Here is a 110051-nt window from a genome sequence, read left to right on the forward strand (position 1 = left end):
CTGCGGACACGACCGGCCGGCATCTCTTCACCATCCCCGAGGTTTTCGAGTTCTTCCCGCGCCTCGCCGAGCGGCGCTCGCACAAGGGCGCAGCGCTCTCCGGCGGCGAGCGGCAGATGCTCGCGGTCGGGCGCGCCTTGCTCGCCGGCCCGCGCGTGCTGATGCTGGACGAGCCTTCCGCGGGCCTCGCGCCCCGGCTGATCACGGACCTGCTCTCCCGCATCCGCCTGCTGGTCGATCGCGGCCTGCCGGTGCTGCTGGTCGAGCAGAACGTCAAGGCGGCGCTGAAGGTGGTCGACCACCTCTACCTGCTCGAACGCGGCAAGATCGTCGGCGAGGGTCCTGCCGACGTCATGGCCGCGGACCATCGCATCATCGAGGCCTATCTCGGCACCATCGCCGATGGAACGCCGGCATGAATATCGCGCAGCAGATCATCAACGGCATCGTGCTTGGCTCCGGTTATGCCTGCATCGCGCTGGGCTGGACCATTTTGCTCGGCGTCGCACGACTGGTGAATTTCGCCCATGGCCAGCTCTACATGCTCGGCGCCTTCGTCACCTGGTACGCCATCACCAAACTTGGCCTGCCCTACCCGCTCGCCATTCTGGCGGCGATCATCGTGCTCGGCGTCATCGGCCTCCTGATGCAGAGCGCGATGATGCGTCTGGTCATGACGCAGAACCTCACCAGCCTGATGATCGTGACGCTCGGCCTCGGCTACGTCCTGCAGGGCGGCAGTGCGCTGATCTTCGGCGGCAATCCGCAGACGCTGCCCGGAACATTGGCGCGCGCCAAGATCGACATCGGTCCGCTCTGGTTCACCTGGCAGGACGTGCTGGTGCTGGTCGTCACCCTTCTTCTTTATGGCGCAATCTGGCTGTTCACCCAGCGAACCCGCTTCGGCTCGGTCATCCGCGCCGTCGCCGAGGACCCGAAGCTCGCAGAGCTGTTCGGGATCAACGCAAAGTTCGTCTATCTCGGCGTCTTCGTGTTCGAATGCTCCGCGGTCGCGCTGGGGCGGCGCTGGTGGGGCCCCGCTCGCCGATCCTGACCAGCATGGGTTTCAACGAGGTCATCATGACCTTTGTCGTGGTCGTGCTCGGCGGCATCGGCTCGATCGGCGGCGCGCTCGCAGCCGGGCTCGGGCTCGGCCTGTTCACCGCGTTCTTCGGCGCGTTCGTCGCGCCGGCCTATACGACGGCAGCGGCCTTTGCGCTGTTGCTGGCGCTGCTCGTGATCCGTCCCGCGGGGCTTGCAACCAAATGACCGCGATCGAATCCCCGCAACCCGCCTCGATCCCATTCCTGCGCCTCGCCGCAGTCGCGGCCTTCGTCGTGATCGGCTTCGTCCTGCCGCGCCTGCTCGGCGGTACCTCAGTCGCCTATTCCACGCTGACCACGATCGCGATCTTCGCGGTGATGTGCTACGGCGCCGACATCGTGCTGTCCTATCTCGGCGAGGTCAGCCTCGGCCACACCGTGTTCTGGGCCATCGGCGGCTATGCGGCCGCGAACCTCTCGGTCAAATACGGCCTGAACGGCTGGGCGACGGCGGCCGCAACGATCGCGCTGTGCCTCACGGCCGCGGCCTTCCTCGGCGCCGTCACCTTGCGGACCCGCGAGTTCGTGTTCTCCCTCGTGACCTATGCGGCCGCCGTGGTCGCGTACGAGATCGCGTTCAACTGGGACGCCGTCGGTGGCTCCGACGGCATCGTCGGCATTCCGCCGCTGAAGCTCCCATTGCTCGTGACCAACTTCTCCGGCGCGATGCAGGAAGATCTCTGGCCGATCGCCTTCGCGCTGCTGCTGCTCACCCTCGCCTTCATCGCGCGCTTCCGCCGCTCGCGGCTGGGTACCACCGCGCTGATGGTACAGATGAACCCCGCGCTGGCCGCAAGCCTCGGCGTCGATCCGCGCCGGATCAGGCTCGCCGTGTTCGTGATCTCGGCACCGATCACCGGGCTTGCCGGCTGGCTTTACGCCTATCAGCGCGCCTATGTCGGCCCCGACATGTTCGAGTCCTACTTCCTCGTCATGATGCTCACCGCGATCGTGCTGGTCGGGCGCCGTATCCTGCTCGGCCCCTTGATCGGCACCGCCCTCCTGATTGTCCAGCAGAACTTGCTGTCGCTCGGCGGCGACTGGAACAAGATCGTGTTGGGATCGGTGCTGGCGCTCGTCCTGATCTTCTGGCCCGCCGGGCTCGTGGGCCTCTACCGCCGTATCACCAAGAAGACGTAGAACGCATTGGGAGGAAGCGCATGCACAAGACGAAACTGGCTCTCGCGCTAATATTGGGTCTCGCATCCGTGCCTGCCGTGGCGCAGGACATCAAGGTCGGCACCATCTTTCCACTCAGCGGCGGCGCCGGCCCTGATGGCCAGACCGTGACCAACGCCGTCAAGCTGATGGTCCAACAGATCAACGACAAGGGCGGCCTGCTCGGCCGCAAGCTGACGGTGATCTCCAAGGATGACGAGAGCACGCCCGCGGTCGGCGTCAGCCGCGCCAACGAGATGGTTGCAGAGAAGGCGGACATCGTCATCGAAGGCTGGAACTCACCGGTCACGTTGGCGATGCAGCCGATTCTCGCCCGCGGCAACATTCTCGACTTCACCGCGGTCTCGAAGTCAGATCTGATCCTCAGCGGCGAGACGAACCCTTACGCGATGCGCATCAACAGCTCGAACGGCTTCGATGCGGAAGTCATCGCAAAATACGTCGCTCAGACGATGAAGGCGAAGAAAATCGCGTTTCTCACCCAGAACGACGTCTATGGCAACGGCTTTCAGACCGCCGTCGAGGCCGAATTCAAGAAGTTGAACTTTTCGGGCGAAGTCATCATGACCGAAAAGTTTGCGTTCAAGGACACCGATTTCCGCGTCCAGCTGACCAATATCAAGGGTGCCAATCCAGACGCCGTCATCGTCACTAGTTCGTCGAATTCCTCAGGCCTTCCCGCGCTGGTCGACCAGTATCGCCAGGCTGGCATAAAATCCACCTTCGTCGGCGCCGTCGGCATCATGCTGAGCACCGTGTACAAGGTCGCCGGCGACGCCAACAACGGCGTGATATCGGCCGACATCTTTTTCCCCGATCTGCCGCCGTTCACGACGCAGCCGGAGAGCGTAGCGTTCGTCGCCGCCTACAAGAAGGCCTACGGCGTTGATCCGGACAAGAGCGCCGCGCTCGGCGCCGCCGCCGTGCAGGTGTGGGCGCAGGCGGTCGAACAGACCAAGTCGCTAGATCGCAAGACCGTGGCAGAGGCGATCCGCGGCAAGCCCGTCAAGGGCACCGTGTTCGGCGACGTCCAGTTCCTGCCGAACGGCCAGATGCAGCCTCGCTATGTCGTTTTCGAGGTGGTCGACGGCAAGAGCGCCAAGCTCAAGGCATTGCAGTAACGACTGCATTCGAGCCTTTCGGAGCGCCCGCCTGGTCGTCAGGCGGGCGTTCTTTGATCGTGTCCCATTTATTCGCAGGTGAGCTGCTGCTCGAACCAGCCGGAGACCCGCTCCGACAGCGGCGGCCAAACGCGCTGGAAATTCGAGAGCTTGCCGACATTGGCGCGGTACGTTGCCCGCAATTCCTGCTCGATGGCCGGCAGGTCAACGCCCATGCAGGCCCCGTCCTTCGCGATCGTCTTGCCGGCGACGACGACCTCCTTCACCAGCGACGCATTGCCCCGCGCGAACAGAAGCGCCATGGGGTCAACGGGCATGATCTGATCTCGGTCCAGCCGGTCGAGGTCGATCACGACGAAATCGGCGGGATTGCCTGCGACGAGCTCGCCGCTCCCGGGCGCGCCGGTGGCACGACGCCCGTTGCGGACAGCAAGCGCGAACAGCTCGGCCGGCGTCCATGTAGCCCTGAAGCCGAGGCCGCCATGGGCCATCTGCACCAGCCGCATCTCGCGCAGGATGTCGTCGTCCTCGTCCAGCGCCAACCCGTCGACGCCGACCGCGATGGTGCAGCCGCATTTGTGTGCGGCGGCGATCGGGGCGAGCCCCGAGCGCAAATGCATGTTCGAGCTGAAATTGGTGACGATGCGCGCGCCGGAGGCCGCGATCATCTCCAGCTCATCGGGACGGGCGTGGATGCAGTGCGCCAGCGTCAGCCGTTCCGAGAGGAAGCCGATCTCGCGCAGCCAGCGCACCATATCCGGAAAATTCCGGTCGGCCCAGGCGCGCTGGTACACGGTCTCCAGCAGATGCATGTGAATGCGGCGCCCCGTCTGGGCGGAGTTCTCCGCCACCGCCTCCAGCAGCGGCTTCGAGCACCATTGCACGCCGGCGGGTCCAAGCTGCACGTCGACCATCGGGCTTGCGATGGCCGCGGCAATCGCATTGGTCAGCTCGATATAGGCCTTCGGAGACATCGGCGCGCGGACAAAGAGGTCTTCGATGGTTTGGCGGTCGTCACTGGGGAGGCCGGAGAGAATCGGCTCGGCATCGCCATAAACGATCGGATTCTGGTCCCGCACCGCGAGGGCAAATGCCACGCGGATGCCGACATCGGATGCCGCCCTCGCAATCGCCTTGGCTTCATCGAGCAATGGCATCGTCCCGCTTGGGCGGGTGTAGTGCACCATCATCGCCGCGCAACCAGCCCTGGCGGAACGTGCCAGTGCGGAGGCCGCGGTCAGATAGGGATCGATGGGCGAACCGAGCGCGGTGCGCAGGATCCAGCCTTCGAGGGGCATGCCGACCGCCCCGAAGGACGACGCGGTCGCGCGCGCGTGGTCATGGGCGTTGACGAAGGCAGGAATGACGAAGGAGCGAGGCCCGCCAGCAGGCCCCGCTCCTTCAAGAATGTCGGTGATGATACCGTTGTCGTGCCGCAGCACGACATTGTCGGTCACACCGAGATCAGGGCCACGGAACAGGCCGGTTGCCGCAATCCCCGTGGCCATGACGGTCTCTCCAAAGATCTGTGAAGATCAGTTGGCAGTATACACCAGCTCGCGCTCCGCACGCGGCGGCAGGAACTCGCGCGAGAACACCTCTGCCGGTGTCGGCGCGCGGGCGAGCTGATAGCCCTCGACCACGATGCCGATGGCGCGCGTCATGCGGTCGTCCTTGATGTCGCCGATGCCGATCTCCTTCATCTCCGGCGAGACGATCAGCTTGTCGAAGGAGTATTGCAGCCGGCGCTTCTCGACGGCGACGTCGATCAAATTGTCGTAGTTCAGCGCGGCCTTCATGCCGGCGTTCTGATCCTTGGCCACCGCGATCGCGCCCTTGTTGATGGCGCGCACGAGGCCGGCCACCGCCTTCGGGTTCGACGCGATCAGCTTCTTCGAGACCATCACGCCGTTGGAATAGAGGTCGAGGCCGTACTCACCGAACGAGAACCATTTGAAATCCTTGTCCGGGTCCTGGCGGTTGAGCACCAGGTTGAAATAGCTGGTGATGTTGAACACGAGCGCCGCGTCGATGTCGCCCTTGATCAACATCGGCTCCTGCAGGTTCGGCGCCATGTTGGAGATCTTGATCTTCTCGCCGTCGAGCCCGTTCTTGCGGGTGAACACCGGCAACAGCCGCGTCGTCGGCGTGCCCTGCGCGCCGCCCAGCGTGTGGCCTTCAAAATCCTTGATGGTGTTGATGCCGCTGGTCTTCTTGGCGACGATCGCGAACGGCGGCTGGTTCCACATCATGTAGACCATGACGGGCGCCTCCTGCGGCTTGGTCGAGGCGTTCTGGATGATGGCGTTGACGTCGCCGAAGCCGGCGTCATAGGCCCCCGACATCACGCGCGTGACAGTGGCGCCGGAGCCCTCGCCCTGATCGATGACGACGTTGAGGCCTTCCTCTTTGAAATAGCCGTTGTCCTTGGCATAGAAGAATGCGGCATCGCTGCCTTGCGTCTTCCAGCCCAGCGTGAACTTGATCGTGGTGTCCTCGGCCACGGCGGCGCCCGCGGACAGGGCCAATCCCAGCAGCGCGACAGTTACTTTTCTCAACATCCAGACCTCCTCAGGCTTCGTTGCGTGACGGTTCAGAAATTCAGGTGGCGATCACGTCGTTCTTGCGCGTGGCCCAGCCGGTGACACGGCCTTCAATCAGCGAGAACACGGCATAGAGCGCGACACCGAGGCCGGCGAGCACGAACAGGCCGGCGAACACCAGCGGCACGTTGAAATTCGAGGACGCGGTCATCATGACGTTGCCGATGCCGCGGTTGGAGGCGACCGTCTCCGACAGCACCGCACCGACGAAGGCATAGGAGATCGCGACCTTCAGCGAGGCGAAGAAGAACGGCATGGTGCGGGGCAGGCCGACGTTCCAGAGGATGTCGAACTTGCTGGCGCCGAGCGCCTTCAACACGTCTTCGAGCTCGGGCTCGGTGGTCGCAAGGCCCGTCGCGATATTGACGACAATCGGGAAGAAGCAGATCGACAGCGCGGTCAGCACCGCCGGCACCGTGCCGGAGCCGAACCACAGCACGAAGATCGGCACCACCGCGACCTTGGGGATCGAGGAGAAGCCGATCAGCAGCGGATAGCAGGTGTCATAGGCCGTCCTGGAGACGCCGATGATGGCGCCGAGGGCGACACCCAACGCAACGCCGAGGACGAAGCCGAACATGGTGGTCGCGAGCGTCTGCACGATGTGCGGCCACAGCACCGGAAAGCGCTGGAACAGCGTGACAAAAACCTGCGACGGCCGCGGCAGCACCAGGTCGGACATGCCCGTCATCAGGCAGAACAACTCCCAGGCGACGAAGAACAGCACGATCAGTCCCGCCGACCATGCCTTCTGCCTGACATCGATCCCGAACATCAGCCTGTCCTCTGTCGGGCTGCACTGCGCGCATCCTCGATGAAGGCGCGCAGCTTCTGGTTCAGCGCGACGAAATCCGGCTCGAACGTCATGGCGACGGTGCGCGGCCGCGCGAACTCCACACGGCTGTCGTCGAGGATGCGGCCCGGACGCGCGCTCATCACGCAGATGCGGCTCGCCAGGAAACCGGCCTCGCGCAAATCGTGCGTCACCAGCAGCACCGTCGGCTTGTGCGTCATCCAGAGGTTCTGGAGGATCGCCCACAGCTCCTCGCGGGTGAACTGGTCGAGCGCGCCGAACGGCTCATCCAGCAGCAGCATGCGCGGCTCATGGATCAGCGCACGGCAGAGATTGGCGCGTTGGAGCATGCCGCCGGATAGCTGCCAGGGATAGTGACTGCCAAATCCCCTGAGACCGACCTGCTCCAGCAGCGCATTGGCCTTGTCGCGAAACTCGGTCTTGCGCAGCTTGCGGAAGTTCGAACGGAACGGCTCGACGATCTTCAGCGGCAACATGATGTTCCGCTCGATCGTCATCCACGGCAGCATGGTCGGGTTCTGGAACGCCATGCCGACCCGCAGCGCCCGTGCCGCGACCTCGCGGCCGCCGACGATGACGACGCCGCTGGTCGGCTGCACCAGGCCAGAGACGAGGCGCAAAATGGTCGATTTGCCGCATCCGGACGGGCCGACCAGTGCGACAAACTCGCCGTCGGCGATCCGCAACGTCGTCTTCGACAGAGCGGGCACGGCGCGGTCGCCGCGCCCGAAGGTCACGGAGGCCTCGGACAGCTCGATGGCGACAGGGCCGGAGCCTTCGGGAACAGGCTGGCCGTCAAATTGGGCGTTGGGTTGCATGCGCATCACAGCCAAAGTGTATGCAAGCTGAGTGCCAATCGATCGGTCCCGCAGAATCAATGATTTGGCCAAACACCTCGTCGGATGGCCGGATTCGATTTAGGCAATCAGGACGCCAAACTGCATGCAATTGGAGCGCCGGATCGGAGCAACCTTGTGCTAAAGAGAGGTTTCGACCCTCCCCTTAAGGATTCGCCGATGGCGGCGCGCACCACCAGCAAGACCTCTGAATCATCTGACAAGGTCGGCGTGATCTGCCGCGCACTCAGGCGCGCGATCATCGAGCAGGCGCTGGAGCCCGGTGCAAAGCTGCCCGAGGATGCGCTGGGCGAACGTTTCGGCGTAAGCCGCACCATTGCGCGCCATGCGCTGGGGCAGCTTGCTGCTGAAGGCCTCGTCGAGCTCCGCCGCAACCGGATCGCGGTGGTGGCGACGCCGAGCTGGCAGGAGGCGCGCGATGCCTTCGACATCCGCATCCAGCTCGAGGGGCTTGTCGTCCGCCAGCTCGCGGGCAAGCTGAGCAAGAGCCAGATCGCCGAGTTGAATGCCCATGTTGACGCCGAGGACCGCGCACGCGGCGGCACAGACGCAGTTTCGATCCGGCTCGCCACCGAATTCCACATCCTGCTCGCGCACATGACGAACAGCCCGATCCTGGTGCGCTATGTCAGCGAGGTCGCCTATCGTTGCTGCCTGACGCTATCGCTCTACAGCCGACCGCACTCAACCGAATGCGCGATCAACGAGCACCGCGCCATCATCGCATCGCTCGCCAAGGGCGACGAGGTCAAGGTGATGGAATTGATGCATCATCATCTCGATTCCGTGGCCAATCGTGCATTGGTGGCCCCCACCCCACAACGTGGCCGCGACCTGCTCGATATTCTCGCGCCTTATGCGGACGAAGTGACGAGCGACCGCGTCGTCAAGCTGCCCAAGGTCGCGCGAAGAGGTTAGGCTTCGATCCCGCGCTGGACGAGGATGCGCTCGGCGCTGTCGTTCCAGACGTCCATCTTCACGATCTGCCCACCCCGCACGACGAAGCGATCGACATAGCGGTTGCCCTCGAACGGCGTGCCGTCCATCCACTCGCCATAGAGCGCGCCGACGCTGTAGACGATGGTCTCGTCCGTGCCCGGACAGACGTCGAACCGGTCCATCTTCTTCTTGACCCAGCGATAGCGGTTCGCATTGAAGCCGGTCGGGCCGCGCGGATGATCGAACTCGCGCCCACCGGTAAACGTGATCACCGTGCCCGGCTTCATATAGGCCGCAGCCGCATCGGGATCGGGTATCATCGACGCCGTGAGATAGGCCTCCACGATCTCGGCGTCGGTCATCGGGCGTTGGGCTTTTGCGGGGGCGGACATGGCGGGCTCTCCGAGGTGCCGGCATTCTACAATTCACGCCGTAAAGTGCATGCACATTTTTTGAACAATTTGGTGGCATAACTGCACACAATCTGGAGCTGCCAGCTTCCAAAGCTTCCGCTAGGCTACCACAGCTGAATCCGACGCCATGACCGCCCAACCCGCCTTCGACCTGATCTTCCGCAACACGCTGTTGCGATCATCCGCCGCACCCGTCGATATCGGCGTGAAGGGCGGCCGCATCGCCGCGATCGAGCCGCGACTTGCCTGCGAGACTGTCGAGGTCGACGTCGGCGGGCGCCTCGCCCTGCCCGGGTTCGTCGACACCCACATCCACCTCGACAAGGCCTGCCTGCTCGGCCGCTGCGGGCACGATCACGGCAGCGTCTCGGACGCGATCCGCGCCGTGGCCGGGATGAAGAAGGACTTTACGGTCGATGACGTCTACGCGCGCGGCGCAAAAGTGCTCGAACGCGCCATCGTGCACGGCACGACGCGTATGCGGACCCATGTCGAGATCGACCCGCGGATCGGCCTGCGCGGCTTCGAGGCGGTCAAGTCGCTGAAGCGCGACTATGCCTGGGCCATCGACCTGTCGCTCTGTGTCTTCCCGCAGGAAGGCCTGACCAACGATCCCGGCAGCGAAGAGCTGCTGGTGCAGGCGCTGCGCGACGGCGGCGATGCGATCGGCGGCTGTCCCTACATGGACACCGACCCGAACGCGCACCTCGAGCGCATCTTTGATCTCGCGCAGGAATTCGACGTCGACGTCGACCTCCATCTCGATTTCGACCTCGACCCCTCCTGGTGGCACCTCGACGAGGTCTGCCGGCAGACCGAGCGGCGCAGCTACGGGGGACGCGTGGCGATCGGTCATGCAACAAAACTCTCGGCGCTGCCGCCCGATCGGATGAAGGCGGCCACCGCGCAACTGGCGAGATCAGGCGTTGCCGTCACCGTGCTGCCCGCAACCGATCTCTATCTGATGGGCCGCGAAGCCACCCACAACGTGCCGCGCGGGCTGACGCTTGCGCACAAGCTCGCCGGCGAAGGCGTGCTGTGCTCGGTCGCCACCAACAACGTGCTCAACCCGTTCACGCCGTTTGGCGACGCCTCGCTGCTGCGGATGGCAAATTTCTACGCCAACGTCGCGCACGCCTCGGTCAGCGAGTTCGATACCTGTCTCGATCTCGTGACCGAGTTGCCGGCGCGGCTGATGAACCTTGGCGATTACGGCATCAAGGTCGGCAACCCCGCAGACCTCGTCGTGCTCGATACCCAGGACAGCCGCTTCGCCATCGCCGAGTTGCCGGACATCGTGATGGGCTTCAAGGCTGGCCGGCAGACGTTTGAGCGGCAGCGGCCCACCTTGTTCGGGCCGGGCTGACCGACTTTCCGCGCCTTGCGCCCTACCCGCAGCTTGCGCGATGATCATCACAATCGACCAACGGAGCAGCCGGATGGCCTTCGACACGATCTTCCTGAACGCGCGCTTCGACGGCGGAGCCCGGCATCACATCGCCGTCGCCGACGGCCGCATCGCCGCGATCACGTCCGTCGATGAGCGTCCCACCGCGAACGAGACCATCGACCTCGGCAACGTCCTCGTCGTTCCCGGCTTCGTCGAAGGCCACATCCATCTCGACACCAGCTTCTATGGCGACGCCTGGCGTCCGCACAAGCCATGCACCAACGGGTTCGACGTGCATGAGCGCGTCGCCTTCCAGGCCCAGAACATGGCCGTATCAGCGCCGATGGACGTGCGCGCGCGCAACCAGCTCGACCTCTGCATCGGCCACGGCACCACGCAGATGCGCAGCCACGTCATGGTCGACGGCTCGGTCGGCCTGAAATCGCTCGAGACGATTTTACGCGTGCGCGAGGAATATCGCGGCCTGATCGACATCCAGCTCGTCGCCTTCCCCCAGAGCGGCATCCTGATGAGCCCGGGCACGCCGCAATTGCTGGACGAGGCCATCGGGCTCGGCGCCGATCTCGTCGGCGGGCTCGATCCCGCAAGCTTCGATCGCGACATCGAGAAGCATCTCGACGTCGTGTTCGGCGTGGCCGGCAAGCACGGCGTCGACGTCGACATCCATCTGCATGACATGGGCACGCTGAGCGCGTTCGAAATCGAGCAGATCGCAGCGCGCACCCGCGCGCTCGGCATGGAGGGACGCGTTGCCGTCAGCCATGCTTACGGGCTCGGCGATATCTCCATGGACCAGCTCAAGAAGATCGCCGACACCCTCGCCCGCTCCGGCGTCGCGATCATGACCAATGCGCCTGGCGCCCGGCCCTTCCCGCCGATCCTGGCGCTGCGCAATGCCGGCGTCACCGTCTTCAGCGGCAACGACAACATCCGCGATTCCTGGTGGCCCTATGGCGACGGCGACATGCTGCGCCGGGCCACAACGCTCGGCTATCGCTCGGGCTTCAACATCGATGAAGAGCTGCGTATCGCGTTCGATGTCGTCACCGTATCAGGCGCAAGAGCGCTGCGGCTCGAAGGCTATGGCCTCCGCGTCGGCGCCAAGGCCGACTTCGTGACACTGAATGCCGAGCATATTCCTGAAGCCGTTGTCGGAGTGCCGCAAGGGCGCTCCGTGTACAAGGAAGGCAAGCTCGTCGCATGCGACGGTAAGATTGTCGGGAAGCGCGGCTAATGATCGGGTCTTTTCCGTTCGATTATACCGCTAGCTTTCCTCACCCCCGAATCCGGTAGAATCCCTGACCGTAAATGCGCGCATTGCACGACGGGCCAAGGAGATCATACTAAGACCCGCACTGACATCTGCGTTTCTCTGGGGAAGTCTGGAATGTTCAGCGCATTCAGCAGCATCGATTACCATTCCATTCGGGCCAAGACGCCCGCCGAGATGGCCATCAAGCGACTGACCGGCATCGGCGAAGTCCTGTCGGGCATCGACATATCGGCAATCCACACGCAGGACGACATGGCCCGCGCGCTGTTGACGCTCGATACCGCTGACAAATGCATTCGCACGATTCTCACCGAGTTCCGCACCGAGCGCACCGCGGAAGTCGTCCGCGAAGCCACGAGCCTGATCAGCCTGATCGAGCTCGCGCGCGACGAACTCTCGGACTACGCGACGGCAGCAGAGGCTTGAGCTGAACGCGCGCTGGATCTCAGCGCTTGATCTTCGCCAGAATGCGATCCGCCTCGGTGCGCCAATCGGCGCTGCGGGCAAATTCCTTCGTCCCCTTGATGCCGAACAGGCCTTCATCAGCGAGATCGGCGACCCAGGCCTGGCGCTCGGCGGTGCCCTGCGCCGACCATGGCGTCAGCCCGGCCTCGCGGACGGTCTCGGCGACCTCCCGCACCTCTTCGGCGCGGCGACGGCCGTGCTCGATCACGCGCTGGAAGAAATATGCGCCCTGCTTCTCCCAGTCGATCGCCGGAAACGTCTCCGCGAGCGAAGCCAGCACCGCATCCTCGACGCCATAGGCGCGCGCGGTGGTGAAGCTCTCGATGACCATGGCCTCCAGGCCCTTGATCATGATGCTGCGGCACATTTTCACGGCCGACGACACGCCGAGCTTGTCACTCGCAACCTTGGCCGCGAACCCGATTGCATTCAGCAGCGGCTCCAGCTCCCTCGCGCCGGGGCCGCCGAGCAGCAGCGGCACCTTGATGCGATAAGGCGGCACCGAGGTCATCACGGCGCCCTCGACATAGCGTCCGTCAGCGCCTTCGATCAGCGCAGCGGCGCGCTGCTTGGCGCCGGGAGACGCCGAATTGAAATCGAGGAACCAGGTGCCCTGGTTGATTGCACCAGCGCAGGCTTTTGCAACAGGCACGGCCTGGCTCGCCGTGACCGCGGAAATGATAAAATCGGATTTCGCGGTCAGCTCGGCGTGAGACACCGCCGGCGTCACGCCGAATTTCGCCGCATGCTCCTTCAGGGGAGCGCCCTGGTCCCCACCGAGCTTGATGTCATACGCCGCGACCTTGAGGTCCTGCTGCCGCAAATCTTCAGCCAGGATCCTGCCGACCTCGCCGTAGCCGACGAGCCCGATCTGCCAGCGCTTGGGGTCACCTGCCATCAATTCAATCCTCGCGTCGTCTCGTCGAACAGCTCCTCGACCGCATAGCGGCGCGGGATCAGCGCTTGCTGGAATGCGTAGTCGACGATCAGCTCCAACGGTCTTCTGCTCGCCTCGATCCCGAACGGAACGAGGTCGGGCGTCCCCGCAGGTCCCGCCTGCGCCTTGTTCCGCTTAAGCAGATCGTAAACGCCTGTGACGACGTCGGAGCGCGATTTCGCGAGCTGCTCGGTCACGACCACGAGATGATTGACCGGGACGACGCTACGACGGGTGTACCATTTGGCCGCTTCCGCGGCCGGATCGGGGAATAGCGGCTTCAATGTGGGATGATCAGAGGTCTCGCCGAGAACGGCATCGAGCTCGCCTTCGAGCAGCATCTGCAGGATCTTCTTGTCCTTCGGCGCGCGCTCGGTGGTGTCGACATATTCGGCAACGTGCGGATCCTCGAAGGTGACCCAGCGGATCTTGTCGAGATCGACGCCGTAATCGTTGGCGAGAATGCCCCTGATCCAAGCGCCCGTCGTCGTCGTGAACGAGCGGATGCCGACGCGCTTGCCTTCGAGATCGGACGGCCCGAGCACTCCCCTTGCAGGGTTGTAGAGCGCGTAGGAATGCTGGAAGCGCCCGAGCATGGTGGCAGGCAGCAGCACCAGCGGCTTGCCATGCGCCTTCGCCATCAGATAGGTGACGATGGCCATTTCGCAGACGTCGAAAGCCTGCTCGCGCACCATCGGCTTGAACGCCGTGTTGGTCGGCGTGTACGCGATGAAATCGAGGTCGAAGAGGTCGGAGCGGAGCTCGCCGCTCTTCACCGCCTGGACATGGGGGTGACTTCCGAGCACGGCCTTCAACTTGAGACGATCCATCCGCCCGCTCCGCTTCTCTGGTCCCGCTCAGACGTCCTCGGGATTGTCGACATAGACGAGGCCAGCCTTCGCCAGCGCCTCGCGCATGCTGTACATATCGAGGCCGAGTTCACCCGAGGCCAGCCGCCTGCGCTTGCCGCCCTCGTCCGCGTTGCGCTTCTTCGCCTTTTCGGCGACCGCAGCGGCGTAGCGCCTGGGCACCACGACGACGCCGTCGTCATCGGCCACGATGATGTCGCCGGGATCGACGTTGACCCCGGCACAGACCACGGGAATGTTGACCGAACCGAGCGTCGCCTTGACCGTGCCCTTGGCCGAGACGGCGCGCGACCACACCGGAAACTTCATCTCGTGCAGCGCTTTCACGTCGCGGCAGCCGGCGTCGATGATCAGCCCTTGCACGCCGCGCGCCCGCAGCGACGTCGCGAGCAGCTCGCCGAACATGCCGTCGGTGTTATCGGTGGTGCAGCCGACGACGAGGATGTCGCCCCTCCTGCACTGCTCGACCGCGACATGGATCATCCAATTGTCGCCGGGCTGTGCCAGCACGGTCACTGCGGGGCCGGCAATCGACGCACCGGCCCAGACGGGCCGTAGGTAAGGCTTCATCAGCCCAATGCGACCGTAAGCCTCGTGCACGGTCGAGACGCCGTATTCCGCCATTCCGGCGGGATCGGCTCGCTCAATGTTGCGAACGACGACGGACTTCATGCCAGCTCCTCCGCAACCGTCGGGAACAGGCGCTGATAGGCCTCGCCATAGGTCATGGGCACGCTGGTGTTGCGGCTGCCCTGGATGCCACGGTTGAGCGCGACACGCTCGTAATAGCCCCAGAGATGTTTTTGCGCGGCGAGGATCTGGAACGCCTCGTACTTCTCCTTCCAGACCTCGTCGATCTTGAGGAGCAGGTCCGGCTTGTAATTGCACTGCTCGGGCTGATGCGGCTCGAACAGGAACACCGGGGGCGCCGAATATTTGTACTGCGCGCCGGGCTTGTGGCCCATCGCCTGCGCGACCACGCGGGTCTCCTGCGCGAAATGCGCCGCGTTCGGATGGTCGAAATTGTAGGGGTCTTCCAGCGCATGCGTCAGCACGAAGCTCGGATTGAGCTCGCGGTAGATATCGACCATGCGATCGAAATGCGCCTCGGTGAGCTTCAGCGGATAGTCGCCGCAGTCGAAGAACTCGATCTCGGCGCCGAGCAACTTCGCCGCCCGCTCCGCCTCGTCCTTGCGGCCCGCCTTGACCGACTCCAGCGTCGCGCCTTTTTCCTTCCAGGCGAACTGGCTCTCGCCGCGCTCGCCGAAGGACATGCAGACGATCTTCATGCGATAGCCCTTCTTCGCATGCAGTGCGATCGCGCCGCCGGCGCGCCAGACGAAATCGCCGGGATGGGCGGTGATCACGAGACCTGTTTTCATGGGACTACTCCCCTTTTTCGTTCGTAAGCATCATAGGCCATCCTGCCTCATGCAGGATGCCAATTCGTCAGGCGGCAGCAGCCGCGGGTTCCTCGCCGTCGAGCACGCGCCTCAGACGCTCGCCGTCAAGCGCCCCCTCCCATTTGGCAATCGCAATGGTCGCAACTGCGTTCCCGATCAGATTGGTCGGCGTCAGCCCCTGCGACATCAGGCGATGGATGCCGAGCACCAGCGCGACGCTCGTCACCGGAATGGAGCCTGTGGCCGACAGCGTCGCCGCCAGCACGACAAAGGCGGCGCCTGCGATTCCCGCCGCGCCCTTGGAGGTCACCAGCAGGATCAAGAGCAACTCGATCTGCTCGGCGAGCCCGAACGGCGTGTTGGTCGCCTGCGCCAGGAACACCGAGGCCGCGGCAAGGTAGAGGCAGGTGCCGTCGAGATTGAAGGAATAGCCGGTCGGGATCACCAGTCCGACCACGCTGCGCTCGCAACCGGCCTTCTCCAGCTTGGTCAGCATCCGTGGCAACACCGTCTCCGACGACGTGGTGGCGATGCAGATCAACAGCTCTTCCCAGATGTAGCGGATCAGCTTGAGCAGCGAGAAGCCGCAGAGACGCGCGACGGGGCCGAGCGCCACGATGACGAAAATCACGCAAGTGAGATAGAACCCGCCCAGCAGCTTGCCGAGCGAGGCCAGCGAGCCGACGCCGAACTTGCCGACCGTAAAGGCGATGGCGCCGAACGCGCCGATCGGCGCCGCCCACATCACGAAGCCGACGACGGCGAACACCATCTTGGCGGCGATGTCGATCAGCTGGACCAGCGGTGCGGCGCGCTCGCCGAGCTGGACCAGCGCAAAGCCGCACAGCACGGAGATAAAGAGCACCTGGAGGATGTTGCCCTCGGCAAAGGCGCCGATGAAGGTCGCCGGCACGATGTTCAGGAGAAAAGGAACGAAGCCGATGGCGCCGGTCTGCTTGACATAGGGCTCGATCGCGCTGGCATTGATGCTGGCGGGATCGATGTTCATGCCGACGCCGGGCCTGAGCAGATTGACCGCGATGAGACCGATGATCAATGCGACCGTCGTCATGATCTCGAAATAGACGATCGCCTTGACCGCGACGCGCCCGACCCGCGCCATGTCGGCCATGTGGGCGATGCCGTGCACCACCGTGCAGAAGATGATCGGCGCGATCAGCATCCGGATCGCCTTGATGAAGGCGTCGCCGAGCGGCTGCATCTTAACGCCCGCCTCGGGACTGGCGATGCCAAGCATGATGCCGGCCGCCATGGCGATGAGCACCTGGATCCAGAGCTCCCTCCACCAGGCGCGTTCCCGCGGCTTGTCGATCGCCATCGCGGTCATTCGGCGAACCCGAACAGGCGCGCGGGATTGGCGACCAGGATCTTCTGCTGGAACTCCGTCTCCGGCGCGAACAGTGGGATCAGGTCGACCAGATCGCCGTCATTCGGCATCACCTTGACGTTGGGATGCGGCCAGTCGGTACCCCAGATGACACGGTCGGGCGCGGTCTCGACGATCTTTCGCGCGAACGGCACCGCGTCCGTGAATGGCGGCCCGGCCGAGGACACCCGCTCCGAGCCGCAGATCTTGACCCAGCACTTCTCGTCGCGCTGCATCAGCTCGATCAGGATCTTGAACGGAAGCTGGTCGAGCCCCTCCGACGCCTTCACCCGTCCCATATGGTCGATGGTGTAGCTCAGCGGCAGTCTTGTCAGCATGTCAGCATATTCGGGCAGGTCGATCGCATCGAAATGCAGATCGATGTGCCAGCCCAACGGCGCGACCATCGCGATGATGCGATCGAATACGCGCTTGTCGGGAACGCCGCCGAGATGGCGCACGAAATTGAAGCGGCAGCCGCGGAAGCCGCCCTCATGCAGCACGCGAAGCCCGCGTTCGGTGATGGTGTCGTCGATATTGGCAACCGCGCGATAGGCGCCATTGCTCTGTGCGATCGCATCGAGCGCGACCGTGTTGTCGGTGCCGTGCACGCTGGCATTGACGATGACCGCGCGCTCCACGCCGAGCTTGGCATGCAGCGCACGAAAGTCCTCGAGCGGTGCATCCGGCGGCGTATAGGAACGGTCAGGCGCGTACGGATATGTCGCACCGGGCCCGAAGATGTGACAATGCGCATCGCAGGACCGCTTTGGCAGCGTGAACTTCGGCGTGCGCGTGTTCGGATCGGGCGGCGGAATGGTCGGCGTGTACATCATCGTCATCAGGTGAACTGCCGAGCGAAATCGCTTCTTTCAAATCTTGCTGCTGACGACCGGCCGCCGCCGCGCCGGCGCGGCCTGATCCAGCGCCGGTGCCTGGAACGCGGCGACGGTGGCCTGCACCAACTGCTCGATGGCGCTGGCGGCATCGCTGCCGTCGGCCTCGCCGCGCGACAGGCGCGAGACACGATCCGGCGTCACCAGCGAATAATAGAGTGCGCCGAGCAGGAAGTGGCTGCGCCAGACGATATCGGTGCGCGGAATATGCGGCAGGCTCTCGTGGACCGCATCGATGAAGGCGTGACTGGTGTCGTCAAAGGTCTGCGCGATGATTTTTCGCGCGACCTCGTTGCCTTCGGCGGACATCACGGCGCGCAGCCGGGTGAAGCGCGCCCCGCCCCCGGCGAGATCGCTGCCAGAGGTGAAAGCCGGCACCACATAGGCGCGAACCACCGCCTCCAGCCGGTCCTGGAGATCGCGCACGCGTTTGGCGGCGGCGAGCAGCTCGGAACGGCGCAAATTCATCGGCCCGCAATGGCGCCGGTAGATCTCCAGCAGCAGGCCGTCCTTGGTCTTGAAATGATAGGTGACACTGCCGGGATTGGCGCCGGCGGCCTGGGCGATGTCGCGCACCGAGACGGCGTTGAAGCCGTTGGTGGCGAACAGCTCCTCGGCCGCGGCGAGGATCGCCTCGCGCATGTTCGGCTTGCGGGCCGTTTCCTTGCTGGTGGGCTTGCGTACCATGTGATTTGTACTATCGTACAAAAGATCAGGTCTCGTCAACAAGAACCATGGGCGGCGTCCGGACGGCTCGGAACACCGAGGCAGGATGCGAAAGCCCGCAAGGAGTGCTGGAAAATGCTGGGTTTGAACAAGACAATCGGCGGTTTGATGCTGGGCGCCGGCCTGCTGCTGGGCGGCGCCGCGCAGGCCGCCGACAATTACCCGAGCAAGCCGGTCCATATCCTTGTGCCCTATGCGGCGGGCGGCGCCGTCGACGTGCTCGCGCGTACGCTCGGCCAGGCGCTGGCGAAGACCTGGGGTCAGCAGCCGGTGATCGACAACCGTCCGGGCGCCGGCGGCATCGTCGCCTCGCAGGCGCTGACGCAGGCAGCGCCGGACGGCTACACGCTGATCCTGGTCGCGAGCGGCCATCCGCTCAACCAGTTCATCTATCCGAGCGTGCCCTACGACACGTTCAGGGATTTCACCGCGATCACCGAGGTCGCCTCCTCGCCGCTCGCCATTGTCGTGGCCAAGGACAGCCCCTACAAGACGCTCGGCGATCTCCTCGCCGCCGCAAAGAAGGACCCGGACAAGCTGTCGTACGGCATGTCCGGCAATGGCACCTCCGCGCATCTCGCCGGCGAGTTGCTCAAATACATGTCCGGCAGCAAGATCGTCGCGATCCCCTACAAAGGCGGCGCACCGGCGCTGACCGCCGTGATCGCTGGCGAGATTCCGCTCAGCATCAATCCGCTGGCGGAAGCGATCGGCCAGCTCGAAGGCGGCCCGGTGCGCGCGCTCGCGGTGACCTCGGCCGAACGCTCCAAGGCGCTGCCGAATGTGCCGACTATCGCGGAATCCGGCGTCCCCGGCTACGACGTCTCGGTCTGGTGGGGCGTTCTTGGACCTGCCAAGATGCCGCCGGAGATCGTGGCGAAGCTCGAGACCGATCTGAAGGCCGCACTGCAGGACGCGAACGTGCTGTCGACGCTGGGCAAGATCGGCGCCTCGCCGGTCGGCTCTTCCGCCAAGGACTTTGACGCCTACATGCACGCCGAGGCGACCAAGTGGGAGCCGGTGCTGAAGGCCGCCGACATCCGCGCGCAGTGAGGCTCGTCACATGAGAAGCTCTTCCCGGCGATTTGCGCCTACCGCCCTGCTCGCATTTGCAATGATCGGCCTGCTCGGCGCGCCCGCGCGCGCCGATGGCGAAGCCAGGCTGCTGGCGCCGAGCGGCACGTTGCGTGTCGGCATCTATCCGGGCAGCCCGACCTCGATGGTGACGGATGCCGCCGGCAAGCCGCACGGCCTCGCCTACGATCTCGGCGGCCAACTGGCCAAGCGGCTCGGCGTGAACGTCGACTATGTCAGGTTTCAGCGCGTCGCCGACATCGTCAGCGCGATCCATGATGGCCAGGTCGACTTTACCGTGACCAACGCCACGCCGGCCCGCGCCAACGAGGTCAGCTTCAGCCAGCCCGTGCTGGCGATCGAGCTCGGCTATCTCGTCCCGGCGAACTCGCCGATCAGAGAGATCGAGGACATCGACAGACCGGGCGTGAAGATCGGCGTCACCAAGGGCTCGACCTCAGAACGGAAGTTGCCGGCGAAGTTCAGGAGCGCGACCATCGTCCCCGCTGAAAGCGTCAAGGTCGCCACCGCCATGTTCGGCCGCGGCGAGATCGACCTCTACGCGACCAACAAGCCGACGCTGTTCGAGATGTCCGACCAGATGCCGGGCGCGAAAATTCTCGACGGCAATTGGGGCGCCGAGCATATGGCCATCGCGATCCCCAGGGGACGCGAGGACGCTCTCCCCCTGCTCAACCGCTTCGTGACGGACGAGCAGTCGTCCGGCGCGCTGGACACGATCCAGCAGCAGGCGGGCCTGCGCGGCGCAACCAAGGCGACGCGCGAGTAGCTCGCGGACGTGGGTGACGTGTCCTGCCGCCCTGCCCAATACGGTATTCCCTCAATGCAACCGTCGCCGAATTGCGCTAATTTGCGTCGATCATGACTCGACGTACCGGCAGCGCCGATCTCCCTCTCCATACCGGACGGGTTCCGCCGTGGCTGGCAAGCCGCATGGCCTCGCTGGGGGCGATCGTCACGCAGGCGATCGTGCATCATTACGGCCGCGATGCCTTCCTCCAGCGGCTGTCGCATCCGTTCTGGTTCCAGTCATTCGGCGCCGTGATGGGGATGGACTGGCATTCCTCGGGCATCACGACCTCCGTGATCGGCGCCCTGAAGCGCGGGCTCGGCCCGCTTCAGGATGAGCTCGGCATCTATGTCTGCGGCGGCCGCGGCCAGCATTCGCGCAAGACGCCTGACGAACTGTTGCAGCTCGGCGATCGCGTCGGCTTCGACGGCGCGAGCCTCACGCGAGCCAGCCGCCTGGTCGCAAAGGTCGACAGTGCCGCGGTCCAGGACGGTTTTGATCTCTATCTCCACGGTTTCTTCGTCACTGCCGACGCCAAATGGACCGTGGTGCAGCAGGGCATGAACGGCGACAAGCGGCAGGCCCGCCGCTATCACTGGCATTCCGAGGCGCTGAAGAGTTTTGTCGACACGCCGCATAGCGCGATCGACGGCCCGCAGCAGGGCGAGATCGTCAATCTCACCGATCACCGCGCCGATGTCTCGCGCGCCGCGCAGCTCGAACTGTTGAGCGGTCTCGGCCCCGATCGCATCCTCACAGAATTCGAACGCTTCGTTGGGACTGCGCCCGAGCCGGCGCAGGCGATGCTGCCGCATCTGATCATGCCCGCGCATCATGATGTCCGGCCCAAGGACGTGTTCGCACGCCGCCTGCACGGTACGCTGGCCGCCGCGGCCGAACGCGGCCCGGTCGATTTTCCGGAATTGCTGCTGACGCCCGGCGTCGGTGCGCGCACCGTGCGCTCGCTGGCGATGGTCGCCGAGGTCGTGCATGGCGCGCCCTATCGCTTCAACGATCCCGCGCGCTTCTCGCTCGCCCATGGCGGCAAGGACCGGCATCCCTACCCCGTCCCGATCAAGGTCTATGACGAGACCATCCGTGTGCTGAAGGGCGCGATCCAGAACGCCAGGCTCGGACGCGAAGAGGAGATGCAGGCGATCAGGCGCCTCGACGATCAGGCGCGGCGGCTGGAGCGGACTGCGAGCGGTCCGTCGGTCGAGGCCTACATCGCCGGAGAGCGTGAAGCCTCGCCCGATCTCGACGGCCGCTCCGTGTTCGGCTGGGAGCGCGATGTCGTGGCGTCGCGGAAGTCGACGGGCTGACTGTCCACCGGGACGACCGGCAACTCCGCGATGGCACGCATGCCCGGCCGCTTGCGCCAGTGGATTTGCGCGGGATCGACGGCAAGACCGAGCTTCGGCCATCGCGCAAACAGCGCCTCCAGCGCACAGGCCGCCTCGATCCGTGCGAGCTGATGGCCGAGACAGAAGTGAATTCCCGTTCCGAACGAGATGTGGCGGTTCGGCTTGCGCGTGAGGTCGGGCCGCTCGGGCTGGTCATGCACCGCCGGATCCATATTCGCCGCGGCGAGCATGACCATGACGCGATCGCCCTTTTTCAGCGGCACGCCCGCAAGCTCGATATCCTGCCGCACATAGCGCGGCTTGGAAAACTGCACCGGTGACACGAAGCGCAAAAACTCCTCGACCGCGAGCCCGATGCGGCTCCGGTCTTGCTCCAGCCAATCGCGCAAGCCCGGATTTCTGAGAAGCTCGTAGACCGAGCCGCTGATCAGATGCGTCGTGGTCTCCGATCCCGCCGCGAGCAGCAGGAACACCATCGACACCATTTCGTCCGGCGTGATCTGGCCGCCCTCACGTTCGACCTGAACCAGCTCCGCAATCAGGCCCTCGCCGCCCTGCACGCGTGCGACCTGCAACTGCTGTTCGAGATAGGCGCGCATCTTGCGAAACGCGAGCAGCAGGCGGAAGAAGCTGACGACATTCGTCAGCGACGACATCTTGTTGGCCCAGGCGATGAAGCGCGGACGATCGGCCGCAGGCAGGCCCAGCAACTCGCAGATCACGGACACCGGCAGGATGCGGGCGTAACGCTGGACGAGGTCGGCGGGGCTGCCATCGGCAAACAGGTCGTTCGCCAGGCCGTCGGCGATGGCGCGAATGCGTGGCTCCATCGCCACGATCGCGCGGCGACGAAAAGCCTCGTCCACGATGCTGCGCAGCCTCGTGTGATCAGGCTCGTCCATCGTCAGCATGTTGTTGGCGATGGTGGTAACGAGTTTTGGCATCCACCAGCGCAGGCCGGCGACTTTGCCGTCCCCCTTGCGCAGCGTGAAGGTGGTGCCGTCCTTCAGGACCTGCGCCGTGGCGTCATGGGTCGTGGTGATCCAGACATCGCCGACCAGAGGAAATCGCGTCGCGACCACGGGGCCGGACGCGCGCAGCGCCGCGATCGCCTCGGGCGGATCGCGGAAGAAGGCCTCGCTGGTGAAATCGAGGCGCGGTGTCATGGGATCACCGTACTGCTTGGTGGCGCCTCAACCAGATGGTGTGTACGACGCGACGCGCAAGGGCCGGAACCGCGCGAAAAGAAGAGAGCCTATCCGCGCCCCGGCGACCGTTGGCCGGTCTTGCGCTGCTGCCGGCCGGTGTAGGCGTCCCAATGGCTCCAGCTACCGTTGCTGAGGCTTTGCAGATCGGTGCCGAGGGGGCGGCGGGTGCGCTTGTCGTGATCGGCGACCAAGCGCTCGGATAGCGAGATCTTGCGCTTGAGTTCCGCAATCGCCTTCTGGGTCTGCCCGTCCCGCTTCGAAGACGCGATCTCGCCCATCGTGAAGCGCGCGGTCTCCAGCGCCTTCAACTCGGCGCGGTTCTTCTTCAACTGAACCCGGTGCCAGGCGATGTTGCTGTCGCTATCCGCAACCATGTGGGAACTCCGCTGATTCGTTCCCACAGTGTATCGCGCACGGAATCGGCGCCGCAACGCCCGCCGAACGGCGGAAATACGGTCTTATTGCGCGAAAAATCCGCGATCAGTGCTCGGCAAAGGCCTTTTCGACCACAAATTGGGCCGGCTCGCCATGATTGCCCTCAATGAGGCCACGCTCGCCCAGCAACACGCGGGTGTCAGCGACCAATGCCGGGCTGCCGCAGATCATGACCCGGTCGTGGGCGGCTTCCAGCGGCGGCAGGCCGATATCGGCGAACAGCTTGCCCGAGGTGATGAGGTCGGTGATGCGGCCGCGGTTGCGGAAGGGATCGCGGGTCACGGTCGGGTAGTAGATCAGCTGATTGCGGATGTACTCGCCGATCAGTTCGTCCTTCGGCAGCGTCTCGGTGATCATCTCGCCATAGGCGAGCTCCTTCACATGCCGGCAGCCGTGCAGCAGCACGACCTTCTCGAACCGCTCATAGGTCTCGGGGTCCTTGATCACGCTCAGGAACGGCGCGAGGCCCGTGCCGGTGCCGATGAGGTAGAGGTTACGGCCCTCTTCGAGATTGTCGATCACCAGCGTGCCGGTGGCCTTGCGGCTCACGATGATCTCATCGCCTTCCTTCAGATGCTGGAGGCGCGAGGTCAGCGGACCCTCCGGCACCTTGATCGAGAAAAACTCAAGCGTGTCCTCGTAATTGGCGCTGGCGACGCTGTAGGCCCGCAGCAGCGGCTTCTCGCCGACCTTGAGCCCGATCATGGTGAATTCGCCATTGCGGAAACGGAAGGTCGGGCTGCGGGTGGTCTTGAAAGAGAACAGCGTGTCGGTCCAGTGGTGGACGCTCAAAACGCTTTCCTGATTGAAATTGCTCATCTCACCTTCCCTGTCGCTTCCAATGCGGTTTTCGAGGCGGGGCAGCTATGCGTCGTTTGTACACGATCATTCGTGTACTAATGAATAATCCTGCTTGCTCCCGGGGTCAAGGCTGCCCAAGATCGCGAGCGTTGCAGTTAGGAACAAGGAGCCCCTTCCATGGCGCATGACGCCCCCCAGGCCACCGGACCCTCGAAGCTCGTGATCCGGAATATCGGCCTGATCCTGTCCGGCGCCCTGGAAAAGCCGATCCTGGACGGCGACACCATCGTCGCCGAGAACGGCAAGATCACCGCCATCGGCCGCTTCAAGGACCTCAACACCGAAGGCGCGACCACCATCGTCGAGGCCAACGGCACCACGGTCGCGCCGGGCCTGATCGACAGCCACGTTCACCCTGTCGCCGGCGACTGGACGCCGCGCCAGAACCAGATCGGCTGGATCGACAGCAATTTGCACGGCGGCGTCACCACGATGATCTCCGCCGGCGAGGTTCACATGCCGGGCCGCCCGCGCGACGTCGTCGGGCTGAAGGCGATGGCGATCTTCGCACAGCGCGCATTCTGGAATCTGCGCCCGGGCGGCGTGAAGGTTCACGCCGGCGCACCGGTGATCGAATGCGAGATGGTCGAGGAGGATTTCAAGGAGTTGGCCGCCGCCGGCGTCAAGCTGCTCGGCGAGGTCGGCCTCGGCGGCGTCAAGGACGGCCCGACGGCGCGCAAGATGGTCGGCTGGGCCCGCAAATACGGCATCCAGAGCACGATCCACACCGGCGGCCCCTCGATCCCAGGCTCCGGCCTGATCGACAAGGACGTGGTGCTGGAGGCCGACACCGACGTGGTCGGCCACATCAATGGCGGCCACACGGCGCTGCCCGACGACCAGATCCGCTGCATCTGCGAGGGCTGCAAGCGCGGCCTCGAGATCGTTCACAACGGCAATGAGCGCTCGGCCCTGTTCACGCTGCGCATCGCGCGCGAGATGGGCGACCTGCACCGCGTCATCCTCGGCACCGACGCCCCCGCCGGCTCCGGCGTGCAGCCGCTCGGCATTCTGCGCATGGTCTCGATGCTGTCCTCGCTCGGTGATCTCCCAGCCGAGATCGCGTTCTGCCTTGCGACCGGCAACACCGCGCGGATGCGTCAGCTCGACTGCGGCCTGATCGAGGTCGGCCGCTCCGCCGATTTCGTCATCATGGACAAGGCCCAGCACTCGCCTGGCAAGACCATCCTCGAGAGCGTCCAGCTCGGCGACCTCCCCGGCATCGGCATGACCATCATCGACGGCATCGTGCGCACCCAGCGCAGCCGCAACACGCCGCCGGCCGGCCGGGTGCCGGAGATGGTGGCGAAGTGACGCAGCCTCGCAGGCATTGAACAAGTCTGCTGCCTGCTGCGTCTAACGCAGGCAGCCCTCGGCGGCGGCAGTTCATTGCTGGACCATCGAGGGAGACATGAAAAACTCATCGCGAATAGCCGCTGGCGTTGCTGGCGCGGTAGCGGGCTATGTCGCGACCTTTGTGCTGTTCTCCCTGCTCGATTTCGGCAACCGCGCAGACCCGATCACGTCGGGTCTGTTGGGGCTGTTCTTCTACTCCCCCGTCGGCGCGATCGCCGGTGCGATGCTCGCCAGCTGGCTGGTGACGCGTTCAGGCAGGGACGCAGGCAATGGCAGCGTCGCGCGCAACAGCCTGAAGTCGCTTGGCATCGTCGTCCTGCTCTGCGCCGCCGGTATCGGCATCTACATTGCCTACGCGTATGCGACGGCGACGCCCTGGCTCAACCCGAACGGCAACAATCCCCTGCTCGCGTTCGAGGTTCGCTTTCCGGCCGGCGTAACGGTGCCGGCGTCAGCGCAAGGCATCACCATTGAATTGCAGACCGACCTCAACACCATGCCGGGCGAAGTGACCCCCGCCGCCTTCTATCGCGATGGCGATCAATCTGTCATCGCGGGCGAGGTCGAACTGGCATTCCGCACCTCGCACCGGCAACTCGCCGTCACCATCCAGGACCAGCCGAGCCGGATCTATCCGATCGATCTGACAGCCAGGGCACCGCATACGCCGGAATTCGGCACGTGGCGGCGACTCACGGATGGCAGCGAAATCCGCTATCGCGCCAAATGGCCGGGGAAGACGTAAGAGATCAGCGCTTTTTCGCGATCTCACAACGCACATAGGTCTGGCGCTTGGCCTGCCCGACCGGTCCGTTCTGCATCACCAGCCTGCCGTCCGCCGCGATGGACAGACGCGGATTGGAGCGAAACTTCTCGCCCTCGCCTTCGCAGGCAAGCCGCATCTTCCAGCTTTGCTTGCCGTCTGCGGTGATCTCGCCGGCGCGGCAGCGCGTCTCGTACCAATAAAGGCGGTTGCCGCCCTCGATGCTCATCCGGTTGGCACTGTCCTGATCGCGGCAGTCTTTTTTGGTCGACGCCCAGAAGCCCTCGTAGGGTTGCGCCGCCCAGGCGGGGGCACATTCGCCCGCCAGCGCCGCAGCAAGACTCAGAACCATCGCAAACTGCGTCGCCACGCCCATATCGGAAGACCTCGACAAACCCATTATCGAGGTTAGTCGCCAGTCCCCGCAGCTTGTTCAACTGCCGTAGGGTGGGCAAAGCGTAAGCGTGCCCACCGGTCTTCCCCAAGCCGCAGAGAAGGTGGGCACGGCGCTTTGCGCCTTTGCCCACCCTACGGCACCTTACTCACCGCAGCTTGTTCAACAGCGCCATCAGCATCTCGCGCTCCCTGGCGTCGAGCGGCGCCAGCGTTTCCCGGGTGATCGCGAGCGCATTCGGCGCGACCTTCTCCGCAAGCTGCTGACCGGCACGCGTCAGGCTGACCAGAAGCCGCCGTCCGTCCTCGGGATCCTGGCTGGTCTCGGTCAGGCCTCGTGCGGTCAGGCGATCGATCACGCCCTTGATGGTCGCGACGTCCATCGCCGTCAGCCGCCCGAGCTGGTTCTGCGAGCATGGCCCGGTCTCGGCCAGCTTCGACAAGGCCGCCCACTGCGTCGGGGTCAGATTGGTGCCGATGTCGCGCGAGAAGATCGAGCTGTGGCGCTGCCAGACCTGACGCAGGATGAAGCCGACCTGCTCGTCGAGCACGTAAGACGATTTTGCCGGTTTGACGCTTTTCTTCGCCGCAACGCTTCTCGCCATCCGCTCCCCGCCCCTCACAACGACAGATGCGCGTCGCGGATATCCGGACGCGCGTCGAGCTCGGCCATGGTGCCGCCGAAGCAGATACGGCCGCGCTCGATGATATAGGCGCGGTCGGAAATCAGCCGCGCAAAATGTAAATTCTGCTCGGACACGACGATGCTGACGCCTTCCTTCTTCATGGTCAGGATGGCATCGACCATCTGCTCCACGATCTTCGGCGACAGGCCTTCCGAGGGCTCGTCCAGCAGCACCAGCGACGGATTGCCCATCAGCGTGCGTGCGATGGTGAGCATCTGCTGCTCGCCGCCGCTCATGCGGCCGCCCGGACGATTTTTCATCTCACCCAGGTTCGGAAACAGCGCGAACAGCTTGTCGCGCGTCCAGTATGGTGCGTTCGGACGCTTCGGCTGACGGCCGACTTCGAGATTCTCTTCCACCGTCAGATCGGTGAAGATGCGCCTCTCCTCCGGCACATAGCCGAGCCCGTCGCGCACGATTTCATGCGTCGGGCGCACCGAGACATCCTTGCCCTCGAACATGATACGGCCGGTTCGTTGTGCGACGAGGCCGACGATGGAACGGAAGGTCGTCGACTTGCCGGCGCCGTTGCGGCCCAGAAGCGCCACCACTTCGCCCTCACCGACCTCGAAGCCGATGTCGAACAGGATATGGGCCGGGCCGTAATGACTGTTGAGGTCCTGCACCGTGAGCTTCATGTTGATGCTCCCTCGCGATGCTCGGCATCGTAAAGCAGGCCCTCACCGAGATAGACCGCCTGCACTTGCGGATTGGCGCGCACCTCGGCCGGCGAGCCCTCGGCGATCAGCGTGCCGCGGTTGAGCACGATGATGCGGTCGGCATGCTCGAACACGACGTCCATGTCGTGCTCGGTGAAGAGCACGCCGATCGACTTCTCCCGCGCGATCTGCGCTGTCAGCCGCATCAGCTCGACGCGTTCGCGCGGCGCCATGCCGGCGGTCGGCTCGTCCATCAAAAGCAGCTTCGGCTCGTTGGCAAGCGCCACCGCAAGCTCGAGCCGCTTGAGGTCGCCATAGGCGAGCTCGCCGCACGGTCGATCCGCATAGCCGCCCATGCCGACGAGCTCGAGCAGCCGCCCGGCCTCGCCACGGTCGAAGCTCGGCGCCGAGCCGAACAGATTGAACAGCTGCCTGCCATGCGAGATCAGCGCGACCTGCACGTTCTCGCGCACCGTCATGGTGGCGAAGGTCGCGGTGATCTGGAAGGTGCGTCCGACGCCGAGCCGCCAAATCTCGCGCGGCTTCTTGCCGGTGGTCTCCTCGCCCAGCAGGCGGACATGGCCGGTATCAGGCTTGTTCTGGCCGTTGAGCATGTCGAAGCAGGTGCTCTTGCCCGCGCCGTTCGGACCGATCAGCGCCAGAATTTCGCCTGATCGCAGCGAGAACGAGACGCCGCGCACGGCGTGGATGCCGCCATAGGATTTGGACAGGTCTTCAACCGCGAGAAGTGGGGGTGCGACGCTCATTCGACGGACTCGATCGGCTTGGCAAGCAAGGGAGATCCCGGCGGCGATGTCTTCCTGCGCCGCTGCGCCAGCATCTCCAGCATGCCGACGATGCCCTTGGGGAAGACGACGACGATCAGCACGATGAAGCCGCCCAGCACGAGCTTTGACAGATCGGTCTGGCTGACCAGCCAGATGTTGAGCGCCTTGTAGACGATGGCACCGATCACCGGGCCCGACACCGTCTCGACGCCGCCGAGCAGCACCATGACGAGTGCATCGACCGACAGCGAGATGCCGAGATTGTCGGGGAAGACGCTGCCCTTGAGGTAGGCGAACAGCGCGCCACCGATGCCGGCGGTCGTGCCTGCGATCACGAACGCCGTCCACTGGATGCGCTTGGCATTGATGCCGACCGCCTCGCTGCGCAGAGGCGAGTCGCGCGTGGCCCGGAGTGCGTAGCCGAACGGCGAGAAGACCATGGCCCGTAGCGCGACCGTCACGAGTGCGGCAACGCCGAGCGCCAACCAATAGAAATGCGACGGGCTCGCCGCCCAGCTTGACGGCCAGACGCCGAGTATGCCGTTGTCGCCGCCGGTTACACTCACCCACTGGAACGCGATCGACCAGACGATCTGCGCAAACGCAAGCGTCAGCATCGCGAAATAGACGCCGGACAGCTGCACCGCGAAGAAGCCGAACACGGCCGCGCCCATGCAGCCCAGCAGCGGCCCGAGCAGCACGCACACGACCATCGGCAACCCTGCGATCTTGGCGAGGAAGGCGACGCCGTAGGCGCCGAGACCGAAATAAGCGGCATGCCCGAAGGATGCGAGACCGCCGACCGACATCAGGAAATGCAGACTGACGGCGAAGATCACGAAGATCGCGATCTCCGAACCGACCGTGAGAACGTAATTGCCGGCGAACAGCGGCAGCGTCGCCGCGATGACGAGTGCGGCGAGCGCGGCGAGCCGCTCGTTCGACGTCAGCGGCCGCCAGGGATTGACGGTGAGGCCCGGTGTCTTGCGCGCGGCCGCCTCCGGCTTGCCGAACAGGCCCCAGGGCCTGACGATCAGCACCACCGCCATCACCAGGAAGACCAGGATGATGGAGATCTTTGGAAAGATCAGGATGCCGAAGGCGTTGAGCTCGGAGACCAGCACCGCCGCGACGAAGGCGCCGACGATGCTGCCGAGGCCGCCGATCACGACGACGACGAAGACCTCAACGATGATACGCAGGTCCATGGCATGATGCACGGCATCGCGCGGGATCTGGAGCGCGCCGCCGAGGGCGGCAAGGAAGACGCCGACCGCAAACACGGATGTGAACAGCCATTTCTGGTTGACGCCGAGCGCTGCGACCATGTCGCGGTCCTGCGTCGCCGCGCGCACCAGTACGCCCCAGCGCGTGCGCTGGAACAGCAGCCAGAGAATGCCGAGCACGACCGGTCCGAGCACGATCAGGAACAAATCGTAGCTCGGAATGTTCTGGCCGAAGAAATCGATGGCGCCCTTGAAGCCCGGCGCGCGGCGGCCGACGAGATCGTCGGGGCCCCAGATCAGCACGACGAGATCCTCGACCATCAAGGTCAGGCCGAAGGTCGCAAGCAGCTGGAACAGCTCGGGCGCGTGATAGATGCGGCGCAGGAGCACCATCTCGACAATCACGCCGATCAAGGCCACGGCAAACGCGGCCATGACGATCCCGCCCCAGAAGCCGAACGCGCCCGAAAGCCGCTCGGTGAGCGTGAAGGCGATGTAGGCGCCGATCATATAGAAGGCGCCATGCGCGAAATTCACGATCCGCGTCACGCCAAAGATGATCGACAGGCCCGAGGCCACCAGAAACAGCGACGCTGCGCTGGCGAGACCGGTCAGAAACTGTACGACATAAAAGGCCATCGGCGGTCCGGGTTAGGTGTTTGGGTCACCTCGCCCCGCTTGTGGGGAGAGGTCGAATTGTGCCCGGCGATGCGAAGCATCGTCCGGTGCAATTCGGGTGAGGGGGAGTCTCCGCGAGTCGTCTGTCACCTCCCTCGCGGAGGCTCCCCCTCACCCCGCCCCTCTCCCCGCAAGCGGGGCGAGGGAGAAGGAAGAGATCAATCCTTCGGACGCAGCTTCTCGACTTCGGCATCGCTGGGCAGATAGTCGGAGCCCTTCTTGTAGACGGAGTCCACCATCACGCCCTTGCCGTCCTTCAGCGCGGTCTTGCCGACATAGGCACCGAGCGTCGACTGGTGGTCGATCTTGCGGAAAGTGATCTCACCGAACGGCGACGGCATCGACAGCCCCTCCGCCGCGGCAATCAGTTTCTCCGGATCGGTCGAGCCAGCCTTCGCAAGGATCGCAGCGGCGGCCTTGATGGTCTGGTAACCGACGATCGAACCCAGGCGCGGATAGTCGTTGTACTTGGCCTGGTAGGCCTTCAGGAACGCGTCATGCTCGGGCGTCTTGATCGAGTACCAGGGATAGCCGGTGACGATCCAACCCTCCGGCGTCTCGTCCTTGAGCGGATCGAGATATTCGGGCTCGCCGGTCAGGAACGAGACGACCTCGCGCCCCTTGAACAGGCCGCGGGTGTTGCCCTCACGCACGAGCTTCACGAGGTCGGCGCCGAAGGTGACGTTGAGGATCGCTTCGGGATTGGCCGCGGCAACCGCCTGCACCACCGGACCCGCGTCGATCTTGCCCTGCGGCGGCCACTGCTCGTCGACCCACTGGATGTCCGGGCGCTTCTCCGACATCAGCTTCTTGAACACCGCGACCGCCGACTGGCCGTATTCATAGTTCGGCGCGATCGTCGCCCAGCGCTTGGCCGGCAGCTTGCTGGCTGCTTCCACCAGCATCGCGGCCTGCATGTAGTTGGAGGGACGCAGGCGGAAGGTGTACTTGTTGCCCTTGGACCAGGTGATGGCATCCGTCAGTGGCTCGGCCGCGAGGAAGAACACCTTCTTCTGGTTGGCGAAGTCGCTGACGGCGAGGCCGATGTTCGACAGGAACGTCCCCGTCAGCATCGCGACACCCTCGCTCGACACCAGCTCGTTGGCCGCGGTCTGCGCATCCGCCGGCTTGCCGCCGTCGTCCTTGGAGACGACGACGAGCTTCTTGCCGTTGATGCCGCCGGCCGCGTTGACCTGTTCGACTGCCAGCTGCCAGCCCTTGCGATAGGGCTCGGTGAACGCCGGCAACAGCGAGTAGCTGTTGATCTCGCCGATCTTGATCTCCTGCGCCACGGCCGAATGAGCCATGCCGCCCGCCAGCAGCGCGAAGGCCGCGCCCACAAAAGTGTTTCTCGCTCGCATCCCAACCTCCAGTTTTGAACTCTCTACGTCTTCAGCGTGATCTTGTCGGAGAAGCTGTGCCCGCCTCCCCGGTTCAAACTCTATCTCAAACCGTCTTCGCCCTTCACTTCCGCAACCGTCAGGCCGCCGACGCGCGGCAAGGGACGGCCGCTATCGGTGACGGCGACCGCGACCATGATCTCGTTGGCGCGCGGCGCGTCGTTGATCTGCACCTCCATGCCATCGAAATGGCTGCGCACGAAGGCTGCGTCCTTGTGACCAAGCGGAATATCCAGCGTCGTGCCCGGACCGCTGCGCTTCTTCGACGACGGGATCAGCGCCGCGCCCTTGCTCAGAACCTTGCGCACCGGAGCGCCCATCTTCGGATGCAGGATAGCCGCTGCATGCTCCAGCTCGCCGTTCTCGCCGACCGCCGCGGCCTTGCCGTAGCTCTGCGCCTTCGCGCCATCGATGCCCAGCGCCGCCACCGCGCGCTTCGCCAAGAGATCGCCGAGCTCCTCGCCGATCGTGATCAGGGGCGAGAGATCCTCGACATATTTGCCGGCAAAGGGATTTTCGATCACGGCGATCGCCGCGGCGCGCCGCGTCGGCGGCGAGACCTGGCGGCCCATTTCCATCTGCGTCTCTTCGACGACGGTGACGATCTTGCGGATGATCGCGCTCATGTTTCGCTTCCCTGTTCAGGCATCGACCGCGTTCTCCAGCACGAGCGGGCGCGTTCGTTGCTCTTCTATATCCTTGGTCCCGATGACAAGCATATCACCACAAAGCTGCAACACGGCACCCTCGATCAATCCGCGATCGAACAATTGCCGTGCACATTCCGCGCCAGATTCCAGCGCGGCCGCGACCTCATTCTGCGACAATTCACCGACATCGCGGGTGACGAGACGCGCGCCGAGATCGCTGTCGGGCTGAAGCTCGTTCGCGGGCTTTCTGATGATGGCGGGATGCCCAGGCAGATCGACGGCATTGGCGATGACCGTCGCGGCCGCATCGGCCTGCGATGCGGTGGCAGCCAGCACCGTGACCGCGTCGGCAATGCCGAGCGAAAAGCTGCGGCCGTGACGCCCGCTGGTCGCGATGCCGCGCACGGGATCACCTGAGTAGACCCTCATCTTGCGCAGCACGCCGGCACGATCAGGCCGATCCATCAGGCCGACCGAGAAATGCTCGCCCTCGCCGAGATGCAGCGCGATATCGCCGCCATTGTTGACATAGGCCTGATCGAGCGCCGCAGCGCCAAGCATGGCGCCAAGAATCTCCTCTGCAACGCTGCCGGCAACCGCGGCCATCGGCGTAATGAAGCAATCGGAGGCATAGGATGCGACAGCAGCGTGCATCCGACGCGCCACCACGCCCTTCAGCGAAGTCTGCTTCTCAGCAACCGTCCGCAGTTCCGGCAATTCCGCGCAGAGTTCGTCGAGCAGTCCGGTGAAACGCCGCGCCGCCGCTTCATAGGCCGCACGCACTGCGTCCGCGCGCCCCCTCGCCTCCACGATCAAATCAATCGGTCCATCCTGCAAATGCAGCCGCCGGCCACCAGACAGCAATGCGATTTGCGGGAGCCTGGTCATGCCCGGCGTCCCGGAATCGGGTTCTGCCAGGGCAATTGGCGAACATCTTCGCCGTTCTGCACCTCGGACAGCGGCTTCACATAATCCATGTGCCCGCCGAGCGCGGCGTAGTCCGACAGCTTCATCGTGAACTCGATCGGCGCGACCAGCGCCGGCGTCGGCACGTAGCCGAACGCGCTCGAAGGCATCTGCGTCACATCGACCATGTAGGTGATGCCGCCGCCCGGCCAGACATAAACAGGCGCACCGCCGCTGGTGACGCGCGTCAGCGCGTCCTTCACCGAACGCGTCAGCCGTACCGGATTGTCGGTGACGCCGGCGCGCAAGGAGCCGCCGGCACCGGCCATGAACAGCACAGTGCACAGCGCCGGCTCGCAATTTTCCTGGATGCGCTCGACCGAGAACTTCAGGTCATCAGGCATCTCGGTCTCGACCGGCTTCAGGGCTTCGTCGAGCACATAGTAAGACGCGTGCTCGCCGGTCGTGGAGACCATCAGCATGGAGAGACCGGGCTTGGCTTCCTTGGCGTCGAACGGTCCGAGAATCGCGAGAGGATCGGAGATGTTGGTGCCGCCCCAGCCCGTGCCGGGATCGGCGACCTGGAAATAGCGGCCTGGCGTCGAGCGACGGCCCTTCATCTTGATGCCGGTGTCGGCGATGTCGAGCAGCTTGCCGGCCTGGTGCTCCGAGAGTACGCCGGTGATGTGGTCGTCGACGACGACGACCTCGTCGACCTTGCCGTGCCATTGCTTGGCGAACATGCCGATCGTCGCCGAGCCGCAGCCGACGCGCATGCGCTCCTCTTTCATGCCGTTGACGATCGGCGGCTGACCGGCCTGCACCACCACGCTGGCGCCGCCGTCGATGGTCAGTTCGACCGCCTTGCAATTGGCGAGATCCATCAGGGTGTCACAGGTGACGCGGCCCTCCTTCTTGGAGCCGCCGGTAAGATGATGCACGCCGCCGAGCGACAGCATCTGCGAGCCGTATTCGCTGGTGGTGACGTGGCCGACCGCCTCGCCTTGCGCGCGAACGGTCGCGGTTTCCGGGCCGAGATAGCGGTCGGTGTCGATCTTCACCTTGATGCCGCAATAGGAGAAGATGCCCTCGGTAACCACGGTCACCATGTCGACGCCATCGATCTCGGAGGAGACGATGAACGGCGCCGGCTTGTAGTCGGGATAGGTCGTGCCCGCACCGATCGCGGTGACAAAGGTTGAGGGCTCGTGGACGATCTTGCCGTCCCAGTCTTCGGTGCGGCTGAACGGAACGAGCTTGCCGCCATGCGAGACGGTGCGTTCCAGGATCACGTGCGGGTCGACGCGGACGAGCTTGCCATCGTGATTGGCATAGCGGTCGCAGGCGCCCGCCGCGCCCGGCTTGATGTAGCACATCACCGGACAGGCATCGCAACGGATCTTGTCGATGGCGGCGCTCGTCGTTTCAGTCACCATGTCAAAGCCAGCCGACTGCGGTTATCATTCGTATACGAACGATGTTGCGCGCCCTCCCGAAGGCTGTCAAGCGGCGGTGCGGCGCAAAAGGTGCGGCTGCCGCATAAAACCCCATTTGCCTATCCGCTCTGTCCACAAAGAAGGCAGTCGCGCTGCAGTGCGGCATGCGCGGCTTGCACGTTTGTGTACAAACGGTATCGTCGCGACGTAGGTTTTGACGAGCACTTGGCCACGGGCTTGGGAACGAGGATGACGCAGACACTGATCCGCCTCACCGTGAACGGCAGGATCCACGAGATCACGGCAGCGCCGCAGACGCCACTGCTCTATGTGCTGCGCAACGATCTCGCGCTCAACGGTCCGAAATATGGCTGCGGCTTGGGCGAATGCGGCACCTGCACTGTCCTGATCGATGGGCTGGCCGCGCGCTCTTGCGTGATTCCCGTCGGCGGCTGCGCAGGCCGCGACATCCTGACGCTCGAAGGGCTCGGCACGCGCGACAAGCCGGACGTGGTGCAGCAGGCCTTCATCGACGAGCAGGCCGCGCAGTGCGGCTACTGCCTCAACGGCATGATCATGACCACCAAGGCGCTGCTCGCGATCAACCCGCAGCCGACCGAGCAGGAGGCGCTGGCGGCGCTGCGCTACAATCTCTGCCGCTGCGGCACGCATGTCGAGATCCTGCGCGCGGTGATGCGCGCATCCGGCCAGATCACTGAGGCCGTTGATTGATGGCCTCCCCTGTTTCGAACGGAGCTGAGCGGCAATTCGGTTCGCTCGTCGTCGTCCGCACCGTGGACGAGATCACGTCAGAGACCTTCGTCCGCATCGCCGCGGATGGATCGGTCACGGCCTATAACGGCCACGTCGATCTCGGCACCGGGATCCGCACCGCACTCGGCCAGATCGTCGCCGAGGAGCTGGATGTGTCCTTTGCGCGCGTCGTCGTGGTGCTCGGCGATACCGCCGTGGTTCCGAACCAGGGTGCGACGATCGCGAGCGAGACCATTCAGATCACCGCCGTCCCCCTGCGCAAGGCCGCAGCCCAGGCGCGGCACTTCCTGATCGCGCGCGCAGCCGAGCGGCTGGAGTTGCCGGCCAGCGACCTCAAGATCGAAGACGGCCTCGTGCGCGGGCACAACCGCAGCGTCAGCTATGGCGAACTGATCGGCGGAGAGACCATTCGCCTCGAACTTGCCGACGACGTCGCGCTCAAGCCCGTTGGCGACTACGCCATCGTCGGCCAGTCGACGCCGCGCGTCGACCTGCCCGCCAAGGCGACGGGCGAGCTGACCTTCGTGCACGACATCCGGCTATCAGGCATGTTGCACGGCCGCGTGGTGCGCCCGCCCTATGCCGGCGTCGATGCCGGCCCCTTCGTCGGCACCAGCCTGATCGCGGTGGATGAGTCCTCGGTACGCGACATTCCCGGCATCATTGCCGTCGTGCGCATCGGTGATTTCGTCGGCGTGGTCGCCGAACGCGAGGAGAACGCGATCCGCGCGGCGGAGCAGCTCGCGCTGAGCTGGAAGCCGACGCCCGGCCTGACCGATCTCGCCGACGTCGAGACCGCGCTGCGCGCCAACCCGTCGACGCCGCGCACGCTGATCGACAAGGGCGATGTCGATGCGGCGATATCGGGCGCGGCCAAGCCGATGCAGCGCACTTATGTGTGGCCGTACCAGATGCACGCCTCGATCGGCCCGTCCTGCGCGGTCGCCGATGTCCAGGACGGCAACATCCGCGTCTGGTCCGGCACGCAGAACCCGCATGTCCTGCGCAGCGATCTGGCGCTCCTGATCGAACGCTCCGAAAGCGAGATCGAGGTGATCCGCCTGGAGGCCGCCGGCTGCTACGGCCGCAACTGCGCCGATGACGTCACCGCGGATGCGCTGCTGCTGTCGCGCGCCGTCGGCCGGCCCGTGCGCGTGCAGCTGACGCGCGAGCAGGAGCATGCCTGGGAACCCAAGGGCACCGCGCAGCTCATCGATGTCAATGGCGGGCTCGACGCCGACGGCGGCATCGCTGCTTACGATCTCGCCACCCGCTATCCCTCGAACGCCGCGCCGACGCTGGCGCTGCTGCTGACGGGCCGGATTTCGCCGGAGCCCGCGGTGCTCCAGATGGGCGACCGCACGGCGATCCCGCCCTACGACTACGACCACATGCGCGTCGTCGCCCACGACATGGCGCCGATCGTGCGCGCGTCCTGGTTTCGCGGTGTCTCGGCCCTGCCGAACACCTTCGCACATGAATCCTATATCGACGAGGCCGCGACCGAGGCCGGTGTCGATCCGATCGAATACCGCCTGCGTTACCTGAAGGACCAGCGCGCCGTCGATCTCGTCAATGCGGTGGCCGAACGCGCGGGCTGGACGCCCCGGCCGGTCCGCGAAGAGAAAGACGGCGACGTCGTGCACGGGCGCGGCTTTGCCTATGCGCTCTATGTCCACAGCAAGTTTCCCGGCTATGGCGCCGCGTGGTCGGCCTGGGTCGCCGATGTCGCCGTGAACAAGACCACCGGCGATGTCAGTGTCACGCGCGTCGTTGCCGGGCAGGATTCTGGCCTGATGATCAATCCGGACGGCGTGCGCCACCAGATCCACGGCAACGTCATCCAGTCCACCAGCCGCGCGCTGATGGAAGAGGTTTCGTTCGAGCGTGGCGCGGTGACGGCGCGCGAATGGGGCGCCTACCCGATCATCCCCTTCCCCGACGTGCCCAAGATCGACGTGCTGATGCTGCCGCGTCAGGACCAGCCGCCGCTCGGCGTCGGCGAGTCCGCCTCGGTGCCGAGCGCTGCGGCGATTGCCAACGCCATCTTCGACGCCACCGGCGTGCGCTTCCGCGAGCCGCCGTTCACGCCGGATCGCATCCTGAAGGGATTGCACGGTGAGGCATCGCCCGTGCCGCAAGCTCTGCCCGCGCCCGCAGCGCCGAAACCGTCCCGCATCTGGGAGAATCCGTTCGCCAAGCGCGCCGGCATCTTCACGACGATCGCGGCCGTCTGCACTGCCGCGATCGGCGTCGGCGCAGCTCTCCTGCCCGGGCGCGCGATCGCGCCGATCGCACGTCCCGATCCATCGGTCTACTCCGCGGCAACGATCGCGCGCGGAGAGCAGCTCGCAGCACTCGGCAATTGCGCGGAGTGCCACACCAGCCTCAATGGCGTGCTCAACGCCGGCGGCCGCGCACTTCAGACGCCGTTCGGCACGATCTACTCAACCAACATCACGCCCGACGTCGAGACCGGCATCGGCGCCTGGTCCTATCCCGCCTTCGAGCGCGCGATGCGCGACGGGCTGCACCGCGACGGACGGCAGCTCTACCCCGCCTTCCCCTACACCCATTTCGCCAAGACCAGCGACGCCGACATGCAGGCGCTCTACGCCTACCTGATGACCCAGCCTTCGGCTCCCGCTACGGCGCCGGCGAATGCGCTCGCCTTCCCGTTCAACCTCCGTCCTCTGCTTGCGGGCTGGAATGCGCTGTTTCACAGGACGAGCGAATTCAAGCCCGATCCCGCCAAATCCGAGCAGTGGAATCGCGGCGCCTATCTCGTCGAGGGCCTCGGCCATTGCAGCGGCTGCCATTCGCCGCGCAACGCGCTCGGCGCCGAGCAGCGCAATGCCTACCTCGTCGGCGGCTTTGCCGAGGGCTGGGAGGCGCCGTCGCTGACCTCGCTCTCACGCGCACCGATCCCGTGGAATGAGGACGAGCTTTTCGCCTATTTGCGCACCGGCCATTCGCGCTATCACGGCGTCGCCGCCGGCCCGATGGCGCCGATTGTCAGGGATCTCACGGCGCTACCCGACCAGGACATCCGCGCGATGGCGATCTACCTCAACTCGTTCAACGACTTCGCAACCGATACGCAGACGCAGGATGCGCTCGCCGCGAAGCTGGAAGGTGCAACGCAAGTCATGGTGGCGCCTTCCACCGGCGCGCGGCTCTATCAGGGCGCCTGCGCCGTCTGCCACGAGGTCAGCGGCCTGCCGCTGTTCGGAACTCGGCCCTCGCTCGCACTCAACAGCAATCTGCACAGCGCGACATCGGACAATCTCGTGCAGGTCGTCCTTCACGGCATCATTGAGCCCGTCTCCAGCGACCTCGGCTACATGCCGGCCTTCAAGAACAGCATGAGCGACGCACAAGTCGAAGAGCTCGTCAGCTTCCTTCGCAAGCAGTTCGCGCCGGACAAGCCGGCCTGGACCGGCGTCCGCGAGACGATCACGCGGGTGCGCACCTCAACGCACTAGTGCCGCCTCTTCCGTCATTCCGGGGCCCGAGCGCAGCGAGGGAGCCCGGAATCCATAGCCGCCAGTCGGGGTTATGGATTCTCAGATGCGCAATTGCGCATCATAGCTCGCCGCTTCGCGTCGCCCCGGAATGACACCGCGAGGATAAAGCGTCAGAGCTACAACATTAGCCGTGCTTCTTCGCCTCCACAGGCGGCGTGCCGTGGGTGTGGAACGACTCGATCGTCTTCAATCCCCACGCCTGGCCCTTCTTGCGCTCCTCCTCGGTCCACACGATCGGCTTCCAGTCGGGGGCGAGGATGAGGCGCGCGCCGGCGTTGGCGACCTCGACGCGGTTGCCGCCGGGCTCGTAAACATAGAGGAAGAAGGTCTGCTGGATCGCGTGCTTGTGCGGACCGGTCTCGATGTGCACGCCGTTCTCCAGGAAGATATCGGCGGCGCGCAAAATCTCCTCGCGGCTGTCGAGCGCGTAGGTGACATGGTGAAAGCGGCCGGGCGTGCCGGAATGGTCCAGCGAATAGGCAAAATCGTAGCTCTTGTTCGACATCGTCAGCCACATTGCCGCTTCCCGCCCGTCGTTGAGCACGATCTGCTCGGTGAGGCGGCAGCCGAGATAGTTCTCGAAGAACTCGCGGTTGGCCTTGATGTCGACGGCGAGGCAGTTGAGATGGTCGAGACGGCGAACGTTGACGCCGCGCGCGGGAAAGCGTTGCGCCTGGTTCTTCAGCGCAGGTCTAAGCTCCGGCGGCGCCTGGTACCATTCGGTCTCGTAATAGAGCTCGACGATATGGCCGTCGGGGTCGCGGCAGCGGAAGGTCGGCCCCTGCCCCATGTCGCCGTCGATCCAGCCGATGTCGAAGCCGGAGCCTTTGAGCGCGGCAACGCGGCGCTCAAGCGCCTGCTGGCTGCGCGCGCGCAGCGCCATATGCTCCATGCCTGATGTCTTCGACGCCGTGAGCTTGAGCGAATAGCGCTCGTAATCGTCCCAGCCGCGCAAGTAAACCGACTCGCCCTTCTGCCCGCTGACGGTCATGCCCATGACGTCGACGAAGAACTTCAGGCTCTCGTCGGGCTTCGGCGTCAGCAGTTCCATGTGGCCGAGATGAGCAAGATCGAGGATCAGTTCAGGCTGCATGCTTTCCTCCAGACGTGGCTGCGATCCGCCGGACCGGATCGCGCAACCGGACGCAAGGCTGCAAACGCACTCAAGTGTCCGGGGGCGGCATCCAGGCCGCGGGTGCATTTGTACTAATGTACAAATGATTAGGTCCCGTCAACAAATCAAACCCCGAACCGATCTCGACGCCACCGGCACCACCGCCTTGCGACGCGGGCTCATCGGCCGAATGCCCGAATGGTAAAATCTTCCTTAAACGCTCTCGGGCCTATCGGCCCAGAAAAGCAGTATTTGCCTACCGATTCCGCCCGCAACTATGCATTAGGAGCAAATCTCTCAACCGAATTGTCGCAGATTTAACAAAGCCCCCGCGCCTGCCGTTTAACCGTTTGTCCAGCCGCGGCACGCATAGTCAGGGTTAAACCCCTTGCTCTTGCCAGGTTCATCCATCGTGACATCCTTTGGACGCGTGATTTCGGTACGCGGGTCGCTCGCCCGGGTCGGGCTACTGGCGGCAAGCCAGATGCCGGTCTCGGAAATTCGGGCCACCGTCGGCCGTTTCGTCAGCATCCGCTGCGCCAGCTCGGTGATCGTCGCCATGATCACAGAGGTGTCCTGCGAGAACCTCTCGAGCTCCGACTACATCGCCATCGCGTCGGTCGACCTGCTCGGCGAAATCCACAATGCCGCCGACAAGGCCAAGTTTCAGCGCGGCGTCACCAACTATCCGACCATCGGCGATTCCGTCGACCTGATCACGAGCCAGGAGCTGCGCACGATCTACGCGCCGACCGGATCGGACCAGATCAATGTCGGCTTCCTCCAGCAGGACCGCTCCGTCGTCGCCTATGTCGACGTCGAGGAAATGCTCTCCAAGCATTTCGCGGTGCTGGGATCGACCGGCGTCGGCAAATCCACCGGCGTGTCGCTGCTGCTCAATGAGATCCTCAAATCACGCCCGAACCTGCGCATCTTCCTGCTCGACGTGCACAACGAATATGGCCGCTGCTTCGGCGACCGCGCGCTGGTGCTCAACCCGCGGAACCTGAAGCTGCCGTTCTGGCTGTTCAACTTCGAGGAGATCGTCGACGTGCTGTTCGGCGGCCGCGCCGGCGTGCCCGAGGAGCTCGACGTCCTCGCCGAGGTGATCCCGATGGCCAAGGGCATCTACACCCAGTATCAGAACACCGATCGGCTCGGCCTGAAGCGCATCGATCCCAAGCAGGTCGGCTTCACCGTCGACACGCCGGTGCCGTACCGCCTGGTCGATCTGATCTCTCTGATCGACGAGCGCATGGGCAAGCTGGAAAACCGCTCCTCGCGCATCATCTATCACAAGCTGATCTCGCGCATCGAGGCCGTCCGCAACGACCCGCGCTACGCCTTCATGTTCGACAACGCCAATGTCGGCGGCGACACCATGGCCGAGGTGATCAGCCATCTGTTCCGCCTGCCCGCCAACGGCAAGCCGATGACGGTGATGCAGCTCGCCGGCTTCCCGGCCGAGGTCATCGATTCCGTCGTCTCGGTGCTGTGCCGCATGGCCTTCGACTTCGGCCTGTGGAGCGACGGCGTGTCGCCGATGCTGTTCGTCTGCGAGGAAGCGCACCGCTACGCCTCCGCCGACCGCAATGTCGGCTTCGGGCCGACCCGCAAGGCGGTGTCGCGCATCGCCAAGGAAGGCCGCAAATACGGCGTCTATCTCGGCCTCATCACCCAGCGTCCGGCCGAGCTCGACGCCACCATCATCTCCCAGTGCAACACGCTGTTCACGATGCGTCTGGCCAACGAGCGCGACCAGGCGCTGCTGCGCGCCGCGGTGTCGGACGCGGCCGCGAACCTGCTGTCCTTCGTGCCATCGCTCGGCACCCGCGAGGTGCTGGCGTTCGGCGAAGGCGTCGCGCTGCCGACCCGCCTGCGCTTCAAGGAGGTGCCGCCGCACCAATTGCCGCGCGGCGAAGCCACCATCTCAAGCGTGCCGTCGGTCACCTCCGGTCACGACATGCATTTCGTCGGCGCCGTGCTCGAGCGCTGGCGCGGCGCCACCTCGCAACGCGACGTGCCGAACGATCCGGTGTTTTCGCAGCCGCCCGCAAAGACGCTCGCGACCGCCGAAGCGCCGATGCTGCAGCCCTCGATGGGGCTCGATCCGGATCGTTTCTCGCTGCTGAAGAAGCCACTGCGGTAAGGAACGGACACCGCTTCGGCAAATTCCGCTGTCATGCCCCCGGCTCGACCGGGGCATCCAGTACGCCGCAGCCGCTCGATTGAATCACGATCGCCTCTGGAATTTCCCGCAGAGCGGACAGTCGTGAGCGACGGGGAATGCCCCGGATATCGCGGCTCAAGGCCGCGTCTCGCGGATAGCCCAAGGCTCGCCCTTCGTGCTACCTTTGCCTTTGGAGCCGGTTTGAGCACGCGGGGCGCGAGGATGTCCGTGGGCGGTGCCAACATTGCGGATCGTAACATCATAACGGTGCTCGCCGTCGACATGGTGGGTTCGACTCGCCACATCGCCGCTTGCGATCCCGATGAAGCTCAAGCGTTTTTGGACCAGTGGCTGGATCACATCCGCAGCTCCGTGGAGCGTCTCGGGGGACAGATTGTCCACTATGCGGGCGACGGTGGCATTGCCATATTCGGCTGGCCAACCGCTTATGAGGATCATGCGGATCGTGCGTGCATCGCAGCCTGGGACATTCAGAGTCATAGCCAGTCGACCGGCCCCAGGGGAGATCCGGTCAATTTTCGCGTCGGACTTCACTCCGGCTTGGTCGGCTTACGCATAGGCGGCAAAAATGCGATCGCCCGCTTCGACGTTGCCGGAGCGACTGTGCACGTTGCTGCCAAGCTGCAGCAGGAAGCGGCGGCAGACGAGATCAGGGTTAGCGCCGAAACTGCAAAGCTGTGCCGATCGCCACTCGACCTTACGGCACACAAAGCGACTTCGGGAATCGCCGATCGGGTCATCGAAGCCTACACGCTGAATGCCCGGCCGGACGATGTCGATCACAACGAAATCGCCAGCCGCTATCAAAATCCGATCGTGAACCGTGTCGACGAACTTGCGGCGCTTCGGGAGCTACTCCCAGGCCCAGGCACCAAAAGCTGCTCCGTCGCCCTGCTGGGCGAACCAGGTATCGGCAAGAGCCGCCTTGCGACAGCCGTCATCGCCGAGGCGCTGACATCCGACGTGAGATGCTGCGTCTTTTATGGCGGGGTGCAGAGACGTGCGACCCCATTCGCCGCCGCCCGCACCTTGGTGGGCGACATGCTCGCTGCAAACAGCTCATCTTCGGATGCACATATTCGCGAGGCGCTCGCGAAACTGCACGTCGAAGCAGGCGATCGCAGAAAGCTCGAAGCCCTGTTCGTCGTCGGAAAAGCGTCCTCTCGCCAACGATTGACCGACAATACACAAACGCAAATTTCACGCGCGCTCGTCAATGCCTTCCTCGCATTGGCCCTTGATAGACCAACTCTTTTGCTGATCGAAGACCTCCAGTGGATCGATCCGGAAAGCCGCCATTTCCTGAAACTACTCGCGCGCGCAAGTACCCCACAGCCGCTTTGCATATTGCTGACCGGACGTCCGGAATCATCAGACCAGTCCATGGAGATTGCGGACTCGCTCATTCATCTACAACCGCTGTCGCGGGCCAACATGGAGGCTTTGGGACGCCAATTGTGGCCGAAAACTCGATCCTCGACCGTGTTTGCGAGAGCAATCGATCGCGCCGACGGCGTCCCCTTCGTATTGGAGGAATTCTTGCGTTCGGCGGACGCGACGAACGCAACGAGCGAACATTCGCTGCCTCAGAGCGTCGAGTCCGTGATTCATGCGCGGCTGCAACGGCTTTCTCCAAAGATGAAGGCATTCGTGCAGACGCTCAGCCTGCTGGGAGAGGGCGTAGAGATCCAATTGGCTACGACGGTGCTCGGCGTGGACGTAGGCGAGCTGCTGACTGCGTTGTTCGAGCTCGCCCGATTTGCTTTTGTCCATCCGCTTGCGGGTAACTCCGTGCGTTTCCGGCATCAGATCATCGCCGAGGCCTGTGCAAACACGATACCACGTGGCCGGCGTCTGGAAATCCACCAGGCCGCTGTCCAGGCGATCATTCGGCGTTACCCGAATCTGAATGGTCGTTACGAACAGTTGGCCTTTCATGCAGAGGAAGCCGGAGATGCTGATGCTGCACTTGGCTATCTCTGGGAGGCCGCCGTCGAAGCGCGCCGGAACGCCGCAGCCTCGTCGCTCAGTTTGATATACGACCGGGCGCTCAAGCTCATCGAGCGTCTTGGGGAAGCCGCCGAGGAAAAATATGTCGACTTCGGTCGAATGAGCTTCGCTTCGATGCTGCAACTCGGCGAATTCAAAAAAGTAAATATGCATTTGCCACGAACGTTGGAGCTGGCGCGGCGCCAAGGCAGGATTGCTCACGTGTGCAGCATCCAGTCGCAACTCGGGATGGTCTACTGGTTTGAGGGCCGGTATGAAGAAGCGCTGCAAATAACGAGCGAGGGATTGAGAACGGCCCGAGCGCTGGAATCGACCGCACTCGTATTTTCAAATCAGACCATCATGGCAAATGTGTTGTACGGCATGGGCCACGTCGAGCGCGCGATTGCGGCGATGGACGAACTGAATGAAATGCTCACAGGAGAACTCGAGACTGCCCGTCTCGGGACACCGGCCGGTCCAAAATGCACGGTTTTGGCATTCAGGAGCTGGTTCATGAATGCAACAGGTCAATATGCGGAGGCGCTCGGATTCGCATTGCGTGCATTGGAGATCGCAGTTCGTGAACAGGATTCATATGGGCAAGTGCTCGCCCGCATTACGATGGGGCGAAATCTCCTCATGCTCCATCGAAATGACCAGGCTGTGGAATGCTTGTCGATTGCAAGGGAGATCGTCGAACGTAACGGCTACGATGCCAGCAAGGCCAACCTGACCGGAGCAATAGCGACCGCTCTGGCACGAACAGGTCAGGCACATCAGGCCGTCGACCTGATAGACACTTGTATAGAGAGCGGCACGCATCTGCGGACAGGCCAGATCGAGCTCTGCTTGCTCTATGCGGGTTACGCTGAGGCTCTCGTTCGGGACGGGAAATCCGAGCGTGGCCTGAGCGCCTTGGATGCTGCTCTTTCCATCGCCAGGACCATCAGGAATCCATGGATGATCGTCGAATGCCTTGGTTTGAGGGCGCGACTGCTCGCCGAGGCGAAGCCTGGCACCGCCCGCGTCGTTGAGGATCTTGCCGAGATGCGCGCGATTTGCGATCAGTTTGGCATTGTTGCCTGGGACGGATCCCGGCTCGCGGTTTAGCAACGCCGCTTGTGTCGAGACACACCAGTTCACAGAGCCCCGTGTCCCGGACTCGCCCCGCTCGACGGGCGTGGCATGCAATCCGGAGCTTCGGCTCGGAGCAACGACCTTGACGGGACTTTGCCAAGAAGTACAATCTCGAGCATTCGGCGGCTATTTCTGACGGCTTTCGTCGCTACCGGGCGAGCTGCGTCTCGCCCAGCTGCGCATATCTCCACAGATTCTGGTTTCGAGAAAACAGGTGATTCAATTGTAGTTTATGGAGGGTCATGCGATGCGTCGTGTCGCTTTCCTCATTCGCTTTGCGCTGGCCGTCGCCGCAAGTTCGGTAATTGAGACCGCTCTCGGCGATCCAATATATGTCGACCAAGGCCCGAAATGGACAGCGGAAGACAGGGCTGACTACTACACGCGCGACCAAGGCTCCCGCTTAATCAAGCTCACCTGGCTACGGGCATTGAAAGCGAAGGACGGACAACCGTTCCTCTCGGATGGTCTGACCCGATACGGCTTTCTCCCAAATCCGGGCAACAATGCCAACCTCCCCGTCGGCCTCCACACCACAGGTCCCGCAGAGTCCCAGATGGTCGGGATAACATGCTCCGCGTGCCACACGCGGCAGGTTGAAGTGGAGGGCAAGACGTACCGCATCGATGGCGGTCCGGCCTTTATGGATTTCCAGGAGTTCCTGAGCGACCTGGACAAGGCGGTAGAAGACGCAACCGCCAGCGACACGGCATTCGCTGCATTTGCTGCGGCCGTCTCCCAACCTGCGACACCCTCTGCTGCCGATGTAGCCGCACTACGGCAGAGGGTTGATGCATGGCACCGGCGCGTTCATGCATTCGTGGCCGGTACATTGCCGCCAGTTGGCTGGGGGCCTGGGCGGCTGGACGCCGTCGGGATCATCTTCAACCGCATATCCGGCACCGACGTTGGGCCGCCGCCTGATTTTTGATCAAGGAAAACATGCGGATTGCCGACGCTCCCGTGCGGTATCCTTTCCTGTGGAACACACCGATGCAGAACCAAACCGACTGGGCCGGTTTTGTGTTGAATGGAAACCGCGTTTTTGCACTTGCCCGGAACACCGGGCAGGCTCTGGCGTTCGCCAACTTCGAACCAAAGCGTTCGTCCGGCTTATTCTTCGACTACGACTACGCCAACTCCATCAACTTCGAGGGGCTGGAAAGACTCGAGAAGCTGGTCTTGAAGATGGGCCCGCCAAAATGGCCATCAGATTGGCCTATCGACTCGAAGCTGGCTAAAGACGGTCAAAAAATCTTCGAGAGGCAGTGCAGCAAGGGGTGTCACGAGAAGAAGGAAGTCCGTGCTCTGCGCGACCTGTTCGTTACGACGTGGGTGACGCCGGTTCAGAACGTCGGCACCGACACACGTCAATTCGACGAGCTTGGTTGGAGGGTGAAGACCGGCGCGCTGAAGGGAGCAGGTATCCCGTTGATCGCCAGGCACCTCGAGGAAGAGGATTATGCCGTCCACATGATGTTCAGTGCAGTCGCCGGAGCGATCCTCGACAATAAGCTGCATCTGGGGAGCGACGTCGGCTCCGGTGACGGCTTTGGCTCCTCGTTGCCTCCCAATGCCCAAAAGGCGCCCTCCACATCCCTCTCTCTGTCACCGGCTCCGGTCAAGGCGTCCATCGCGCCGCCCAGCAGCGCGCAACCTCCGAACCAGCCAGAAAGCCTGACGATCGAACCTGGGACGCTTCTCGAGCGGACCCTCAACAGAGGCGAGTATGAAGCTCGCGTGCTGGAGGGAATTTGGGCCGCAGCGCCTTACTTGCACAACGGCTCGGTGCCGACATTGGCGGAATTGCTCGTACCGCCTGCGAAGCGCATGTCACAATTCAAAGTTGGCGCGAGATACGACATCAAGAATGTTGGTCTTGACGTCACACAAGAGGGGCCAACCCGTCCAGTCACCGATTGCAACGACCTCAATTCAGGAAACAGCCGCTGCGGGCATGACTATGGTACGCGCTTGAGCGACGACGAAAAGAAGGCACTCCTCGAATATTTGAAGACTCTTTGAGAACCTCGGCTCTGTCTGCGTTAGCCAGGATGTAGTCCGCGCAAGCGCTTTGCGCGAGGGACTGCGATCGACTATGTTCCGCGTTTCCCCGAGAGCCCCATCCGGAACATCGTCATGTCCCCTCCTCCTTCAAATCGCTTCCCTGCACCCGCCCTCGACACCCTCCCCGACGACATCCGCACGCGCCTGCTCGCCGTGCAGGAGAAGAGCGGCTTCGTGCCGAACGTGTTCCTGACGCTGGCCTACCGGCCCGACGAGTTCCGCGCATTCTTCGCCTATCACGATGCGCTGATGGAGAAGGACGGCGGTCTCACCAAGGCCGAGCGCGAGATGATCGTGGTCGCGACCTCGGCGGCCAACCAGTGCCAGTATTGCGTGATCGCGCACGGCGCGATCCTGCGCATTCGCGCCAAGAACCCTGTGATCGCCGACCAGGTCGCTGTGAACTACCGCAAGGCCGACATTACGCCGCGGCAAAAGGCGATGCTCGATTTCGCGATGAAGGTCTCAGCAGACGCACAGCGCGTCTCCGAGGAGGACTTCGCGTCGCTTGCACCGCACGGCTTCAGCGACGACGACATCTGGGACATCGCCGCGATCTCCGCCTTCTTCGCGCTGTCCAATCGGCTGGCAAACTTCACCGGCATGAGGCCGAACGAGGAGTTTTACCTCATGGGGCGCTTGCCGAAAAAATGACGGAGCTCGACTGGCCCGAAATCATTGCTCGTCTCGGTGCCGCGACCGTCGCCGCCGGCGCGATCGGCCTCGACCGCGACCTGCACGGCAAGCCGATCGGGCTGAAGACGCTTGGCATCGTCGGGCTCTCCACGGCGACCGTGGTTCTGCTCGCCCTGCAGCTCGCCGAGCCAACCAAGGTCGCCGATGCCGCGAGCCGCGTCATCCAGGGCATCCTTACCGGCATCGGCTTTCTCGGTGCCGGCGTCATCGTGCATCAAAGCATGGGATTTCGCGTCCGCGGACTGACCAGCGCCGCCTGCACCTTTCTCGCCGCCTGCATCGGCATCGTCTGCGGTGCCGGACAGTGGAAGATCGTCGCCGTCGCGCTGGCGCTCGCCTTCGTGCTGCTGACGGTGGGCCGCCACATCGAGCGACGGTTGCACCGCGTGCTCGGCGGCAAGGAGGACGCGCACACCGCGGAGACGTCTCCGGACGCGCCGCCGCGGACCTAGCCGACTGCGCCAGCACGCGGCTCTCACACCCGTCAGGTTTTCCGTCGCTGGCTCCAGAAGCTTCCGACACCGACGATGACGGTGACGAGCAAAACGGCAACGAAGGTCTGGATGATCGTGAAATTCAGGGCATCGCGCGCGACGAACAGCGCGGTGATGGCACCGGCAACGATGAAGAGAATGCGAAAGATTACGCTCACGGTGATGCCTCCGGGTCAGCATGACTCGCAGCCACCTGCGCCCTCGACATTCAGGCAACACCGGTTCGGCAATCATGCCGACGGACCATAGCGCCCTGCATCGATACGAATTTGCGGTAGGTCAAGTCGCCAGGCGCGCCTCAAAGCGTCGGCGACTGATGCAGGTAGCGGCCGTCGAAATCGGCAAGTTCCAAAAATTTCCGCTCGTCCAGCACCGTGACGCGGCCGCGGTGCAGCTCGACGATGCCCTCCTGACGCAACTGCTTGATCACGCGGTTGGCGTGCACCGCCGTGATGCCCAAGGCTTCGCCGATCTGCTCCTGGGTCAGCGGCATCTCGAAGCTGTTGCCGTCCAGACGCTCGATGACCCGGAGGCGTTCGCGCAGCTCGATCATGACATGGGCAAGCCTTGCGGGCGCGGGACGCTGGCCGACATTGACGATCCATTCGCGGAACATGGCGGAGTCGATCAGCGTGTCTCGCCAGAACAGCTCGGCAACGCTTGGACTGCGCTGGTGCAATTTTCGCAGCGTTTCGTGCCTGATGAATCCGAGCGTGCACGGCGTCAGTGTTGACAGGTCATGGTCCATCACGTGCAGGAACAGGCTCATCAGGTCGGGGATCTCACCGGGGATGTGGATGGAGAGGATCTGGCGCTTGCCGCTTGGAATCGTCTTGGAACGCGCGCAGAATCCGTCTGCGATCAGGCAGCAATCGGTAGCGCGCTCGCCATCGCGGACCACGGGCGTCTCCGCCGGGTATTGACGAACCGCGATCGGGAGCTGCTCGATCTCCTTCACGTCGTCGTCCGAGATGCCTGAAGATGTGCGCAAACGCCTGACAAGCGCAGCGCGGATCATATCGCTAGGCACGCGAGCTAGCTCCGGTTGGTATGAGATGGGACCTGTATTGCAATCCCCGGCGCCGAAGCGCCGCTGCAATGAAAAACCCGCGATCCACGCCCCAGGTTCCAACAAAAGTTAAGGACGCCACTCGCCTCCCCATGGTGGGCTTCACGCCGGAAAGGCCCAGCAATGACCAAGAAGCGCAACCGCACGCGACCGGCCCTGTCGCTCCAGCAGCGCCTGAACAAGTTCACGCAGGACGCCCGCGCCGCAGCCAAGAACCTGCCGGCCGGCAGCGAACGCCACACGCTGTTGCAGAAGGCGCGCGACGGCGAGGCAGCCGCCGAGATGGAGCGCCTTCTCTCCTCACCCGGCCCGCAACACCAGAAGTGATCGTCCCGCCGTTGCGTACCTGCGACCGCGCAGCGCTATGCCGCTAGCGCTTAGCCATCAACTCGAGCGCCGGCGCAAAGCGCTCGGAGAATGTCAGCGTATTCGCGTGGCGAACAGCGGCGAACGATGCCGAGATTCCTGCTGCGGCGACTGCGAGCACGGCGACTACGAAAACCAGACGGCGCATGTTGGCCTCCTGTGTGAGCTCGACTACCCCACAGAAATGGGGTGGCTCTGTTTCAGGACGGTTTCATCCCTGCGGGAAATGACTTCGCTCAAGCGGCTGTGATGAGATCCGGCTTCTCGGGCCGCGCGCCGTAACCATCTAACAATGATCGTCGTTGTCTTGCGGCGGTCGCGAGCGGTACCGGGAATTTCACGCCAGCGACCACGATCATGAACCGCAAGACCGCCGCGATAAGCCGAATTCGCGGGAATGCGGAGTCATCGAGGATTATTCAAATGAACGTCGTCATCCGGAAGCTCGATGGTCTGTGGCACCTCATCGTCGGCTCGTGCAAGATCCGAACGCCCTTCCTGGAAACCCAGGACCGCGCACTGGTCGTGACTTACGCCCGCCGCGTTTACCCCGGCGCCAAGATCTTCCAACGCGATTGATATGAGCGCCCGCGCCTAATCGTCATCCGCCGGCCCGCACCAACCCGGCAGATAGACAGCATCCTTGCTCTTGGCTGCGGACAGGGCCTTCTCGAGCGCCTTGTCGAAATTGGCATCGACTGCCTTGCGCGTCAGTTGCCGGCGCAGAAAGTCGGCCCACAGGAATTCCGAGAACGGCGTGGTGTCCTTGGCGAAGCCGCCCATGCGGCGGAGCTCACCGGCAAGGCTTCGGAACGGATCGTCCTTGAGATCGGCAACCGATCTCGGCAGATCGCGGAACGGCCGCCGCTCACCCTTGGAATCGTAAGGGTAGACCCAGCGCTTGTTGTCCATCACGCCCCAGAACGCCTCGCGCTCGACCATTCTGAGGTCGCCGACCACGGTCACCAGCACCTCCTTGACGCCCTCGTCATGCAATGCGCGGCCGAGATGATGATGGTCGATCACGTAGTAGCGCTGATCCGGTCCGTAGACGACGGGGATCATGTGATTGCCGAGCAGGTCGGCCTGCTTCTTCTTGTCGTGCTCGCGCCAGCGCTTTCGCTTCTCCTTGACCTCGCGCATGCCGACCGTCATCTGCGTCGGCCGGAGCGACAGGATCGGCACCGGATGCACTCTCGGTTCGCGCGCGTTGGTGGTGGTCATGGTCGAAGGCCCCTCACGTGGTTGCAACCGGTGGTCCAGTTCCCGTGATTATGCCATGGGCCCCGCGGCGGCAAAATGCGTTCGATCCGGCCGCGGAGATCACAAGCAGATGTTCATGAGAGCCGGCGATGCGTGCTTCGCGGTTGTTGCTGCAATGCAACCTCCGCTTCCTGTCGCCGACCTGACAACCGGCGTCGCGTTGGCTCGCGAGCCGCTCCGGAAATATGCCATGCAAGATAGTGTTAAAGCGCAATGCACGTGTGCGTTGAGAAGATTTTCTGCAAGGCATTCACAACGTATGCTATCTAAAAACCGCTGCTTCGGAGTGATCCCCGCACCATGAAAACACAGCGGCCCATCAGCTCGGATGACGAGCACCGGGTGCTCCAGTTCAGGCCGCGCAACGCGTCTCCCCCGCCGGTCCAACGGGGCAGCGGTACCGTGCAGCCGCTGCGCGTGGCGCCCGAGCCGCTCGACCTGTCGCGCTACGAGAAGCCCCGTCCGGAACCGGACAATTTCCGCCACCGCATGCTGGCCAATATCGCGGCGCTCGCCTTCACCATCGCGCTGACCGCAATCGGGATCTGGCTCGCGGTGAGCATTGCCGACCTTCGCCGCACCCAGGACTGCGTGCTGATGGGCCGCCGCGACTGCGCCAAGATCGCGACGCCCCATATCTAGGTACGTCCCCCGGCTGAAGGGCCGGCCGACGGCATCCCCAGCCCTGTCGCCGGGGCCGCCCGGCTCCATTGAACTCAGGGCGGCGCTCCGATATACGGGCTTTCGACCCGGCCAGAGGGGGTTTGAGGGCGTCATCGGGGCGCGATGCCCACCCACCGTTCCACTCTGGAACTTCAGACAAATATCAGCAATATATCAAAGGCTTAGTGATGTCCTCCACATTCGATCAGGTCGCTACGATCATCGCTGAAACCTGCGACATCCCGCGCGACACGATCACGCCGGATAGCCACGCCATCGATGACCTGGGCATCGACAGCCTCGATTTCCTGGACATCGCGTTCGCGATCGACAAGCAGTTCGGCATCAAGCTGCCGCTGGAAAAGTGGACCCAGGAGGTCAACGACGGCAAGGCGACCACCGAGCAGTATTTCGTGCTGAAAAATCTGTGCGCCCGCATCGACGAACTGGTTGCGGCCAAGGGCGCGAGCGCCTAAGCGCGCGGTCATGCAACTCGAATACTTCCACATGATCGATCGCGTCGTCGACCTCAACGTCGACGCGAAGACGATTGTCGTCGAAGCCCTGGTCCCCAAGGAGAGCACGATCTTCGAGGGGCACTTCCCGGGCTATCCCCTGATGCCCGGCGTGCTCCTGATCGAATCGATGGCCCAGGCCTCGGGCTGGCTTCAGCTCGGCGTGCTCAAGTTCGAGCGCATGCCGATCCTGGCCGCCGTCAAGGAGGCCAAGGTCCGCGGCTCGGTCTTCCCGGGCGATCTCATGATCATCGAGGCGACCCTGTCGCATCAGGGCTCCGGCTATGCGGTGACCGACGCCAAGATCAGGGTCGACGGCAAGCTGCGCGCGAATTCGACGCTCACCTTCACGCAGATCCCCTTCCCAAATGCGGATATGCGCGGCTTCATGGACGCGGTCGCCAAACGCGTCGGCTTCCCGCAACAGGCCGGATCGCCATGACTGACACTGCTTTGAAGCCCGGCCAGACGGAAGTCTGGATCACCGGCATTGGCCTTGCCACCTCGCTCGGCGAAGGCCTGGACGCCAATTGGGCCGCGCTTCAGGACAAGCGCATCAATGTCGACGAGAAGGGCTTTGCGCCCTGCATCGTGCATCCCCTGATGCCTGTGACCTTCGACAGCCAGATCCCGAAGAAGGGCGACCAGCGCCAGATGGAAGCCTGGCAGCGCATCGGCACCTATGCCGCGGGCCTTGCGCTCGATTCCGCCGGGATCAAGGGCAACAAGGACATCCTGTCGAAGATCGACATGGTGGTGGCCGCCGGCGGCGGCGAGCGCGACCTCAATGTCGACTCCGGCGTGCTCACGGCTGAGGTCAAGGGCGCCAATGCGCCCGGCTTCCTCAACGAACGGCTGATGAGCGATCTCAGGCCGACCCTGTTCCTAGCCCAGCTCTCGAACCTGCTCGCCGGCAACATCGCCATCGTGCACGGTCTCGGCGGCACCTCGCGCACTTTCATGGGCGAAGAGGTCGCGGGTGCCGATGCGGCGCGCATTGCGCTCGCGCGCATCGCCTCGGGCGAGAGCGACATCGCGCTGATCGGCGGTTCCCACAATGGCGAGCGCAAGGACCTGATGGTCCTCTACGAATTCGGCGACTTCAATCTGAAGGACAAGTTTGCTCCGGTGTGGGCGCGCAAGGATCACGCCGGTTTCGCGTTGGGATCTGCCGGCGCCTTCCTGGTGCTGGAATCGAAGGCGCACGCTGAAGCGCGCGGCGCAAAGCCGTTCGCAAAGCTGTCGAGCGTCGTTGCCGACCTCGCCCGGCGCAAGCAGCCCGGCGACATGGCCGCAACGCTGGAGAAGCTTTGGGAAAAGCTGCCCAGGCGCGAGGGCAAGGGCGCGATTATATCGGGCGCGACCGGCGCGGAGCCCGCGACGTCAGAGGAGCGCGGCTTCCTGAAGGGCCATCCCGACTTCCCGGTGCGTGCGACCGGCACGATGTTCGGCCACACCATGGAAACGCAATTCCCGCTCGGCATCGCACTCGCGGCGCTGTCGATCTCGCGCGGTGCGCTGTTCCCGCCGAACGATTCCACCGGGACCGAGATTGAAATGCAGGGCGCGCCCACCCAGATTGTGGTGGTGGGGGCCGGACACTGGCGCGGCGAGGGCATGGCTCTGGTCGAGGCCGTAAGCTGAAGCGCGTCGCGCTTTGGCGGATGCTCTAGCTCAATCGGGGGATCGACATGACTGCACCACGCGACAAACTCGGGCGTCCCGTCGTCGTCGTCACCGGCATGGGCATCATGACCTCGCTCGGCAACGGCAAGGCCGACAATTGGGCGAAGCTCGTGGCCGGCGAATCCGGCATCCGCACCATCACGCGCTTTCCGGTCGACGGCCTGAGGACGACGATGGCCGGCACGGTCGATTTCGTCAGCGTCGATCCGTTCTCGTCCACTGCCCTGTCCGAGCGGATGGCTGAGATCGTCACGCAGGAAGCGCTCGCGCAGGCCGGCATCGGCGCCAAGGCCGATTTCCCCGGTCCGCTCTTCCTTGCGGTTGCACCGGTCGAGGTCGAGTGGCCGCAGCGCCGTGAGCTCGGCCGCGCCGTCGGCGCGCAGGACATCACCTATGACGATCTGCTGCGCATCTCCGGCGGCGGCAAGTACAGCGCCTATCACCACCGCTTCATGTTCGGCTCGGTCGCCGCATACCTCGCCGAGACGTTCGGCACCAAGGGGTCGCCGATCTCGCTGTCGACGGCCTGCGCCTCGGGCGCGACCTCGATCCAGCTCGGCGTCGAGGCGATCCGCCGCGGCGAGACCGATGCCGCGCTGTGCGTGGCCACCGACGGCACCGTGAACCCCGAAGCTCTCGTGCGGTTCTCGCTGCTCTCGGCGCTGTCGACACAGAACGATCCGCCGCAGGCGGCCTCCCGCCCCTTCTCCAAGAACCGCGACGGTTTCGTCATGGCTGAGGGCGCCGGCGCGCTCGTCCTGGAGAGCTACGAGGCCGCCACCGCGCGCGGCGCAAAAATCCTCGGCGTGATCGCCGGCTGCGGCGAGCTCACCGATTCCTTCCATCGCACCCGCTCCTCGCCCGACGGCAAGCCGATCATCGGCTGCATGAACAAGACGCTGGCCGATGCCGGCATGACGCCGGACCAGATCGACCACATCAACGCGCACGGCACCGCGACGCCCGAGAACGACAAGATGGAGTTCAACACGACGTCGGCCGTGTTCGGCGATCTCGCGCAGAAGATTCCGGTCACCTCCAACAAGTCGATGGTCGGCCACACCATCTCGGCCGCAGGCGCCGTCGAGGCGATCTTCTCGCTGCTCACCCTCGAGCATCAGCGCATTCCGCCGACGATCAACTACGAGACCCCGGATCCCACGATCCTGTTCGACGTCGTCGGCAACAAGGCGCGCGATGCCCGCGTCACCGCGGTCATGTCGAACTCGTTCGGCTTCGGCGGCCAGAACGCCTCGCTGATCCTGACCCGCGAACCGGCCTGACCGGACGCATGGCGCTGCTTCCTGCGAGCACGAAGGCCCGCGCGCGGGAGGCCGCCAAGTCGATCGGTGGCAGCCTGATCGGCGCCGCCACCGTCGGTATGCTGCGCACCACGCGCTATTTCGATCCGGCCAAGACCTCGGACTTCTTCTCCCGCGTCGTGAAGACGATCGGCCCGCGCCTACGCGAGCACCGCATCGGCCGCGCCAATCTCACCGCGGCATTTCCCGAGAAGTCGCCGGAAGAGATCGAAACCATCCTGATGGGCGTGTGGGACAATCTCGGCCGCGTCGGTGCCGAATTCGCCCATATGGACCAGGTCTGGGATTACGATCGCGATCATCCGGAAAAGAGCCGGATCGAACTGCCGCCGCGCAGCATCGAGCTGTTCGATCAGATCCGCGACGACGGCAAGCCGGCGCTGATCTTCGCCTCGCATCTCGCCAATTGGGAATTGCCGGCGCTCGCCGCCGTCGAGCATGGGCTTGATGCCGCGATCCTCTATCGCCGGCCGAACATCGCGTCTGCCGACCGCATCATCCAGGAGATGCGCCAGGTCAACATGGGCACGCTGATCCCCGCAGGCCGCGACGCCCCCTTGCGGCTCGCCCAGGCGCTCAAGGACGGCAAGCACGTCGCCATGCTGATCGACCAGTACCTGACCGGCGGCGTCGAAGTCACCTTCTTCGGCCGCAAGACCCGCGCCAACCCGATGCTGGCGCGCCTGCTCCGCCAGGTCGAATGCCCGATCCACGGCGTCCGCATCATCCGCCTGCCCGGCAACCGTTTCCGCGGCGAGCTGACCGAGGAGATCAAGCCGGTGCGCAATGCCGAGGGCAAGATCGACATCCAGGGCACGACGCAGGCGATCACCAGCGTGGTCGAAGGCTGGGTGCGCGAGCATCCTGAGCAGTGGCTCTGGCTGCATCGAAGGTGGCGGTGATCTTGCACCGTTATTGCGACCGCAGCGAAGCAATCCAGACGCGTTCCGCGGAAACAGTCTGGATTGCTTCGTCGCTTCGCTCCTCGGAATGACGGGCGCTATTAGCGCCCCGTCTTCACCTTGGTCCAGAGACGGTTGATGATCCGCTGCGTCGCCGGCTCGCGCGCCGTGATGACGAACAGTTTTGCCAGCGTCGCCTCGTCCGGATAGATGTTCTTGTCGTTCAGGATCTTCGGGTCGACCAGCTTCTGACTGGCGAGGTTGCCGTTGGCATAGGACAGGAAGTCCGAGTTCTTCGCGGCGACGTCCGGACGATAGAGATAGTTGATCAACTCGTAGGCTTCCTTGACGTTCTTGGCATCGGCGGGGATCGCGAGATTGTCGAAGAACATCTGCGCGCCCTCCTTCGGGATCGTGTAGCCGATCTCGATGCCGCTCTTGGCTTCGGCCGCACGGGCGCGGGCCTGCATGATGTCGCCGGACCAGCCGACCACGAAGCAGATCTCGCCGGTGGCGAGCGCGCTGAGATACTCGGACGAATGAAACTTGCGCACGGACGGACGGACCTTTGCGACGACGTCGGCGGCCTTCTCGAGGTCGGCCGGCTTGGTCGAGTTCGGATCGAGCCCGAGATAATTCAGCGCCGCCGGAAAGATGTCGTCGGCGGAGTCGAGCATGTGGACGCCGCAGTCTTTGAATTTTGCCAAGTTCTCCGGCTTGAAGACGATGTCCCAGCTGTCGATCTTCGCGTCGGCTCCCAGGATCTGCTTCACCTTGGCGACGTTGTAGCCGATGCCCGTCGTGCCCCACATGTAGTTGGCGGCGTAGACATTGCCGGGATCGTAAATGCCGAGGCGCTCGGTCACCACCGGCCAGGCATTGGAGAGGTTCGGCAGCTTCGACTTGTCGAGCTTCTGGAAGATGTTGGCCTTGATCTGGCGCTGGAGGAAATAGGCTGTGGGCACCACGACGTCGTAGCCGGACTTGCCGGCCATCAGGCGCGTCTCCAGCGTCTCGTTGGCATCGAACGTGTCGTAGACCACCTTGATGCCGGTCTCCTTGGTGAAGGCCTCAAGGACGTCAGGCGCCATGTAGTTCGACCAGTTGTAGAAGTTGACGACCCGCTCCTCGGCCCCTGCGGGGGCGGAAAGCAACGTCAGCGCTGCGGCGATTGCAAAACCGGGGCAAAGCCAGGAAAAGCAAAGCCTCACGCGGCCGACGTTCGTCATCTTTCCTACCTCTTGCGTCCGCGCACCGCGTCCGACAACCGCTCCAGCGCGGTGTCGAGCGTCTCGTCCTTCTTGGCAAAGCAGAAGCGCACCACGGAGGTCACCGCGTCCTGCTCGTAGAAGGCCGACACCGGGATCGCCGCGACCTTGTAGTCCTTCACGATCCGCCAGCAGAACTCGGTATCGCTCTCGTTCAGCCCGAGCGGCGACAGGTCGACGGTGAGGAAGTAGGTGCCCTGCGACTTCAGCACGGGGAAGCCGAGGCTCTCCAGCCCCCTGGTCAGGCGGTCCCTGCTCCGGGTCAGGTCCTTGCGCATCGACAGGAAGTAGTCGTCGGACTTGCCGAGCCCATAGGCGACGGCGGCCTGGAGGTTCGGTGCGGTGGTGAAGGTCAGGAACTGGTGCACCTTGGCGGCCACCCGCAGCAGCGGCGGCGCGGCGCAGACGAAGCCGATCTTCCAGCCGGTCAGCGAGAAGATCTTGCCGGCCGAGCCGACCTTGATGGTGCGATCGCGCATGCCGGGGATGGTGATCAGCGGGATATGCTTGTGCTCGTCGAAGGTGACGTGCTCCCAGACCTCGTCGCAGATCGCGATGACGTCGAACTCCTGGCAATAGCGGGCGAGCAGCTCGAGGTCCTCGCGCGGATAGACCACCGCGGACGGATTCAGGGGATTGTTGAAGAGCACCGCCTTGGTCTTTGAATTGAAGACGCTTTTCAGCATGTCCTCATTCAGCCGCCAGTGCGGCGGCTCGAGGCGGACGAGCCGCGGAATGCCGCCGGCCTGGCGGATGATCGGCAAGTAGGAATCATAGACCGGCTGGAAGCAGACCACTTCGTCGCCGGGCTGGACCACCGCGAGGATCGCCGAGGTCAGCGCCTCGGTGCCGCCGGAGGTCACCATCACCTCGCTCATCGGATCGAGCTTGAGGCCGTGCCAGTGACCGTAATGGGTCGCGATCGCCTGGCGCAGCTCCGGCAGGCCCATCATCGAGGGGTACTGGTTGTAGCCGTTCAGCGAGGCATCGGCCGCGGCGCGGCGGATGTCCTCAGGCCCGGGATCGTCGGGAAAGCCCTGGCCGAGATTGATGGCGTTGTTGTCGCGCGCGGCCTGCGACATCGCCTCGAAGATGGTGACGGGAAGGTCGGCAAAGACCTTGTTCAGCGAGGAGCTCTTGGTCGTCATCGCGAGGTCAGCCACCGACCTTGCTGGGAAGACCCGCCGCCTTCCAACCGAGCATGCCGCCGGCCAGATGCTTGTCATAAGGCAGACCCGCCGCCTGCGCCGCGAGCGAGGCCGTCACCGAGCGCTTTCCGGAGCGACAGGCGAACACGACCTCCTTGCCTTGCGGATCGGGGATCGCCTTGGGATCGAAGGTCGAGAGCGGCACGACAACGCCGTAAGGATAGGCCTCGGCGTCGACCTCGTTCAGCTCGCGCACGTCGACGAGCAGATAGCGCCCTTCCGCGACACCCTTGGAGACCTCGTCCGGGGTCAGATCCTGTACCTGGTTTGCCACACCATCCTCCAACGTCCGGGCCTGCGCCGGGGCGATCCCGGCGGGCGGCAACCTCGCCTCTCGGCAGGCGAAAATCAAGCGCTACAAAGGCTTGAGCTGCATGCCGCAAGTTAAAGCCAAATCGCAGCGACTTGAAGTGCGGCTTTCAGGATGCCTGAAACTCCTGCTTCGCACCTCGCGCCGCATCCGGTGTCATTCCCCGCGAAAGCGGGGAATCCAGTACGCCGCGGCTCCTCGGTTCTAGCCGCGCAGTCTCTGGAATACTGGGTCGCCCGGTCAAGCCGGGCGACGACGACGGTGGGGCTAGATCGTCACCTGGGTACCGACCTCGACGACGCGGCCGGAGGGGATCTGGAAATAGTCGGTGGCGTCGTTGGCGGAGCGGCTGAGCGAGATGAACAGCCGGTCCTGCCAGCGCGGCATGCCGGAATGGGCCGCGGGCTTGAGCGCCCGGCGCGACAGGAAGAACGAGGTCGACATGATGTCGAACTGCCAGCCGAGCTTGCGGGCGATCGCCAGCGCCTTCGGCACATTGGGCGATTCCATGAAGCCGAACTTCAGCGTCACCTTGGAGAAGGTCGGTGAGATCTGCTCCAGCCTCACCCGTTCGGCCGGATCGATCCGCGGGGTCTGCGCGGTCTCGATGGTGAGAATGACGTTCTTCTCGTGGAGCACTTTGTAGTGCTTCAGACTATGCATCAGCGCGGTCGGGGCGCTGAGCGGGTCCGAGGTCAGGAACACCGCGGTGCCGGGCACGCGCTGCGGCGGCCGCTTCTCCAGCATCGCCACAAGGTCGGCGAGCGGGAATTCGAGCTTGCGCGACTTCTCGAACAGCAGCCGGCTGCCGCGCCGCCACGTGTACATCAGGATGATCATGAGAGCGCCGAGCGCCAGCGGCACCCAGCCGCCCTCGAACACCTTGAGCAGGTTGGCGGTCAGGAAGGTCAGGTCGAGGCACAGGAACGGGGCGATCAGCGCGGCGGCGGCGAGCGGCTTCCACCGCCAGCCCTTCCAGATCACCACAAAGCCCATCATCGCCGTGACCACCATCGTGCCGGTGACGGAGATGCCGTAGGCCGAGGCCAACGCGCTGGAGGAACGGAACAGGAGTACGAGCAGCACCACCGCGACCAGCAGAAGCTGGTTGATGCGCGGGATGAAGATCTGGCCCGAATGGGCTTCAGAGGTATGGCGAATTTCGAAGCGCGGCAGCAACCCGAGTTGAATCGCCTGGCGCGTCAGCGAATAGGCACCGGTGATGACGGCCTGGCTCGCGATCACCGTGGCGGCGGTGGCGAGAACGACCATGCAGCCGCGGAAAAAGCCTTGTGGGAACAGCTGGAAGAACGGGCTCACGATGGCGCCGGGATCGCCGAGGACGAGAGCGCCCTGCCCCAGATAGTTCAGCGCCAGCGACGGCAGCACGATAAACAGCCAGGCGGTCTGGATCGGCCGCTTGCCGAAATGGCCGAGATCGGCATAGAGCGCTTCGGCACCGGTGACCGCCAGGAACACGGCGCCCAGCGTCACGAAACCGATGATGCCGTGGTGGAACATGAAGGACACGGCGTAGAGCGGGTTCAGCGCGAACAGAACCTGCGGCTGCTCGATGATCGGGTGGATGGCCGCGGCCGCGATCACCGCGAACCAGACGCACATCACGGGACCGAAGAACGCGGCGACGCGGGCGGTGCCGCGCGACTGCACGGCGAACAGGCCGACCAGGATGATCACGGTCAACGGAACGATGTAGGGCTCGAAGTGCAGGGTGATGTCCTTCATGCCTTCGATGGCCGACAGCACCGAAAGCGCCGGCGTGATCACGGCGTCGCCGTAGAACAGGGCGCCGGAAATGATGCCGAGCAGAACAATGGTCGCCCCGCCGGTGCCGACCGCGCGCTGGGCCAGCGCCATCAGCGCCAGCGTGCCGCCCTCGCCATTATTGTCGGCACGGAGCAGGATCACGACGTATTTGAGCGTCACCACGACGATGAGCGCCCACAGGATCAGCGAGAGCACGCCGAGCACGGCCGCCGGCGTCGGCACCCCCTCCGCGCCCGAGGCCGCCATCACCGCCTCGCGGAACGCGTAGAGCGGGCTGGTGCCGATATCGCCGTAGACGACGCCGATGCTGCCGAGCGTCAGCGCACCGAAACGGGCGGTGGTGTGGGCTTCGCCATGCCCATTGGCCGCCGCCGTTTCCGGGGCGGAAATCGCTACGTCACTTGTCATGGGAGAGCCCAGTGGCCTCTAGAATGCTTCACTGCACAACGGCGGAAGAGCGCGCGGCTTATAGTCCTGCGCTGCCGGCATAGCCTAGCCCGATTTTGGGCCTTTGCCATGCGAAATTTGCATGGGTTGGCCAATTGCGTTCAGATGGTAACTTGCGTGCCGACTTCAACCACCCGCCCGGTCGGAATCTGGAAATAGTCGGTGGCGTCGTTGGCGGACCGGCTCAGCGCGATGAAGATGTGATCCTGCCACAGCGGCATGCCCGACTGGGCCGAGGCCTTGAGCGACCTTCGCGACACGAAGAACGAGGTCGACATGATGTCGAACTGCCAGCCCTGCTTGCGGGCGATCGCCAGCGCCTTCGGGACGTTCGGCTGCTCCATGTAGCCGAAGCGCAGCCTGACCTTGGAGAACTTGTCGCTGATCTTCTCCATGCGGAACCGCTCGGACAGGTCGACCCGCGGCGTGTGCGCGGTCTCGATGGTCAGGACCACGTTGTGCTCGTGCAGCACCTTGTTGTGCTTGAGATTGTGCAGCAGCGCGGTCGGCACGAAGGCGGGATCGCTGGTCAGGAACACCGCGGTGCCCTTGACGATGTGCGGCGGTCGCTTTTCGAGGCTGCGGATCAGGTCGTCGAGCGGCACCTCGATCCGGCGCGTCTTCTGGAGCAGGATGCCGGTCCCCTTGCGCCAGGTCCAGATCGTTCCCGCCATGGCGACGCCGAACAGCAGCGGCACCCAGGCGCCCTCGAGCAGCTTGAGCAGATTGGCGCTGAAGAAGCTGATGTCGACGACGACGAAGGGCACGATCACTGCCGCAGCCGTCGCGGCGCGCCAGTTCCACAATTTCCAGATCACGACGAAACCCATGACGCCGTCGGCGACCATGGTGGTGGAGACCGCGATGCCGTAGGCCGAAGCCAGATTGCTGGGGGTGTGGAACAACAGCACCAGCAGCATCACGCCGATCAGCAGCAGCCGGTTCACACGCGGCAGATAGATCTGGCCGGCATGGGTCTCGGAGGTGTAGCGCACCTCGAAGCGCGGCAGGAGACCAAGCTGCACCGCCTGATAGACCAGCGAATAGGCGCCGGTGATCACGGCCTGGCTCGCGATCACGGTCGCCGCGGTCGCAAGTCCAACCAGCGGCAGCACCAGGCTCTCGGGCACCATGCGATAGAACGAATGCTCGATCGCGCTGGGATCGGACAGCACCAGCGCGCCCTGCCCGAAATAGTTGATCAGGAGCGCGGGCAGCACGAAGAACATCCAGGCCGACTGGATCGGCTTGCGGCCGAAATGGCCGAGATCGGCGTAGAGCGCCTCGCCGCCCGTCACTGCAAGGAACACGGCGCCGAGCGTCACCAGGCCGATCGTGCCGTGCGACAGCAGGAATTGCAGTGCGTAATAGGGATTGATTGCCGCCAGCACCGACGGATCGTCGGCGATGTGCACGGCGCCGATCAGCGCAAGAACGGCGAACCAGACCACCATCACCGGCCCGAAGGCCGAGGCCACCAGCGCCGTCCCCTTGCTCTGGACTGCGAACAGCAACACCAGGATGATGACGGTGAGCGGTACGACATAGTGCTCGAAGGCGGGGGTCACGAGCTTCAGACCCTCGACCGCCGACAGCACCGAGATGGCCGGCGTGATCATGGAATCGCCGATGAACATGGAGGCGCCGACCACGCCGAGCGCGAGCAGGAACCAGCTTCGCCGCCCGAGCGCGCGCTGGCCGAGCGCCATCAGCGAGAGCGTGCCACCCTCCCCGTTATTGTCGGCGCGCAGCAGCAGCAGGACGTATTTGGCGGTGACGACGATAAAGAGCGCCCAAAGAATCAGCGAAAGCACGCCGAGCACCATGACCCGCGAGACCGGCTCGCCATGGGCCGCGGCCTTGACCGCCTCGTGGAACGCGTACAGCGGCGAGGTGCCGATATCGCCGAAGACAACACCGATGCTTCCGAGCGTCAGGCCCCAGAAACCCGAGGTGACCGGCCCGTCCTGAGCGTCGGTCGATGTGATGCTCGCCGTCATGTGAGATGAGAAACGCTTCTTCCCGAGAATTGATCCGGCGCCTTTTGACCGTTCCGGCGCGCCTGTCAATCGGCACACCACCATAGCAGCCGCCGGGGCGGTTGCTGTGACGGCGCGGCAACGATCGTCGCCAGCGCGACGACATGCCTCAGGTAAGATGGTAGCGCAAGTGCCTAGAGCCTTCCGCTCCGCGGGAAGCGCTCTACGGCTTCAAATTCGGCGGCAGCGGCGGATCCTCGCGCATCAGCGTGATCGTCACCCGCCGGTTGGCCGCAAGCGAGGGATCGTCCGGAAACAGCGGCTGGGTGTCCGCCTTGCCGGCGACGGCGAAGATGTGGGACGGCGGCAGGCCCTCGCGTTCGAGGATCTGACGCACGGCATTGGCGCGATCGGCCGACAGGTCGAAGGCGCCATAGTCGCTGCGGGTCGGCACGAATCCGGCCGCGGTGTGGCCGGCGATCGAGACACGGAGCGGCGTTGCCTTCAGCGGGATCGCGAGCTTCTCGATCAGGCGGCGGGTGCGGTCATACGGCACCTTGGAGCCGTCGGCGAACATCGAGCGGCCATCCTGGTCGACGATCTCCAGGTTGAGGCCCTGCTTGGTCTCCTCGAACATGATGTGCTTGGACATCTCGGTCAGTTCCGGCATGTCCTGAAGCGCCTGTCGCAGCGAGGCGGCGGCGAGCGCGAAATTGCGGTCGACCTTGATCTTCGCGCCCGACGTGCGGTCGCGGTCCTCCTGATCCGGCGTCGGCGTGTTGGAGGCGTCCTCGGGCTGGATGTGGTCGACGTTCTTCAGCCGCGGGCGGGTCGGCAGGCCGTCGGACTCGACGATACCGGCGTAGCGCGCCTCGCTCTGCACGCCGAAGGCGTCGCGCATGGAGCCGGCGACGATCTTCAGCTTGTTGGCGTCCTGCGTCGAGAACGCGACGAGCATCACGAAGAAGCTCATCATCAGGCCCATCAGGTCGGCGAAGGTCACGAACCAGCCGTGACCGCCACCGTGAGCATCGCCGCGCTTCTTCTTGGCCATCTCTCGAGATCCCGTGCGGCGGCTTTACGCCGGCACCGGCTCGCCCTCGGCATGACGATGCTTCTCCGGCAAATAGGCCAGCAGCATTTCGCGCACGAGCGTCGGGCTCTTGGAGTCGCGGATCATCAGGATGCCGTCGATGATCAGTGTGCGGTTGGTTTCCTCGTCGAGCAGCTTGCCGTGCAGCTTGTCGGCGATCGGCAGACAGAACAGGTTCGCGACCAGCGCACCGTACAGGGTTGCGAGCAGCGCGGTCGCCATGAACGGGCCGAGCTTGGAGGGATCGGTCATGTTGGCGAACATCTGCACCATGCCGATCAGGGTGCCGATCATGCCGAAGGCCGGGGCGCAGTCGCCGATGGCGCGGTAGATCTTGCTGCCTTCGTCGAGATGCATGAGGAAGTTGTCGCGGTCGCGCTCGAGATTGTCGCGGATGAAGTCGAGGTCGTAGCCGTCGGCGACGTAGCGGATGCCCTTGGCCAGGAACGGCTCGTCGGTCTCGACCTTTTCGAGGCCAACTGGGCCCTGCTTGCGGGCGATCTCGGCGATGCGGGCAAGCTCGTCGACGAGGTCATGGGCCGACAGGCGGCTCATGGTGAAAGCGAACTTGGCGCCGAGCGGAAGGCCGTGCAGGAGCGCGCTGAGCGGAAAGCGGATCATGGTGGCCGAGATCGAGCCGCCGAAGATGATGATCATGGCATGTTCGGAGATGAACATGTGGAGGTCGCCGCCCATGAAGATCATCGCCGTAATGACGATGATGCCCGCAATGAGCCCGACGCTCGTCATGATATCCATGGGACACTCCAACGCGAACGCAACAACGGCCGTCCTGGCCGCTGGCGCGGCCCAACCCCGAACCGCATCGGAAACCCTAGAGCGCCGCCCTTAAAGCCGCGTAAAGGTTAAGTTGAGCCGGGGTGCCAGACCGGCGCAGCGCGCTGACAGGACGCCGGCTTTACCCGCGACCGGCCGGAATCTCAACACTTCGCTAACCATGATTGCGGCGCGCCAGGACGGCAGCTCAGGACGAAAGCCCGGTCAACTCGAGGCTGAGTGCGCGCAGGCGCCTGCGCGCGCCGGCATCGTAGGCCTGCGGATTGGCGCGCGTCTCGTTCATGCCGTTGAAGAACAGTCCGCTCTTGCCGGCGACATCGTCGCCTTCGACGAGGTGCAGGATCGCCGCACCGCCCTGCTCCACCGTCGAGATCGGCGTGATGCCGCCGGCACGCACCATCGTGGTGTTCATGTAGGTCGCCGGATGCAGCGCGTTGACGGTGATGCCCATGCGCTTCAATTCCTCCGCGAAATCGATGGTGAACATGATCTGTGCGAGCTTGCTCTGCGCGTAGGCGCGCGAGCCGCTGTAGCCGTTGCTGATCATGACGTCGTCGAAATCGATCGGATGCTGACCGAGGGAGGCAACATTGACGACGCGCGAAGGTGCCGCGGACCTCAACAGCGGCAGCAGCAAGTGCGCAAGCAGGAAGCCCGAGAGGTAATTCACGGCAAAGCGCAGTTCATGGCCGTCCGGACTCTCCTGCCGTTGCGGTCCGTCGTTCTGCGAGCCGATGCCGGCGTTGCTGACGAACACATCGAGACGCCGGTGATCGCGGATAACGGCTGCGGCGAGCCCTCGCGCGCCTGACATCGACGACAAGTCGGCCTGGTAGAATGTCGGCGCAGCGTGGCCAGCCCGGACGATCTGGTCGATCAGCGCCTTCGCGCGCACGGCATCGCGGCCGTGGATCAGGACCCTCGCACCTGCTTCGGCCAGCCGGCGTGCGACGTAGCGGCCGACGCCGTCCGTCGAACCGGTGATCAGGACGGTCTTGCCGATCATCTTCATTGTGCGTCCTCCGACTGCGGCCCTGCGCCACATCCGCGATGAGAGATCATGGAGTATTCTATCGCCGGGCGGCCTGCTCCATCGCAGGAGCCGTTTTGCCATGTTGACGCTGTTCGGTCTTCTCACCGCGCTGCCCGCGGTACTGGCGCTCCACCTGCTCGAGCCAGGGCTCGTCCTGCCGGCGTTCAGCGTCTTGCTGTTTGTCGAGGCGGGCTTTGCCGTGATCGCAGCGCGCTTGATTCACGCCCCTGATAATGCCGACAACGTCACCCTCTGGGATCTCGCCGGGGGCTTCACCCTGATCGGATGCGCCGCCGCAGTCTTCGGCGAGCCGGATCAGGCCGCCCTGTTTCTGACGGAACAGGGCGGCCCGCGGCCGGCGTCACGGCCGTAGATCGTTCGGTCGCCCGTTAGTGAATCTCCGCCGAGCGCTTCAGCGCGGCCTTCAGCTTCTCCAGCGAGAAGTCGGGGCTGCGCGCGATCTCCAGGATGGGCGTCTCACGGCGGCCGCAGAGCTCGGCGGCCTCGGGCAGCTTTGCGGCGATGTCGAGCGGGATCACGATGGCGCCGTGCTGGTCGGCATGGATCAGATCGTCGGACTTCACGGTCATGCCGGCGACGCGCACCTCGCCGCCGAAGCTTTCCGCATGCACCCAGGCATGCGACGGGCCGATCGAGCCGGCCAGCGCCTGGAAGCCCGGAGCCCATTGCGGGATGTCGCGGATCGAGCCGTCGGTGATGACGCCGAGGCACCCGAGCGCCTTGTGCACGTTGCTCTGCACCTCGCCCCAGAACGCGCCGTAGCCGACGTCGGGACCGTCGATGTCCTGGATCACCGAGATGCGCGGACCGTGGCCGGTGCCGACATATTCGTAATATTCGATGCGGCGCTTGGACTGCTCTTCGGCCGACAGCGAGGACTTCAGCACCGAGCGGATCGCAACCGTGCGGGCATAGCCGACGATCGGCGGCAGGTCGGGAAACGGACAGACCAGTTGCTTGGTGGTGTAGCCGATCAACCGGCGCTCCGGCGCCACGATCTCCATGGCATTGCAGATCGTCGGGGTGTCGTAGCGGCCCAGCGCTTCGAGGACGGCAGCGGGCAGCGGCCCGGTCGCGGTATCAGTCACGGCGTTCTCTCCCAGATTGGCGGCCGCTGTTGGCGCGGTGCCGCCGGCACAGGGCGATATAGCCGAGATCGGGCTTCAACCCAACTCGGCCGCCTTCATGGCAGATATCCGCGAAAACCGCTCAGTGCAGCCGCCCCGGCCGGTCGTCGTCGTGCGGCGGCTCCGACAAATTGGCCAGCGTCGGCGCCGAAGGCGGCGACGGGACCTCGCCTCCCGACGGCCCGGTGGCCGCCATCGCGCGCGCCTGGTCGCGGTAGGATTTGTAGCCGAGCGGCAAGCCGAGCAGATACAGCACCGTGCCGATCGACAGCACGTGCCAGGGATAGGCGATCAGGATAGCAATGAAGACGATCACCGCGACGAACGCCGGCAGCACCAGCTCGGGCGGCACGCGCATGCGCTTGGTCTTGCCGGAGAATACCGGCAGACGCGACACCATCAGGAAGGCGATCAGCAGCGTATAGGCCGCCGTCACCGCCGCGGGCAGCCGGCCGAGATCGAGAAACGCGACGTAGATCGGCAGCAGCACCGTGATCGCGCCGGCCGGCGCCGGCACACCGGTGAAGAAATTGGCGGCGAACGCCGGCTTGTTCGGATCGTCCATGGTGGCGTTGAAGCGCGCGAGCCTCAACCCCCCGGAGATCGCGAACACCATGGCGGCGATCCAGCCGGCATTGCCGAGCTCGTGCAGCTGCCAGAAGTACAGCATCAGGCCGGGAGCCACGCCGAAATTGACGAAGTCGGCGAGGCTGTCGAGCTCGGCGCCGAACTTGGACTGCCCCTTGATCATGCGTGCGACGCGACCATCGATGCCGTCGAGCGCGGCCGCGAACACGATGGCGTAGACTGCGAGCGTCATCCGCCCCTCGATCGACAGCCGGATCGAGGTCAGGCCGGCGCAGATCGCCAGCAGCGTGATGACGTTGGGCACCAGCATCCGCACCGGGATCGGGCGGAACCGCCGGCGGCGCACGTCAGGATCTTTGAAATCGTAGGGGGTCATGGCTTACCTCGAGGCGAGATATAGCAAGCCGCGTCCCCCTCCGCCATTGCGGCGGAAGGCCCTGATGCACCGACCAATGGTTAATTGGCGCGGTAGGCGCGGCTTGGGTCGTCCCCGGCAAGATCGGCCAAAATCGTCTCTCCGGCGATCGCGGTCTGGCCTTCCGACACCAGCGCCTTGGTACCCAGCGGCAGGTAGACGTCGAGGCGCGAGCCGAAGCGGATCAGGCCAAACCGCTCGCCCGCCCCGATCGCCTGCCCTTCCCTGACGAAGCAGACGATGCGCTTGGCGACGAGCCCTGCGATCTGGATCACGCCGATCTTGGCCGTCGGCGTCGTGATCACGAGCGAGTTGCGCTCATTGTCCTCGCTCGCCTTGTCGAGCTCGGCGTTGATGAACAGGCCCGGCCGGTAGGCGATGCGGTCCACCCTGCCCGCGATCGGGCTGCGGTTCACGTGGCAGTTGAACACGCTCATGAACACCGAGATGCGCGGCAGCGGCCGGTCGCCGAGCCCGAGCTCGGCCGGCGGCAGCGCCATGGTGATCATCGAGACACGGCCGTCGGCCGGCGACACCACGAGTCCCTCGCGCACCGGCGTCACGCGCACGGGGTCGCGGAAGAACAGCGCGCACCACACGGTCAGGATCGTGCCGATCCACCCGAGCGGCGACCACAGCCAGAACAGGATCAGGCTTGCCAGCGCAAAGCCGCCAATGAAGGGATAGCCCTCCTTGTGGATCGGCGGGATCTGACGCTGGATCGAATCGAGGATGGACATCGCTATCTGCCGCCTGGGAGTTGATGGCGCCGGGTCACCCCCGCGCGGTGGAGTTGTTTAGGCCAGAGTTGGGACCCGAGACAAGGTCACTCCGCGGCCGCTGACGTCGCGAGGGCGTCGTCGACCGGCGGCGGCTCCCGGTTGGGCGCCTCGCTGGAATCCGCCATCTGGGCCAGTTTCTCGCGTGCCGCTTCGGCCTCGCGCTGCCTGTTCCACATGCTGGCATAGAGGCCGCCCTGCGCGAGCAGCTTGGCGTGGGTGCCCCGCTCGGCGATGCGGCCCTGGTCCAGCACGATGATCTCGTCGGCGCCGACAATGGTGGAAAGCCGGTGCGCGATCACCAGCGAGGTGCGGTTCTTCGACACGCGGTCGAGCGCGCCCTGGATCTCGTGCTCGGTGTGGGTGTCGAGCGCCGAGGTCGCCTCGTCCAGCACCAGGATCGGCGGCGCCTTGAGCACGGTGCGCGCGATGGCGACGCGCTGCTTCTCGCCGCCCGAGAGCTTCAGGCCGCGCTCGCCGACCTGGGTCTCGTACCCCATCGGCGCCATGCGGATGAAATGGTCGATCTGCGCCAGCCGCGCCGCTTCTTCGACCTCGGCATCATCGGCATCCCAGCGGCCGTAGCGGATGTTGTAGCGGATGGTATCGTTGAACAGCACCGTATCCTGCGGCACCATGCCGATCGAGGCGCGCAAGCTGGCCTGCGTGACCTCGCGGATGTCCTGGCCGTCGATCAGGATCTTGCCGCCGGACACGTCGTAGAGGCGGAACAACAGACGCGAAATCGTCGACTTGCCCGCCCCCGACGGGCCCACGATCGCGACCGTCTTGCCGGCCGGCACCTCGAAGCTGATGCCCTTGAGGATCGGCCGCGTCGGCTCATAGGCGAAGCGAACGTCCTCGAAACGCAGATTGCCGGCCGAGACCACCAGCGGCTGCGCATCGGGCATGTCCTTGATCTCGGCCTCGCGTCCGAGCACGTTGAACATCTTCTCGATGTCGATGATCGCCTGCTTGATCTCGCGATAGACCATGCCCATGAAATTGAGCGGCTGGTAGAGCTGGATCATCATGGCATTGACCAGCACGAAATCGCCGACCGTGTTGGTGCCGTTGCGCACGCCGATCGCGCACATCAGCATGGTCGCGGTCAGCCCGAGCGTGAAGATCACGGCCTGGCCGGTGTTGAGCACCGCGAGCGAGGTATAGGCCTGAACGCTCGACTCCTCGTAGCGCGCGACCGACTTGTCGTAACGCTGCGCCTCGCGCGTCTCCGCGCTGAAATATTTCACGGTCTCGTAGTTGAGCAGCGAGTCGATCGCCTTGGTGTTCGCCTCGGTGTCGGAATCGTTCATCTTGCGGCGGATGCCGATCCGCCACTCGGTCGCGATGTAGGTGTAGTACATGTAGACCGCGACCGTGATCAGCGTCGCGACCACGTAGCGCCAGTCGAACTGCCACAGCAGCACCGCCAGCAGCAGCGTGACCTCGACGATGGTCGGGATCAGCTGCAGGATCACCATGCGCACGATGACCTCGATGCCCTCGCGGCCGCGCTCGAGCACGCGCGTCAGGCCGCCGGTCTTGCGCTCGAGGTGAAAGCGCAGCGACAGCTCGTGCATGTGGACGAAGGTGATGGTGGCGAGCTTGCGCACTGCATGCATGGCGACACGGGCGAAGATGCCGTCGCGCCATTGCGTCAGCACCGCCATCAGGATGCGCGTCACGCCATAGCTTGCGGTCAGCAGCAATGGCGAGGCGATCACCCAGAGGTGCCAGTTGTCGGGCTGCACCGGCGCGGTGTTGGCACCGGTCAGCGCATCCGTCGCCCATTTGAAGCTGAACGGCACGGTCAGCGTGATCAGCTTGGCGGCGAGCAGCAGCACCATCGACCAGACCACCCGCATCTTCAGGTCGAAACGGTCGCCCGGCCAGATATAGGGCCACAGATGCGCCAGCGTGCCCATCAGCGTGGCCCGCTCCAGCGGTCCGCCTGCGGGAGGATCGGGAACGTCTGCGCCGTCGAACGATTGAGGTTGGTCCATCAAAAAGCCTGAAAGCCCGCCGGGTGCGGGCAGCGTTACGATTTGCGATTTTCGCCCGTCATATAAAGCCTTCCGGATGTCAGCGCACCCCGCCAGATGGCGAATCTTTGATTGTTTGTCGCCATTTACCGGTAGATTTCCGGGGGATCCGAATCACCGATTGGGCTTGACGCCCCTTCGCTGCAATGCATCATGGCACCAATGAGCACGATCAAAACTGTCTGTGTCTATTGCGGCTCCGGCCCAGGAACCAATCCCAGCTTCACCGAAGGCGCCAAGGCGTTCGGCAAGGCCCTCGCCGAGAGCAACATCCGCCTGGTCTACGGCGGCGGCTCGCTCGGCCTGATGGGCTCGGTCGCGACCTCCGTGCTCGATCACGGCGGCACCGTCACCGGCATCATTCCCGAATTCCTCCGCAAGCGCGAGAACGCGCTGACCCGCGTGCAGGAGATGATCGTCACCCCCGACATGCACGAGCGCAAGCGGCTGATGTTCGAGCGCTCCGACGCCTTCGTGGCACTGCCGGGCGGCGTCGGCACGCTCGAAGAGCTGGTGGAGCAGCTGACCTGGAAGCAGCTCGGCCGTCACGCCAAGCCGGTGCTGCTCGCCAACTTCGACAATTTCTGGGAGCCGCTGCTCTCGCTGCTGTCGCACATGCGCCAGACCGAGTTCATCCGCGCCGGCCTTTCGGTCGACATCCTCAAGGCCGATCGCGTCGAGGATATTCTGCCGAAGCTGAAGGCGGCAGCGGCACAGATCGCCGAATCTGAAACGCAGCTCGCCCCGGAAGTGGCGCGCAAGCTCTAGCGCCCTACTCCGCCGGAAACGTCACCGCCTCGATCCGGTTGCCATCGGGGTCGGTCACGAAAGCCGCGTAGTAGCGCACGCGGTCATGCGGACGGATGCCCGGCGCGCCGTCGGACGCACCGCCGGCGGGCAACGCCGCGGCATGAAACGCATCGACCTCGGCCGTCGTCTTCGCCCGCAGACAGATGTGCACACCGCTCTCCGGTGCCACGCGCGGCATTCCCTCACGCAGATTGATCCAGAACTCGGGATAGGCCTTGCCGAAGCCGATCGTCCGCGGCCGCACGACGAGGCGCGTGAGGCCGAGCGCGGCGAGCGTGGTCTCGTAGAATTTTGCGGAGCGTTCGAGGTTGCTCACTCCGACGGAGATGTGGTCGATCATTGGTCGCGCTCCCTCCCCTCGTCATTGCGAGCGAAGCGAAGCAATCCAGAGTCCCTCCGCGGAACGATTCTGGATTGCTTCGTCGCTTCGCTCCTCGCAATGACGGCGTTTGCGGCCGCGCCGTCCCTTACGTTGCCGTCCTCTTACGCCGGGGCCCCCGACTTCACCAGCTTGTAGATCACCGAGTCCATCAGCGCCTGGAACGAGGCGTCGATGATGTTCGGGGACACGCCGACCGTGGTCCAGCGGTCGCCGTTCTCGTCCTCGCTCTCGATCAGCACGCGCGTGACCGCGCCGGTGCCGCCGTTGAGGATACGGACGCGGTAGTCGATCAGCGTCAAGCCCTCGATGTACTTCTGGTACTTGCCGAGGTCCTTGCGCAGCGCGACGTCGAGCGCGTTGACGGGGCCGTTGCCTTCGGCGGCCGAGATCAAACGCTCGCCGGCGACGTCGACCTTGACCACTGCAAGCGCGACGGTGACGCGCTCGCCGTGCGAATTGTAGCGCTGCTCGACATTGACGTCGAACTGCTCGACCTCGAAATAATGCGGCACCTTGCCGAGCGTGCGCCGCGCCAAGAGATCGAACGAGGCGTTGGCGGATTCATAGGCGTAGCCGGCCGCCTCACGCTCTTTCAATTCTTCGACCAGCCGCGTCAGCTTGGGGTCGCTCTTCTCGTAGGCGATGCCAGCCCGGTCCAGCTCCGCGATGACGTTGGAGCGTCCGGCCTGGTCGGACACCAGCACCTTGCGGTGATTGCCCACCAACTCGGGCAGCACGTGCTCATACGTCTGCGGATCCTTCAGCACGGCGGAAGCATGAATGCCGGTCTTGGTGACGAAAGCACTCTCGCCGACATAGGCCGCATGCCGGTTCGGCACGCGGTTGAGCATGTCGTCGAGCGTGCGCGAAACCTTGACGAGAGTAGCGAGCTTTTCGGGCGTGACGCTGATCTCGAAGGCGTCGGAAAACTCCTTCTTGAGCTTCAGCGTCGGGATCAGCGAGCACAGATTGGCGTTGCCGCAGCGCTCGCCAAGGCCGTTCAAGGTGCCCTGGATCTGCCGCGCGCCGGCGCGCACCGCGGCGAGCGAATTGGCCACGGCCTGCTCGGTGTCGTTATGGGCATGGATGCCGACATGGTCGCCCGGGATGTGCTTCGTCACCTCGGTGACGATGGCTTCGATCTCGTTCGGCATGGTGCCGCCGTTGGTGTCGCACAGCACCACCCAGCGCGCGCCGGCCTCATAGGCGGCCTTGGCGCAGGCGAGCGCGAAGGTTGAATCCTCCTTGTAGCCGTCGAAGAAGTGCTCGCAGTCGAGCATGACCTCGCGGCCCGCGGCCTTCGCCGCCACGACGCTGTCGCGGATCGACGCCAGATTTTCTTCCCTCGTCGTCTCCAGCGCGACGCGCACCTGATAGGCTGATGACTTCGCCACGAAGCAGATCGCATCGGCCTTCGCTTCCAGGAGCCCGGCCACCCCGGGATCGTTGGAGACCGAGCGCCCTGCCCGGCGCGTCATGCCGAAGGCCGTGAAGCGCGCATGCTTGAGCTTGGGCTTGGTGCCGAAGAACTCGGTGTCGGTCGGATTGGCGCCGGGATAGCCGCCCTCGACATAGTCGATGCCGAGATCGTCGAGCATCGCCGCGATGACCTGCTTGTCGGTCAGGGTGAAATCGACGCCGTTGGTCTGCGCCCCGTCGCGCAGCGTGGTGTCGAACAGATAGAGACGCTCCTTGCTCATTGCGCGGCTCCGAGCGTCTTCTTCATCGTGGTGTTGGCGAGCCACTCGTCGTTGATGGTGATGCTGTTGCGCTGCACGGCGACGTAGCCGCGCTTGGCGAAGAAGTTTTGCGCGGTGTCGCTGGCATCGACCGACAGGCTGGTCGCGCCGCGGCCGCCGGCGAGCTTCTCCAGCGCGTCCACCAGCATGGTCCCGATGCCCTGACCGGTCACGGCGGGATGCACATAGAGCATGCGGATGTGATCGGCCCCGCGCAGCGAGGCGAAGCCGACGGCCGAGCCCTCCAGCGTCGCGACCAGCGTCAGGTCGGCCGCGAGCCGCTTGCCGAACTCCTCGGTTTCCGCCGCCTCCATCCAGGCCTGCTGCTGCGCCTCGTTGTAGTCTTCGCCGGTCAGCTCCTCGATGCTTGCCGCGAAGATCGCGGCGAGGACCGGCACGTCATCAGGCAGGAACGGCCGCAAGCCGGGTTTTGGCAAAGTCTGTCCCATCGTCTTCACCACATCCCATAGAGTTTCAGCGCCAGCGCCACGGCGGCCGCGAGCAGCAGGATCTTCAGCGCGATGTAATAGAGCCAGTGCCGCGGGAAAGGCGCGTCGGGCCGCTTCATCGCGCGACCTCCCAGGTCGTCCCGTCCTTGGAGTCCTTGATCGCAACGCCCATCGCGGCAAGCAGATCGCGAATGCGGTCGGATTCTTTGAAGTCCTTGCGGCTACGGGCGGCCGTCCGCTCCGAGATCAGGCGTTCGACTTCCCCGGCATCGACCCCGCTGGCCTGCTGCTTGCGCCCTTCCCACTGCGCGGCGCTTTCGGAGAGGAAGCCGAGCAGGCGCAACGAGCCCGCCAGCGCGCTCACGTCGCTGCCACGCAGGCCATGCAGCGCCGCGATCGCCAGCGGCGTGTTGAGGTCGTCGAGCAGCGGCTCGACCACGGACGCGGCCGGCTGGCCGGGCTTGGCATCGGCCGCGACCCGATACCAGTCGTCGAGCGTCCTGGCGCTCTCCTCGAGCGACTTCAGGGTCCAGTCGATCGGCGAGCGGTAATGCGTCTTCAGCATGTTCAGGCGCAGCACCTCCCCCGGCCAGTCCGCGAGCAGCTCGTGGATGGTGACGAAGTTGCCGAGCGACTTCGACATCTTCTCACTCTCGACCTGGAGGAAGCCGTTGTGCATCCAGTAGTTCGCCATGCGCTGCTGGTGGAAGGCGCAGCAGGTTTGCGCGACCTCGTTCTCGTGATGCGGAAACACGAGGTCGATACCGCCGCCGTGGATGTCGAAATACTCGCCGAGATGCTTCCAGGCCATGGCCGAGCACTCGATGTGCCAGCCCGGGCGTCCCTGCGCGGTGATCCCGGCCGGCGACGGCCATGACGGCTCGCCCGGCTTGGATGGCTTCCACAGCACGAAGTCGGTATTGCCCTTCTTGTAGGGCGCGACGTCGACGCGGGCGCCGGCGACCATCTCGTCCAGCGAGCGATTGGACAGCGCGCCATAGCGCGGCAGGCCGGAATTGGCCGCGTTCATCGCCTGCGGCGAGAACAGCACATGGTCCTCGGCAGCATAGGCAAAGCCGCCCTTGATGAGCCTTTCGATGATCTCGCGCATCTCGCCGATATGCTCGGTCGCGCGCGGCTCGACGCTCGGCCGAAGCGCCCCGAGCGCGTCGACGTCGGCGTGAAACTGCTTGCCGGTCTGCTCGGTGACCTTGCGGATCGCCTCGTTGAGCGGGAGCCCTGGAAAGTCGCGCGCGGCGCGGTCGTTGATCTTGTCGTCGACGTCGGTGATGTTGCGGACATAGGTCACGTGCGCCTCGCCATAGAGATGGCGCAGCAGCCGAAACAGCACGTCGAACACGATCACCGGCCGCGCATTGCCGATATGGGCGAAGTCGTAGACGGTCGGTCCGCAGACATACATGCGGACGTTCTTTGCATCGAGCGGCACGAAGGTGCGCTTGTCCCGGCTCAGCGTATCGTAAAGGCGCAATTCCATATGGATACCCGTCGGCTGTTGGCCGGGCGTCCAGTGCTCTCAATGCTTTTGAGAAAAGACGGCTCCAGCCAGCGAATCGCTAGCTCGTAATCTCGCGGCAAATGCCACAAATGGCGAGGAGACCGTACATGCGGCCACATATGGGCTATCAGGCGCCCCCGCGTCAAGAGAGCCGCGAAAACGCCGCTTTATCTCCGCAAAGCGCGGCCGCCCCGCCTTGATGGTTCATCATCCTTAACCTTTTGAGTTTACTTGGAACCCGGCGGTTCCCTAAAGCCCCGGTGCACCCATGCGATCCCTGCTCGCGCTCGTCTCTTGTGCCTCCATCATCGCGGCATCCAGCGCATTCGCCGAGACCCGCGTCTTCATCATCGCCAACCACGCGGACGGCTACGGTGTCGACCAGTGCCTCGCCAGGGGTGAGAAATGCGGCGCACAGGTCGCGCGCACCTATTGCCAGTCACGCGATTTTGCCCAGGCCTCGGCCTATCGCCGGGTCGATCCCGACGAAATTACCGGCTCTGTCCCCAAAACCGGCGCAAACTGCTCCCATGGCCACTGCGACGAATATGTCGCAATCACCTGCCAGCGCTGAATTCCCTCGGAGCTGGCGGACCTTAGGACCAGTTTTCGGCCCCTGAAACGACGTGACGATGCCGCAGGAAGCGGCTATTGGAGGGCGCGCGTCGGCCCCCAAAATCATGCTGGGCCGTGACCTCGCTAGAATGGCGGATATGCCTGAATTTTTGTCTCTCTCCCGTGCTCGCTCCATCCTTGCCTGCACCGTGCTTCTGAGCACGGTCGTGCTCGCCAACGGCGCTTTCGCGCAAGCCGGCCCGCCCGGCCCGCCGCCTCAGCCCGGCCAGAACGGGCTTGGACCAAATCCGATGTGCGTGCGGCTGGAAGGCCAGCTCGCCGCGCTCGATCGTGGCGGCGGCGGTGGCGACCCCGCGCGCGAAGACCAGATCCGCCGCTATCAGGATTCCCAAGCCAAGCAGCAGGCCGAGCTCGACCGGGTCACCATGCAGGCCAAGCGCATGGGCTGCGATTCCTCCGGCTTCTTCTCGCTGTTCAATGGCCAGTCGGCGCAATGCGGCCCGGTCAACACCCAGATCCAGCAGATGCGCGCCAATCTGGACCAGATCACCGGCAATCTCGAACGCCTGCGCGGCGGCGGTCCCGGCGGCTTCAGCCCGGAGCGGGACAACCAGCGCCGCTCGGTGCTGGCGGCGCTGGCGCAGAACAATTGCGGCCCGCAATATGCCAACGCCGCGCAATCGCAAGGCGGCGGCAACTTCCTGAACAATCTGTTCGGCGGCAACGCCCCCAACAACCCCAACAATCCGCAAGGCGTGCCGCCCGCCGATCTCGGGCCGCAATCCGGCACCTACCGCACCGTGTGCGTGCGCACCTGCGACGGCGCCTATTTCCCGGTTTCGTTTGCCACCGTGCCGGCCCGCTTCCCCGACGACGAGAAAACCTGCAAGGCGCTGTGCCCGGCCGCGGAAGCCGTGCTCTACACCCACCGCAATCCCGGCGAGGACATGAACTCCGCGGTCTCCATCAGCGGCCAGCCCTACACGGCGCTGCCGACCGCGTTCAAATTCCGCAGCGAGTTCAACCCGTCCTGCTCCTGCAAGGCCGCGGGCCAGACCTGGGCCGACGCGCTGAAATCCGCCGACGACAAGGCGGCGGCCGAGCAGCAGGGTGACATCATCGTCACCGAGGAGAGCGCCAAGAAGATGCAGCAACAGCGGCTCAACAAGGGCACGCCTGCCAATGCCAAGAAGGGCGCGGCCCCCGCGCCGACGACGGCCAGCGCACCGGCTGCGGCCGCGCCTGCGGAGACCGGCACCGCCGCCAATTCGTCGGAGAACAAGCCGATCCGCTCGGTCGGCCCGACGTTCCTGCCGCAGCAGCAGAAATAGGCCCTAACCCGTCATGCGAAGGCGGCCGCCAGGCGCGGCCGTTTCGCGGTTAATGCTCACCCTCGCGGCTCCACGGGAAGAGATTGGCCGGAAAGTCCGCTGCGTAGCGCTTTCCCTTCGGGGGCGGCGGCGGCTCGTCCGGTGGATTCGGATTCGGCTCGACCACCCGCCGATAGAGGTGCCAGGTGGCGTGACCGAGCACTGGCAGGACGACAGCGAGACCGACGAAGAACGGCAACGAGCCGATCACGAGCAGTGCCGCGACGATGACGCCCCATCCGGCCATCGCAACCGGATTCGCCGCCACCGCGCGGAGCGACGTGCGGATCGCGTCGATCGCGGTCGCATGCCGGTCGAGCATCAACGGAAACGATACGACGCTGACGCACAAGGCCACGACCGCAAACAGGAAGCCGACACCGCAGCCGACGATGATGAGCGACCAGCCTTCCGGCGTCGTCAGCACGCGCGTTGCGAAGTCGGGAATGCTTGCGGCCGCCGCGTGACCGAAGATCGTGACATAGATTGCGTTCGCGACACCGATCCAGGCCCCGAACAGGACCAGCAGGAGCACGCCGAGCTCGACCATGGCGCCGAACGACGGCGCGCGCAGCACCTTGATCGCATCCCATGCATCGACCTCCTCGCCGCGCTCGCGACGCCGGCTGAGTTCGTAGAGACCGATCGCGGCAAAGGGGCCGATCAAGGCAAAGCCGGCAGCCAGCGGAAACAGCAGCGGCAGCACCGAATAGCCGAGAACCATCCTGAACAGGACGAGACCGAGAACGGGATAAATCACGCACACGACGATCGCGTGGCTCGGCATCGCCTGGAAATCCTCCCAACCCAGGCGTAGGGCCTCGGTCAGGTCGGACAAGCTGATCTTGCGAATGGGGTAGGAGGCCGCTTCGCCGAACAGGTGCCGCTTTACGATGTTGTCGGAATAAAGAGTGGCCATGGACACACCCTCCTCTGCTGAAAGTCGCAGCGGCAAACGGCGCGCTCTCCGGCCGCGCGTATCCGCCCTTATGTGCGGGAGACGCGATCGAGCCGAGTACGGCAGTTCCAGGCTCAACGAGGAAGGAGCTTAGCCGGACGAAACCCGTCGCGACCTGCGCCCCGAGCTTAGCGCGCGCGATCTGGAATGACCAGCGCTCCCGGCTGGGTGAATTGTGCGTCGCATATTTTGTGCGATGCATCACATCGAGAATGCGACCGAGGCTCGCCAGCTCGCAGGGCAACATCGATCGCCCGCGCCGCGTAAGCCTGTTGACATGCTATTGACGCCGGGTTCGCGGGAGATCATTTTAAATGCCTGGACGCCCCCAGCGGTCGCGGTCTTCCTCTTGAATATCGCGACCGGTTGAATGGGCGAGGCAACAGGCCGGCGATGGCATAGATACCAGCCAAGAAAGGCCAGCCATCGCGACAGACATGAGCTCCGCCCTGGATTCGTATCCGTAGCCTTCGATGGCAAGGATGGATCAGGATGGTTGTCGCACTGATACTGCTTCTGGTCGCGATCGGCTCGGTGCTGTTTCACCTCTACAGCCCGTGGTGGTGGACGCCGATCGCCACGAACTGGGCCTATATCGACCACACCATCAACATCACGTTCTGGATCACGGGCTTCGTTTTCGTCGCGGTCATCGCCTTCATGGCCTATTGCGTCTTCCGCTTCCACCACAAGGAGGGAAGACGGGCCGACTACAATCCGGAAAACAAAAGGCTTGAATGGTGGCTGAGCGTCGGGACCGGCGTCGGCGTCGCGGCCATGCTGGCGCCTGGCCTCGTGGTCTGGCACCAGTTCGTGACGGTGCCTGCGGATGCCACCGAGGTCGAGGTCATGGGCCAGCAATGGCAATGGAGCTTCCGCCTTCCGGGCAAGGATGGGCGGCTGGGCACATCCGATGTCCGCAACATCGCTTCCGACAATCCGATGGGACTCAATCGTGACGACCCGCACGCCCAGGACGACGTCGTGATCGAGAACGGCGACCTGCACCTTCAGATGGGCAAGCCGGTCAAGGTTCTCCTCCGCTCGGTTGATGTCCTGCACGATTTCTACGTGCCCGAATTCCGCGCCAAGATGGACATGGTCCCTGGCATGGTGACCTATTTCTGGATAACGCCGATCCGAACCGGAACGTTCGATGTTCTATGTGCGGAGCTCTGTGGCGCTGCTCATTATCAGATGCGGGCCAAGGTCATCGTCGACGAAGAGCGTGAATATCACGCCTGGCTGGAGCAACAAAAGACGTTTGCCGAATTGTCGCCGGCAAGAGCTGTCGTGAGGGCGACGTACCAATCCGGTGGCAGGTAGCAGGCTGCCGCCGCGAAGATGGATCGGGTGCACGAGGCCAACGCCTCACCCCCGATGGAAACGACCGAGGAGGTTTCTATGGTCGATATTCCATATGAAGGGATCGCAGGCATCCCGCCTGCCGAAGTGCCTGATGTCGAGCTCTATCATCCAAGGAGCTGGTGGACACGGTATGTCTTCTCGCAGGACGCCAAGGTGATCGCCATTCAGTATTCGCTGACGGCCTCGGCCATCGGGCTGGTAGCCCTGGTGCTGTCGTGGCTGATGCGCCTGCAACTGGGATTCCCCGGCACCTTCTCTTTCATCGATGCCAACCAGTACCTCCAGTTCATCACCATGCACGGCATGATCATGGTGATCTATCTGCTCACCGCATTGTTCCTCGGCGGCTTCGGCAACTACCTGATCCCGCTGATGGTCGGCGCCCGGGACATGGTCTTCCCCTATGTGAACATGCTGAGCTACTGGGTCTACCTGCTCGCAGTCCTGGTGCTGGCCTCGACATTCTTCGTGCCCGGCGGCCCCACCGGCGCCGGCTGGACGCTCTACCCGCCGCAAGCAATCCTCTCCGGAACGCCGGGGCAGGATTGGGGCATCATTCTCATGATGTCGTCCCTGATCCTGTTCATCATCGGCTTCACCATGGGCGGCTTGAATTATGTGGTCACGGTGCTGCAAGCGCGCACCCGCGGCATGACGTTGATGCGCCTGCCCCTGACGGTGTGGGGCATTTTCACGGCGACCGTCATGGCGTTGCTGGCATTCCCCGCGCTCTTCGTTGCCTCGGTCATGCTGCTGCTCGACCGTCTCCTGGGAACCAGCTTCTTCATGCCCTCCCTCGTTGAGATGGGACAGCTGTCGAAATATGGCGGCGGCAGCCCGCTGCTCTTCCAGCACCTGTTCTGGTTCTTCGGCCACCCCGAGGTCTACATCGTCGCCCTGCCCGCCTTCGGCATCGTCTCCGATCTGATCAGCACGCATGCGCGCAAGAACATCTTCGGTTATCGCATGATGGTCTGGGCGATCGTGGGGATTGGTGCGCTCAGCTTCGTCGTGTGGGCCCACCACATGTATGTGAGCGGCATGTTCCCGCAATTCGGGTACTTCTTCGCCACCACGACGCTCATCATCGCCATCCCCACGGCGATCAAGGTCTACAACTGGGTGCTGACGCTGTGGCGCGGCGACATTCATCTCAGGGTGCCGATGCTGTTCGCCCTCGGCTTCATCATCACCTTCGTGAATGGCGGCCTCACCGGCCTCTTCCTCGGCAACGTCGTCGTGGACGTGCCCCTCTCGGATACCATGTTCGTGGTCGCGCATTTCCACATGGTGATGGGCGTGGCACCGATCATGGTCGTGCTGGGCGCGATCTATCATTGGTACCCCAAGGTCACGGGACGGATGCTGAACGACGTCCTCGGCAAGTTTCACTTCTGGGTCACCTTCCTCGGCGCCTACCTGATCTTCTTCCCCATGCACTATCTTGGACTGCTCGGGGTCCCGCGCCGGTATTTCGAACTCGGCGACACGGCGTTCATCCCGTCCTCGGCCCATTCACTGAATGCCTTCATCTCCGTGGTGGCCTTGGCCGTCGGCTTCAGCCAGATGGTGTTCCTGTTCAATCTTGCCTGGAGCCTGTTCAAGGGTGAGGCCTCAGGCGGCAATCCGTGGCGGGCGACGACGCTGGAGTGGCAGACGCCGGAGACACCCCCCGGACACGGCAACTGGGGCAAGGAGCTCCCGGTCGTCTACCGCTGGGCCTATGACTACAGTGTGCCCGGCGCTGCCGAGGACTTCATTCCACAGAACCAGCCGCCACGCGCGACGCAGTTCGTTCATGGAGCTGCTTCGTGAGCGCCATCATCCTGTTCCTGGCTGCGCTTGCGGTGATCGCCGGATGGTGGCTGTCGCATCAGCGGCTGACGGCCAAGCCCTGGCTGGAGGAAGGCTCGGTCGGTGACTTCCCCGGCGGCGATAGCGTGACCTGGCCGGCAGCGAAGGTCGGACTTGGCGTGTTTCTCGCCGTCGCCAGCGCACTATTCGTCCTCTTCATCAGCGCCTACTCGATGCGCATGAGCGTGGTGGACTGGCGGCCGCTACCGGTCCCGCGGCTGCTGTGGGTCAACACGGGCGTCCTGGTCCTGAGCAGTGTCGCGCTGCAATGGTCGTACGTGGCTGCCGGGCGACATGATACCGAGAGCGTCAAGATCGGTCTGCTCGCCGGCGGAGCATCTGCCGTGATCTTCCTCGCCGGACAGCTCTTGGCCTGGCAGCGGCTCGGGGCTGCCGGATATTTCGTGGCGTCCAATCCGGCGAATTCCTTCTTCTACCTGTTGACCGCGGTGCACGGGCTGCATCTGACGGGTGGCCTGGTCGCCCTCGGGCGAACCTCGGCCAAGGTGTGGCGCGGCGCCGAGATCGCCGACATGCGCTTGAGCGTGGAGCTGTGCACCATCTACTGGCACTTCCTGCTGCTGGTCTGGCTTGTCCTGCTCGGTCTTCTCACGGGCTGGACCGACGATTTCGTCAACATCTGCCGTCAATTGCTGAGCTAGGGAGGCGAGACCAGATGGCTGAGACCGTACTGACACATTCGGGCCAATCTCCTGCGCGGCTCGAAGGCTGGCGCGGCATCGCCGCCGACTGGGCGTCCGATCAGCGCGCCTTCAAGAATGTGTCCTGGGGCAAGGCCATGATGTGGATCTTCCTCCTCAGCGACACCTTCATCTTCAGTTGCTTCCTGCTCTCCTACATGACGGCGCGCATGTCCACGACCGTGCCGTGGCCGAACCCCAGCGAGGTCTTCGCGCTCAATATCGGGGGCAACCACATCCCCCTGATCCTGATCGCCATCATGACCTTTATCCTGATCAGCAGCAGCGGCACGATGGCGATGGCCGTCAATTTCGGCTACCGGCGCGATCGCGCCAGAACCGCGGCCTTGATGCTGGTCACGGCGGCCTTCGGCGCAACCTTCGTCGGAATGCAGGCCTTCGAATGGACCAAGCTGATCATGGAGGGCGTCCGGCCCTGGGGCAATCCATGGGGTGCACCGCAGTTCGGTGCAAGCTTCTTCATGATCACCGGCTTCCACGGCACCCACGTGACGATCGGCGTGATCTTCCTGATCGCCATTGCGCGGAAGGTCTTGCGCGGCGACTTCGACGTCGAGAGGCGCGGCTTCTTCACGAGCCGCAAGGGCTATTACGAGATCGTCGAGATCATGGGCCTGTACTGGCACTTCGTCGATCTCGTGTGGGTGTTCATCTTTGCATTGTTCTATCTTTGGTGAGGTCGGCGCATGACAAACGCGACGGTACACATGGAAGGCCAGCTCCACGCTCCGGCGCACGGCGCAGTCGCAACAGCAGCCGTGCACGCCAAGGGGCAACAGCACCCGATCAGGCTCTACCTCGTGGTCTGGGGCTGGCTGTTCGTCCTCAGCACGTGCTCCTACCTCGTCGACTACTTTGGCCTCCACGGCTACCTCAGGTGGTCGCTGATCCTGGTGTTCATGGTGTTGAAGGCCGGCCTGATCGTCGCCGTCTTCATGCACATGGCCTGGGAGCGGCTCGCCCTCGCCTATGCGATCCTGCTGCCACCGATCGCGGTCATGGTGTTTGTGACCATCATGGTGCTCGAATCCGAATACACGCACTTGCTTCGCGTGATGTTCTTCGCAGTGCCGTCGTAGCAGCAAGCTGAATTCGCACATCGCTCGATGTCATGCCCCGCGAAGGCGGGGCATCCAGTAACCCGTGTCAGCAGTCGGTTCCTACAATGCCCGCCATGGAGTACTGGATCATCCGCCTTAGCGGATGATGACAGATAGACGTGTGGCGCGACCGTCCGCCTCTCTCCGGTGCTAGCCCTCGAACGCGTCGATCGACGCCTTGCTGCCGCGCGAGACCAGCGTCTCGTCCGCCGCAGGCAACGGCTCGCCCTTGTCGCGAAAGCGGTTGGTAATGGGATAGCGGCGGTCGCGACCGAAATTCCTGGCCGTCACCTTCACGCCCGGCGCGGCCTGGCGGCGCTTGTATTCGGCGACGTTGAGCAGATGATCGATGCGGGTGACCGTCTCGCGGTCGAAGCCGGCGGCGATGATCTTGTCGAGCGGCTCCTCGCGCTCGATCAGACGCTCCAGGATGGCATCGAGCACGTCATAAGGCGGCAGCGAGTCCTGGTCGGTCTGGTTCTCGCGCAGCTCCGCCGTCGGCGGGCGCGTGATGATATCGGGCGGAATGACCTCGCCCGCAGGCCCGAGCGCGCCGTCGGGCTTCCAGTGGTTGCGCAGCGCGGCCAGCCGAAACACCTGCGTCTTGTAGATATCCTTGATCGGATTGAAGCCGCCGTTCATGTCGCCATAGAGCGTGGCGTAGCCGACCGACATTTCCGACTTGTTGCCGGTCGTCACCACCATCAGCCCGGTCTTGTTGGAGATCGCCATCAGCAGCGTGCCGCGGGTGCGGGCCTGCAGGTTTTCCTCGGTGATATCGGGCGGCAGATTCTTGAAGATGCCGGACAGGATGGTCTCGAAGCCGGTCACGGCTTCAGCGATCGGCAGCACCTCGTAGCGAATTCCGAGATGCCCGGCGAGTTCGCCCGCGTCCGCGATCGAGCTCGCCGCGGTGTAGCGATAGGGCAGCATCACGCCATGCACCTGGTCGGCACCGAGCGCATCGACCGCGATCGCCGCGCAGAGAGCGGAGTCGATGCCGCCGGAAATGCCGAGCAGAACGCCGGGAAATCCGTTCTTGGCGACATAGTCGCGCAAGCCCAGCACGCAGGCCGCGTAGTCGGCGTGGTCGCCCTCGGGCTGCGCGGCAAGCGGCCCGGCGCAGCGCCAGTCGTCGCCGTTCCTCGTGAAGCGCAATGTGGTGACGCTCTCCTCGAAGGCCGGCAATTGCGCCGCGAGCGAGAAATCGCCATTGAGCGCAAAGGACGCGCCGTCGAACACCAGTTCGTCCTGGCCGCAAACCTGGTTGAGATAGACCAGCGGCAGCCCGCTCTCGGTGACGCGCGCCACGGCGACCGACAGGCGCACGTCACTCTTGTCGCGAGCATAGGGCGAGCCGTTCGGCACCAGGAGGATCTCGGCGCCGGTCTCGGCCAGCGTCTCGACCACGTTCTCGTAATCCTCGGACTCCTCCAGCCAGATATCCTCGCAGATCGGCACGCCGATGCGCACGCCGCGCACGGTCACGGGACCTGCGGCAGGGCCGCGCGAAAACAGCCGCTTCTCGTCGAACACGCCGTAATTCGGCAGGTTGCACTTGAAGCGCAGGGCGGCGATTTTTCCGCCATCGAGCAGCGCGCAGGCATTATGGAGCCTGCCGTCCTCGACCCAGGGCGTGCCGACCAGCAGCGCCGGGCCGCCATCGGCGGTCTCGCGCGCGAGCGCCTCGATCGCGGCACGGCAGGCGTCCTGGAACGCCGGCTTCTGCACCAGATCTTCCGGCGGATAGCCCGCGATGAACAATTCCGGAAACAGCACGAGATCGGCGCCATCGGACCTGGCTTGCGCGCGCGCGGCACGAACCTTCGCGGCATTGCCTTCGATGTCGCCCATGGTCGGATTGAGCTGGGCGAGCGTGACCGCGAATACGTTGAGACGTTCGGTCATGGCCGCCGCACTCCGCTTCAGAGGAACCCCAACCGCTCGACGATGGCGATGATCCAGAACGCGCCGGCCATCAGCAGCGCAACGCCGACCGCGGCCGAGCCCATGTCCTTGACCCGGCCGATCTGCTTGTCGTGATCCATCGTCAGCCGGTCGGCAAGCTTCTCGATCGCGGTGTTGAGCAGCTCGACCGTCAGCACGAACGCAACCGAACAGACCAGCTCGACCGCCCGCAGCGCCGTCGCGGCGACGAACCACGCCAGCGGCACCGACAGGATGAGCGCAAAAATCTCCTCGCGAACGGCCTGCTCCGACCGGAACGCGAAGGCCAGACCGTTGCGTGAATTGATCGTCGCCTTCCAGATCCGCAGCAAGGTGTTAGAGCCCCGCGGCGACCGGCATCGGCCTGGCCTTGCCGGCGCGTTCCTGCTTGAGGAGCTCCGCGATCAGGAAAGCCATGTCGATCGATTGCTCGGCATTGAGGCGGGGATCGCAGACCGTGTGGTAGCGGTCGTTGAGATCCTCGTCGGTGATCGCGCGGGCGCCGCCGATGCACTCGGTGACGTCCTGGCCGGTCATCTCCAGATGCACGCCGCCGGCGTGGGTGCCTTCCGCCGCGTGGATGGTGAAGAACGACTTCACCTCCGACAGGACGCGGTCGAACGGGCGCGTCTTGTAGCCCGACGTCGAGGTGATGGTGTTGCCGTGCATGGGATCGCACGACCAGACCACAACCCTGCCCTCGCGCTTCACCGCGCGGATCAGTCCCGGCAGATGGTCGGCGACCTTGTCGGAGCCGAAGCGGTTGATCAGCGTAAGCCGGCCCGGCTCGTTGTCGGGGTTGAGCACGTCGATCAGCTTCAAGAGCTCGTCGGGCTTGAGCGACGGGCCGCACTTCAGGCCGATCGGGTTCTTGATGCCGCGGAAATATTCGACATGGCCGTGATCGAGCTGGCGGGTGCGGTCGCCGATCCAGATCATGTGGCCCGAGGTCGCGTACCAGTCGCCGGTGGTGGAATCGACGCGGGTCATGGCCTGCTCGTAGCCGAGCAGCAGTGCCTCGTGGCTGGTGTAGAAATCGGTGGAGCGCAGCTCGGGATGGGCCTCGAGATCGAGGCCACAGGCGCGCATGAAATTGAGCGCGTCCGAGATGCGGTCGGCCAGCTCCTTATAGCGGCGGGACTGCGGGCTATCCTTGAGGAAGCCGAGCATCCACTCATGCACGCTGCCGAGATTGGCGTAACCACCTGTCGCGAACGCACGGAGCAGGTTCAGCGTCGCTGCCGACTGGCGGTAGGCCATCAGCTGGCGCTGCGGGTCCGGCACGCGCGCTTCCTTGGTGAAGGCAATGTCGTTGACGATGTCGCCGCGATAGCTCGGCAGCTCGACGCCGTTCATCTTCTCGGTCGGCGACGACCGCGGTTTTGCGAACTGGCCGGCAATGCGGCCAACCTTCACCACCGGCACCGCGCCGGCATAGGTCAGTACCACCGCCATCTGGAGCAGCACGCGGAAGAAATCGCGGATGTTGTTGGCGCCGTGCTCGGCAAAGCTCTCGGCGCAATCGCCGCCCTGGAGCAGAAAGGCCTCGCCGGTCGCAACGCGGGCCAGCGACTTCTTCAGATTGCGCGCCTCGCCCGCGAACACCAGCGGCGGAAAGGTCGCAAGCTGCGCCTCGACGTCGGCCAAGGCCTTGGCGTCGGGATAATCGGGCACCTGTAGCACCGGCTTGCTGCGCCAGGACTCGGGCGTCCACCGCTCGGACATCGCAATCTCTCCGTGAAGTAAAAAAGCACAACCTGATCTGTGGGTTGCGAGGGCCGCCTTATACACAGCCCGGTCCCCCGCCGCCAGTTGTAAATCCATTTCGCACTGCAAACCCTTGCGGGGAAAGCCGAATTCGCATTTGCTGAGGGCCGGCAAGGAAACCGGCAGGACATCGGCTGCCCATGGACGCGGCGCGCGACGACGTTTTCATCGACGAGATCACCTTCCCGGCGACGGACGGGTATCCGCTGGCCGGCACCCTGTTCCTGCCGCGCGGCACCAAACGGCATGCCGTGCTGATCAACTCCGCCACCGCCGTCCCTCGAAAAATCTATCGCGGCTTTGCCTCCTACCTCGCCCATCGCGGCTGCGCGGTCCTGACCTACGATTATCGCGGCATCGGCGATTCCCGGCGGCCGGCGATGGTCGGCTACAACCAGCCGAAATCGCTGGTCGGATTCAGGGCCTCGATGTCCGACTGGGCCGCGCAGGACGTCACCGCCGCGGTGCGCTGGATGCGCGAGCGCTACACCACCCTGCCGCTCGCCTATGTCGGCCACTCCTTCGGCGGCCAGGCGCTGGGACTGATCGAAAACAACGGCGACATTTCACGCGCCGCCTTCGTGGCCTCGCAGGCCGCGACCTGGCGGCTGATGGCGTCGCCGGAAAAATATCGCGTCTACGCCTTCATGAATTTCGTCGGTGTGCCGCTCGTCCACGCGCTCGGCTACGCGCCGGCCTGGGCCGGCATCGGCGAGGATCTGCCCAAGGGCGTCTTCCTGCAATGGGCCGACTGGGTCTCAAGCCCGCGCTATCTGTTCGACTCCAAATTGCCGGCGCTGGAGAACTTCGCAAAGTTCAAGGGCGAGCTGCGCGCGCTCTGCTTCTCCGACGATCCCTGGGCGACGCGGGCCGCGGTCGAGCTGCTCGCGAGCGGCTTCTCCGCGATCAAGCCGGAGGTGCTGACGGTCAAGCCGTCCGACGTCGGCGCCAAGGCGATCGGCCATTTCGGCTTCTTCCGCCCCGAGCACAGCGACACGCTGTGGCGCGGCGTGGCGGAATGGATCCAGGGGGAGTGGTGCGTTAGCGGATGATCGTCGTCAGAGACGAGTACCGTCGGTTCGGCTTGGCTTCGCCCGGCGCAAACTGCGCGAAGGCCTCGCTGACGCGGACCGCCGGCGGCGTGTCGCTGGCGAAGCGGAATTCCTTCGGCCGCGGCGCGTAGAAGCTGGCGCTGTAATAGGCGTCGTCGAAACGCGCCTCGCCGACGCCGAACAATGCGTCGCAGACGAACAGGAGCGCGTAGACTCCCGCAACCGCCGCAACGATCTCCCTGAAAACAGACATGCCGATGCCCCAACCTTTTGCAGGCAGGATGCACGCCGGTTCCAAAGCGGAGGTTTAAGGCAGCAGCCTTCTTGTCCGCAGGGTTTTCCGCCACTGAGCGGAATGCAGACAATTTTATCGATGTCGAAAAAGGAGCCCGCCTGACCGGATGATCAGGCGGGCCCAGGATTGGCCGATCGGGAGGTTAATCAGACGGCCAGATTCATCCAGACAGCCTTCGGCTCGGTGAAATTGTCGAGCGCGGCGGTGCCATGCTCACGGCCGAGGCCGGAGTCGCGCTCGCCACCCCAGGGCAGGCGCACGTCGGTGTAGCCATAGGTGTTCATCCAGACCGTGCCCGCGCGCGCCCGCTTGGCGAAGCGCTGGAGCTTGCCGATGTCGCGGCTCCAGACACCGGCGGCGAGGCTGTAGGCCGTGCCGTTGGCGATCCGTAAAGCATCCGCCTCGTCCTTGAACTTGATGACGCTGACGACGGGGCCGAAGATTTCCTCCTGCGAGATCCGCATCTCGTGCGCGACGCCTGCGAACACCGCGGGGCTGATGAAATAGCCGCGATCTCCAACTTTCTCGCCACCGGTGACGAGGGTCGCGCCCTCCTTTTGGCCGATGTCGACATAGTCGAGGATCGACTTCATCTGCTTCTCGGAGATCACAGGTCCGAGCGCCGTCTTGCGATCGAGCGGATCGCCGATCCTGAGCGACTTTGCGCGCGCAGCCAGCCGCTCCACGACTTCGTCATAGGCCTTCTCCTGCACCAGCACGCGGGAGCCGGCCGAGCACACCTGGCCGGCATTGAAGAAGATGCCTGAGGCCGCAGCCTTGGAGGCCGCTTCGAGATCGGCATCGTCAAAGATGACGTTCGCCGACTTGCCGCCGAGCTCGAGCGAGACGCGCTTGAAGTTGCTGGCGGCGCCCTTCATGATTCCACGGCCGACGCCGGGCGAGCCGGTGAAGGTGACCTTGTCCACATCAGGGTGATTGACCAGCGCGTCGCCGACGACCCGGCCCGGACCGGTGACGACGTTGAAGACGCCCGCCGGCAGGCCAGCTTCGAGTGCAAGCTCGGCGATGCGCAGCGCCGAAAGTGAGGTCAGCTCGGCCGGCTTCATCACGATGGTGCAGCCGCAGGCCAGCGCCGGTGCGAGCTTCCACATGCCGATCATCAGCGGAAAATTCCACGGCACGATTGCCGCGACCACGCCGACCGGCTCGCGCACGGTGTAGGTCAGGGCATCGTCACGTACCGGTACGACGTCGCCGCTGATCTTGTCGGCCCAGCCGGCATAGTAGGTCAGCGTGTCGACGGCAGCCGGAAAGTCCTGGCGCATCGTCGCGGAGATCGGCTTGCCGGCATCGATCGATTCGAGCTCGATGATCTCTTCCGAGTGCTGCTTGAGCAGGTCCGCCCAACGCAGCAGGATCTGGCCGCGCTCGGAGGCGCGTATCGTGCGCCACGGACCTTCGAACGCGCGGCGTGCGGCTGCCACGGCGTGCTCGACATCGGCCTCGCCGCCTTCGGCCACGACGGCGATGACCTGCCCGGTGGCGGGATTGAGGGATTTGAAGGTACGGCCGGAGCTGGCGGGGACGCGGCGACCGTCGATGAGCAGATGCTGCGGCCGGGCCATGAATTCGGTGGCCTGCGAATGCACAAAGTCATATGCAACAGACATCATATTTCCTCCTGTTCTGGTATACCAGACTAGGAGCCTATTGGCTGGAGTAAATATGATATGGTTTGCAAATGGACGCCTCACATATGAAGCGTAGTTCATAAGGATTTCAGATGCTTCAGATCGAGATCGAGGCCGTCTGGCGATTTCGCCACGAGGGCAGCCCGCGCACCGCGATTGTCATGCTCGGCGTGCTCAACGAAATCCGGAAGACCGGAAAGATCACGAGCGCGGCCAGCGATGCGCACCTGTCCTATCGGCACGTCTGGAATCTGATCGAGCAATGGTCGGAGTTCTTCGGAACCCCTCTGGTCGAAACCCAGCGCGGCAAGGGCTCGAAGCTCACGCCGTTCGGCGAGCGGCTGGTGTGGGCCGGCGAGCGCATGCAGGCCCGGCTCGGCCCGCAGCTCGAAAACCTGGCGCAGGAGCTGGCGAGCGAGATCAAGCCGTTCCTCGAACAGCGCCCTTCGGTGATCCGCGTTCACGCCAGTCACGGCTTTGCCGTGGCAAAGCTGCGCGAATTCCTCGATCGCGAGCCCGGCATCGGCGTCGATTTGCGCTATGTCAGCAACCAGCATTCGCTGGTCGCGCTGGCGCAGGGCGCCTGCGATCTCTCGGGCCTGCATCTGCCGCACGGCGCGTTGCGCGCCCAAGGCATCAAGGCGGCGCGCGAATGGCTCGATCCACGCGAGGATCGCATCATCAGTTTCGTCACGCGCGAGATGGGACTGATGGTCGCGCGCGGCAATCCGCTGCGCATCGCCTCGCTTCAGGATCTCACCGGTCCAAAAGTCCGCTTCGTCAACCGCGACCATGATTCCGGCACGCGGCTGTTGTTCGACCAGCTGCTTGCCGCGAACGGCATCGACGAGAGCAGGATCAACGGCGCGCAGCAGATCGAGTTCACCCACGCCGCCGTCGCGGCCTATGTCGCGAGCGGCATGGCGGATGCGAGTTTTGGTGTCGAGGCCGCCGCCCGCCACTTCGGCCTCGATTTCATCCGCATCCTCACCGAGGATTATTTCTTCGTCTGCAAGCGTGCCTTCCTCGATACCGGGCCGATGCAGCGCATCCTGGAGATCATGCGCAGCGCCGATTTCCGCGCCGCCGTCGCCACCCTGCCCGGCTACGTGCCGTCGGATACCGGCAACGTGACCGGCGTGAAGGCGTTTCTGGAGATGCACGCCGTGCGGTGATGCCGCATGCCGCATGCAGGCCATGTGCGCGGCAGATCCGGCCCGGAACCGTCTGGACGAGGCCCGGCATCCGTTATATCTATCTGGATATAGCGGATGCCGTCGAAAGACCCCGCGCAACAGGGTTTTGTGGATGTTTCAACGCCGCCGATCTGCCGTCGCGCTCCGTCACGTGGCCTTCGAGGATCTCGGCCTGCTGGCGCCGATCATGGAACGCGAGGGCTGGAACGTGTCGTTCTGCGAGGCGCCGGTCGACGATCTCAGCCATTCCTCGATTGGGGATGCCGACCTGCTGATCGTGCTCGGCGGCCCGATCGGCGTCTACGAGACCGAGAGGTATCCGTTCCTCACCAGGGAAATCGATCTGCTGGAGCGCCGCCTTGCGCAAGGCCTGCCGACGCTCGGCATCTGCCTTGGTGCGCAGCTGATGGCAAAGGCGCTCGGCGCGCGCATCTATGCCGGCGGCGTGAAGGAGATCGGCTGGGGATCGGTCACACTGACGGATGCCGGCCAAGCCTCCAGCCTGAAACCGCTCGCCGAGAGCGCACCGGTTCTGCACTGGCACGGCGACACGTTCGATCTCCCTGACAACGCCGCGCGGCTCGCCTCGAACGAAAACTACGAGAACCAGGCGTTCGCGTTCGGCAACAATGCGCTGGCGTTGCAATTTCACCTCGAAGCCGATCCGCGGCAGCTCGAGGAATGGTATGTCGGCCACGCCGTCGAGCTCGCGTCTGCCAAGATTTCGGTGCAGGAGCTTCGCGCCAGGACGGCCGAGGTCTCGAAGACCGTCGCACGCGCCGCCGACCGCGTGTTCACGACATGGCTCGGCCAGCTCGGCCAGGGAAACGCCGCAGGCAAAACCGCACAAGCAAGGTGAATAACAATGGCGGAATATCCTCTCATCGAACTCTACATCGACGGACAATGGAAGCGCGCCAGCGGCCAACCGATCATCAATCCCGCCGACGAGAGCGTGCTGGGCACCGTCCCCACCGCCACGAAGGCCGATCTCGACGACGCGCTCGCAGCCGCCGAAAAAGGTTTTGCGATCTGGCGCAGCACCGCGCCCGCCAAGCGCGCGCAGATCATCCTGAAGGCGGCCGCCCTCATCCGCGAACGCGTGGACGTGATGGCGGCCGCGATGACGCTCGAACAGGGCAAACCGATCGAACAGGCCAAACTCGAAATCCTGCGCGGCTGCGACATCATCGAATGGGACGCTACCGAAGGCCTGCGGCTCTATGGCCGCGTGATCCCGAGCGAGCCGGGCATGCGCCACACCGTGCTGCGCCAGCCGATCGGCCCGGTCGCGGCGTTCTCGCCGTGGAATTTCCCGATGAGCTCGCCGGCCCGAAAAGTGGCAGGCGCCCTCTCCGCCGGCTGCTCGATCATCCTCAAGGCCTCCGAAGAAACGCCAGCGGGCGCGTTCCAGCTGGTCCGCGCCTTCCATGACGTGGGTCTTCCGGCCGGCGTGCTCAATCTCGTGTTCGGCAATCCCGCCGAGATCTCGGAATACCTCATCCCGCAATCGCGTATCCGGCTGGTCACCTTCACCGGCTCCATTCCCGTCGGAAAGCATCTCGCCGAGATGGCCGGCCGCTACATGAAGCCGGCGATCATGGAGCTTGGCGGCCACGCGCCCGTGATCGTCTGCGACGACGTCGATCCCGTCGCAACCGGCGCCGCCTCCGCCATCGGCAAGTCGCGCAATGCCGGTCAGGTCTGCGTCGCTCCGACGCGGTTCTTCGTGCAGGAGAGTATCTACGAGCAGTTCGCGCAATCCTTCGCCGAGCGCGCCAGCCAGCTCAAGGTCGGCAACGGCCTCGATCCCTCGACGCAGCTAGGGCCGCTCGCCAACTCACGCCGCATCGACGCGATGGAAACGCTGGTCGCGGACGCCAAGGCCAAGGGCGCGCGCGTGCTCGCCGGCGGGCAGCGCATCGGCAATCGCGGCTATTTCTTTCCGCTCACGGTGCTTGCCGACCTGCCCGATGATGCCCGCGCCATGAACGAGGAGCCGTTCGGCCCGCTCGCGCTGGTCAATCCGGTCAAGACGCTGGACGAGGCGATCGAGAAGGCCAACGCCCTTCCCTTCGGCCTTGCCGCCTACGCCTTCACGAAGTCGGCGAGCAATGCCGAGCGCCTCGCGGAGAGCGTCGAGGTCGGCAACCTCTCGATCAACCATTTCGTCGCCTCCGTCGCGGAGACGCCGTTCGGCGGGGTGAAGGACAGCGGTTACGGGCGTGAAGGCGGCACCGAGGGCTTGCAGTGCTACACCGTCGTCAAGAACGTGTCGCACAAGACGCTGTAGGATCGTTCATGCAGGACACCGCACCACGCCACCAGGACGGCAGCGCCGGCGACGCCAATTACGGCGCCATCGGCAAGGGCTACACAAATTTCCGCCGGCCGGACCCGCGCATCGCGGAACTGATCGATGCGGCGCTCAGCGAGGCCCGCACCATCCTCAATGTCGGCGCAGGCGCCGGCTCCTACGAGCCGGTCGGCCGCACCGTGACGCCGGTCGAGCCGTCGCAATCGATGCGGGCGCAGCGACCGGCGCATCTTCCCGCGGCGATCGATGCCGTCGCGGAGAAGCTGCCCTTCGAGGACGCCACGTTCGGCGCGGCCATGTCGACCTTCTCGGTGCATCAGTGGAAGAACCTGAACGCCGGCCTCTCCGAGATGCGGCGGGTGACGCGCGGCCCGATCGCGATCATGACCTGCGCCCCCGACGAGCTCGATCGCTTCTGGCTCAACGCCTATTGCCCGGAGGTGATCGCGGTCGAGGCTGTGCGCTATCCGGCAATCCGCGATATCGCGGAAGGCCTCGGCGGCACAACGGATGTCCTGCCCGTCCCGATCCCGCTCGACTGCACCGACGGTTTCAACGAGGCCTATTACGGCCGCCCCGAGATGCTGCTCGATCCGGCCGCGCGGCTCGCCTGCTCGGCCTGGAGCTTTGTCGCCGACGACGTCGTACGGCGTTTCGAAGACCGCCTCGGCAATGATCTCGTGTCGGGCCGCTGGGACGCGCGACACGGGCACTATCGGCAGCATCCGACCTTCGTCGGCTCGCTCAAGCTGATCGTCAACCACATCTGACCCGGCGCGGCACCTTATTGCCGAGCGCTCGGACTCAGCAGGCAGGCCGCAAGCTCGGTGCGGTTGTGCACGCCGAAGCGTCGGCACAGGTTCGCGACGTGCTCCTTCACGGTCTGATCGGAAATCCCCATCTCGCGGGCGATTTCCTTGTTGGTCTGGCCGCGGCAGACCCGGATGGCGACGTCCGCGGACCGCGGCGGAAGCGATGCCGAGAGCGTCGGCACCGGCGTCGCCGCCGGCTCAGGGACCCGGATTGCGGCAGGATGGACGTCGATCGCGCCCGCGTTCGTCATGTTGGTCAAAGCGAGCGAACCGGCCCGACACAGCATCTCCATGCGCTGCCGCGACCGCATCGTGTAGGGCGCGTCCGTATCGGTCGTCGCCGTAAACAGCACGCCGACGATCTTCTGTCCGCACCACAACGGGCCGCCCATGTTGTACGCAAAGCCCCATTCGTGGAGCATCTCGAAGGACGGACTGTGCCGCCATTGCTGCGGACCGATCACCGTTTCGCCGTCGACCGCGCGGCCTTGGGTCATGATGCAGTCGAGCACGGGGTCGCGCTTCCAGAAGCCGGCCCTGTAATTGTCGAGCAGGCCTTCTGCGACGTGCCGGCTGTAGACCAGTTCCGGTTCGAGCCCGTCGAGCAAATAGAGGCCGACGGTCGGCGATCCCGTCAATTCCGTGATCGCCGAGCAGCAGGCAATGCCAAGCGCGCGCACCGAGCGGCTCTCGGCGATGGACATCAGCCGATCTGCGAGCTGGCGCTCGGGCAGACCATCCAAATGCTCCTGCTCGGCTCTCACCGCCACTCCTCGCGCGAACGCGGGGTGCCCTCGGACACACGCGCGTCATTGCCGATTGTTATAGGCTTAAAATTTCTGCCTCGCCTGATCTTTGGTCAAGCGAAAAGAAGCGGCAAGAAACTGCTCTCCCGGCCCAGCTTTGCGGCAGAGCAGCATGGCCAATACCCCCCATGATGGGGGATTGCTGTTTTGGCCGCCTCATCTCTAGCATTCCGGCCATCGGGATCGCGTAACGACGTTCGCGCGGTTCCGACGGGGACATCTCGACACCAACGCGAGCCGTTCGTCGCGCGCACCAACAGTCATTGGCGCGCGTGGGCGGAGTCTTGCCCGCGACCGGCGTCTGTTCCGCCCGACCCAGATCTTCGCGTCCAGCAGCGTTGCGCGAAGAACCAACAGCCCGACGTGGAGACACCGACCATGAGCCCTTCCGTGCAACTCGCCGTAAAACCTTCCGCGACCCCGACGGTGGCCGAGTTCCATGCGCGCCTCGACGCGCTGCTACCCCTGGTCGAATCCAGGGCCGCGGAGGCCGAGGCACAGGGCTATCTGACTGACGACGTGGTGGCGGCGCTGCGCAAGGCCGGCATCTACACCATGCTGTTCCCGAAGGAGGTCGGCGGCGCCGAGCTTCTGCCTTACGACGCCATGACCGTGATCGAGCGGCTCGCTTACGCACACGCGTCCGCCGGCTGGTGCGTCATCGGCAACAACATGGAAGGCACGACGCTCGCCATCTACATCGAGGACGAAGGCATCAAGAAAGTCTTCGCGGGCGGGCCCGACATCACGATTGCCGGGAACGGCGTGCCGCGCGGCTTCGCCCGACCGGTCGATGGCGGTTACATGATCCGCGGTAACTGGGCCTATGGCAGCGGCATTCAGCACGCCGAGTGGGTCCATTCAGGCTGCTTCGTCACCGACGCATCCGGCAAGGACATGGTGTTCGGCCCGAACGGCCAGCCCAAGATCGTCGTCACCCACCATCCGCGCGCGACCATCAAGTTGATGGGCAATTGGGACGTGCTCGGCCTGCGCGCGACGGGAAGTTTCGACTACACTTTGAGCGAGGGCGACGAGTTGTTCGTGCCCACGCACATGACCTACGATTTTGACATTGGCGCGCCGCGCCGAGGTGGTGTGCAGGGTGCACTGGGGCTGGCAGGCTACAGCGCCTGGGCGCATTCCGCCTGGGCCGTCGGTGTCGGCCGCCGCATGCTCGACGAACTCGTCAAGGTGATCGTCCAGCGCCAGGATCCATTCGGCAAGTCGCGCGACAGCGCGAGCTTCAAGTTCCAGTTCGCCCAGGCCGAAGCTCGTTTCCGCGCAGCACGTGCGTTGGTCCACGAAACCTGGAAGGACGTCTCGGAGACTTGCGCCGGCGGTGAAAGTCCGTCGCTGGAGCAGATGACGATGATCAAGCTGTCATTGCGCCACGTCCACGACGTTCTGTCGGACGTCGCCACCTTCGCGCATCGCGCCGCCCGCGGCGCCTCGCTGCACAACACGCCGATGCAGCGGTTCTACCGCGACATCCATTCGGGCACCCAGCACATCCTGATGGCCGACCAGATCGTCGAAGAGTGCGGCCGCGCGCTGCTCGGCCTCCCCGGGCCTGGTGCGCAATGGACGGTCTTCGGGGTGACGGGCTGAGCAAGCGACCAGACACGAGGGCGTCGAGGTGAGGACATCCCGCATCGTTGGTTTCTGCGGCAATAGTTGGCGCCCGGCGAAGTCGCGCATGCTGGTCGAAGCCGTCGCTGCCGATCTTCAGGCGCAGCATGGACTGAAGACCACCGTCCTCGACCTTGTCGACGCCGGTTGCGGCATCGCCGGCTTCACCCGAACCGCACTCGATGACAATGCGCGCGCCGTCGTCGAGGCCATCGAACAGGCCGATGGCCTCGTGATCGGATGCCCGGTGTTCCAGGGCTCTTATCCCGGATTGTTCAAGCACATATTCGACTTGATCGAACCCAGCGTGCTGCGCAATCGCCCGGTGCTGCTTACCGCGGTCGGCGGCGGCCTGCGCCACTCGCTGGTGGTCGAGCACCAGCTCCGCCCGCTGTTCGGCTTCTTCGAAGCCTGCACCGTTTCGACGGCGATCTACGCCAGCAGCGGCGAGATCGTACCGGGCGAGCCGCTCGCACCAATGACGGCCGCGCGGCTCGCCAACGCCGTCGAACAATTCGCCTCACTTCTCAGCGGTCGCCAGGAGGCCGCCGCATGACTCACCAACGCCCGGCTCTGCCGCCTTCAACCGGAGATGACCATGCTTGATACCGTCAAACCCTCGCCGGATCTGACCGGCTTCTCCCGCGCGGAATATACGATCAACCGCGTGCGGACCGTCGTCCACAGCATCGGAAGCGGCCCGGCGCTGGTGTTCCTGCACGGCACCGGCACCTTCACCGGCTTCGAGATGGCGCGCGATTGGGCGAAGCGGCACACGGTCATCATCCCCTATCATGCGGGCTTTGGCGACTCCGGCGACGCCGAGACGATCGACACCGTCGAGGATCACGTCCTTCACTACATGGATCTGTTCGACAAGCTTGGCCTTGAGCAGTTCGACCTCGCCGGGTTCTCGCTCGGCGGATGGCTTGCCGCGGAGTTCGCGATCCGTCAGCCGCATCGGGTCCGCAAGCTGGTGCTGGTTGCGCCCGCCGGTCTTGTGGTCGGAAGCGCGCCTGCGCCCGGATTGTTCGAGATCGCACCGCAAGAACTGCCAGCCTATCTCGCGCACGATCCGGCCGCGGCACTCCGTTACTTTCCCAAGGCGCCCGATCCGGCCTTCGACGCCCAGCTTGGACGCGAGGTCACGGGCTTTGCCAAGCTGATCCGCAGCGAACCGCAGGGCAATCCCAAGCTCGCGCACTGGCTGCATCGGATCACGATGCCGACACTGGTGCTGTGGGGAGCCGCAGATCGCCTGCGTCCGACCGCCCAGGCAGATGCCTGGAAAGCAGGGCTCCCTGACGCACGCGTGACGCTGGTGCCTGCGACCGGTCATCTCGTGTTCGAGGAAACGCCGTCTTCTGCACACCACGTCACCGATTTTCTCGCCGATTGATCCGCACACAACAGAGGACACCACCATGATCGAGATGCCTCCGGGCGTGACCCCTGCCAAAGAAGGCTTTGGCAACGTCATCTGGAACATTCTGGGCCAGACCTACACGCTGAAGCAGCATTCCGAGGCGTCGATGGCCTGGCACGCCGTGTTTCCGGATGGCACCTTCGTGCCGCCGCACGTGCATCCGACCCAGGATGAATTCGTCTATGTGCTGAGCGGCCGCTACGACCTCTGGCTCGATGGCAAGGACCTTGTCGCCAAGGCCGGCGACCTCGTCCGCATGCCCAAGGGCATCCCCCACGGCATTTTCAACAAGTCGGGTGAAACCGCCACCAGCCTGTTCTGGGTCGCACCGACGCGGTCGCTGAAAGAGCTGTTCGAGCGCATCCACAATCTCCCCGATCCGCAGGAGGTCGTGCGACGTGCCGCCGAACACGAGGTCAACTTCCTGCCGCCGCCCGCCTGAGGCCACGCCGATTCCGTCGACACGCAAACCGCGAGAACCGATGATGACCATGCTGACAACGACTTGGACGTCCATCTCCGAGAACGACCGCCGTCGGATAGCCCGGTGGCAAAAAGGCATGCTGGCGCTCGCCATCCTCTGCGAGATCTTTCTCGCCGCCGACTGGTATGCTTTTGCGGCCGTACTGCCCTTCGTCTCCGAGAGCCTCAAGCTCAATCCCGCCGAGGCGGGACTCGCCCAAGGCATCTTTGCGCTGACGTACGGCATCGGCATGGTCGTCTGGTCGCCGGTCAGCCGGTCGATGACGGCGCGCAACATGCTGCTGATCGGGCTTGCGGGCACTGGTATCGGCATGGTGCTCCAGGTGTTCGTACAAAGTTACACACAGCTCGTGATGCTCCGGCTCGTGATCGGCTTCTTCGACGCCGGCATCTTCATCGGCAACATGAAGCTGATCTTCGGCTGGTTTCCGCAAAGTCGACGTGGCTCGGTGGTAGGCATCATCCTCGCCGCCTACAGCCTCGCCATCACCATGGATTTCGCGCTCGGCATTCCCCTGACGGTTGCGACCGGTTGGCGGACCTTCTTCGCCGTGCTGGCAATCGGCACGCTGCTCGTTGCAGCCGTCGACGCACTCGTCGTCCGTAACAATCCGCGCGAGCTCGGCATCGACGGTTTCACCTGGGGCAACGAAACACCGCAGGAGCACCTGCCGCTCGGCGAGATCTTCCGCTCGAAATGGATCGCGGTCGGCGGCTTCGGCATCGTGGCCTGCACCTTTGCGATCGCCGGCACCGCCACCTGGGTGGTGCCGGCCTTCATCACCGTACAGCACATGCCGCCGGAAGCCGGCGCTGTCATCGGCACCGTCATGGGGTTGTCGCAGGTGCTGTTCCTGGTGATTGGCGGCTACATGTCCGATCGGCTCGGCAAGCCCTTCATGATCAAGCTCACCGCATGTCTCGCTTTCCTGACCGCGCTGATGTTCCTGTGGAGCGTGGTCACACCGATGTCGTTCTCTATGCTGGTGCTGTTTGCAGCACTCAGCGGTATCGCGCTGCTCGGCGGCGGCGCTATCTTCGCCCTGCTCAGCGAAAAATACTCCGACGCGCTCGCGCCGGCCGCGATTGGATACGCCGAGGTGTTTGGCATCTTCTCGGCCTTCGTGGCGCCCTGGATGATGGGCGCCATCATCAACGCCTCGGCCGGCTCGTTCACCGGCGCCTTCATTGCTTTCGCGGTGGTCGAGCTCATCATCGTCGGCCTTTTGATGATCCTCGCCCGCGAGGACGTCAGTCAGGGCGCGGTGGTCGGAAGCCCCGCGGAATAAGATGCAGCGATCAAGGGCACGGGCTGAGGCCCGTGCTCTGGGGACCTCGACAATGGTCCATCTTTTGGGAAATCAGGCGCCCTCACCTTGTCCGCGGCGGGCAAGAGTGGCAATCTCGCATGCAAGTGCCCCCAAGAGACCCCATCATGTCGCGCGCGAGCGCCAAATCCCTCCCCCAGCTGAGCCTTCGCATCGACCTCGACGGCGAGGATCGGATCGGGCCCGGCAAGATCGAGCTGTTGGAGCAGATCCGCGAGCACGGCTCGATCTCGGGGGCCGGCCGGGCCATGGACATGTCCTACAAGCGCGCCTGGGATCTGGTCGATGAGATCAACCGCATCTGCGGCCATGCCGCCGTCGAGCCGCAGGCCGGCGGCAAGAACGGCGGCGGCGCGATGCTGACCCCGTTCGGCGAGAAACTTGTTGCGCGCTACCGCAAGATCGAGCGCGACGCCGCCCGCGCGGTGCACAAGGAGCTGGAAGCGCTCAAGAGCGACATCGCCCGTTCGCGGAAATCGTGAGCGCGCGGGCGCGCATGGGCGGGGAGCAACCCGGCCGCTGGCGGCTCGCTAGCGCATCCAGCGTGGCAGGGGCAGATTTTTCTTGCGTAGGAATTCCGGGTTGAACAGCTTGGATTGATAGCGCTGCCCACCATCCGCGAGGATGGTCACGATGGTCTTGCCTGGACCGAGGTCGCGCGCAAGTCGCATGGCTCCAACGATATTGATCGCGCTTGAGCCGCCCAACACAAGTCCTTCATGCTCGATCAGGTCGAACAGGACAGGCAAGGCTTCCTCGTCCGTAATCTGATATGCCGTATCGATGGGCGTGCCTTCGAGGTTCCGGGTGACGCGGACTTGCCCGATCCCTTCGGTGATGGAGTCTCCCTCCGTCGTCAGTTCGCCTTTGGTGAACCAATTGTAGAGAGCGGCCCCCATGGGATCGCTGAGCGCGATCTTGATGCCGGGATTTCGCTCCTTGAGGGCCCGCGCGATCCCACCCAAGGTACCGCCGCTCCCAACGGCACATGTGAAGCCGTCGATTCTTCCATCCGTCTGCTGCCAAATCTCAGGACCGGTCGTGCGATAGTGCCCCTCCCGATTGGCGACGTTATCGAATTGATTGGCCCAGAAAGCACCGAGCTCCTCGGCGAGCTGACCGGAATAGCGCGCGTAATGACCCGGATTGGAATAGGCTACGGCGGGCACCAGGCGCAGGTCGGCACCGCACAGCCGCAGCATGTCTTTCTTCTCCTGACTTTGTGTGTCAGGCATCACGATCACGCTTCGATAGCCGCGTGCATTCGCCACGAGCGCTATGCCGATTCCGACATTGCCGGCTGTTCCTTCGACGATGACGCCTCCCGGCCCAAGCTTGCCGCATCGTTCGGCATCGTTGATCATGGCCAGCGCCGCGCGATCCTTGATCGAGCCGCCGGGATTGAGAAATTCGGCCTTGCCATAGATCTCGCAACCCGTGGCCTCCGACGGCATTCGCAGCCTGATCAATGGCGTGTTGCCGATAGCGTCCAGGAAACCCGTTCGAACATCGCTCATCGCTTGCCATCTCCACGCGCCCGCAACTTTAGGCTGGCGAACAGGCAAAGCGATTCTCTAGTTCAGGCGACGCGTGCAACATTTCCGGCGTTCGACCGGCCCAATCGGCAATTCCATTCCTAGGCGGTGTTTTGTATGCGCCTTTGGCCCAAGCCGCTAGTTCGGCCGCACCGACATTTCCGGCATCGGCTGGGTCAGGGCTTCGCCGAGCAGGCTCTGCTCGGCTTTCGGGATCGAGAAGCGCACCTTGAAGCCGTCCTCGGTCTGAAGCGTGATGATGCGCTGGGTCGTATCGGTCGCCTGCTCGATCGCCCAGGACGCCAGCGGATAGGCGTAGCGCAGGCTCTGGTCGCCGTAGCGGGCCTTCAGCGCCGCCTCGAGCAGCCCGGGCAGCGTCATGATGAGCGCGCCGACCTGGTTGAGCGAGACGCTGACCGCGGCGGGGTTGCCCGCCAGATCCTCGAAGCCCAGCGAGATCGCGCCGCCGTCGGACGCCACCTCGCAGGTCGTGAGCTGCCTCACCTTGATTTCCATCGCCAGTCCCGGAACACGGTTCGCTATATTCATAACGATATATCGATATGTCCACCCGCGTCCAGCCCTGCTTTTCTGGAATTGATCGAGCCGGCCGCCATGGTCGGTTCGGCGAAGCCGTGATATATAGTTCGATATAACGAGGCCCGAACGGCCCGTTTCTGCAAGGGAGCGCAAAGCCAATGAGTGACTACAATCTTCTCATCGACGGCAAGATGGTGCCCGGCGACCAGACCATGCCGGTTCTCAATCCCGCGACCGAAGAGGTGCTGGCGCAATGTCCGCGTGCCTCGAAGGCGCAGCTTGATGCCGCCGTCGCCGCGGCGAAGGCCGCCTTCCCGGCCTGGGCCGCGACCCCGATGGCGGAGCGCCGCAAGCTCGTGAACAAGATGGCCGACGTCATCGAGGCCAATTCGGGCGAGCTCGCCCACATCCTCACCAGCGAGCAAGGCAAGCCGCTTGGCGACGCCACCGGCGAAGTTTTGGGGATGGCCGCGTTCTTCCGCTATCTCAGCTCGCTCGAATTGCCGATGAAGGTGATCGAGGATTCCGGTGACCGCAAGGTGGAGGCCTATCGCCGCCCGCTCGGCGTCGTCGGTGCCATCATTCCCTGGAACTATCCGCTGCTGATCCTCAGCTTCAAGCTGCCGTCTGCGCTGCTCGCCGGCAACACGCTGGTGGTGAAGCCGGCGCCGACCACGCCGCTCGCGACGCTGCGCTTCGCCGAGCTGATCAAGGACGTCCTGCCGAAGGGCGTTCTCAACTTCATCACCGACGCCAACGACCTCGGTGGCGAGATGACCAAGCATCCTGATATCCGCAAGATCTCGTTCACCGGCTCGTCCGCGACGGGACAGAAGGTGATGGCGAGCGCGGCGCAGACGCTTAAGCGCATCACGCTCGAACTCGGCGGCAACGACGCCGGTATCGTGCTCGATGATGTCGACCCGAAGAAGGTCGCACCCGGCATCTTCGAGGGTGCGTTCCAGAACTCCGGCCAGGTCTGCCTCGCCATCAAGCGGCTCTATGTCCACGAGTCCGTCTATGACGAGCTCTGCAACGAGCTGGTCGCGATCGCCAAGAGCACGGTGGTCGACGACGGCGCCAAGCAGGGCACCAAGCTCGGGCCGCTGCAGAACAAGATGCAGTACGAGAAGGTGAAGACGTTCCTCGAGGACGCTCGCAAGAACGGCAAGGTGGTCGCCGGCGGTTCGGCGATGGACCGTCCCGGCTATTTCATCGAGCCGACCATCGTGCGCGACATCCAGGAAGGCTCCAAGCTGGTCGACGAGGAGCAGTTCGGCCCCGTGCTGCCGCTGATCAAATATTCCGACAAGAACGACGCGATCCGCCGCGCCAACGCCACCACCTACGGCCTCGGCGCCTCGGTCTGGTCGTCCGACATCAAGCGCGCGCACGAGGTCGCAACGCAGCTCGAGTCCGGCACGGTCTGGATCAACAAGCACCTCGACATGGCCCCGCACATCCCGTTCGGCGGCGCCAAGCAGTCGGGCATCGGCACCGAATTCGCCGAGGAAGGTCTCGCTGAATTCACCCAGCTCCAGATCATCAACGGCCCGCCGGCGGCCTGATCGGAAAACCGGGGCCGCGGCGGAAGCGTCGCGGCCCCAATTCTCTGCCGTCAAACGGAGGCGGACCATGTTCGATGCGCAATGCGACCTCGCCGCCCTCGTCTACGAGGCGCATCAGGACCCCGATACGGTCCGGCGCAAGCTTCGCAGCGGATCTGAATGCGCGTGGCGTTCGCGTCGTCGGTATGGTTCAGGCCGGCCAATGCGCGGATTCGAGCCTGTCGGCGGTGCTGCTTCACAGCGGCGAGACGCTTCTGCTCGCGCAGGATTTCGATCCGGCCGCGCGCGGCTGCCGTCTCGATCTCGCGCGGCTGCAAAACGCTGGGATGCGGATCATGGACGCGCTTTCACCTGGCGCCGATCTCGTCATCATCAACCGCTTCGGCAAGCGCGAGCGCGACGGCAAGGGCCTGTCCCATCTGATCGAACGCGCGCTCGACGCCGACATTCCCGTGGTGATCGCGGTTGGCAGAGACCATTTCGCCGACTGGATCAAGTTCGCCGGCGGCATGAGCGTAAGGCTCGGCTGCGAGCGCGACGCGCTGGAGGCGTGGTGGCACGCCATCACGGCCGTAGATGCCCAACCCCGTAACGGATCGCATCTGACGGTTTGCGAGATTATCAAATAGCTGCTCAGACCACCGGCTCGTCCTTCAACACCGAGATCACCTGCTCGCCCTGCGCGGTCAGTCGGTAAGTCACCAGCGGACGGCTCGACGGCGGCTTGCGCGCGATCTCGACGATGTAGCCCCGCACCATCAGCGCTTCGAAACTGCCGTAATAGCCGAACATGCTGATCTGGTTCTGCTTGAGCAGCTTGAACTCGCGTAAGAGGCGGATCTCGTTGCCCGAGAGCAGCGACCGGCGCACGCGCTGGACGAACCGCGCGCGCTGCTCGAACCAGGCTTGATCAGGCAGTTCGTGCTGGGCCGGTGCCGGGTCGCGTTCGCAGGGACGCACATCCGGCGGAGTAGCGGCGGACACCGGCGGCATGGTGCCGATAACCGCATCCCTGGCACCGTCGAGCAACGCGATCGGCCAGCGCCGCTTGTTGTCCACCATCACAGGCGCCGGCACGACGTTGTCGCGCACCAACTGCTCGAACCGGCCGGCGGTCACGCCGACATAGGCAGCCGCGCGGCGGCGATCGACCAGGCGCGCGTCCCGCGCCACGGGCTCACAAACAATGCTCTCGTCCACCCCAAATCCCCTGGCGCCTCGTTGCGCAAGGCATGGTGGTCCCTGGCGGGACCAGCCAAGCCGGCGGCGAACCTAGGTGGGACAGGCGCGCTCGAAAAGCAGAGAATTTCGTACATGTTGATGCCGTTTCGGCAACGGCTATAGTCCAGTTGGGGGTCCCATGCGATTTCACTCACCGGCCATCCAGTACTTCCACGCCGTCCGTCGCACCGGTTCGATCCGGGCCGCTGCGCGCGCCCTCAACGTTGCCTCGTCGGCCGTCAGCCGCCAGATTCTCAAGCTGGAGCAAGAGGTTGGATCACCCTTGTTCGAGCGCAATGCGCGCGGCCTCACGCTGACGACGGTCGGCGAGATGCTGGCCCGACATGTCATGAACGTGCTCCAGGACCTCGACCGCTTCCGCTCGGACGTCGCGTCCCTCTCCGGCGCCTGGCATGGCACTGTCAGCATCGCCTGCATCGAGTCGCTCACAGAGTCGGTGTTGCCGGACCTGATCGCCTCGCATCGCGGCCGGGCCCGACGCGTCAGCTTCGCCACCGAGGTGAAGGGATCGTCGGACGTGCTGGAGGCCCTCAGCCGCGGCGAGGCCGACATCGGCATCGCCATGGCGCTCCGCCATCCGCCGGACCTGCGCCAGGTCGCATTGAAACGATTTCGCCTCGGCGCGGTGGTCGCGCGCGAGCATCCGCTGGCGCGCCGCAAGACGGTCACGTTGGCCCAATGCCTCGCCTTCCCCGTCATCCACGCACTGCCGGAACTGTCGATCTATCATTTGCTCCAGCCGCTGATCGCTCAGCTCTCGGAGACGCCGGAGCCGGCGATCCAGGCCAACTCGATCGACCTGATGCGCGAGCTCGCCGCACGCGGCGTCGGCGTCGCGTTCCAGACGCAGCTCGGCATCGGCCGACTGTCGCGCGACAGCCAGCTCGTGTTCCTGCCGCTCGATAATGCTGGCAGCCCGGTCTGGTCGGACCTCGGCATCTATGTCCGCGCCGAGCGCACCCTGCCCGCCTACACCGAGTCATTTCTTCAGGAGCTGGTGCGCGAGCTCGGCGAGCGCGAGCGACGGGAGAACGCCGCCTATTCGCAAGTCGTGTGATGAAGTCTGGCAGTAGTTTCCCGGAATATGGCCGACGGTCGGGCCTCTGATACGCTTCTGCGGCTTCAACCCGCTCAGCCCCGACATGCCCTGGGTTCCCGAAATGCCGGTCCGTCGGCTAAAACCATCGCGCGTCCTCGGCATCGAGCGCTTCTCGGACTTCGGCGAATTTCGCGCCAACGAGGTGCTCGGTCTCGGCACCAGCACGCCGCTCCGTCCGCGGGAATTCTCGCTGTCTCGCGCCATCCTGCCGCTCCGCGACGGGCTCTTCGTGCTCCAGCGCTCCTTTGCACGGCGGTATGAGGCCGAGATCGGCACGGACAAAGGCGTCGGCCTCGTTGTTCCCCTCACCTTTCACTCCATCGCCAATGGCCGCGAGGTCGATAGTTCGACGATCGCCGTCATGCGCGGCAAAACCCCCGTCAGGGCGATCGAGCATCATCCCAACACTTACCTGATGCTGCGCTTCAACTCGGACATGCGCCATCGCGGCTGGGCGGATTTCGACCCCCGCCTCGCCTACGTCCGCACGCAGGACGATCCGATGGCGCGCCTGCGCGCGGCTATCGTGGAGATGTTCTCGCTGGCGTCGGCATGCAACGATCCCCGGCAGTTCGAGGCGCTCTACCGCCCGGTCCAGGAAACGCTGCTCGCCGGCCTCGACGTCACCCTGCTGCCGGCAGGCGCACGCACCGCCCGCCCCGGTTCATTCGACAAGCACCGCAAGCTGATCGCGCATCTCGACGACGTCGTTGCGCTGTTCGGCAGCAAGCCGCTCTACAGCGACGACCTCGCCGCCGCGCTCGGCGTGTCCGTGCGCACCCTCCAGGTCGCGACGCACGCTGTGCACGGCGTGAGCCTGCACCACTATCTGCGCCTCAAACGGTTGTGGGCCGTTCGCGTCCAGCTCATGACGGGGGGCGATGGCTTGACCGTCAAGGCCGCCGCGCTCGGCAACGGCTTCTGGCACCTGGGCGACTTCTCAAGGAGCTACAGACTGGTCTTCGGCGAAGCGCCGTCCGAGACGCTGGCGCGCGGACGGCGTCCGTTGCATCTGGCCATCGGCGCCTGAGAGAGCGGACCGCTCCTCAGGCGTGACCGTTCTCCTTGCGGTGCCCGCTCTCGCTGAGACGGTCGACCCAGGCGATACCGATCGCGGAAATGATGAAGGTCAGGTGGATCAGCACCTGCCACATCACGCCGGACTCGGTGAAATTGCTGCGCGTGGTGCCGAGATTGCCGGCCTCGATGAAGGTCCTGAGCAGCGAGATCGAGGAAATGCCGATGATCGCCATCGCGAGCTTGATCTTCAGCACGCTGGCATTGACGTGGCTCAGCCATTCCGGCTCGTCCGGATGGCCGTTCAGGTTCAGCCGCGAGACGAAGGTCTCGTAGCCGCCGACGATCACCATGACCAGCAGGTTCGAGATCATGACGACGTCGATCAGTCCGAGCACGACCAGCATGATCTGCTGCTCGCTGGCGTCGAACGAGTGCGCGACCAGGTGCCAGAGCTCTTTCAGGAACAGCAGCACATAGACGCCCTGCGCGACGATGAGGCCGACATAGAGCGGCACCTGCAGCCAACGCGAGCCAAAGATGAGTTGGGCGAATGGGCCGATTTTCGGTCGCGGCCCGGCGTGCGCCGAAGGTGCTTTGCGTTCAGACGTCATGGATCACTCCGGATTGCAGGCAGGACTTGTCGCCTCAGAGACTCGCGATGACGGGCGCGAGCTCGAGCGAACCGCGATAGATCATCTCGAAGGCGACGTAAACGATGATGGCGAGACCGACATAGGCGATCCAGCGCTGCTTCTGCAACATCCGGCCGAGCAGATCGGCGGCGACGCCCATCATCGCGACCGACAGCAACAGTCCGAACGCGAGGATGTAGGGATGCTCGCGCGCGGCGCCTGCGACCGCGAGCACGTTGTCGAGCGACATCGAGACGTCGGCGGCGACGATCTGCAACGCCGCCTGCCCGAAGGTCTTGCGCGACGCCGGTGCGCTGCCCGCGCCGCCACCATGGCTCAACGAGAGCTCGGTATGCGCGGCCTGCTCGCGCAGTTCGCGCCACATCTTCCAGCACACCCACAGCAGCAGCACGCCGCCGGCGAGCAACAGACCGATCACCTGCAGGAGCTGGGTCGCGACGCCGGCAAAGACGATGCGCAAGGCGGTGGCGGCGACGATGCCGACTACGATGGCGCGGCGGCGCTGCTCGGCCGGCAGGCCGGCGGCGGCAAGGCCGATGACGACGGCGTTGTCGCCGGCGAGCACGAGGTCGATCAGGATGACCTGGAGCAGCGCGGTCAGCGCGTCGGCAGTGATGAATTCAGTCATGATTGATCATTTTTCGATGCAGACGGATCGAGCCATTGCGGCTTCTTCCGCTCGACCCAATCCAGGACCTTGGAGCGCGAGGCGCGCAACGCCGGGACGTCTTCGGCGAGCAGTGCGAGGCCGAGCGGCAGCATCCAGACTCCGAGCACCGGCAGGAAGGAGAGCACGCCGCCAATGATGAGCAACGCGCCCGAAGGGATCCTCACCCAGCGGCTGGACGGTTTGAGCAGATAGGCGACGGTATCGCCCATACGCGGCGGCAGGCGACGGACGAGCTTGTCGAGACGCGGGTCGCCACCGGCCATCTGGCCGGTGGTGACCACGTTTCCTGTCGTACGCTCGTCCGATGCTGCACTCATGCTCACTCCTGCGCGGCGGCGCGCCGTTCAGTGTCTGCGCTGCCCGGCGCCACCGGCTTTGCGCGCGGCAGCACCAGCGT

At 64.5% G+C, this 110051-nt stretch carries 113 protein-coding genes and 1 pseudogene (2 of these 114 cut by a window edge); 54 read left to right on the top strand and 60 right to left on the bottom strand.

The genetic code is table 11. From position 1 onward, the window contains the following. The 5 genes in view from BJ6T_RS28810 to BJ6T_RS28825 are tightly spaced (at most 20 nt apart) and all read left to right on the top strand, a layout consistent with a single transcriptional unit that may run on beyond the window. Positions 1-419: the 3' portion of an ABC transporter ATP-binding protein gene (locus tag BJ6T_RS28810; protein ID WP_014496063.1), read on the top strand. It extends 325 nt beyond the left edge of the window; 419 of the gene's 744 nt are visible here — the last part of the coding sequence; the start codon falls outside the window, past its left edge; its stop codon occupies positions 417-419. Next, positions 416-1054 (top strand): branched-chain amino acid ABC transporter permease, encoded by a 639-nt coding sequence (locus BJ6T_RS28815; RefSeq protein ID WP_014496064.1) that lies wholly within the window; start codon positions 416-418, stop codon positions 1052-1054. The genes BJ6T_RS28810 and BJ6T_RS28815 overlap by 4 nt, the downstream gene beginning before the upstream one ends. Beyond that, on the top strand, positions 1030-1269 hold the full coding sequence (locus BJ6T_RS47990; RefSeq protein ID WP_197538863.1) for an ABC transporter permease: 240 nt from the start codon (positions 1030-1032) through the stop codon (positions 1267-1269). The genes BJ6T_RS28815 and BJ6T_RS47990 overlap by 25 nt, the downstream gene beginning before the upstream one ends. After that, positions 1266-2243: a branched-chain amino acid ABC transporter permease gene (locus BJ6T_RS28820; protein WP_014496066.1), complete on the top strand. Its 978-nt coding sequence runs from the start codon at positions 1266-1268 to the stop codon at positions 2241-2243. Before BJ6T_RS47990 ends, BJ6T_RS28820 begins: the two co-directional genes overlap by 4 nt. Before the next feature lie 20 nt (positions 2244-2263). Beyond that, on the top strand, positions 2264-3403 hold the full coding sequence (locus tag BJ6T_RS28825; RefSeq protein WP_014496067.1) for an ABC transporter substrate-binding protein: 1140 nt from the start codon (positions 2264-2266) through the stop codon (positions 3401-3403). 68 nt (positions 3404-3471) lie between these two features. On the opposite strand, the gene BJ6T_RS28830 is transcribed toward BJ6T_RS28825, so the two are convergent. Genes BJ6T_RS28830 through BJ6T_RS28845 form a run of 4 tightly spaced genes read right to left on the bottom strand, consistent with a single transcriptional unit; the run spans position 3472 to position 7638 of the window. Then, positions 3472-4911 carry an amidohydrolase family protein gene (locus tag BJ6T_RS28830; protein ID WP_014496068.1) on the bottom strand — a complete coding sequence of 480 codons (1440 nt, stop codon included), beginning with the start codon at positions 4909-4911 and terminating at the stop codon, positions 3472-3474. Between the two features lie 27 nt (positions 4912-4938). Further along, on the bottom strand, positions 4939-5964 hold the full coding sequence (locus BJ6T_RS28835) for an ABC transporter substrate-binding protein (RefSeq protein WP_014496069.1): 1026 nt from the start codon (positions 5962-5964) through the stop codon (positions 4939-4941). A 40-nt stretch (positions 5965-6004) separates the two neighbouring features. Next, the gene (locus BJ6T_RS28840) at positions 6005-6781 is read right to left on the bottom strand and encodes an ABC transporter permease (RefSeq protein ID WP_014496070.1); all 777 of its coding nucleotides are present in this window, start codon (positions 6779-6781) and stop codon (positions 6005-6007) included. Next, positions 6781-7638 carry an ABC transporter ATP-binding protein gene (locus tag BJ6T_RS28845; protein WP_039229456.1) on the bottom strand — a complete coding sequence of 286 codons (858 nt, stop codon included), beginning with the start codon at positions 7636-7638 and terminating at the stop codon, positions 6781-6783. The genes BJ6T_RS28840 and BJ6T_RS28845 overlap by 1 nt, the downstream gene beginning before the upstream one ends. Positions 7639-7836: 198 nt before the next feature. On the opposite strand from BJ6T_RS28845, the gene BJ6T_RS28850 reads away from it, so the two are divergent. Further along, entirely contained in the window at positions 7837-8595 is a 759-nt protein-coding gene (locus tag BJ6T_RS28850; RefSeq protein WP_014496072.1) for a GntR family transcriptional regulator, read from the top strand. Here the strand turns inward: BJ6T_RS28850 and BJ6T_RS28855 are convergent. After that, positions 8592-9008, bottom strand: a complete 417-nt coding sequence (locus BJ6T_RS28855; RefSeq protein WP_014496073.1) for a nuclear transport factor 2-like protein — start codon at positions 9006-9008, stop codon at positions 8592-8594. The two genes, BJ6T_RS28850 and BJ6T_RS28855, sit on opposite strands and share 4 nt — an antisense overlap. A 148-nt stretch (positions 9009-9156) precedes the next feature. Between BJ6T_RS28855 and BJ6T_RS28860 the strand changes: the two genes are divergently transcribed. From BJ6T_RS28860 to BJ6T_RS28870, 3 genes are all read left to right on the top strand, one after another. Continuing rightward, complete coding sequence (locus tag BJ6T_RS28860) at positions 9157-10395, top strand: amidohydrolase family protein (RefSeq protein ID WP_014496074.1); 1239 nt, start codon at positions 9157-9159, stop codon at positions 10393-10395. A gap of 73 nt (positions 10396-10468) precedes the next feature. Further along, a complete protein-coding gene (locus BJ6T_RS28865; protein WP_014496075.1) occupies positions 10469-11674 on the top strand; it encodes an amidohydrolase family protein in 1206 nt (401 codons plus the stop codon). Between the two features lie 153 nt (positions 11675-11827). Further along, positions 11828-12139, top strand: coding sequence for a hypothetical protein (locus BJ6T_RS28870; RefSeq protein ID WP_014496076.1), 312 nt, complete (start codon positions 11828-11830; stop codon positions 12137-12139). A 19-nt stretch (positions 12140-12158) separates the two neighbouring features. Here BJ6T_RS28870 and BJ6T_RS28875 read toward each other — a convergent pair whose 3' ends face one another. The 7 genes from BJ6T_RS28875 to BJ6T_RS28905 form a co-directional block, all read right to left on the bottom strand. Then, positions 12159-13076 carry a DUF1932 domain-containing protein gene (locus BJ6T_RS28875; RefSeq protein WP_014496077.1) on the bottom strand — a complete coding sequence of 306 codons (918 nt, stop codon included), beginning with the start codon at positions 13074-13076 and terminating at the stop codon, positions 12159-12161. Beyond that, positions 13076-13945: a substrate-binding domain-containing protein gene (locus tag BJ6T_RS28880; RefSeq protein ID WP_014496078.1), complete on the bottom strand. Its 870-nt coding sequence runs from the start codon at positions 13943-13945 to the stop codon at positions 13076-13078. Before BJ6T_RS28880 ends, BJ6T_RS28875 begins: the two co-directional genes overlap by 1 nt. Positions 13946-13972: 27 nt before the next feature. Beyond that, positions 13973-14656, bottom strand: coding sequence for a 4-carboxy-4-hydroxy-2-oxoadipate aldolase/oxaloacetate decarboxylase (locus BJ6T_RS28885; RefSeq protein WP_014496079.1), 684 nt, complete (start codon positions 14654-14656; stop codon positions 13973-13975). Continuing rightward, positions 14653-15366 (bottom strand): PIG-L deacetylase family protein, encoded by a 714-nt coding sequence (locus BJ6T_RS28890; protein WP_014496080.1) that lies wholly within the window; start codon positions 15364-15366, stop codon positions 14653-14655. The genes BJ6T_RS28885 and BJ6T_RS28890 overlap by 4 nt, the downstream gene beginning before the upstream one ends. A gap of 67 nt (positions 15367-15433) precedes the next feature. Further along, complete coding sequence (dctA, locus tag BJ6T_RS28895; RefSeq protein WP_014496081.1) at positions 15434-16735, bottom strand: C4-dicarboxylate transporter DctA; 1302 nt, start codon at positions 16733-16735, stop codon at positions 15434-15436. After that, a complete protein-coding gene (locus tag BJ6T_RS28900; protein WP_014496082.1) occupies positions 16732-17616 on the bottom strand; it encodes an amidohydrolase family protein in 885 nt (294 codons plus the stop codon). The genes dctA and BJ6T_RS28900 overlap by 4 nt, the downstream gene beginning before the upstream one ends. A gap of 30 nt (positions 17617-17646) precedes the next feature. Then, a complete protein-coding gene (locus BJ6T_RS28905) occupies positions 17647-18357 on the bottom strand; it encodes a TetR/AcrR family transcriptional regulator (RefSeq protein WP_014496083.1) in 711 nt (236 codons plus the stop codon). Between the two features lie 114 nt (positions 18358-18471). Between BJ6T_RS28905 and BJ6T_RS28910 the strand changes: the two genes are divergently transcribed. From BJ6T_RS28910 to BJ6T_RS28920, 3 genes are all read left to right on the top strand, one after another. Beyond that, the gene (locus tag BJ6T_RS28910; protein ID WP_014496084.1) at positions 18472-19449 is read left to right on the top strand and encodes a tripartite tricarboxylate transporter substrate binding protein; all 978 of its coding nucleotides are present in this window, start codon (positions 18472-18474) and stop codon (positions 19447-19449) included. Between the two features lie 10 nt (positions 19450-19459). Continuing rightward, positions 19460-20260, top strand: a complete 801-nt coding sequence (locus tag BJ6T_RS28915; protein ID WP_028169808.1) for an ABC transporter substrate-binding protein — start codon at positions 19460-19462, stop codon at positions 20258-20260. 92 nt (positions 20261-20352) lie between these two features. Further along, complete coding sequence (locus tag BJ6T_RS28920) at positions 20353-21603, top strand: DUF763 domain-containing protein (RefSeq protein ID WP_028169809.1); 1251 nt, start codon at positions 20353-20355, stop codon at positions 21601-21603. Here BJ6T_RS28920 and BJ6T_RS28925 read toward each other — a convergent pair. The 3 genes from BJ6T_RS28925 to BJ6T_RS28935 all read right to left on the bottom strand — a co-directional run bounded on the left by BJ6T_RS28925 (position 21504) and on the right by BJ6T_RS28935 (position 24107). Then, the gene (locus BJ6T_RS28925; RefSeq protein WP_014496087.1) at positions 21504-22811 is read right to left on the bottom strand and encodes a cytochrome P450 family protein; all 1308 of its coding nucleotides are present in this window, start codon (positions 22809-22811) and stop codon (positions 21504-21506) included. The genes BJ6T_RS28920 and BJ6T_RS28925 overlap by 100 nt on opposite strands. Before the next feature lie 89 nt (positions 22812-22900). Further along, positions 22901-23227, bottom strand: a complete 327-nt coding sequence (locus BJ6T_RS28930; RefSeq protein WP_014496088.1) for a hypothetical protein — start codon at positions 23225-23227, stop codon at positions 22901-22903. A 106-nt stretch (positions 23228-23333) separates the two neighbouring features. Beyond that, positions 23334-24107: a ferredoxin--NADP reductase gene (locus BJ6T_RS28935; RefSeq protein WP_014496089.1), complete on the bottom strand. Its 774-nt coding sequence runs from the start codon at positions 24105-24107 to the stop codon at positions 23334-23336. 159 nt (positions 24108-24266) lie between these two features. Here BJ6T_RS28935 and BJ6T_RS28940 point away from each other — a divergent pair, with 159 nt between their 5' ends. Together BJ6T_RS28940 and BJ6T_RS28945 are read left to right on the top strand one after the other, a co-directional pair. Then, positions 24267-25463 (top strand): amidohydrolase family protein, encoded by a 1197-nt coding sequence (locus tag BJ6T_RS28940; RefSeq protein ID WP_014496090.1) that lies wholly within the window; start codon positions 24267-24269, stop codon positions 25461-25463. 97 nt (positions 25464-25560) lie between these two features. Beyond that, a complete protein-coding gene (locus BJ6T_RS28945) occupies positions 25561-26250 on the top strand; it encodes a hypothetical protein (protein WP_014496091.1) in 690 nt (229 codons plus the stop codon). A 4-nt stretch (positions 26251-26254) separates the two neighbouring features. On the opposite strand, the gene BJ6T_RS28950 is transcribed toward BJ6T_RS28945, so the two are convergent. From BJ6T_RS28950 to BJ6T_RS28990, 9 genes are all read right to left on the bottom strand, one after another. Then, entirely contained in the window at positions 26255-26644 is a 390-nt protein-coding gene (locus BJ6T_RS28950) for a hypothetical protein (protein ID WP_014496092.1), read from the bottom strand. A gap of 166 nt (positions 26645-26810) precedes the next feature. After that, positions 26811-27266, bottom strand: coding sequence for a MarR family winged helix-turn-helix transcriptional regulator (locus tag BJ6T_RS28955; RefSeq protein WP_014496093.1), 456 nt, complete (start codon positions 27264-27266; stop codon positions 26811-26813). 14 nt (positions 27267-27280) lie between these two features. After that, entirely contained in the window at positions 27281-27985 is a 705-nt protein-coding gene (locus BJ6T_RS28960; RefSeq protein WP_014496094.1) for an ABC transporter ATP-binding protein, read from the bottom strand. After that, complete coding sequence (locus BJ6T_RS28965; protein WP_014496095.1) at positions 27982-28773, bottom strand: ABC transporter ATP-binding protein; 792 nt, start codon at positions 28771-28773, stop codon at positions 27982-27984. Before BJ6T_RS28965 ends, BJ6T_RS28960 begins: the two co-directional genes overlap by 4 nt. Beyond that, positions 28770-30659: an ABC transporter permease gene (locus BJ6T_RS28970; protein WP_014496096.1), complete on the bottom strand. Its 1890-nt coding sequence runs from the start codon at positions 30657-30659 to the stop codon at positions 28770-28772. Before BJ6T_RS28970 ends, BJ6T_RS28965 begins: the two co-directional genes overlap by 4 nt. A 197-nt stretch (positions 30660-30856) precedes the next feature. Continuing rightward, positions 30857-32059 carry an ABC transporter substrate-binding protein gene (locus tag BJ6T_RS28975; protein ID WP_014496097.1) on the bottom strand — a complete coding sequence of 401 codons (1203 nt, stop codon included), beginning with the start codon at positions 32057-32059 and terminating at the stop codon, positions 30857-30859. A gap of 80 nt (positions 32060-32139) precedes the next feature. Next, positions 32140-32724 carry an amino acid synthesis family protein gene (locus BJ6T_RS28980; protein ID WP_014496098.1) on the bottom strand — a complete coding sequence of 195 codons (585 nt, stop codon included), beginning with the start codon at positions 32722-32724 and terminating at the stop codon, positions 32140-32142. Between the two features lie 15 nt (positions 32725-32739). Next, complete coding sequence (locus tag BJ6T_RS28985) at positions 32740-33636, bottom strand: UPF0280 family protein (protein WP_014496099.1); 897 nt, start codon at positions 33634-33636, stop codon at positions 32740-32742. Then, positions 33633-35090 (bottom strand): hypothetical protein, encoded by a 1458-nt coding sequence (locus BJ6T_RS28990; RefSeq protein WP_014496100.1) that lies wholly within the window; start codon positions 35088-35090, stop codon positions 33633-33635. The genes BJ6T_RS28985 and BJ6T_RS28990 overlap by 4 nt, the downstream gene beginning before the upstream one ends. Positions 35091-35339: 249 nt before the next feature. Here BJ6T_RS28990 and BJ6T_RS28995 point away from each other — a divergent pair, with 249 nt between their 5' ends. Both BJ6T_RS28995 and BJ6T_RS29000 read left to right on the top strand, forming a co-directional pair. After that, a complete protein-coding gene (locus BJ6T_RS28995) occupies positions 35340-35822 on the top strand; it encodes a (2Fe-2S)-binding protein (protein WP_014496101.1) in 483 nt (160 codons plus the stop codon). Continuing rightward, positions 35822-39349 (top strand): molybdopterin cofactor-binding domain-containing protein, encoded by a 3528-nt coding sequence (locus BJ6T_RS29000; RefSeq protein WP_014496102.1) that lies wholly within the window; start codon positions 35822-35824, stop codon positions 39347-39349. Before BJ6T_RS28995 ends, BJ6T_RS29000 begins: the two co-directional genes overlap by 1 nt. Before the next feature lie 166 nt (positions 39350-39515). On the opposite strand, the gene BJ6T_RS29005 is transcribed toward BJ6T_RS29000, so the two are convergent. Together BJ6T_RS29005 and BJ6T_RS48615 are read right to left on the bottom strand one after the other, a co-directional pair. After that, positions 39516-40484: a catechol 2,3-dioxygenase gene (locus BJ6T_RS29005; RefSeq protein ID WP_014496103.1), complete on the bottom strand. Its 969-nt coding sequence runs from the start codon at positions 40482-40484 to the stop codon at positions 39516-39518. A gap of 363 nt (positions 40485-40847) precedes the next feature. Continuing rightward, a complete protein-coding gene (locus BJ6T_RS48615) occupies positions 40848-41066 on the bottom strand; it encodes a hypothetical protein (RefSeq protein ID WP_225895031.1) in 219 nt (72 codons plus the stop codon). Between BJ6T_RS48615 and BJ6T_RS29010 the strand changes: the two genes are divergently transcribed. From BJ6T_RS29010 to BJ6T_RS29030, 6 genes are all read left to right on the top strand, one after another. Then, positions 41065-42654, top strand: coding sequence for an ATP-binding protein (locus BJ6T_RS29010; protein WP_225895030.1), 1590 nt, complete (start codon positions 41065-41067; stop codon positions 42652-42654). The genes BJ6T_RS48615 and BJ6T_RS29010 overlap by 2 nt on opposite strands. Positions 42655-42903: 249 nt before the next feature. Then, positions 42904-45798, top strand: coding sequence for an ATP-binding protein (locus tag BJ6T_RS29015; protein WP_014496105.1), 2895 nt, complete (start codon positions 42904-42906; stop codon positions 45796-45798). Positions 45799-46072: 274 nt separating this feature from the next. Continuing rightward, on the top strand, positions 46073-46756 hold the full coding sequence (locus BJ6T_RS49245) for a di-heme-cytochrome C peroxidase (protein WP_014496106.1): 684 nt from the start codon (positions 46073-46075) through the stop codon (positions 46754-46756). Then, complete coding sequence (locus tag BJ6T_RS49250) at positions 46753-47850, top strand: di-heme-cytochrome C peroxidase (RefSeq protein WP_283808192.1); 1098 nt, start codon at positions 46753-46755, stop codon at positions 47848-47850. The genes BJ6T_RS49245 and BJ6T_RS49250 overlap by 4 nt, the downstream gene beginning before the upstream one ends. 114 nt (positions 47851-47964) lie before the next feature. After that, entirely contained in the window at positions 47965-48546 is a 582-nt protein-coding gene (locus BJ6T_RS29025) for a peroxidase-related enzyme (protein WP_014496108.1), read from the top strand. Further along, positions 48543-49040 carry an MgtC/SapB family protein gene (locus tag BJ6T_RS29030; protein WP_014496109.1) on the top strand — a complete coding sequence of 166 codons (498 nt, stop codon included), beginning with the start codon at positions 48543-48545 and terminating at the stop codon, positions 49038-49040. Before BJ6T_RS29025 ends, BJ6T_RS29030 begins: the two co-directional genes overlap by 4 nt. A 32-nt stretch (positions 49041-49072) precedes the next feature. Here the strand turns inward: BJ6T_RS29030 and BJ6T_RS47520 are convergent, their stop codons facing one another. Both BJ6T_RS47520 and BJ6T_RS29035 read right to left on the bottom strand, forming a co-directional pair. Continuing rightward, entirely contained in the window at positions 49073-49240 is a 168-nt protein-coding gene (locus BJ6T_RS47520; protein ID WP_014496110.1) for a hypothetical protein, read from the bottom strand. Between the two features lie 140 nt (positions 49241-49380). After that, the gene (locus BJ6T_RS29035; protein WP_028169812.1) at positions 49381-50112 is read right to left on the bottom strand and encodes a Crp/Fnr family transcriptional regulator; all 732 of its coding nucleotides are present in this window, start codon (positions 50110-50112) and stop codon (positions 49381-49383) included. 162 nt (positions 50113-50274) lie between these two features. Here BJ6T_RS29035 and BJ6T_RS29040 point away from each other — a divergent pair, with 162 nt between their 5' ends. Then, positions 50275-50478 (top strand): hypothetical protein, encoded by a 204-nt coding sequence (locus BJ6T_RS29040; RefSeq protein WP_014496112.1) that lies wholly within the window; start codon positions 50275-50277, stop codon positions 50476-50478. 43 nt (positions 50479-50521) lie between these two features. On the opposite strand, the gene BJ6T_RS47525 is transcribed toward BJ6T_RS29040, so the two are convergent. Beyond that, on the bottom strand, positions 50522-50665 hold the full coding sequence (locus BJ6T_RS47525) for a hypothetical protein (RefSeq protein ID WP_014496113.1): 144 nt from the start codon (positions 50663-50665) through the stop codon (positions 50522-50524). Positions 50666-50940: 275 nt separating this feature from the next. Between BJ6T_RS47525 and BJ6T_RS47530 the strand changes: the two genes are divergently transcribed. Then, positions 50941-51096, top strand: coding sequence for a hypothetical protein (locus tag BJ6T_RS47530; RefSeq protein WP_014496114.1), 156 nt, complete (start codon positions 50941-50943; stop codon positions 51094-51096). 15 nt (positions 51097-51111) lie between these two features. On the opposite strand, the gene BJ6T_RS29045 is transcribed toward BJ6T_RS47530, so the two are convergent. Then, the gene (locus tag BJ6T_RS29045) at positions 51112-51741 is read right to left on the bottom strand and encodes a ParB-like protein (protein WP_014496115.1); all 630 of its coding nucleotides are present in this window, start codon (positions 51739-51741) and stop codon (positions 51112-51114) included. A gap of 339 nt (positions 51742-52080) precedes the next feature. On the opposite strand from BJ6T_RS29045, the gene BJ6T_RS29050 reads away from it, so the two are divergent. The 6 genes from BJ6T_RS29050 (at position 52081) to BJ6T_RS29075 (ending at position 56868) form a co-directional block, all read left to right on the top strand. Then, complete coding sequence (locus BJ6T_RS29050) at positions 52081-52422, top strand: hypothetical protein (protein WP_014496116.1); 342 nt, start codon at positions 52081-52083, stop codon at positions 52420-52422. 209 nt (positions 52423-52631) lie between these two features. Next, complete coding sequence (locus BJ6T_RS29055) at positions 52632-52919, top strand: acyl carrier protein (protein WP_007592476.1); 288 nt, start codon at positions 52632-52634, stop codon at positions 52917-52919. A 10-nt stretch (positions 52920-52929) separates the two neighbouring features. Further along, positions 52930-53400, top strand: coding sequence for a 3-hydroxyacyl-ACP dehydratase FabZ family protein (locus tag BJ6T_RS29060; RefSeq protein ID WP_014496117.1), 471 nt, complete (start codon positions 52930-52932; stop codon positions 53398-53400). Next, entirely contained in the window at positions 53397-54602 is a 1206-nt protein-coding gene (locus tag BJ6T_RS29065) for a beta-ketoacyl-ACP synthase (protein ID WP_014496118.1), read from the top strand. Before BJ6T_RS29060 ends, BJ6T_RS29065 begins: the two co-directional genes overlap by 4 nt. Before the next feature lie 47 nt (positions 54603-54649). Beyond that, positions 54650-55927, top strand: a complete 1278-nt coding sequence (locus BJ6T_RS29070; RefSeq protein WP_014496119.1) for a beta-ketoacyl-ACP synthase — start codon at positions 54650-54652, stop codon at positions 55925-55927. Between the two features lie 8 nt (positions 55928-55935). After that, the gene (locus BJ6T_RS29075; RefSeq protein WP_014496120.1) at positions 55936-56868 is read left to right on the top strand and encodes a lipid A biosynthesis lauroyl acyltransferase; all 933 of its coding nucleotides are present in this window, start codon (positions 55936-55938) and stop codon (positions 56866-56868) included. A gap of 101 nt (positions 56869-56969) precedes the next feature. Here BJ6T_RS29075 and BJ6T_RS29080 read toward each other — a convergent pair whose 3' ends face one another. From BJ6T_RS29080 to BJ6T_RS29115, 8 genes are all read right to left on the bottom strand, one after another. Beyond that, entirely contained in the window at positions 56970-58097 is a 1128-nt protein-coding gene (locus BJ6T_RS29080) for a polyamine ABC transporter substrate-binding protein (protein ID WP_014496121.1), read from the bottom strand. A 5-nt stretch (positions 58098-58102) separates the two neighbouring features. Continuing rightward, complete coding sequence (locus BJ6T_RS29085) at positions 58103-59284, bottom strand: aminotransferase (RefSeq protein ID WP_038932055.1); 1182 nt, start codon at positions 59282-59284, stop codon at positions 58103-58105. 7 nt (positions 59285-59291) lie between these two features. Continuing rightward, complete coding sequence (locus tag BJ6T_RS29090) at positions 59292-59618, bottom strand: rhodanese-like domain-containing protein (protein WP_028169813.1); 327 nt, start codon at positions 59616-59618, stop codon at positions 59292-59294. A 303-nt stretch (positions 59619-59921) separates the two neighbouring features. Then, the gene (locus BJ6T_RS29095) at positions 59922-61850 is read right to left on the bottom strand and encodes a potassium transporter Kup (RefSeq protein WP_014496124.1); all 1929 of its coding nucleotides are present in this window, start codon (positions 61848-61850) and stop codon (positions 59922-59924) included. Positions 61851-61990: 140 nt separating this feature from the next. After that, a complete protein-coding gene (locus tag BJ6T_RS29100) occupies positions 61991-63889 on the bottom strand; it encodes a potassium transporter Kup (protein WP_014496125.1) in 1899 nt (632 codons plus the stop codon). Between the two features lie 202 nt (positions 63890-64091). Then, positions 64092-64922: an OmpA/MotB family protein gene (locus BJ6T_RS29105; RefSeq protein ID WP_014496126.1), complete on the bottom strand. Its 831-nt coding sequence runs from the start codon at positions 64920-64922 to the stop codon at positions 64092-64094. Positions 64923-64946: 24 nt separating this feature from the next. Continuing rightward, complete coding sequence (locus BJ6T_RS29110; protein ID WP_014496127.1) at positions 64947-65720, bottom strand: motility protein A; 774 nt, start codon at positions 65718-65720, stop codon at positions 64947-64949. 226 nt (positions 65721-65946) lie between these two features. Continuing rightward, a complete protein-coding gene (locus BJ6T_RS29115; protein ID WP_014496128.1) occupies positions 65947-66771 on the bottom strand; it encodes an SDR family NAD(P)-dependent oxidoreductase in 825 nt (274 codons plus the stop codon). Positions 66772-66871: 100 nt separating this feature from the next. Between BJ6T_RS29115 and BJ6T_RS29120 the strand changes: the two genes are divergently transcribed. Beyond that, positions 66872-67165: a hypothetical protein gene (locus BJ6T_RS29120; protein ID WP_014496129.1), complete on the top strand. Its 294-nt coding sequence runs from the start codon at positions 66872-66874 to the stop codon at positions 67163-67165. 16 nt (positions 67166-67181) lie between these two features. On the opposite strand, the gene BJ6T_RS29125 is transcribed toward BJ6T_RS29120, so the two are convergent. From BJ6T_RS29125 to BJ6T_RS29140, 4 genes and pseudogenes are all read right to left on the bottom strand, one after another. Then, the gene (locus tag BJ6T_RS29125; protein WP_014496130.1) at positions 67182-67901 is read right to left on the bottom strand and encodes an RraA family protein; all 720 of its coding nucleotides are present in this window, start codon (positions 67899-67901) and stop codon (positions 67182-67184) included. A 121-nt stretch (positions 67902-68022) separates the two neighbouring features. Continuing rightward, positions 68023-68904 (bottom strand): CDP-alcohol phosphatidyltransferase family protein, encoded by an 882-nt coding sequence (locus BJ6T_RS29130; protein ID WP_014496131.1) that lies wholly within the window; start codon positions 68902-68904, stop codon positions 68023-68025. Between the two features lie 80 nt (positions 68905-68984). Continuing rightward, positions 68985-69695 (bottom strand): annotated as a pseudogene (locus tag BJ6T_RS29135) (phosphatidylserine decarboxylase); the annotation flags it as partial. Between the two features lie 74 nt (positions 69696-69769). Continuing rightward, positions 69770-71728, bottom strand: a complete 1959-nt coding sequence (locus BJ6T_RS29140; RefSeq protein WP_014496133.1) for an ABCB family ABC transporter ATP-binding protein/permease — start codon at positions 71726-71728, stop codon at positions 69770-69772. 201 nt (positions 71729-71929) lie between these two features. Between BJ6T_RS29140 and BJ6T_RS29145 the strand changes: the two genes are divergently transcribed. Further along, a complete protein-coding gene (locus tag BJ6T_RS29145; protein ID WP_014496134.1) occupies positions 71930-72535 on the top strand; it encodes an LOG family protein in 606 nt (201 codons plus the stop codon). A gap of 4 nt (positions 72536-72539) precedes the next feature. On the opposite strand, the gene BJ6T_RS29150 is transcribed toward BJ6T_RS29145, so the two are convergent. The 4 genes from BJ6T_RS29150 to cysS all read right to left on the bottom strand — a co-directional run bounded on the left by BJ6T_RS29150 (position 72540) and on the right by cysS (position 76645). Beyond that, positions 72540-72917: a VOC family protein gene (locus tag BJ6T_RS29150; protein ID WP_014496135.1), complete on the bottom strand. Its 378-nt coding sequence runs from the start codon at positions 72915-72917 to the stop codon at positions 72540-72542. 143 nt (positions 72918-73060) lie between these two features. Then, complete coding sequence (cimA, locus tag BJ6T_RS29155) at positions 73061-74659, bottom strand: citramalate synthase (RefSeq protein WP_014496136.1); 1599 nt, start codon at positions 74657-74659, stop codon at positions 73061-73063. Continuing rightward, positions 74656-75147: a GNAT family N-acetyltransferase gene (locus BJ6T_RS29160; RefSeq protein ID WP_014496137.1), complete on the bottom strand. Its 492-nt coding sequence runs from the start codon at positions 75145-75147 to the stop codon at positions 74656-74658. The genes cimA and BJ6T_RS29160 overlap by 4 nt, the downstream gene beginning before the upstream one ends. Positions 75148-75262: 115 nt before the next feature. After that, on the bottom strand, positions 75263-76645 hold the full coding sequence (cysS, locus tag BJ6T_RS29165) for a cysteine--tRNA ligase (RefSeq protein WP_014496138.1): 1383 nt from the start codon (positions 76643-76645) through the stop codon (positions 75263-75265). 289 nt (positions 76646-76934) lie between these two features. Here cysS and BJ6T_RS29170 point away from each other — a divergent pair, with 289 nt between their 5' ends. Then, on the top strand, positions 76935-77240 hold the full coding sequence (locus BJ6T_RS29170) for a hypothetical protein (RefSeq protein WP_014496139.1): 306 nt from the start codon (positions 76935-76937) through the stop codon (positions 77238-77240). Between the two features lie 130 nt (positions 77241-77370). Next, positions 77371-78573, top strand: coding sequence for a DUF2865 domain-containing protein (locus BJ6T_RS29175; RefSeq protein WP_028169814.1), 1203 nt, complete (start codon positions 77371-77373; stop codon positions 78571-78573). A 49-nt stretch (positions 78574-78622) separates the two neighbouring features. Here the strand turns inward: BJ6T_RS29175 and BJ6T_RS29180 are convergent, their stop codons facing one another. Beyond that, positions 78623-79531, bottom strand: a complete 909-nt coding sequence (locus BJ6T_RS29180; protein WP_014496141.1) for a DUF2189 domain-containing protein — start codon at positions 79529-79531, stop codon at positions 78623-78625. Positions 79532-80062: 531 nt separating this feature from the next. Here BJ6T_RS29180 and BJ6T_RS29185 point away from each other — a divergent pair. The 5 genes from BJ6T_RS29185 (at position 80063) to BJ6T_RS29205 (ending at position 84593) form a co-directional block, all read left to right on the top strand. Then, a complete protein-coding gene (locus BJ6T_RS29185; RefSeq protein WP_014496143.1) occupies positions 80063-80896 on the top strand; it encodes a cytochrome c oxidase subunit II in 834 nt (277 codons plus the stop codon). Positions 80897-80974: 78 nt separating this feature from the next. After that, positions 80975-82753, top strand: a complete 1779-nt coding sequence (locus tag BJ6T_RS29190; protein WP_014496144.1) for a cbb3-type cytochrome c oxidase subunit I — start codon at positions 80975-80977, stop codon at positions 82751-82753. Continuing rightward, a complete protein-coding gene (locus tag BJ6T_RS29195; RefSeq protein WP_014496145.1) occupies positions 82750-83454 on the top strand; it encodes a cytochrome c oxidase subunit 3 in 705 nt (234 codons plus the stop codon). The genes BJ6T_RS29190 and BJ6T_RS29195 overlap by 4 nt, the downstream gene beginning before the upstream one ends. A gap of 14 nt (positions 83455-83468) precedes the next feature. Continuing rightward, positions 83469-84191, top strand: coding sequence for a heme-copper oxidase subunit III family protein (locus tag BJ6T_RS29200; protein ID WP_014496146.1), 723 nt, complete (start codon positions 83469-83471; stop codon positions 84189-84191). 9 nt (positions 84192-84200) lie between these two features. Further along, positions 84201-84593 carry a cytochrome C oxidase subunit IV family protein gene (locus BJ6T_RS29205; protein WP_014496147.1) on the top strand — a complete coding sequence of 131 codons (393 nt, stop codon included), beginning with the start codon at positions 84201-84203 and terminating at the stop codon, positions 84591-84593. 171 nt (positions 84594-84764) lie between these two features. On the opposite strand, the gene BJ6T_RS29210 is transcribed toward BJ6T_RS29205, so the two are convergent. Genes BJ6T_RS29210 through BJ6T_RS29220 form a run of 3 tightly spaced genes read right to left on the bottom strand, consistent with a single transcriptional unit; the run spans position 84765 to position 88286 of the window. Next, on the bottom strand, positions 84765-86522 hold the full coding sequence (locus BJ6T_RS29210; protein ID WP_014496148.1) for an NAD+ synthase: 1758 nt from the start codon (positions 86520-86522) through the stop codon (positions 84765-84767). Between the two features lie 17 nt (positions 86523-86539). Further along, positions 86540-86893, bottom strand: a complete 354-nt coding sequence (locus BJ6T_RS29215) for a diacylglycerol kinase (RefSeq protein ID WP_014496149.1) — start codon at positions 86891-86893, stop codon at positions 86540-86542. Between the two features lie 4 nt (positions 86894-86897). After that, complete coding sequence (locus tag BJ6T_RS29220; RefSeq protein WP_014496150.1) at positions 86898-88286, bottom strand: class II 3-deoxy-7-phosphoheptulonate synthase; 1389 nt, start codon at positions 88284-88286, stop codon at positions 86898-86900. A 182-nt stretch (positions 88287-88468) separates the two neighbouring features. Between BJ6T_RS29220 and BJ6T_RS29225 the strand changes: the two genes are divergently transcribed. Then, on the top strand, positions 88469-89380 hold the full coding sequence (locus tag BJ6T_RS29225) for an alpha/beta hydrolase family protein (protein WP_014496151.1): 912 nt from the start codon (positions 88469-88471) through the stop codon (positions 89378-89380). Here the strand turns inward: BJ6T_RS29225 and BJ6T_RS29230 are convergent. Both BJ6T_RS29230 and BJ6T_RS29235 read right to left on the bottom strand, forming a co-directional pair. Further along, a complete protein-coding gene (locus BJ6T_RS29230; protein WP_028169815.1) occupies positions 89370-89633 on the bottom strand; it encodes a hypothetical protein in 264 nt (87 codons plus the stop codon). The genes BJ6T_RS29225 and BJ6T_RS29230 overlap by 11 nt on opposite strands. A 188-nt stretch (positions 89634-89821) precedes the next feature. Further along, a complete protein-coding gene (locus tag BJ6T_RS29235) occupies positions 89822-91306 on the bottom strand; it encodes an aldehyde dehydrogenase family protein (protein WP_014496153.1) in 1485 nt (494 codons plus the stop codon). Positions 91307-91419: 113 nt separating this feature from the next. On the opposite strand from BJ6T_RS29235, the gene BJ6T_RS29240 reads away from it, so the two are divergent. The 4 genes from BJ6T_RS29240 to BJ6T_RS29255 all read left to right on the top strand — a co-directional run bounded on the left by BJ6T_RS29240 (position 91420) and on the right by BJ6T_RS29255 (position 95610). Beyond that, positions 91420-92502, top strand: coding sequence for a substrate-binding domain-containing protein (locus BJ6T_RS29240; protein ID WP_014496154.1), 1083 nt, complete (start codon positions 91420-91422; stop codon positions 92500-92502). 133 nt (positions 92503-92635) lie between these two features. Further along, positions 92636-93382: a glutamine amidotransferase gene (locus tag BJ6T_RS29245; RefSeq protein ID WP_014496155.1), complete on the top strand. Its 747-nt coding sequence runs from the start codon at positions 92636-92638 to the stop codon at positions 93380-93382. A 6-nt stretch (positions 93383-93388) separates the two neighbouring features. Next, positions 93389-94816, top strand: coding sequence for an NAD-dependent succinate-semialdehyde dehydrogenase (locus BJ6T_RS29250; protein WP_014496156.1), 1428 nt, complete (start codon positions 93389-93391; stop codon positions 94814-94816). Positions 94817-94824: 8 nt separating this feature from the next. Continuing rightward, a complete protein-coding gene (locus tag BJ6T_RS29255; RefSeq protein WP_014496157.1) occupies positions 94825-95610 on the top strand; it encodes a class I SAM-dependent methyltransferase in 786 nt (261 codons plus the stop codon). A gap of 14 nt (positions 95611-95624) precedes the next feature. On the opposite strand, the gene BJ6T_RS42710 is transcribed toward BJ6T_RS29255, so the two are convergent. Further along, positions 95625-96416, bottom strand: a complete 792-nt coding sequence (locus BJ6T_RS42710; protein WP_014496158.1) for a response regulator transcription factor — start codon at positions 96414-96416, stop codon at positions 95625-95627. Between the two features lie 420 nt (positions 96417-96836). Here BJ6T_RS42710 and BJ6T_RS29265 point away from each other — a divergent pair, with 420 nt between their 5' ends. From BJ6T_RS29265 to BJ6T_RS29290, 6 genes are all read left to right on the top strand, one after another. Beyond that, positions 96837-98069 carry an acyl-CoA dehydrogenase family protein gene (locus tag BJ6T_RS29265; RefSeq protein WP_014496159.1) on the top strand — a complete coding sequence of 411 codons (1233 nt, stop codon included), beginning with the start codon at positions 96837-96839 and terminating at the stop codon, positions 98067-98069. Between the two features lie 28 nt (positions 98070-98097). After that, entirely contained in the window at positions 98098-98646 is a 549-nt protein-coding gene (locus BJ6T_RS29270) for an NAD(P)H-dependent oxidoreductase (RefSeq protein ID WP_028169817.1), read from the top strand. Positions 98647-98688: 42 nt separating this feature from the next. Continuing rightward, positions 98689-99489 carry an alpha/beta fold hydrolase gene (locus BJ6T_RS29275; protein ID WP_014496161.1) on the top strand — a complete coding sequence of 267 codons (801 nt, stop codon included), beginning with the start codon at positions 98689-98691 and terminating at the stop codon, positions 99487-99489. Between the two features lie 25 nt (positions 99490-99514). Beyond that, positions 99515-99958: a cupin domain-containing protein gene (locus BJ6T_RS29280; protein WP_014496162.1), complete on the top strand. Its 444-nt coding sequence runs from the start codon at positions 99515-99517 to the stop codon at positions 99956-99958. Between the two features lie 118 nt (positions 99959-100076). Further along, complete coding sequence (locus BJ6T_RS29285; protein WP_014496163.1) at positions 100077-101288, top strand: MFS transporter; 1212 nt, start codon at positions 100077-100079, stop codon at positions 101286-101288. 146 nt (positions 101289-101434) lie between these two features. Further along, entirely contained in the window at positions 101435-101809 is a 375-nt protein-coding gene (locus tag BJ6T_RS29290) for a winged helix-turn-helix domain-containing protein (protein WP_014496164.1), read from the top strand. Positions 101810-101857: 48 nt separating this feature from the next. Here BJ6T_RS29290 and BJ6T_RS29295 read toward each other — a convergent pair whose 3' ends face one another. Together BJ6T_RS29295 and BJ6T_RS29300 are read right to left on the bottom strand one after the other, a co-directional pair. Then, complete coding sequence (locus BJ6T_RS29295) at positions 101858-102844, bottom strand: cysteine synthase A (RefSeq protein WP_028169819.1); 987 nt, start codon at positions 102842-102844, stop codon at positions 101858-101860. 156 nt (positions 102845-103000) lie between these two features. Continuing rightward, positions 103001-103378: a hypothetical protein gene (locus BJ6T_RS29300; RefSeq protein WP_028159380.1), complete on the bottom strand. Its 378-nt coding sequence runs from the start codon at positions 103376-103378 to the stop codon at positions 103001-103003. Positions 103379-103560: 182 nt separating this feature from the next. Between BJ6T_RS29300 and BJ6T_RS29305 the strand changes: the two genes are divergently transcribed. Continuing rightward, on the top strand, positions 103561-104970 hold the full coding sequence (locus BJ6T_RS29305) for an aldehyde dehydrogenase family protein (RefSeq protein WP_014496167.1): 1410 nt from the start codon (positions 103561-103563) through the stop codon (positions 104968-104970). A 185-nt stretch (positions 104971-105155) separates the two neighbouring features. Continuing rightward, on the top strand, positions 105156-105599 hold the full coding sequence (locus BJ6T_RS29310; protein WP_014496168.1) for a DUF2478 domain-containing protein: 444 nt from the start codon (positions 105156-105158) through the stop codon (positions 105597-105599). A 4-nt stretch (positions 105600-105603) separates the two neighbouring features. On the opposite strand, the gene BJ6T_RS29315 is transcribed toward BJ6T_RS29310, so the two are convergent. Beyond that, complete coding sequence (locus BJ6T_RS29315; protein WP_014496169.1) at positions 105604-106170, bottom strand: hypothetical protein; 567 nt, start codon at positions 106168-106170, stop codon at positions 105604-105606. A gap of 160 nt (positions 106171-106330) precedes the next feature. On the opposite strand from BJ6T_RS29315, the gene BJ6T_RS29320 reads away from it, so the two are divergent. Then, positions 106331-107269, top strand: coding sequence for a LysR family transcriptional regulator (locus tag BJ6T_RS29320; protein WP_014496170.1), 939 nt, complete (start codon positions 106331-106333; stop codon positions 107267-107269). Between the two features lie 103 nt (positions 107270-107372). After that, positions 107373-108341: a helix-turn-helix domain-containing protein gene (locus BJ6T_RS29325; RefSeq protein WP_043900257.1), complete on the top strand. Its 969-nt coding sequence runs from the start codon at positions 107373-107375 to the stop codon at positions 108339-108341. A 16-nt stretch (positions 108342-108357) separates the two neighbouring features. Here the strand turns inward: BJ6T_RS29325 and BJ6T_RS29330 are convergent, their stop codons facing one another. The 4 genes in view from BJ6T_RS29330 to BJ6T_RS29345 are tightly spaced (at most 34 nt apart) and all read right to left on the bottom strand, a layout consistent with a single transcriptional unit that may run on beyond the window. Continuing rightward, a complete protein-coding gene (locus BJ6T_RS29330; RefSeq protein WP_014496172.1) occupies positions 108358-108942 on the bottom strand; it encodes a TIGR00645 family protein in 585 nt (194 codons plus the stop codon). Positions 108943-108976: 34 nt separating this feature from the next. Continuing rightward, on the bottom strand, positions 108977-109612 hold the full coding sequence (locus BJ6T_RS29335; protein ID WP_014496173.1) for a TerC family protein: 636 nt from the start codon (positions 109610-109612) through the stop codon (positions 108977-108979). Continuing rightward, complete coding sequence (locus tag BJ6T_RS29340) at positions 109609-109971, bottom strand: hypothetical protein (protein WP_014496174.1); 363 nt, start codon at positions 109969-109971, stop codon at positions 109609-109611. Before BJ6T_RS29340 ends, BJ6T_RS29335 begins: the two co-directional genes overlap by 4 nt. A gap of 2 nt (positions 109972-109973) precedes the next feature. After that, positions 109974-110051: the final stretch of a TerB family tellurite resistance protein gene (locus BJ6T_RS29345; protein WP_014496175.1), read on the bottom strand. It continues 396 nt past the right edge of the window; only the last 78 of its 474 coding nucleotides appear in the window; its start codon lies beyond the right edge, outside the window; the stop codon is at positions 109974-109976.

Origin of the sequence: Bradyrhizobium japonicum USDA 6 (assembly GCF_000284375.1) — a bacterium.
Lineage (GTDB): Bacteria > Pseudomonadota > Alphaproteobacteria > Rhizobiales > Xanthobacteraceae > Bradyrhizobium > Bradyrhizobium japonicum.

What these genes read in the sequence shown, in the direction of transcription:
- BJ6T_RS28815 (WP_014496064.1), top strand. Translation starts at nt 416, where the DNA reads ATGAATATCGCGCAGCAGATCATCAACGGCATCGTGCTTGGCTCCGGT.
- BJ6T_RS28820 (WP_014496066.1), top strand. Translation starts at nt 1,266, where the DNA reads ATGACCGCGATCGAATCCCCGCAACCCGCCTCGATCCCATTCCTGCGC.
- BJ6T_RS28825 (WP_014496067.1), top strand. Translation starts at nt 2,264, where the DNA reads ATGCACAAGACGAAACTGGCTCTCGCGCTAATATTGGGTCTCGCATCC.
- BJ6T_RS28830 (WP_014496068.1), bottom strand. Translation starts at nt 4,911, where the DNA reads ATGGCCACGGGGATTGCGGCAACCGGCCTGTTCCGTGGCCCTGATCTC.
- BJ6T_RS28835 (WP_014496069.1), bottom strand. Translation starts at nt 5,964, where the DNA reads ATGTTGAGAAAAGTAACTGTCGCGCTGCTGGGATTGGCCCTGTCCGCG.
- BJ6T_RS28840 (WP_014496070.1), bottom strand. Translation starts at nt 6,781, where the DNA reads ATGTTCGGGATCGATGTCAGGCAGAAGGCATGGTCGGCGGGACTGATC.
- BJ6T_RS28845 (WP_039229456.1), bottom strand. Translation starts at nt 7,638, where the DNA reads ATGCAACCCAACGCCCAATTTGACGGCCAGCCTGTTCCCGAAGGCTCC.
- BJ6T_RS28850 (WP_014496072.1), top strand. Translation starts at nt 7,837, where the DNA reads ATGGCGGCGCGCACCACCAGCAAGACCTCTGAATCATCTGACAAGGTC.
- BJ6T_RS28855 (WP_014496073.1), bottom strand. Translation starts at nt 9,008, where the DNA reads ATGTCCGCCCCCGCAAAAGCCCAACGCCCGATGACCGACGCCGAGATC.
- BJ6T_RS28860 (WP_014496074.1), top strand. Translation starts at nt 9,157, where the DNA reads ATGACCGCCCAACCCGCCTTCGACCTGATCTTCCGCAACACGCTGTTG.
- BJ6T_RS28865 (WP_014496075.1), top strand. Translation starts at nt 10,469, where the DNA reads ATGGCCTTCGACACGATCTTCCTGAACGCGCGCTTCGACGGCGGAGCC.
- BJ6T_RS28870 (WP_014496076.1), top strand. Translation starts at nt 11,828, where the DNA reads ATGTTCAGCGCATTCAGCAGCATCGATTACCATTCCATTCGGGCCAAG.
- BJ6T_RS28875 (WP_014496077.1), bottom strand. Translation starts at nt 13,076, where the DNA reads ATGGCAGGTGACCCCAAGCGCTGGCAGATCGGGCTCGTCGGCTACGGC.
- BJ6T_RS28880 (WP_014496078.1), bottom strand. Translation starts at nt 13,945, where the DNA reads ATGGATCGTCTCAAGTTGAAGGCCGTGCTCGGAAGTCACCCCCATGTC.
- BJ6T_RS28885 (WP_014496079.1), bottom strand. Translation starts at nt 14,656, where the DNA reads ATGAAGTCCGTCGTCGTTCGCAACATTGAGCGAGCCGATCCCGCCGGA.
- BJ6T_RS28890 (WP_014496080.1), bottom strand. Translation starts at nt 15,366, where the DNA reads ATGAAAACAGGTCTCGTGATCACCGCCCATCCCGGCGATTTCGTCTGG.
- dctA (WP_014496081.1), bottom strand. Translation starts at nt 16,735, where the DNA reads ATGACCGCGATGGCGATCGACAAGCCGCGGGAACGCGCCTGGTGGAGG.
- BJ6T_RS28900 (WP_014496082.1), bottom strand. Translation starts at nt 17,616, where the DNA reads ATGACGATGATGTACACGCCGACCATTCCGCCGCCCGATCCGAACACG.
- BJ6T_RS28905 (WP_014496083.1), bottom strand. Translation starts at nt 18,357, where the DNA reads ATGGTACGCAAGCCCACCAGCAAGGAAACGGCCCGCAAGCCGAACATG.
- BJ6T_RS28910 (WP_014496084.1), top strand. Translation starts at nt 18,472, where the DNA reads ATGCTGGGTTTGAACAAGACAATCGGCGGTTTGATGCTGGGCGCCGGC.
- BJ6T_RS28915 (WP_028169808.1), top strand. Translation starts at nt 19,460, where the DNA reads ATGAGAAGCTCTTCCCGGCGATTTGCGCCTACCGCCCTGCTCGCATTT.
- BJ6T_RS28920 (WP_028169809.1), top strand. Translation starts at nt 20,353, where the DNA reads ATGACTCGACGTACCGGCAGCGCCGATCTCCCTCTCCATACCGGACGG.
- BJ6T_RS28925 (WP_014496087.1), bottom strand. Translation starts at nt 22,811, where the DNA reads ATGACACCGCGCCTCGATTTCACCAGCGAGGCCTTCTTCCGCGATCCG.
- BJ6T_RS28930 (WP_014496088.1), bottom strand. Translation starts at nt 23,227, where the DNA reads ATGGTTGCGGATAGCGACAGCAACATCGCCTGGCACCGGGTTCAGTTG.
- BJ6T_RS28935 (WP_014496089.1), bottom strand. Translation starts at nt 24,107, where the DNA reads ATGAGCAATTTCAATCAGGAAAGCGTTTTGAGCGTCCACCACTGGACC.
- BJ6T_RS28940 (WP_014496090.1), top strand. Translation starts at nt 24,267, where the DNA reads ATGGCGCATGACGCCCCCCAGGCCACCGGACCCTCGAAGCTCGTGATC.
- BJ6T_RS28945 (WP_014496091.1), top strand. Translation starts at nt 25,561, where the DNA reads ATGAAAAACTCATCGCGAATAGCCGCTGGCGTTGCTGGCGCGGTAGCG.
- BJ6T_RS28950 (WP_014496092.1), bottom strand. Translation starts at nt 26,644, where the DNA reads ATGGGCGTGGCGACGCAGTTTGCGATGGTTCTGAGTCTTGCTGCGGCG.
- BJ6T_RS28955 (WP_014496093.1), bottom strand. Translation starts at nt 27,266, where the DNA reads ATGGCGAGAAGCGTTGCGGCGAAGAAAAGCGTCAAACCGGCAAAATCG.
- BJ6T_RS28960 (WP_014496094.1), bottom strand. Translation starts at nt 27,985, where the DNA reads ATGAAGCTCACGGTGCAGGACCTCAACAGTCATTACGGCCCGGCCCAT.
- BJ6T_RS28965 (WP_014496095.1), bottom strand. Translation starts at nt 28,773, where the DNA reads ATGAGCGTCGCACCCCCACTTCTCGCGGTTGAAGACCTGTCCAAATCC.
- BJ6T_RS28970 (WP_014496096.1), bottom strand. Translation starts at nt 30,659, where the DNA reads ATGGCCTTTTATGTCGTACAGTTTCTGACCGGTCTCGCCAGCGCAGCG.
- BJ6T_RS28975 (WP_014496097.1), bottom strand. Translation starts at nt 32,059, where the DNA reads ATGCGAGCGAGAAACACTTTTGTGGGCGCGGCCTTCGCGCTGCTGGCG.
- BJ6T_RS28980 (WP_014496098.1), bottom strand. Translation starts at nt 32,724, where the DNA reads ATGAGCGCGATCATCCGCAAGATCGTCACCGTCGTCGAAGAGACGCAG.
- BJ6T_RS28985 (WP_014496099.1), bottom strand. Translation starts at nt 33,636, where the DNA reads ATGACCAGGCTCCCGCAAATCGCATTGCTGTCTGGTGGCCGGCGGCTG.
- BJ6T_RS28990 (WP_014496100.1), bottom strand. Translation starts at nt 35,090, where the DNA reads ATGGTGACTGAAACGACGAGCGCCGCCATCGACAAGATCCGTTGCGAT.
- BJ6T_RS28995 (WP_014496101.1), top strand. Translation starts at nt 35,340, where the DNA reads ATGACGCAGACACTGATCCGCCTCACCGTGAACGGCAGGATCCACGAG.
- BJ6T_RS29000 (WP_014496102.1), top strand. Translation starts at nt 35,822, where the DNA reads ATGGCCTCCCCTGTTTCGAACGGAGCTGAGCGGCAATTCGGTTCGCTC.
- BJ6T_RS29005 (WP_014496103.1), bottom strand. Translation starts at nt 40,484, where the DNA reads ATGCAGCCTGAACTGATCCTCGATCTTGCTCATCTCGGCCACATGGAA.
- BJ6T_RS29010 (WP_225895030.1), top strand. Translation starts at nt 41,065, where the DNA reads ATGATCACAGAGGTGTCCTGCGAGAACCTCTCGAGCTCCGACTACATC.
- BJ6T_RS48615 (WP_225895031.1), bottom strand. Translation starts at nt 41,066, where the DNA reads ATGGCGACGATCACCGAGCTGGCGCAGCGGATGCTGACGAAACGGCCG.
- BJ6T_RS49245 (WP_014496106.1), top strand. Translation starts at nt 46,073, where the DNA reads ATGCGTCGTGTCGCTTTCCTCATTCGCTTTGCGCTGGCCGTCGCCGCA.
- BJ6T_RS29025 (WP_014496108.1), top strand. Translation starts at nt 47,965, where the DNA reads ATGTCCCCTCCTCCTTCAAATCGCTTCCCTGCACCCGCCCTCGACACC.
- BJ6T_RS29030 (WP_014496109.1), top strand. Translation starts at nt 48,543, where the DNA reads ATGACGGAGCTCGACTGGCCCGAAATCATTGCTCGTCTCGGTGCCGCG.
- BJ6T_RS29040 (WP_014496112.1), top strand. Translation starts at nt 50,275, where the DNA reads ATGACCAAGAAGCGCAACCGCACGCGACCGGCCCTGTCGCTCCAGCAG.
- BJ6T_RS47525 (WP_014496113.1), bottom strand. Translation starts at nt 50,665, where the DNA reads ATGCGCCGTCTGGTTTTCGTAGTCGCCGTGCTCGCAGTCGCCGCAGCA.
- BJ6T_RS47530 (WP_014496114.1), top strand. Translation starts at nt 50,941, where the DNA reads ATGAACGTCGTCATCCGGAAGCTCGATGGTCTGTGGCACCTCATCGTC.
- BJ6T_RS29045 (WP_014496115.1), bottom strand. Translation starts at nt 51,741, where the DNA reads ATGACCACCACCAACGCGCGCGAACCGAGAGTGCATCCGGTGCCGATC.
- BJ6T_RS29050 (WP_014496116.1), top strand. Translation starts at nt 52,081, where the DNA reads ATGAAAACACAGCGGCCCATCAGCTCGGATGACGAGCACCGGGTGCTC.
- BJ6T_RS29055 (WP_007592476.1), top strand. Translation starts at nt 52,632, where the DNA reads ATGTCCTCCACATTCGATCAGGTCGCTACGATCATCGCTGAAACCTGC.
- BJ6T_RS29060 (WP_014496117.1), top strand. Translation starts at nt 52,930, where the DNA reads ATGCAACTCGAATACTTCCACATGATCGATCGCGTCGTCGACCTCAAC.
- BJ6T_RS29065 (WP_014496118.1), top strand. Translation starts at nt 53,397, where the DNA reads ATGACTGACACTGCTTTGAAGCCCGGCCAGACGGAAGTCTGGATCACC.
- BJ6T_RS29070 (WP_014496119.1), top strand. Translation starts at nt 54,650, where the DNA reads ATGACTGCACCACGCGACAAACTCGGGCGTCCCGTCGTCGTCGTCACC.
- BJ6T_RS29075 (WP_014496120.1), top strand. Translation starts at nt 55,936, where the DNA reads ATGGCGCTGCTTCCTGCGAGCACGAAGGCCCGCGCGCGGGAGGCCGCC.
- BJ6T_RS29080 (WP_014496121.1), bottom strand. Translation starts at nt 58,097, where the DNA reads ATGACGAACGTCGGCCGCGTGAGGCTTTGCTTTTCCTGGCTTTGCCCC.
- BJ6T_RS29085 (WP_038932055.1), bottom strand. Translation starts at nt 59,284, where the DNA reads ATGACGACCAAGAGCTCCTCGCTGAACAAGGTCTTTGCCGACCTTCCC.
- BJ6T_RS29095 (WP_014496124.1), bottom strand. Translation starts at nt 61,850, where the DNA reads ATGACAAGTGACGTAGCGATTTCCGCCCCGGAAACGGCGGCGGCCAAT.
- BJ6T_RS29100 (WP_014496125.1), bottom strand. Translation starts at nt 63,889, where the DNA reads ATGACGGCGAGCATCACATCGACCGACGCTCAGGACGGGCCGGTCACC.
- BJ6T_RS29105 (WP_014496126.1), bottom strand. Translation starts at nt 64,922, where the DNA reads ATGGCCAAGAAGAAGCGCGGCGATGCTCACGGTGGCGGTCACGGCTGG.
- BJ6T_RS29110 (WP_014496127.1), bottom strand. Translation starts at nt 65,720, where the DNA reads ATGGATATCATGACGAGCGTCGGGCTCATTGCGGGCATCATCGTCATT.
- BJ6T_RS29115 (WP_014496128.1), bottom strand. Translation starts at nt 66,771, where the DNA reads ATGAAGATGATCGGCAAGACCGTCCTGATCACCGGTTCGACGGACGGC.
- BJ6T_RS29120 (WP_014496129.1), top strand. Translation starts at nt 66,872, where the DNA reads ATGTTGACGCTGTTCGGTCTTCTCACCGCGCTGCCCGCGGTACTGGCG.
- BJ6T_RS29130 (WP_014496131.1), bottom strand. Translation starts at nt 68,904, where the DNA reads ATGACCCCCTACGATTTCAAAGATCCTGACGTGCGCCGCCGGCGGTTC.
- BJ6T_RS29140 (WP_014496133.1), bottom strand. Translation starts at nt 71,728, where the DNA reads ATGGACCAACCTCAATCGTTCGACGGCGCAGACGTTCCCGATCCTCCC.
- BJ6T_RS29145 (WP_014496134.1), top strand. Translation starts at nt 71,930, where the DNA reads ATGAGCACGATCAAAACTGTCTGTGTCTATTGCGGCTCCGGCCCAGGA.
- BJ6T_RS29150 (WP_014496135.1), bottom strand. Translation starts at nt 72,917, where the DNA reads ATGATCGACCACATCTCCGTCGGAGTGAGCAACCTCGAACGCTCCGCA.
- cimA (WP_014496136.1), bottom strand. Translation starts at nt 74,659, where the DNA reads ATGAGCAAGGAGCGTCTCTATCTGTTCGACACCACGCTGCGCGACGGG.
- BJ6T_RS29160 (WP_014496137.1), bottom strand. Translation starts at nt 75,147, where the DNA reads ATGGGACAGACTTTGCCAAAACCCGGCTTGCGGCCGTTCCTGCCTGAT.
- cysS (WP_014496138.1), bottom strand. Translation starts at nt 76,645, where the DNA reads ATGGAATTGCGCCTTTACGATACGCTGAGCCGGGACAAGCGCACCTTC.
- BJ6T_RS29170 (WP_014496139.1), top strand. Translation starts at nt 76,935, where the DNA reads ATGCGATCCCTGCTCGCGCTCGTCTCTTGTGCCTCCATCATCGCGGCA.
- BJ6T_RS29175 (WP_028169814.1), top strand. Translation starts at nt 77,371, where the DNA reads ATGGCGGATATGCCTGAATTTTTGTCTCTCTCCCGTGCTCGCTCCATC.
- BJ6T_RS29180 (WP_014496141.1), bottom strand. Translation starts at nt 79,531, where the DNA reads ATGGCCACTCTTTATTCCGACAACATCGTAAAGCGGCACCTGTTCGGC.
- BJ6T_RS29185 (WP_014496143.1), top strand. Translation starts at nt 80,063, where the DNA reads ATGGTTGTCGCACTGATACTGCTTCTGGTCGCGATCGGCTCGGTGCTG.
- BJ6T_RS29190 (WP_014496144.1), top strand. Translation starts at nt 80,975, where the DNA reads ATGGTCGATATTCCATATGAAGGGATCGCAGGCATCCCGCCTGCCGAA.
- BJ6T_RS29200 (WP_014496146.1), top strand. Translation starts at nt 83,469, where the DNA reads ATGGCTGAGACCGTACTGACACATTCGGGCCAATCTCCTGCGCGGCTC.
- BJ6T_RS29205 (WP_014496147.1), top strand. Translation starts at nt 84,201, where the DNA reads ATGACAAACGCGACGGTACACATGGAAGGCCAGCTCCACGCTCCGGCG.
- BJ6T_RS29210 (WP_014496148.1), bottom strand. Translation starts at nt 86,522, where the DNA reads ATGACCGAACGTCTCAACGTATTCGCGGTCACGCTCGCCCAGCTCAAT.
- BJ6T_RS29220 (WP_014496150.1), bottom strand. Translation starts at nt 88,286, where the DNA reads ATGTCCGAGCGGTGGACGCCCGAGTCCTGGCGCAGCAAGCCGGTGCTA.
- BJ6T_RS29225 (WP_014496151.1), top strand. Translation starts at nt 88,469, where the DNA reads ATGGACGCGGCGCGCGACGACGTTTTCATCGACGAGATCACCTTCCCG.
- BJ6T_RS29230 (WP_028169815.1), bottom strand. Translation starts at nt 89,633, where the DNA reads ATGTCTGTTTTCAGGGAGATCGTTGCGGCGGTTGCGGGAGTCTACGCG.
- BJ6T_RS29235 (WP_014496153.1), bottom strand. Translation starts at nt 91,306, where the DNA reads ATGTCTGTTGCATATGACTTTGTGCATTCGCAGGCCACCGAATTCATG.
- BJ6T_RS29240 (WP_014496154.1), top strand. Translation starts at nt 91,420, where the DNA reads ATGCTTCAGATCGAGATCGAGGCCGTCTGGCGATTTCGCCACGAGGGC.
- BJ6T_RS29245 (WP_014496155.1), top strand. Translation starts at nt 92,636, where the DNA reads ATGTTTCAACGCCGCCGATCTGCCGTCGCGCTCCGTCACGTGGCCTTC.
- BJ6T_RS29250 (WP_014496156.1), top strand. Translation starts at nt 93,389, where the DNA reads ATGGCGGAATATCCTCTCATCGAACTCTACATCGACGGACAATGGAAG.
- BJ6T_RS29255 (WP_014496157.1), top strand. Translation starts at nt 94,825, where the DNA reads ATGCAGGACACCGCACCACGCCACCAGGACGGCAGCGCCGGCGACGCC.
- BJ6T_RS29265 (WP_014496159.1), top strand. Translation starts at nt 96,837, where the DNA reads ATGAGCCCTTCCGTGCAACTCGCCGTAAAACCTTCCGCGACCCCGACG.
- BJ6T_RS29275 (WP_014496161.1), top strand. Translation starts at nt 98,689, where the DNA reads ATGCTTGATACCGTCAAACCCTCGCCGGATCTGACCGGCTTCTCCCGC.
- BJ6T_RS29280 (WP_014496162.1), top strand. Translation starts at nt 99,515, where the DNA reads ATGATCGAGATGCCTCCGGGCGTGACCCCTGCCAAAGAAGGCTTTGGC.
- BJ6T_RS29285 (WP_014496163.1), top strand. Translation starts at nt 100,077, where the DNA reads ATGCTGGCGCTCGCCATCCTCTGCGAGATCTTTCTCGCCGCCGACTGG.
- BJ6T_RS29290 (WP_014496164.1), top strand. Translation starts at nt 101,435, where the DNA reads ATGTCGCGCGCGAGCGCCAAATCCCTCCCCCAGCTGAGCCTTCGCATC.
- BJ6T_RS29295 (WP_028169819.1), bottom strand. Translation starts at nt 102,844, where the DNA reads ATGAGCGATGTTCGAACGGGTTTCCTGGACGCTATCGGCAACACGCCA.
- BJ6T_RS29300 (WP_028159380.1), bottom strand. Translation starts at nt 103,378, where the DNA reads ATGGAAATCAAGGTGAGGCAGCTCACGACCTGCGAGGTGGCGTCCGAC.
- BJ6T_RS29305 (WP_014496167.1), top strand. Translation starts at nt 103,561, where the DNA reads ATGAGTGACTACAATCTTCTCATCGACGGCAAGATGGTGCCCGGCGAC.
- BJ6T_RS29310 (WP_014496168.1), top strand. Translation starts at nt 105,156, where the DNA reads ATGGTTCAGGCCGGCCAATGCGCGGATTCGAGCCTGTCGGCGGTGCTG.
- BJ6T_RS29320 (WP_014496170.1), top strand. Translation starts at nt 106,331, where the DNA reads ATGCGATTTCACTCACCGGCCATCCAGTACTTCCACGCCGTCCGTCGC.
- BJ6T_RS29325 (WP_043900257.1), top strand. Translation starts at nt 107,373, where the DNA reads ATGCCGGTCCGTCGGCTAAAACCATCGCGCGTCCTCGGCATCGAGCGC.
- BJ6T_RS29330 (WP_014496172.1), bottom strand. Translation starts at nt 108,942, where the DNA reads ATGACGTCTGAACGCAAAGCACCTTCGGCGCACGCCGGGCCGCGACCG.
- BJ6T_RS29335 (WP_014496173.1), bottom strand. Translation starts at nt 109,612, where the DNA reads ATGACTGAATTCATCACTGCCGACGCGCTGACCGCGCTGCTCCAGGTC.
- BJ6T_RS29340 (WP_014496174.1), bottom strand. Translation starts at nt 109,971, where the DNA reads ATGAGTGCAGCATCGGACGAGCGTACGACAGGAAACGTGGTCACCACC.